Origin of the sequence: Pseudomonas pharyngis, from assembly GCF_021602345.1 — a bacterium.
GTDB lineage: Bacteria > Pseudomonadota > Gammaproteobacteria > Pseudomonadales > Pseudomonadaceae > Aquipseudomonas > Aquipseudomonas pharyngis.
In genome coordinates this window covers 115343-208036 of record NZ_BQID01000011.1, presented here as the reverse complement: position 1 = coordinate 208036, position 92694 = coordinate 115343, and the positions used below count along the sequence as shown (strand labels likewise).

78 protein-coding genes (1 of these 78 running past the window's edge) are annotated in these 92694 nt (G+C 60.4%); 34 read left to right on the top strand and 44 right to left on the bottom strand.

Annotated elements, in window-relative coordinates; all coding sequences use genetic code 11:
- Window positions 1-105: 105 nt before the first annotated feature.
- From L6D74_RS22370 to L6D74_RS22360, 3 genes are all read right to left on the bottom strand, one after another.
- Window positions 106-474, bottom strand: coding sequence for a DUF6124 family protein (locus tag L6D74_RS22370; protein ID WP_236190401.1), 369 nt, complete (start codon window positions 472-474; stop codon window positions 106-108).
- A 376-nt stretch (window positions 475-850) separates the two neighbouring features.
- On the bottom strand, window positions 851-3262 hold the full coding sequence (locus L6D74_RS22365) for a glucose/quinate/shikimate family membrane-bound PQQ-dependent dehydrogenase (RefSeq protein WP_039765764.1): 2412 nt from the start codon (window positions 3260-3262) through the stop codon (window positions 851-853).
- 135 nt (window positions 3263-3397) lie between these two features.
- A complete protein-coding gene (locus tag L6D74_RS22360; protein WP_064599213.1) occupies window positions 3398-4759 on the bottom strand; it encodes a carbohydrate porin in 1362 nt (453 codons plus the stop codon).
- Window positions 4760-5060: 301 nt separating this feature from the next.
- On the opposite strand from L6D74_RS22360, the gene L6D74_RS22355 reads away from it, so the two are divergent.
- Both L6D74_RS22355 and L6D74_RS22350 read left to right on the top strand, forming a co-directional pair.
- On the top strand, window positions 5061-5291 hold the full coding sequence (locus tag L6D74_RS22355) for a VF530 family protein (protein WP_007956650.1): 231 nt from the start codon (window positions 5061-5063) through the stop codon (window positions 5289-5291).
- A 1-nt stretch (window position 5292) separates the two neighbouring features.
- On the top strand, window positions 5293-5931 hold the full coding sequence (locus L6D74_RS22350; protein WP_236190400.1) for a Pr6Pr family membrane protein: 639 nt from the start codon (window positions 5293-5295) through the stop codon (window positions 5929-5931).
- A 118-nt stretch (window positions 5932-6049) separates the two neighbouring features.
- Here L6D74_RS22350 and L6D74_RS22345 read toward each other — a convergent pair whose 3' ends face one another.
- Complete coding sequence (locus tag L6D74_RS22345) at window positions 6050-6835, bottom strand: siderophore-interacting protein (protein WP_064599209.1); 786 nt, start codon at window positions 6833-6835, stop codon at window positions 6050-6052.
- A complete protein-coding gene (locus L6D74_RS22340; protein ID WP_039765773.1) occupies window positions 6832-7407 on the bottom strand; it encodes a PadR family transcriptional regulator in 576 nt (191 codons plus the stop codon). The genes L6D74_RS22345 and L6D74_RS22340 overlap by 4 nt, the downstream gene beginning before the upstream one ends.
- 478 nt (window positions 7408-7885) lie before the next feature.
- Here L6D74_RS22340 and L6D74_RS22335 point away from each other — a divergent pair, with 478 nt between their 5' ends.
- The 5 genes from L6D74_RS22335 to L6D74_RS22315 all read left to right on the top strand — a co-directional run bounded on the left by L6D74_RS22335 (window position 7886) and on the right by L6D74_RS22315 (window position 13524).
- Complete coding sequence (locus tag L6D74_RS22335; protein ID WP_064599207.1) at window positions 7886-8380, top strand: CS1 type fimbrial major subunit; 495 nt, start codon at window positions 7886-7888, stop codon at window positions 8378-8380.
- 81 nt (window positions 8381-8461) lie between these two features.
- Window positions 8462-10984 (top strand): CS1-pili formation C-terminal domain-containing protein, encoded by a 2523-nt coding sequence (locus L6D74_RS22330; RefSeq protein ID WP_236190399.1) that lies wholly within the window; start codon window positions 8462-8464, stop codon window positions 10982-10984.
- A 4-nt stretch (window positions 10985-10988) separates the two neighbouring features.
- Entirely contained in the window at window positions 10989-12203 is a 1215-nt protein-coding gene (locus L6D74_RS22325; protein ID WP_236190398.1) for a hypothetical protein, read from the top strand.
- Window positions 12204-12246: 43 nt separating this feature from the next.
- Window positions 12247-12990, top strand: a complete 744-nt coding sequence (locus L6D74_RS22320) for a molecular chaperone (protein ID WP_236190397.1) — start codon at window positions 12247-12249, stop codon at window positions 12988-12990.
- A gap of 33 nt (window positions 12991-13023) precedes the next feature.
- Window positions 13024-13524: a CS1 type fimbrial major subunit gene (locus L6D74_RS22315; RefSeq protein ID WP_172829505.1), complete on the top strand. Its 501-nt coding sequence runs from the start codon at window positions 13024-13026 to the stop codon at window positions 13522-13524.
- 64 nt (window positions 13525-13588) lie between these two features.
- On the opposite strand, the gene L6D74_RS22310 is transcribed toward L6D74_RS22315, so the two are convergent.
- Together L6D74_RS22310 and L6D74_RS22305 are read right to left on the bottom strand one after the other, a co-directional pair.
- Window positions 13589-18508, bottom strand: a complete 4920-nt coding sequence (locus L6D74_RS22310; protein WP_236190396.1) for an NEL-type E3 ubiquitin ligase domain-containing protein — start codon at window positions 18506-18508, stop codon at window positions 13589-13591.
- 290 nt (window positions 18509-18798) lie between these two features.
- Window positions 18799-21930: a transglycosylase domain-containing protein gene (locus L6D74_RS22305; protein ID WP_236190395.1), complete on the bottom strand. Its 3132-nt coding sequence runs from the start codon at window positions 21928-21930 to the stop codon at window positions 18799-18801.
- 498 nt (window positions 21931-22428) lie between these two features.
- Between L6D74_RS22305 and L6D74_RS22300 the strand changes: the two genes are divergently transcribed.
- The 4 genes from L6D74_RS22300 (at window position 22429) to L6D74_RS22285 (ending at window position 27574) form a co-directional block, all read left to right on the top strand.
- Entirely contained in the window at window positions 22429-23850 is a 1422-nt protein-coding gene (locus tag L6D74_RS22300) for an amino acid permease (protein WP_011335773.1), read from the top strand.
- 170 nt (window positions 23851-24020) lie between these two features.
- Window positions 24021-25526: a glucosyltransferase domain-containing protein gene (locus tag L6D74_RS22295; RefSeq protein ID WP_236190394.1), complete on the top strand. Its 1506-nt coding sequence runs from the start codon at window positions 24021-24023 to the stop codon at window positions 25524-25526.
- A 108-nt stretch (window positions 25527-25634) separates the two neighbouring features.
- Window positions 25635-26009 (top strand): GtrA family protein, encoded by a 375-nt coding sequence (locus tag L6D74_RS22290; RefSeq protein WP_236190393.1) that lies wholly within the window; start codon window positions 25635-25637, stop codon window positions 26007-26009.
- Window positions 26006-27574, top strand: a complete 1569-nt coding sequence (locus L6D74_RS22285) for a glycosyltransferase family 39 protein (protein WP_236190391.1) — start codon at window positions 26006-26008, stop codon at window positions 27572-27574. The genes L6D74_RS22290 and L6D74_RS22285 overlap by 4 nt, the downstream gene beginning before the upstream one ends.
- A gap of 4 nt (window positions 27575-27578) precedes the next feature.
- Here the strand turns inward: L6D74_RS22285 and L6D74_RS22280 are convergent, their stop codons facing one another.
- Window positions 27579-29198: an FMN-binding glutamate synthase family protein gene (locus tag L6D74_RS22280; protein ID WP_085647233.1), complete on the bottom strand. Its 1620-nt coding sequence runs from the start codon at window positions 29196-29198 to the stop codon at window positions 27579-27581.
- A gap of 38 nt (window positions 29199-29236) precedes the next feature.
- The gene (locus tag L6D74_RS22275) at window positions 29237-30037 is read right to left on the bottom strand and encodes a helix-turn-helix transcriptional regulator (protein ID WP_011335770.1); all 801 of its coding nucleotides are present in this window, start codon (window positions 30035-30037) and stop codon (window positions 29237-29239) included.
- A gap of 125 nt (window positions 30038-30162) precedes the next feature.
- Here L6D74_RS22275 and L6D74_RS22270 point away from each other — a divergent pair, with 125 nt between their 5' ends.
- Window positions 30163-30984: a carbon-nitrogen hydrolase family protein gene (locus tag L6D74_RS22270; protein WP_236190390.1), complete on the top strand. Its 822-nt coding sequence runs from the start codon at window positions 30163-30165 to the stop codon at window positions 30982-30984.
- 296 nt (window positions 30985-31280) lie between these two features.
- A complete protein-coding gene (locus tag L6D74_RS22265; protein ID WP_236190389.1) occupies window positions 31281-32606 on the top strand; it encodes an APC family permease in 1326 nt (441 codons plus the stop codon).
- Window positions 32607-32613: 7 nt separating this feature from the next.
- Here L6D74_RS22265 and L6D74_RS22260 read toward each other — a convergent pair whose 3' ends face one another.
- Genes L6D74_RS22260 through L6D74_RS22240 form a run of 5 tightly spaced genes read right to left on the bottom strand, consistent with a single transcriptional unit; the run spans window position 32614 to window position 40913 of the window.
- Window positions 32614-34017: an ATP-binding protein gene (locus tag L6D74_RS22260; protein ID WP_236190388.1), complete on the bottom strand. Its 1404-nt coding sequence runs from the start codon at window positions 34015-34017 to the stop codon at window positions 32614-32616.
- Window positions 34014-35828, bottom strand: a complete 1815-nt coding sequence (locus tag L6D74_RS22255) for a DAHL domain-containing protein (RefSeq protein WP_085610889.1) — start codon at window positions 35826-35828, stop codon at window positions 34014-34016. The genes L6D74_RS22260 and L6D74_RS22255 overlap by 4 nt, the downstream gene beginning before the upstream one ends.
- Window positions 35825-36772 (bottom strand): cytochrome-c peroxidase, encoded by a 948-nt coding sequence (locus L6D74_RS22250; RefSeq protein WP_236190387.1) that lies wholly within the window; start codon window positions 36770-36772, stop codon window positions 35825-35827. Before L6D74_RS22250 ends, L6D74_RS22255 begins: the two co-directional genes overlap by 4 nt.
- Window positions 36769-38643, bottom strand: coding sequence for a putative bifunctional diguanylate cyclase/phosphodiesterase (locus L6D74_RS22245; protein WP_236190386.1), 1875 nt, complete (start codon window positions 38641-38643; stop codon window positions 36769-36771). Before L6D74_RS22245 ends, L6D74_RS22250 begins: the two co-directional genes overlap by 4 nt.
- Window positions 38640-40913, bottom strand: coding sequence for a GGDEF/EAL domain-containing response regulator (locus tag L6D74_RS22240; protein WP_236190385.1), 2274 nt, complete (start codon window positions 40911-40913; stop codon window positions 38640-38642). The genes L6D74_RS22245 and L6D74_RS22240 overlap by 4 nt, the downstream gene beginning before the upstream one ends.
- Window positions 40914-41169: 256 nt before the next feature.
- Between L6D74_RS22240 and nosR the strand changes: the two genes are divergently transcribed.
- From nosR to L6D74_RS22220, 4 genes are read left to right on the top strand one after another with little or no spacing between them, the layout of a single operon-like run.
- Window positions 41170-42528, top strand: coding sequence for a response regulator c-di-GMP phosphodiesterase, NosR family (gene nosR, locus L6D74_RS22235; RefSeq protein WP_236190383.1), 1359 nt, complete (start codon window positions 41170-41172; stop codon window positions 42526-42528).
- Between the two features lie 57 nt (window positions 42529-42585).
- Complete coding sequence (locus L6D74_RS22230) at window positions 42586-43020, top strand: NUDIX hydrolase (RefSeq protein ID WP_236190381.1); 435 nt, start codon at window positions 42586-42588, stop codon at window positions 43018-43020.
- 23 nt (window positions 43021-43043) lie between these two features.
- Complete coding sequence (locus tag L6D74_RS22225; protein ID WP_236190379.1) at window positions 43044-43682, top strand: LysE family translocator; 639 nt, start codon at window positions 43044-43046, stop codon at window positions 43680-43682.
- Window positions 43683-43684: 2 nt separating this feature from the next.
- Window positions 43685-44215: a GNAT family N-acetyltransferase gene (locus tag L6D74_RS22220; protein ID WP_085647243.1), complete on the top strand. Its 531-nt coding sequence runs from the start codon at window positions 43685-43687 to the stop codon at window positions 44213-44215.
- Here L6D74_RS22220 and metR read toward each other — a convergent pair.
- Window positions 44199-45116 carry a transcriptional regulator MetR gene (gene metR / locus L6D74_RS22215; protein WP_007953158.1) on the bottom strand — a complete coding sequence of 306 codons (918 nt, stop codon included), beginning with the start codon at window positions 45114-45116 and terminating at the stop codon, window positions 44199-44201. The genes L6D74_RS22220 and metR overlap by 17 nt on opposite strands.
- Before the next feature lie 111 nt (window positions 45117-45227).
- Here metR and metE point away from each other — a divergent pair, with 111 nt between their 5' ends.
- A complete protein-coding gene (gene metE / locus L6D74_RS22210) occupies window positions 45228-47540 on the top strand; it encodes a 5-methyltetrahydropteroyltriglutamate--homocysteine S-methyltransferase (protein WP_236190377.1) in 2313 nt (770 codons plus the stop codon).
- 130 nt (window positions 47541-47670) lie between these two features.
- Complete coding sequence (locus tag L6D74_RS22205; protein ID WP_236190375.1) at window positions 47671-48705, top strand: alpha/beta fold hydrolase; 1035 nt, start codon at window positions 47671-47673, stop codon at window positions 48703-48705.
- 1 nt (window position 48706) lies between these two features.
- On the opposite strand, the gene L6D74_RS22200 is transcribed toward L6D74_RS22205, so the two are convergent.
- The 11 genes from L6D74_RS22200 to L6D74_RS22150 all read right to left on the bottom strand — a co-directional run bounded on the left by L6D74_RS22200 (window position 48707) and on the right by L6D74_RS22150 (window position 61140).
- Window positions 48707-49036, bottom strand: coding sequence for a GlpM family protein (locus tag L6D74_RS22200; RefSeq protein WP_162831789.1), 330 nt, complete (start codon window positions 49034-49036; stop codon window positions 48707-48709).
- A gap of 20 nt (window positions 49037-49056) precedes the next feature.
- Complete coding sequence (aauR, locus tag L6D74_RS22195) at window positions 49057-50385, bottom strand: two-component response regulator AauR (RefSeq protein ID WP_039765821.1); 1329 nt, start codon at window positions 50383-50385, stop codon at window positions 49057-49059.
- Window positions 50382-52295 carry a two-component sensor histidine kinase AauS gene (gene aauS, locus L6D74_RS22190; RefSeq protein ID WP_102718078.1) on the bottom strand — a complete coding sequence of 638 codons (1914 nt, stop codon included), beginning with the start codon at window positions 52293-52295 and terminating at the stop codon, window positions 50382-50384. Before aauS ends, aauR begins: the two co-directional genes overlap by 4 nt.
- A gap of 176 nt (window positions 52296-52471) precedes the next feature.
- The gene (locus L6D74_RS22185) at window positions 52472-53206 is read right to left on the bottom strand and encodes an amino acid ABC transporter ATP-binding protein (protein ID WP_007953170.1); all 735 of its coding nucleotides are present in this window, start codon (window positions 53204-53206) and stop codon (window positions 52472-52474) included.
- A complete protein-coding gene (locus tag L6D74_RS22180) occupies window positions 53203-53874 on the bottom strand; it encodes an amino acid ABC transporter permease (protein ID WP_007953172.1) in 672 nt (223 codons plus the stop codon). Before L6D74_RS22180 ends, L6D74_RS22185 begins: the two co-directional genes overlap by 4 nt.
- Window positions 53874-54620, bottom strand: a complete 747-nt coding sequence (locus L6D74_RS22175) for an amino acid ABC transporter permease (RefSeq protein WP_007953174.1) — start codon at window positions 54618-54620, stop codon at window positions 53874-53876. The genes L6D74_RS22180 and L6D74_RS22175 overlap by 1 nt, the downstream gene beginning before the upstream one ends.
- Before the next feature lie 194 nt (window positions 54621-54814).
- Window positions 54815-55729 (bottom strand): glutamate/aspartate ABC transporter substrate-binding protein, encoded by a 915-nt coding sequence (locus L6D74_RS22170; protein ID WP_011335750.1) that lies wholly within the window; start codon window positions 55727-55729, stop codon window positions 54815-54817.
- 340 nt (window positions 55730-56069) lie between these two features.
- Entirely contained in the window at window positions 56070-57608 is a 1539-nt protein-coding gene (gene glpD / locus L6D74_RS22165; protein WP_236190373.1) for a glycerol-3-phosphate dehydrogenase, read from the bottom strand.
- Window positions 57609-57856: 248 nt separating this feature from the next.
- Complete coding sequence (locus L6D74_RS22160) at window positions 57857-58612, bottom strand: DeoR/GlpR family transcriptional regulator (RefSeq protein ID WP_007953179.1); 756 nt, start codon at window positions 58610-58612, stop codon at window positions 57857-57859.
- Between the two features lie 95 nt (window positions 58613-58707).
- A complete protein-coding gene (gene glpK, locus L6D74_RS22155; RefSeq protein WP_039765827.1) occupies window positions 58708-60210 on the bottom strand; it encodes a glycerol kinase GlpK in 1503 nt (500 codons plus the stop codon).
- 78 nt (window positions 60211-60288) lie between these two features.
- Window positions 60289-61140, bottom strand: coding sequence for an MIP/aquaporin family protein (locus L6D74_RS22150; RefSeq protein ID WP_236190372.1), 852 nt, complete (start codon window positions 61138-61140; stop codon window positions 60289-60291).
- A gap of 360 nt (window positions 61141-61500) precedes the next feature.
- Here L6D74_RS22150 and ybaK point away from each other — a divergent pair, with 360 nt between their 5' ends.
- Window positions 61501-61971, top strand: a complete 471-nt coding sequence (gene ybaK, locus L6D74_RS22145; RefSeq protein ID WP_007953184.1) for a Cys-tRNA(Pro) deacylase — start codon at window positions 61501-61503, stop codon at window positions 61969-61971.
- Between the two features lie 89 nt (window positions 61972-62060).
- Window positions 62061-62843 (top strand): PhzF family phenazine biosynthesis protein, encoded by a 783-nt coding sequence (locus tag L6D74_RS22140; protein ID WP_236190371.1) that lies wholly within the window; start codon window positions 62061-62063, stop codon window positions 62841-62843.
- A 49-nt stretch (window positions 62844-62892) separates the two neighbouring features.
- Here the strand turns inward: L6D74_RS22140 and L6D74_RS22135 are convergent, their stop codons facing one another.
- Both L6D74_RS22135 and argF read right to left on the bottom strand, forming a co-directional pair.
- Complete coding sequence (locus tag L6D74_RS22135) at window positions 62893-64002, bottom strand: ABC transporter ATP-binding protein (RefSeq protein WP_236190370.1); 1110 nt, start codon at window positions 64000-64002, stop codon at window positions 62893-62895.
- Complete coding sequence (gene argF, locus L6D74_RS22130; RefSeq protein WP_064599150.1) at window positions 63999-64919, bottom strand: ornithine carbamoyltransferase; 921 nt, start codon at window positions 64917-64919, stop codon at window positions 63999-64001. Before argF ends, L6D74_RS22135 begins: the two co-directional genes overlap by 4 nt.
- Window positions 64920-65325: 406 nt before the next feature.
- On the opposite strand from argF, the gene L6D74_RS22125 reads away from it, so the two are divergent.
- The 3 genes from L6D74_RS22125 to grxD all read left to right on the top strand — a co-directional run bounded on the left by L6D74_RS22125 (window position 65326) and on the right by grxD (window position 68290).
- Entirely contained in the window at window positions 65326-65616 is a 291-nt protein-coding gene (locus tag L6D74_RS22125) for a hypothetical protein (RefSeq protein ID WP_085610874.1), read from the top strand.
- 129 nt (window positions 65617-65745) lie between these two features.
- Window positions 65746-67851: a molybdopterin oxidoreductase family protein gene (locus L6D74_RS22120; RefSeq protein WP_236190369.1), complete on the top strand. Its 2106-nt coding sequence runs from the start codon at window positions 65746-65748 to the stop codon at window positions 67849-67851.
- Between the two features lie 97 nt (window positions 67852-67948).
- Window positions 67949-68290: a Grx4 family monothiol glutaredoxin gene (gene grxD / locus L6D74_RS22115; RefSeq protein WP_236190368.1), complete on the top strand. Its 342-nt coding sequence runs from the start codon at window positions 67949-67951 to the stop codon at window positions 68288-68290.
- Window positions 68291-68396: 106 nt separating this feature from the next.
- Here grxD and bfr read toward each other — a convergent pair whose 3' ends face one another.
- Both bfr and L6D74_RS22105 read right to left on the bottom strand, forming a co-directional pair.
- Window positions 68397-68873: a bacterioferritin gene (bfr, locus tag L6D74_RS22110; protein ID WP_064599145.1), complete on the bottom strand. Its 477-nt coding sequence runs from the start codon at window positions 68871-68873 to the stop codon at window positions 68397-68399.
- Window positions 68874-69072: 199 nt separating this feature from the next.
- Complete coding sequence (locus tag L6D74_RS22105; RefSeq protein ID WP_007953193.1) at window positions 69073-69291, bottom strand: bacterioferritin-associated ferredoxin; 219 nt, start codon at window positions 69289-69291, stop codon at window positions 69073-69075.
- Window positions 69292-69582: 291 nt separating this feature from the next.
- Here L6D74_RS22105 and L6D74_RS22100 point away from each other — a divergent pair, with 291 nt between their 5' ends.
- Window positions 69583-70185, top strand: a complete 603-nt coding sequence (locus L6D74_RS22100; protein ID WP_007953195.1) for a peroxiredoxin — start codon at window positions 69583-69585, stop codon at window positions 70183-70185.
- 74 nt (window positions 70186-70259) lie between these two features.
- On the opposite strand, the gene rnt is transcribed toward L6D74_RS22100, so the two are convergent.
- Both rnt and pyrC read right to left on the bottom strand, forming a co-directional pair.
- The gene (rnt, locus tag L6D74_RS22095; RefSeq protein ID WP_007953196.1) at window positions 70260-70934 is read right to left on the bottom strand and encodes a ribonuclease T; all 675 of its coding nucleotides are present in this window, start codon (window positions 70932-70934) and stop codon (window positions 70260-70262) included.
- Window positions 70931-71977, bottom strand: a complete 1047-nt coding sequence (gene pyrC / locus L6D74_RS22090) for a dihydroorotase (protein ID WP_039765844.1) — start codon at window positions 71975-71977, stop codon at window positions 70931-70933. The genes rnt and pyrC overlap by 4 nt, the downstream gene beginning before the upstream one ends.
- A 160-nt stretch (window positions 71978-72137) precedes the next feature.
- Here pyrC and L6D74_RS22085 point away from each other — a divergent pair, with 160 nt between their 5' ends.
- Window positions 72138-73046, top strand: coding sequence for a flagellar protein MotY (locus L6D74_RS22085; protein ID WP_007953200.1), 909 nt, complete (start codon window positions 72138-72140; stop codon window positions 73044-73046).
- A gap of 129 nt (window positions 73047-73175) precedes the next feature.
- Window positions 73176-74393: an argininosuccinate synthase gene (locus L6D74_RS22080; RefSeq protein ID WP_007953201.1), complete on the top strand. Its 1218-nt coding sequence runs from the start codon at window positions 73176-73178 to the stop codon at window positions 74391-74393.
- A 132-nt stretch (window positions 74394-74525) separates the two neighbouring features.
- Here L6D74_RS22080 and L6D74_RS22075 read toward each other — a convergent pair whose 3' ends face one another.
- Entirely contained in the window at window positions 74526-75107 is a 582-nt protein-coding gene (locus L6D74_RS22075) for a hypothetical protein (RefSeq protein WP_085647250.1), read from the bottom strand.
- A 387-nt stretch (window positions 75108-75494) separates the two neighbouring features.
- Between L6D74_RS22075 and L6D74_RS22070 the strand changes: the two genes are divergently transcribed.
- Complete coding sequence (locus tag L6D74_RS22070) at window positions 75495-76121, top strand: response regulator transcription factor (protein WP_007953203.1); 627 nt, start codon at window positions 75495-75497, stop codon at window positions 76119-76121.
- Window positions 76122-76209: 88 nt separating this feature from the next.
- Here the strand turns inward: L6D74_RS22070 and L6D74_RS22065 are convergent, their stop codons facing one another.
- The 8 genes from L6D74_RS22065 to metG all read right to left on the bottom strand — a co-directional run bounded on the left by L6D74_RS22065 (window position 76210) and on the right by metG (window position 83245).
- Complete coding sequence (locus tag L6D74_RS22065; RefSeq protein WP_039765850.1) at window positions 76210-76389, bottom strand: PA3496 family putative envelope integrity protein; 180 nt, start codon at window positions 76387-76389, stop codon at window positions 76210-76212.
- 107 nt (window positions 76390-76496) lie between these two features.
- Complete coding sequence (gene nth, locus L6D74_RS22060; RefSeq protein ID WP_039765852.1) at window positions 76497-77135, bottom strand: endonuclease III; 639 nt, start codon at window positions 77133-77135, stop codon at window positions 76497-76499.
- Entirely contained in the window at window positions 77132-77713 is a 582-nt protein-coding gene (locus L6D74_RS22055) for an Rnf-Nqr domain containing protein (RefSeq protein WP_236190367.1), read from the bottom strand. Before L6D74_RS22055 ends, nth begins: the two co-directional genes overlap by 4 nt.
- Window positions 77710-78315 (bottom strand): RnfABCDGE type electron transport complex subunit G, encoded by a 606-nt coding sequence (locus L6D74_RS22050; protein WP_236190366.1) that lies wholly within the window; start codon window positions 78313-78315, stop codon window positions 77710-77712. The genes L6D74_RS22055 and L6D74_RS22050 overlap by 4 nt, the downstream gene beginning before the upstream one ends.
- The gene (locus tag L6D74_RS22045; protein WP_236190364.1) at window positions 78312-79295 is read right to left on the bottom strand and encodes an RnfABCDGE type electron transport complex subunit D; all 984 of its coding nucleotides are present in this window, start codon (window positions 79293-79295) and stop codon (window positions 78312-78314) included. The genes L6D74_RS22050 and L6D74_RS22045 overlap by 4 nt, the downstream gene beginning before the upstream one ends.
- Complete coding sequence (rsxB, locus tag L6D74_RS22040; RefSeq protein WP_236190362.1) at window positions 79282-80496, bottom strand: electron transport complex subunit RsxB; 1215 nt, start codon at window positions 80494-80496, stop codon at window positions 79282-79284. The genes L6D74_RS22045 and rsxB overlap by 14 nt, the downstream gene beginning before the upstream one ends.
- The gene (locus L6D74_RS22035; RefSeq protein WP_085610863.1) at window positions 80493-81062 is read right to left on the bottom strand and encodes an electron transport complex protein RnfA; all 570 of its coding nucleotides are present in this window, start codon (window positions 81060-81062) and stop codon (window positions 80493-80495) included. The genes rsxB and L6D74_RS22035 overlap by 4 nt, the downstream gene beginning before the upstream one ends.
- A gap of 131 nt (window positions 81063-81193) precedes the next feature.
- Window positions 81194-83245 carry a methionine--tRNA ligase gene (metG, locus tag L6D74_RS22030; RefSeq protein ID WP_039765864.1) on the bottom strand — a complete coding sequence of 684 codons (2052 nt, stop codon included), beginning with the start codon at window positions 83243-83245 and terminating at the stop codon, window positions 81194-81196.
- Between the two features lie 155 nt (window positions 83246-83400).
- Here metG and apbC point away from each other — a divergent pair, with 155 nt between their 5' ends.
- Window positions 83401-84495 (top strand): iron-sulfur cluster carrier protein ApbC, encoded by a 1095-nt coding sequence (apbC, locus tag L6D74_RS22025; RefSeq protein WP_064383825.1) that lies wholly within the window; start codon window positions 83401-83403, stop codon window positions 84493-84495.
- Window positions 84496-84563: 68 nt separating this feature from the next.
- Here apbC and L6D74_RS22020 read toward each other — a convergent pair whose 3' ends face one another.
- Entirely contained in the window at window positions 84564-85322 is a 759-nt protein-coding gene (locus tag L6D74_RS22020; RefSeq protein WP_011335726.1) for an SDR family oxidoreductase, read from the bottom strand.
- A 160-nt stretch (window positions 85323-85482) separates the two neighbouring features.
- Between L6D74_RS22020 and L6D74_RS22015 the strand changes: the two genes are divergently transcribed.
- The 4 genes from L6D74_RS22015 to groL all read left to right on the top strand — a co-directional run bounded on the left by L6D74_RS22015 (window position 85483) and on the right by groL (window position 89005).
- Window positions 85483-86214 (top strand): HugZ family pyridoxamine 5'-phosphate oxidase, encoded by a 732-nt coding sequence (locus tag L6D74_RS22015; RefSeq protein ID WP_236190361.1) that lies wholly within the window; start codon window positions 85483-85485, stop codon window positions 86212-86214.
- Between the two features lie 65 nt (window positions 86215-86279).
- The gene (locus L6D74_RS22010; RefSeq protein WP_039765871.1) at window positions 86280-86756 is read left to right on the top strand and encodes an FxsA family protein; all 477 of its coding nucleotides are present in this window, start codon (window positions 86280-86282) and stop codon (window positions 86754-86756) included.
- 259 nt (window positions 86757-87015) lie between these two features.
- Complete coding sequence (locus L6D74_RS22005) at window positions 87016-87309, top strand: co-chaperone GroES (protein ID WP_003227685.1); 294 nt, start codon at window positions 87016-87018, stop codon at window positions 87307-87309.
- Window positions 87310-87358: 49 nt separating this feature from the next.
- Complete coding sequence (gene groL, locus L6D74_RS22000; protein WP_039765873.1) at window positions 87359-89005, top strand: chaperonin GroEL; 1647 nt, start codon at window positions 87359-87361, stop codon at window positions 89003-89005.
- A gap of 75 nt (window positions 89006-89080) precedes the next feature.
- Here the strand turns inward: groL and L6D74_RS21995 are convergent, their stop codons facing one another.
- Both L6D74_RS21995 and L6D74_RS21990 read right to left on the bottom strand, forming a co-directional pair.
- On the bottom strand, window positions 89081-89824 hold the full coding sequence (locus tag L6D74_RS21995) for a phosphatase PAP2 family protein (protein ID WP_236190360.1): 744 nt from the start codon (window positions 89822-89824) through the stop codon (window positions 89081-89083).
- A 51-nt stretch (window positions 89825-89875) separates the two neighbouring features.
- Window positions 89876-91825: an LTA synthase family protein gene (locus L6D74_RS21990; RefSeq protein ID WP_236190359.1), complete on the bottom strand. Its 1950-nt coding sequence runs from the start codon at window positions 91823-91825 to the stop codon at window positions 89876-89878.
- A 203-nt stretch (window positions 91826-92028) separates the two neighbouring features.
- Between L6D74_RS21990 and colR the strand changes: the two genes are divergently transcribed.
- Window positions 92029-92694 carry the 5' portion of a two-component system response regulator ColR gene (gene colR, locus L6D74_RS21985; protein WP_007953224.1) on the top strand. 18 nt of this gene lie beyond the right edge of the window, so 666 of the gene's 684 nt are visible here — the first part of the coding sequence; the start codon lies at window positions 92029-92031; its stop codon lies off the right edge, out of view.

Sequence of the window (92694 nt, the reverse complement as noted above, 5' to 3'; positions counted from 1 at the left end):
AAACAACGCGGTCAGTCCCCTCTCCCTCCGGGAGAGGGCTAGGGTGAGGGCAGCGTCATGACTGACTCACCACAAGCCTGACTCCCGCAGAGACCTCATCAGCATTTATGCCGGATATCGACTGATCTCGACGTTATCCAGCACCCGATTCACCGCCAGTTCCGCCAGCATGATCACTTGCTGAATCCCCAGGATCCGATGCCGCTGCGGCGTATCGACAAAAGCCGCTACATCACTGGCCATGACACTGGCGGTGGCCAGGGACTCACAGGCATGGGCCAGCAGGGTTTCGTCGTCCATGTCCGGGGATATCTGGAACATCTGGCTCGGTCGGCGGCCGGGGCATTTTTTGGGGATGGGATTGAAATGGTGGTCGAGCGCGCGTTCGGCGGCGTCGTGGAGTTTCTTTGAATCGGCGGATTCGTAGGGCGAGGTTTCGTCTGTTTCGGGTGGATTCGGTGTTGGCTTTTTCATGATGGAACTCCATTCGGGATGTGGAGTTCGCCGCTCACTGCGACCAAGCAATAGGGTGGCGAACCGTACGCAGGTTGGTCGACCAGGGAATGGATACCCGGCAGGGCCGTTAGCCCTCCCACGCACAGTTCGCCATTAAGCATGCTGAAAAGTGCGCCATTCTAAACCCGGACGACCAAGCCCGTTCGCTGAATTTGCAGCGACCCCCAAAGCCTATCCACCCCATTTCCGAGCGACAACCGACGCGACATGTCAGAAACATCCCCTGCAAACACCCTGTCTGTAGGACATACACACCCTGTGTAAAAAACGCAGCCCACAAAAAAAGGCGACACCCCTCACAGGGCGTCGCCTTCTTTCTTACTGCCGTTACAACTTACTCCGGCAGTTTGTACGCAATCACATAGTCACCCATCTTGGTGCCCAGCGAGCCGTGACCACCCACCACGAGCAGGACGTATTGCTTGCCGTCCTTGCCGGTGTAGGTCATCGGGGTCGCTTGGCCGCCGGCAGGCAGACGCGATTTCCACAGTTCTTTACCGGTGTTCACGTCGTAGGCGCGCAGGTACTGGTCGAGGGTGCCGCTGAGGAAGCCGACGCCGCCGGCGGTGACGATCGAGCCGCCCATGCTTGGCACGCCCAGGGTGAAGCCGATCGGGATTGGCGAGCTGTCGCGGCTGGTGCCGTTTTTGCGTTTCCAGACGACTTTGCCGGTGGTCAGGTCGATACCGGCGACGTAGCCCCAGGCCGGAGCCTGGCACGGTACGCCCAGTGGCGACATGAACGGGTGCATGATCACCGCGTATGGCGCGCCGGTGTTCGGTTGCACGCCAGCGGTTTCGCTCTCGCGTTTGCTGCCGGCTGCGACTTTTTCGCGAGGCACCATTTTCGAGACGAAGGCCATGTAGTTCGGGCTGGTGAACAGCATCTGGCGAACCGGGTCGACCGAGACGCCGCCCCAGTTGAACACACCGACGTTACCCGGGTAGATCAGGCTGCCCTGTTCCGACGGAGGCGTGTATTGGCCTTCGTAGCGCAGTTCCTTGAACTGGATGCGGCACAGCATCTGGTCGAACGGGCTGGCGCCCCACATGGCTTTTTCGGTCAGTTCCGGGGCCAGCAGGTTCAGGTCCGAACGGGCCTGGGTCGGGGCGGTGTGGTCGCCTTTCACGGCGCCTTGGGGCACCGGGATTTCCTTGATCGGGATGATCGGCGTGCCGTCGCGACGGTCGAGGACGTACAGGCTGCCCTGTTTGGTCGGAGCGATCAGCGCAGGTTTGATGCCGTCGGCGGTTTTCATGTCCAGCAGGGTTGGCTGGCTGCCGACGTCCATGTCCCACAGGTCATGGTGGGTGAACTGGTAGTTCCAGCGCACTTTACCGGTGGCCAGGTCCAGTGCCACGACGCCGGCGCTAAATTTCTCGGCGCCCGGGGTGCGGTCGGCGCCCCATTGGTCCGGGGTCTGGTTGCCCAGTGGCAGGTAAACCATGCCGAGTTTTTCGTCGACGCTGGCCAGCGACCACATGTTGGCCGAGTTGCGGCTGTAGGTTTCACCTGGCGCCAAAGGCTCGGTGGCGTCTGGCTTGTCGCTGTCCCAGTTCCAGACGAGGTGACCGTCACGCACGTCGAACGCGCGGATCACGCCCGATGGCTCGTTGGTCGATTCGTTGTCGGTCACGTGGCCGCCCATGATCACCAGATCACGGGTGATCGCGGCAGGCGAGGTGGAGTAGTAGCCACCAGCGGTGAACGGGCCGATACCCTGGGTCAGGTCAACCACACCGTTGGTGCCGAAGCCTTCGCAGATCTTGCCGGTGTCGGCATTCAGTGCGATCAGGCGTGCATCGGCAGTCGGCAGGTACAGGCGACGCGGGCAGGCCTGGGCGACGGCTTTGCCGGCCTCGGAGATGACAGCGGAGGCTGCGTTTTCAGACTTGGCGTAAGCGGCTTCGTCGTAGTACGACACGCCACGGCAGGTCATGTGGGCGAAGCCCTTGAAGCCGACCGGGCTCTTGATCTGCGGGTCGAAGCGCCACAGTTCCTTGCCGGTGTCCGGGTCCAGCGCCAGCACTTTGCTGTGGGCGGTGCAGGCGTAGAGCATGCCGTTGGCTTTGAGCGGGGTGTTTTCGTTGGTCAGCTCGACCGGGTCATCGGCGGTCGGCAGGTCGCCGGTCTGGATGCGCCAGGCTTCCTGCAGTTTGCCGACGTTGGCCGGGGTGATCTGCTTGAGTGGCGAGTAGCGGTCACCGAACTCGGTGCGGCCATAGGCCTGCCAGTCGCCATCAGGCATGGCTGGCGCGGTGCTGGTGGTGTCGGCGGTGTCGCGACCCAGTTCGCCGAAGATTTCTCCCGGGTGGGTGAACAGGCTGGCCAGGGCGGTGACGCCGGCCAGAATCACGGCCACGGTCAAACCGCCGGTGCCCATCGGCGCCGGGCCTGCGAGCAGCAGCGGGCGACGGAACCACGGCAGCAGCATCACGAACCCGAGGACAAACCACAGTGCCAGGCGCGGCACCAGTTGCCACCAGTCCAGACCGACTTCCCACAGCGCCCAGACGGTGCTGGCGAACAGCACGATGGCGTACAGGCCCAATGCTGCGCGACGGCGCATCAGCATCAGAATGCCGGTCAGCGTGATGCCGATACCGGCCAGCAGGTAATACAGCGAGCCGCCGAGCGTACTCAGCTTGATTCCCCCGGCCAGCATGGCCAGGCCCATCAGCAGAAGCAGAATGCCGAGCAGGTTCGGCAGAAGACGGCTTCGACTCGAAGCACCTTCAGTGCTCATAGTGTGATTCTCCGTGACGTTTATGTAGTCCCGCGCTGTAGTCACTTTAGATGACGATTGGGCGCAGGCATGGTTCAGATAAAAACTTGTCTTGCTATCGAATTTCTTTCGCAGGACTGAGCCGCGTGCGCTGGATTAGAACGACGACTGGATCTTGATCCCGCCGATCAGCGCGTCATCGACCTTGTCCACACCGCCCGGATGGCGGATGTATTGCAGGTTCGGGCGCACGGTCAGCCAGTTGGTGACGTGCACGCCGTAATAGAGTTCAGCGCTGTATTCGGTGTCCTGTGGTGGCAGGAAGGACGGATCGTCGTAGTCGTAGACAGCGCGGGCCTGGTTGGTCGCCTCGGCGTTCTTGCGGTAGGCCGGGTTGACGTGAACGCGGGCCAGGGCGAAACCGATGTCATCTTTTGCACGGGCGTCGAACAGGCCTTTGTAGACCACGCCGGCCTGGACGTAGTTGTCGATGGCGTTGGTCTTCTTGTCGTGCATCGTGCCGTTGGCGAACACGCTCAGACCACGGGAGTTGTCGCTGGCCACGCTGGTGATCTGTTGCTGCACGCCGAGCCACACGCCGTGTTTGCTCGAAGCGCTGCGATAGGCTTCGCCGCTCAGGGCAGCGGGCTGGCCGTTGCTGTCTTTATAGGCGTCGGTGGCCTTGGCGTTGCTGTAGTAGTAACCGGCGCGGTATTCGCCCGGCAGGCCGTTGAGCTTCGGCTTCCACACCAGTTCGATCGGCAGGATTGCGCCCTGGGTGCCGCTGCCACTGAGCTTGAAGCCGTTGCCGCGATCAAGGTTCGACGGGTTCTGCTCGTAGGCGCCGACTTGCGCGTACAGCTCTGGCGTCAGGTGATATTTGACGCGCAGCGCCCATTGGCTGACCGGCCAGTTGTACCAGATGCCGCCGACCCAGTTGCCGACCTGCGAGCCGCAGAACGCCAGGTTCTGGAAGTCGCACGGGAAGCTGTTGAAGTCTTCGCCTTCGCCGAAGCGGCCGACCTTGATGTCGAGCTTCTGGTCGAAGAATTTCTGCTGGTACCACATCTGCGTCAGGCGGGTGGTCTGGCCACGGCCCCAGACTTCCTGGGCCGAGGTGAAGCCTCCGACGCGCGGGTCGTTGATGCGGTCGTTGCTGATGTTGTTGCCGCTGCGTTTGGTCACGGTCAGCTGAAATTCAGCGTCGTTCCAGCCCAGCAGCTTTTGCAGGTCCAGGTGGGTGCCGAGGCCCCATTGGTCGCTGTAGCGCGCGGTGCGGTCGTGGTCGTAGCCGCCGTGCAGGTTGCTGCCCATTTCGCCGGTGTAGTCGAGCTTGAAGTCGATGCCTTTCGCCGAGAGTTCGCTGCGGGTGCCGTTCCAGTCACCGAGCATCCACGGTGATTCACTGTCGAAGGCCGGGGCGGCCTGGGTGCAGGTGGCGAGGCCAAGGGCGGTGCAGCCGCCGATCAGGCGCAGGGTGGAGATAGCGCTGTCTCGGGAGAACGGAAAATCGGGCATGAATAGGGTCTTTCTTGATCTTTTTGGGGGATAAGCTGGCCGCTACGATTTGACGCAGGCAGTGAAGCGGTTCAGCAGAAGGGCGGCAGGATAATGTCCTGTTACAAAAACACAAAGGGCTTTTGCAGACATGAACCCTTTCGGATTCGGTAACAGTGCGGCAATACAGCGCATTGCGGGCATTGGCGCAGACCTGCGATCTTCTCCGGTTGGCCTACATTTAACCCAAGGCCTTCCACCCGCCCATGCCCTCGGCTAAGGTGCGCGGCTTCTGTATTTTCACTTCGCCCAAAGGCCCGGCATGAACGACCACAATCCCGATCCGCTGCACGGCGTGACCCTCGAACAGATCCTCAATGCACTGGTGACCCACTACGAATGGTCGGGCCTGGCCGAGCGCATCGACATCCGTTGCTTCAAGAGCGATCCGACCATCAAGTCGAGCCTGACCTTTTTGCGCAAGACACCTTGGGCGCGGGAGAAAGTCGAGCGGCTGTACGTGAAACTGATGCGCACCAAGCGTCCGCTCTGAGATGAACGCCGTATGGCGGCGACGCCTGATCACTTCGGCCGCAGTGCTGGGCTGGGCCGGGCTGGGGATTCAGCTGTACCTGATTTTCTTCGCGCGCCTGAGCGTCGGCGCCAGTCTGCTGGGCGGGCTGGTCAGTTTCTTCAGCTACTTCACCGTGATCACCAACACCCTGGTGGCGGTGGTGCTGACCTGTGCGGTGACGGATCGCGAATCCGCAGCACGACGCTGGTTTCTGCAACCGTGGGTCAGCAGCGGGATTGCCGTCAGCATTGCGGTGGTGGGCCTGGCCTACAGCATTCTGCTGCGACATCTGTGGCACCCGCAGGGCTGGCAGTTTATCGCTGACGAATTGCTCCACGACGTGATGCCGCTGCTGTTCCTGGCTTATTGGTGGTTGTGCGTGCCGAAGGGCAGCTTGCGTCTGAAGCACCTGCCGCTGTGGCTGATTTATCCGCTTGTGTACTTCGCCTATGCGCTGTTGCGCGGGCATTTGCTGGGGGCTTACGCGTATCCGTTCATCGACGTGGCGCTGTTGGGTTATCCACAGGTGTTCATCAATGCCGGGGGGATTCTGCTGGGGTTTGTGCTGATTGCGTTGCTGGTGATTGGCATCGACCGCTGGCAATCCGCACGAAGTTAAGACCAATGTGGGAGCGAGCCTGCTCGCGAATGCGGAGTGTCAGCCAACATCAATGTGACTGACGAATTGCTTTCGTCGGAACGCCGCCCGGAGCAGGCTCGCTCCCACAGTGGGGATATCACTCTTCTTCGGAGCCTTCTGCGCGCCAGTAACCGACCGCTTTGACGAACTTCTCGTCGAGTCCGTGCTCATCAAGCAGCACCCGGCGGATCTGCCGCGAAACCTTGGTCTCGGTCGCCACCCACGCATACAGATTGCCCTTGGGCACCTGCAATTGTTTGACGGTGGTCAGCAGATTGTCTTTGCCGCCCTCGCGCAAAACCCAGATCACGTTGACCTGCGCCGCGCTTTCCAGCGTTTGCTGCTCCTTGCCGTTTTCCACTTCGATGACCACCAGCGCCTTGCGATTGGCCGCCAGCCCTTCGAGGCGGCGGGCGATGGCGGGCAGGGCGGTTTCGTCGCCGATCAGCAGGTAGCTGTCGAAGATGTCCGGCACGATCATCGAGCCACGCGGGCCGCCGATGTGCAGGAATTGCCCGGGCTTGGCCTGCTCCGCCCAGGTCGAGGCAGGGCCGTCGCCATGCAGGACAAAATCGATGTCCAGCTCTAGCTTGTCGAGGTCGTAGCGGCGCGGGGTGTAGTCGCGCATTTCCGGCATCGGCACGTCGCTCTTGCCGGCGCCGAGCACCAGGGTTTCCAGCGCGGCGGCCTGTTCGGCGTTCTGCGGGAACAGCAGCTTGACGTGATCGTCGGTACCGAGGCTGATGAAGCCGGCCAGTTCCGGCCCGCCGAGGGTGATGCGGCGCATGCGCGGAGTCAGGTCGACGACGCGCAAGACTTCCAGGCGACGACGTTTGATTTCGTGCATCACACGATGGATGCCTTGGGTCTGTACTTCAGTCATTCGGCTTTCTCCGGGGCAGATTGAACGGCGGGGCCGTCGACGATGGCTTTGGCGGTGTCATTGAGCAGGTCGCGCACCCGCAGGATTTCTTCCGGGCTCCAGCGTCCGTGGTGCATCTGCAGGGCATGGCGCAGGTTATGCACCGCTTCGTGGATTTCCGGCGGGCGATCATGGCCGCGCAGCGAGCGCTTGCTGACGTCGATGCGCATGCGCACGCCGTCCAGGGCCACCGCCTGTTCGCTCAGGGACTGGCGACCGGCATCGGTCACGGCGTAGCGTTTTTTCCCGCCCTCGGCATCGCCGCTGATCATTTCGCTTTCTTCAAGAAAGGTCAGGGTCGGGTAGATCACGCCGGGGCTGGGGCTGTAGGCGCCGTCGAACATGGTTTCGATCTGGCGGATCAGGTCGTAGCCATGGCAGGGCTGTTCGGCGATCAGCGCCAGCAACAGCAGTTTCAGATCGCCGGGGGCAAACACCCGTGGGCCGCGACCGCCGCGCTCGCGGCCGTGGCGTTTTTCGAAGCCGTCACGGCTGTCGCCATGCTCACGGTGGGGGGAATGATGGTCTCTCATTTCAGTCTTCTCTCGTCGTATTTAGATACAACTTAAGATATATCTTTTCGTGCGAGCAAGGATTTTCTGACCCGAAGACGACGCCAGCGACGAACGGTGCGTGGCAGTGAGTCTGGAAACCTCATCGATACGACCATAACTAAAAAGTTAAAGTCATCACTCTATTAATCGTTGAGCTTATGTTCTAATTTGCACTCGGCCCCCCATTCTTCTTGCTGAAGTTGCTGTATGGTTTTTTAGAGAAAAGTGTCGGTAGTCTATAACTTACAGTCATTGTTTTATATTTGAAGATTTTGTTCTTTTTTCTTTCCAGTTGCAGGGGTGATTAACTACGCGTTCGTGGGAAGTTGCCTGCTTACATTCAATGGCGAACAGTCGATCATGCCCCGGCGTTGAAACTTCAAAGCCACACCGTCGATATCGGCCGGCGTTGTTTGAACTTTCAATGCTCAATCTTATAAAGACAGGGTAATGAACGATGTTCAAGAAAATCGCACTCGCTGCTCCACTGGCTGTTCTGGCACTGGGTTCTTCCATGGCGTTTGCTGCCGGCGAAGCCCGTCACTCCATCAGCCTGATCGCTCACGTTCCAACCAATGGTTTCTATGTGGTTCCGGTCGATCCGGATCTGGTCAACAAGGACCAGGACATGAGCTTCAGCCCGATCACCGGCAGCATGAAACCGGTCAACGGCTTCTTCGACACTCGTAACAACAACGGCTCGGTGCATGGTTACCTGGAAGGCGTGCCGAAGCTGGTGGGCGGCTCGAGCATCATCGATCTGGAGGTCAAGTTCAACAACGTCGTGCTCACCCAGACACCGCAACTGGTGGTCGGTGAAACCGAATCCAATGTGAACTATCGCGCACCGATCAGCATCACCGCCAAAGGCTCCACTTTCACCCCGGGTGATTACACCGGCGCGGTCACCATGATGTTCGATGCCGTGGATCCGGTACTCGGCTCGCTCTAACGTCTGGAAGTAACAAAATCCGGCTGACGGAAGTTTCTGTCAGTCGGACTTCTTGTCTGTTTGCAATCAGAGTAACTGTTCATGTTCCCGATGACGCCCATCGCGGCTGCACTTGCGTTGCTGTTTTGTGCCGCAGCCATGGCGGCTCCTGCCGCCTCTGGTACGACACCGCGAAGTTTATTGGCGCAGGCCAAAGGTTTGCCGGCGGATTTTGAAGAGCACTTTTTTGATGTTCCGCTGGCGGTACGGGTCGAACTCGACCAACAGCCTCTGGGCGAGGCCATGGTGGTGCTGTCCCGTGACGATCGCCTGACGCTGCTGGAATTCACCGACACCAGCGACAGCCGTTTCAGCGCCTTCGAGCGGGACGTCTGGGCCGACTATCTCAAGCCCGGCGTCGCGCTGGGTGCCTGTAGCGGACGATGCCCCGAGCAGATGCTTGCGCTGCACTACAACCTGGAAAGCTCGCTGGTGTCGATCGTGACGGCCAATGCCGAACGTGACACCGAGGTCAAGCGTTTCCATGAGCAACCCGAGGATGGCAGCAGCGGCCTGATCGTGCGTAACCAGCTCAACCTCAATGGTGGCCAGGATCAGGATCTGGGCGGGCGCTTCGGCCTGGCGGCCAGCGGCAGCCTGGGCAACTGGACCCAGACATTCAACATGCAGCTGGCCCGCCTCGGCGGCCCGGACGACAAGCTTTATCACGCCGTCCATGAGCTGCACACCCAGCGCGAACTGCAGGGCAGTTTCCTGCGTCTGGGGTATTTCACGCCGGCCTCCGAAGGCCTGATGCGCCAGCCTCGTTCCTTCGGTGCCAGCCCCGACACCACGGTCGGGGTGATGTATGGCAGCTCCGACAGTCTGGCAATCAATTCGCCTCAGCCCAGCGTGTACCCGATTTACGTCACGGCCAACCGTCAGGCGTCGGTAGAGATCCTGCGTGACGGTTTGTTGATCAATACCCAGTCGGTGCCTGCGGGCCTGCAGACCCTCGACACGCGTCCCTTGCCGGGCGGCATCTATGACGTGGAGGTGCGGTTGATCGAGGACGGCCAGATCACCTCGACCACCCAGGAGCTGGTCTACAAGCCGAACAACTGGCGCAATCTCGATGACCGCTGGCGCTACAACCTGTTTGCCGGTGAGGAAAGCAAACTGCTGAGCAACTGGGACAACCAGGTCACCGGCGATCCCACGGCCGGGGCTTCGATCAACTATCTGCTGCATCCGCGCATGATTCTCGGCCTGTCGGCACGCCAGATACGCGACACCTTGCAGTACGGCACGTCCATCGATTGGACGCTGGCCAACAGCGTCAGCCTGTTCGCCAACATCTATGAAACCCAGGACCATGGCACCGGCCTCGACCTGCAAGGGCTGTACAACTACGGCGCCGGCAGTCTGGTGGTCAGCCATAACCGCAGCTGGCTCGACACCACCGATCTCTACGAAACCCTGCCGGATGGCACGCGGATTCGCCAGCGCAATGTGTTTGTCGGGCAGACCAGCAACTCATCGCTGGCACTCAACCATCGACTCGACAGCCGCAATTCGCTCAATGCCCGGGTTTCCCACAGCGATGGCAACACCGAAGGCGTCGGCGTGGATCTTGGCTGGACCCAGCGTACGACGCTGTTCGGCAGCGACGCCAACTGGCGTCTGTCGCTGTTTGACCGACCGGGCACTTTCAGCAGCGGTGACGAGCGTAATCGCGGGGTCGATCTGAGTATCAATCTGGCTCTGGGGCCGCCCGGCCAGCAGATCACCGGCAGCATCGGCTCGCGCACCGCCCGTGAAGGCGGGCGTGACAACAATGCGTCCCTGGGCTGGCGCAAGGACTTCAAGGATCACGTGCTGCAGAACGTGTCGGTCACCGCGCTGAGCGACACCTATGGCGTGGGCCTGTCGAGCCTGGCGAGTTTCCACACGGATGTCGTTTATGGCGACGGATTCGTGCAGCGCTCCTCCTACAACGGCAACTTTACCGGTGGCCTGAACCTCGACAGCACGCTGGTCATGGGCGCCGACCAGATGATCCTGACCAGTCAGAGCGAAACCCGCGGCGCGGGCATGATCGTCGACGTCGAGTCGGATATCGATGGCATCGCCCTGCGCGCCGACGATTACAGCGGCGGCAGTGCGGCGTTGAAACCGGGGCGCAATTTCATCCCGATCACCGCGTACCAGAACAGTTCGGTGAGCTTTGACTTCCAGGGTAATCACGCCCCGGCCGCGACCATTGAGCCGGCACGAACCCGTTACCACATGAACAAGGGCGGGGTGGAGTACCGCAAGGTACGGGTGATGAGAACCCTGACTGTGCTGGGTCGGTTGGTCGATGCCCAGGGCCGGCCGCTCAAGGGCCATCACGTGATCAATCACGCCAGCCGGGGGGTGACGGAAGTCGATGGCTTCTTCTCGATGGAAATGAACGCCGGAGCGCCAACCCTGGAAGTGCGTCAGGGCAACCAGTTGCTGTGTCAGTTCCGCCTCGATGCGAACAGCCATCGCAGTGAAAACAACGTGTTGATGATCGGTGATCTGCGGTGCACCCCGGACACCCTGGCCGATGTCACTTCTACCGAGCAGAAGGCGGGTTGAAACCATGAAAAAAACGACGTGTTGGCTGGGGTTGCTGGCGGCGCTGAGCGCCTCGCCGGCAGGGGCGGCGAATCAGGAAATCCGTGCCTTGTTCCAGCCTGATCCTGCGCATCCGAACAAAAATGTATTCATCAACCAGACGCCCAACAGCGGTTATTGCGCGGTATGGCCGGATCAATGCGTCGACAACCAGATGTTCAGTATCGAGTTGCCGATTCGTTTCACTTCCAGTCGCTTCATGACAGCCGGTTTTCCGCTTTCACTGAAGGTGCCAGCCAACTGGAGGCAATTGACAGTCACCAACCGGGACACCCAGGAAACCGAAACCGTCGAAGTGCGGGTCATCGGCATCGGCTCCGATTTTGTGCTGAGCGATACGGCCGCCAATCTGGTCGGAGTATCGGACATCCTCGAAGGTCATCAAAAACTCTGGACCACCAGCAGTTGGGTTTACGCGCCGGCGCCCTGTCAGTACAGCGGCGTGGGTTCCTACACGCCTTCGACGTATCGGTTTTTCTGGAAAACGCCGGTGGAAGCAAGCTGTACCAAGGTAACGGCTTTCCTGATTCCGGGAATGGCTTTCAGAACGATGGATTTCGCTTACGAACTGCGCACGCCCAATCCGCTGGGCATGTCGTCGGGGCTCTATACCGGCTCGTTGTCCTACACCCTCGGTCCCGGTGGTGATTTCGATCTCGGCATGCAGATGTACCCGGACGACAGCAACCTGACTCTGGATTTCGTACTGGATGTACAACACACCCTGAAGGTCGATCTGCCACCGGGAGGCAACAAGGTCACCCTTGAACCGGCCGGGGGCTGGCAGAGCTGGCTCGACAGCGGCCGCAAGCCGACCAGGATTTTCCGCGATCAGCCTTATTTCCTCTCGGCGTCGTCACGCTTCAAGGTCCAGATGACGTGTGACTCGCTGGGGGGGGAGGAATGCAATTTGCGCAGTCCGACAGGCCGATCCACCAAGGCGACCGTCAAGCTCAGTGTGCCGGGGGGAATCGTCGGCCCGGGTGGTGCCGACGGCTGGACGGGCTCGCTGCTCCACAACTTGTGGATAGGCCCTTTCCAGCCCACCCACTATGTGGATCGCAAGCCCGGCAACCTGCATTTTTCGATTTCTCAGCGGGACATCGAGTTTCTATTGCAACCCGGCGTCAACGACACACTCACGGGGCGCATCACCATTATCTGGGACTCGGAAGTCTGACCCTCCGGATCAACCCCTTACATCTTTCAAAAGGTTGAAGACGATGACACGCCTGTTTCTGCTTTCACTGCTCGGCCTGCTTGGCGGACCCGCACTGGCCGGGCCGCAGATCAATGTCGGCACGGTGTACGACTATCTGGATGGCGACAAGAGCACCTACCTCAAACGTGTATTCAACAGCGGCGACAGCACGGCCTTCGTCAAGGTCAACGTGCTGGAAATCGTCTATGACGATCAGGGCAAGCCGCAGGAAGTCCCGATCGAGACGGCCACCGACGGCGCGTCGCGCAATGGCCTCATGGCCAGCCCGGCGCGGTTGATCGTGCCGATCAAAGGCATGCAGGGCACACGCCTGCTGTACATGGGCGAGCGGGATCGCGAGCGCTATTTCCGGGTGCGTTTCGTGCCGGTGGTGCCTGAAAAGGAGGATGAATTCGTGGTGAGCGAGCAGGAGCGTGACGCGTACAAGGAGGGGTTGTCGGCCGGGGTCAACCTGATGACCGGTTTCGGCACGATCTTTTTCGTACGGCCCAGGGACGCCCGGTTCGAGACCGTCGTCAATGAAACGGGCGATCGCTATGAACTGCGCAACAGCGGCAACACCGTGGTCATCGTCGATGAGTTCAAGAGCTGTTCCCTGAGTAACGAAACCGACTGCGGCGCGACCACCAAGCACCATATCCTGGCCGGCAAGACGTTTGCCTTCGACAAGGAGAAGGGCCGCGAGTACCGCTTCAAGTTGATCGAAGGCGACAGCAAAAAAGACTTGAGGGTGACGAGCCGCTGACGGCGGTTTCCATTGACGCGCCAGGTAAAGAACATGAACAAGCAATGTGCCGTCCTTGCATTGATGGCAATCACCGCACTGACCAGTCACCTGACATGGGGGGCCCGCGAGGAACACGTTTTCGAGGTGTCCCTGACGATTCCAAGTCGGCCGTTCTATATCGTGCCCGCCGAACCGGACTGGATCCACCGGGTCCAGCGCCTGGTCTGGAATCCCGGCAGCGAGACGCTGAGCACGCTGAGCAAGCACTTCGATGTGCGGCATGACTCCAGCGCTATAGAGGCACGTCTGGACAGCCCTGCGCATCTGTCGAACGGCAGGTCGAGCGAGGACATCTGGCTGAAGGTCACTTTCAATGGCGTAGTGCTCGGGCCTGAAGTGCCTTCCCGACTCGTGCTGTCACAGGAGGAGGCGGCGGTGGGCAAGCGAGTGCTGCTGGAGATAGAACCGTTGAAACCGACCGGAGGATTCCGGCCGGGGGATTACAGCGGCACCGTGATGCTGCTGTTCAATGCCAGGGCACCGGGAGCGTGATCCCGGGCCTGGCATGGCGTTGCGAAGGGTGTTGCGCGCTTGCCTCACGTACACCGGTCGAAGATCAGATCCCGGCCCGGGCCATGGCTTCGCGGGTCAGGCGTCTGCTCAGTCCCTTTTCCTCGTAACCGATGTCGCGTTGCAGGCTCTCGTAGACGGCATCGGTCAATGGCTCCTCCGTCAGGACCTGGTCCAGCGGGATGGACAGTTTGTCCGCCAGTTTCACCAGGCTTTTCAACAGGGTCTGCTGCTCGCTTTGGCTGGGTGCCCGCTGCCATTCCCGGCGCAGTGACAACAGTTCCAGTCGGTCATGAAACAGCGCGGTGTTGCGGGCGAAATCGCTCGGGTAAGTCTGGCGCAGATAACGGTCCCAGAACGGTTGCTCGATCATTTGATTGACCAGCCCGTCGCCGGCTTCGGCTGCAATGATCTTCCCGTAGGCTTTGTCGATCGCCTCGTCAGTGACGCCTGCCACCGGGCGGAACCTCATGGCCTCGGATTGCCAGGGCAGATCCAGACGCCTGGCCAGCCCGGTTTCATACGCCAGATGCACCTCGACCTGATCGGGGTTGCTGTCCGGTCCACGTGCCTTGATATCGGCACGGGCAATTTCACCCACTTGCTCAAGGCGCGCCGACCCTTTGGCCAGCGTCACCAGTCGCGATTCGGTTTCGGCGAGGGTAGTGGAGAAGCTCAAGGCTTCCGTGGCCAGCACTTTCACCCCCATGTTGTTGAACAGCTGGGCGCCGGCGTCCTCACAGCCCTCCGGTTCGGTGGACATGAGCAACAGTTCTTCGCGCAGCATCGGGTCGAGTGTCATGGCGTCCACCATGCGCCATACGCGGTCGGTCAGTTGTGCGCGAGCGCGTCCCCCCTGGCGGTAGTCGGCGGAACGGGTCAGGTCCTGGATGACCTTGAAAAAACCTTCGGAATCCGGCTCGTTAATCAGTTCATGCCAATCCTCTGCGCGGTGGATACCGATGCCGGGTGATTCGCTGTACAGCGATGCATCTTCGTCGGGCGTCCATTTCTCCAGCAGATCTGCGGCAGGCAACCGATACCTGACGGCTGGCATCAACCCCACGGACTCCCGGTACTGTTCGTAAGTCATGCGAAGGTCGGGCGGCAGTTTTTCCCGGTCGACTCGGGTACGGGCAATGAGAAGGGCCTTGTCCGAGCCTGGGGCGACGTCGGGTATGGAACGCAGCCGGTTTCTGCGCAGATCGAGGAAAAAGCCCTTCGGTCGGGCAAGGCTGAACACCCCTGGCGGCCAGGCCTTGAGATCGGTATTGGACAGGTTCAGGACCTTGAGCCAGGGCATGCGCTGCACGGGCGGCGGGTCGCCCAGTGGATTGTTGTCCAGTCGCAGGATTTCCAGGCGTTCGAGTCTCTGCATCTGCTCGATGGCGGACGGCGTCAGCTCGATCATGTTGTCACTGAGTCGCAGGGTTCTGAGCTGCGTCATATTGCCGATGTTCTCGGGCAGGCTTCGCAAGCCACAGTTCCTGGCACTGAGTTGCTGCAGATTGGGAAAGTTCTTGAGCAGCCCCCCTGGCCCGGACGAGAACTGCTGGGCATCGAGGCTCAGCGTCGTGATTTGTTCCAGATACGGTTTGAGTTCCGGCAAGGGTGGCCACCAGCGTTCGAGATTGTGCGGCAGTAGCTGTGAGGACAGGTCCAGGGTGTAACCGTCCTCCAGACGGGTGCCGCGTTCGCCGAACACCTCGCCAATCCTGTCGAAGCAATCCACCAGACGCTCCATGATCAGCCGACCGCCCTTGCGCTCGAACTCCCAGTAGGCGTCGGGCAGGCGGCCGGCGTCGTCCGGCTCGAATCCGCTCAGATGGCGTTGGCGCCAGTTCTCCAGGGTGTTCCTCAGGTTTGTCCGCTCAAGCTTCAGGCGTTCGATTTCCTGGTGGGGATCGCCCTTGGCCTGCAACGAACGGGTGAAGGCAGCCACCTCGCCCCGGTCAAAGTGCGGATAGAGTTCCTGCACCTTGGTTTCGACGGTTTTCTCCGTGAACGGCCAGCGTACCTTGGACAGCCCCTTGCCCTGCACCAGCAGTTCGGTCTGCCGTGGCACGAACGCCCGCAGGGGCGGCCGGGCAAGCAGTGTCCGGCGCTCGGCGGGTGTATGCGCCTTGGCCATCACCCATTGCCTGAACAGTTCCCCTTGCCCCGGGCGATAGCCCAGTGCGTTGCGTTTTGTCACCGGCAGGGCTGACAGGACGGCTTCATAGAGACTGTCGGCACCGTGGAGCAGCCTGTTCTCGCCATCGTGCACTTCATAGCGGCCATGCTCGTCCCTGACCAGGATTCGCACGCTGGTCGCGTCTTCGGCCCCGGCACGGCAACGCAGCGGTCCTTCAGTGGTGCCGTCGCGTACTTCGATGCGCAAGTCGGCGAAGGCGTCGACATGCAGTCGCAGGGCATTGAGGGCCAGTCGCTCGGTATCGGGCACCAGTAATGCCGGTTCGTAGAGGCCTTCGACGGCACGGGCCGCCCGCGCTTCGAAGGCACTTTCACGGGCCAGGTTCTTCAGGCGCAGGGGAATGCGCTGCTGTTCGGACATGAGCTGTCGTTCCGCGGGCGTCGCCTGCTCCAGCAGGGGCTGAGCGACCGCCGATGGCAGTTGCGGGAGTCGGCGCTGCAGCAGATTCACCTGCGGATTGCCGGAGCGGTTCCTGAGTCGGTACTCGTAATCGAAAATCTCGGGGGTTCGCGCCTCGACGGCTTGCGCCATCCGATTGCGCAGCGCCTGGACCTGCAAGTCCTGGGGGTAATGTCTGCCCAGCACGGCGGTCATCTCGGTTTCACTCAGAAAACCGGGCAGACGCTCCGGCAGCCGGCCAGCCATCAGGTCGGCAAGACTGATGTCCAGCATTTTGTCGGAGGGCGCTGCGGCGTTGCCGTACTGGCGGTGGCTGCCGGTCAGGTCGGCTTGCTCGAAGACTCTCAGCCCTTTATCCGCCGGCCATCCCGGCAGGTTCGCCGCGATGGTTTCAAACCAGTAGGAGTCGGCGGGCAAGGGTTGCCCGTGACGCACGAGCTGGCTCGCACCGCGGGTTCGATCCCAGGTATCGAAACGGGCGACGGTGTCGGCCAGCAGCGGTGGCGGAGCGGCGTTGTCGACATGCATCCGGCGTAACGAGTCATCCGGCGTGCCGCTGATGCGGCGCAGTGTTTCCAGCTCGGCGGGCGTGTAGTCATCGACGGAGTGCCCGATCCGTCGCATCAGGGTCGATCCTTCCCAGTCCTGGGGCCGTTCGCCTTCGTGGACCCAGGCACCCAGGCCGTTGTGGCGCAATTGGGGAGCGTAGGCTTGTGAGCGCGTCGGGTGCAGGATTCGATATTGGTCGCTGGAGATGTCGTACAGCACTTGGTAATGCTTGCCCTCCAGGGGCAGGACGGTTTTGCCGGCGACCTGGTGCAGACCGAGGGTGTCGGGTTTCGATGTCGGGTTCGGTGCCAGTGTCGGTTGCTCATAGGGTGTGAGATCCGGGTGCCAGAGGCGGGTCTTGCCGTCGAACGAGCGCACGGGCCTCATCCCTTCGATCAGCGGTGACAGCTTCAGGCGAAAGGTGTTGCCGATCGTCACGCCGGCGCCGAATGCCGCCAGTTGCAGGACGTCGGTCACCACCCCCAGCACATGTTCGCCCACTTCGGCGAAATGCCCCTCGGCCAGGTCCACCATGCCTTCGACTGCTTCGTTCGTAAGCTGGTACGCGGTATAGGCGAGCATGAGTTCGCCCAGAAACGGTACGAAAGGTGTCATCACCAGCAGCGCTGCATTGAAGATATCCGAAGCGATTTTCTTGAAGTTTTCCCACCAGGCCCAGCGCGCCTGGCTGTCCGCGTCGGCAGTGGGCATCGCGATGCCCCGGGCGTCATTGAGAATCTTGTTCAGTCGTTGCTGGTAAAGGTGAGTCCACAGCGGCTGGTTGATCGGCGGGGCGCTGAACTGCAACTGGGGATTGCTCACCGGAGTTTCACGCCAGGACGGACGCGGATCACCCGGCTCCCTCGGATACCACTTGACGTACGTGAGACGTTGCTCGAGGTCGGCGAAAAAATGTCCACGTTGTTCGTGATCGACAAACTGACTGAAGAACTGGCGGTAGCTCATGCCGGTCGATGGCAGGACGTTGTTGTCGCGCAGTTGCCGGCTCAGTTCGTTCATGAAATCCGGGATGGACGGGTATTCCTTGAGCGGATGCTCGGGGTCGTGAGGTACATAGGCGATCATTTTCTGTGAGCGCTGCGGTGTATCGGGATCGGGCCTGATGATCAGGATCCCGGTGAGCGTGAGGTCCATCATGCCCAGATCGCAGAGCTGCATGGATTGCTGATCGAGCTTCAATTGCTGCCGACCTTCGAGCAGTTCGCGGACCAGTGCGTGCCCCTGACGGCTGATGTCGTTTTTCGCCAGCGCGATGTGCGCGGCAGCCTTGAGCGCCGATTGCTGGCTGCGCTGGACCTGGAGTTTCAGATAGGCAACAGAGACCGGGTCCCGCTCGAGCAGGAACGTTTCGAGGTGGGCCTTGTACTGCGCGCCGATGTCCAGTTCGCGGCACAGCGCCTGAAACTGGCTGACACTGATCCGGCTATTGATCGGTGATACATCGAACAGGTCGCGCGCAGGATCGGTCTTGACGACGAAAGCCGAGTCTTTTGCGAATGTTTCGTCATAGGCGAAGTTATGAAGGGCCGCATCGAGGAGCGACACGGTTCTTGCGGTATATCCTTTTGAAACTTGAATCACCCACCAACTGCTTTCCTTGGGGACATACAGTCGCAAACAGGTGTTTTCGACGTCGACATTGATTTTGTATTGCTCAAACAACTTTGCCCGCAACAACGGCTCGGCGAATGCACGAATGTCCTGCAAACGCGACAGTATCCGGTCAACCTTGTTCTGCGTGCTCCAGGCCTTCTTGTTGGCGCTGTCCAGGCGTTCGGCATGGTTGGCCGGCAAATCGGTCATCCACATATGACGATGCAGCGGAACATGTCGCAATGCATTGTTTCGATGCCAGCGCATATCAAGATAAACAGCGTCGATACGCGATTTTATCAATTCGTAATGTTGCCCTTTGTATTCATTTATTGCAGTCATTGGTGAAGCCTTGAATAAGTCGTGAGTTTTCAGACTAACGTTCAAGACTCGGAATGATTAGTTCAAAAGCCTGTTTGGGAATGCTGGGGTTTATCGCGGATCCATTGAATATTGATATGTATAAAACATATAAATAACACCCCGGCTTTGAATCCGTTTCAAGTGCCCGTACTCAGTGCCGCCACCGCTGTGTTTGCAGGGGGCAGGCACTGCGAGTCGCTGCCCGGTTGCAGGTACGGCATCAGAATCGGTGCCATGCCCTTGAGCACTTGCACCGGCAGGGCCGAGGTGAATTTGAAGTTCTCGGCCGAGCGCCCCGGAACGAACGCTGTGAGCGTGCCGAAATGGTGGTCGCCGATGTAGAACACGAAGGTCGCCGTGCGGTTGATCGACTTCGAACTGAGAATCCGTCCTCCGGAGCCAATCGCTTCGATCCGGTTGTCGCCTGTGCCGGTCTTGCCGCCCATGGTCAGCGGTGTTCCATCGGCCAGTTTGAAACTGCCGGAAACACGTTTGGCGGTTCCCGAGTCCACCACTTGCGACAGCGCTTCACGCATCGCCGTGGCGACTTCGGACGGCATCACCCGTTTGCCCACATGAGGATCATTGACCAGTTTCGTTTCGTAAGGCGTGCCAGCGGCAAAGTGCAGGCTGTCGATGCGCAGGGTCGGCATGCGCACACCGTCGTTGAGGATGGTGCCGATCAGTTCGGCCAATGCGGCGGGGCGATCCCCGGAGCTGCCGATGGCGGTGGCCAGCGACGGCACCAGGTGATCGAACGGGTAGCCGACTTTCTGCCAGCGCTGATGAATGTCGAGGAACGCCTCGATCTCCAGCATCGTGCGGATGCGACTGTCACGGGCACCCTTGTGCCTGCTCTTGAACAGCCAGCTGTAGACTTCCTGACGCTCGAACTGGCTGGCCTTGACGATGTCCTTGAAGGTCGCGTCGGGGTGGTTGAGCAGGTAGCCGATCATCCACAGGTCCAGCGGGTGAACCTTGGCGATGAAGCCCTGATCCGGCAGGTCGTAGGTGCCGGGACCGTAGGCCAGATACAGCCGTTCCAGGCGTTCGTCGGTGAGTTTTTCGGTGATTTTGACGCCCTTGAGGTGCGAGCGCACAAAGGTGTTGAAGTCTTCCTGGCTGGCGTTAGGCAGCAGGTAACGGTGCACGGCGGCCATGCGGATCGGGGTCGGGCGCATGCTGTCGAGGAAGGTATCGAGCCGGGCCTGGGTGTCCTTGTTGCGGTACTTCTTCCAGAACTTGAGCAGGAACGAGGTGCCCTCGCGATCGGCGAACGAGGCGAGGTATTCCTGACGTCTTGGGTCGCGGTCGTCCTTGAGCAGCTCGGCGCTGTTGTTGGGGCCTGAGTAGGTGGTGTAGCGCACCAGATCGCGCATCAGGCGAATGAACGGCAGGTTGATCGATTCGCGCAGGGCATCGCGCAGGGTCGGCAGGCGGCCGTTGTCTTCCTTGCGAAAGTTATGAAACGTGTGCAGCCCGCCACCGGTAAAAAAAGCTTCGCCGGGACTGGCCGAGTATTTGCGATCAAGGGCTGCGCCGAGCAATTTCGACAGATCGCGATCCTTGTTCTGGATCAGGTAATCGACCACCCACCGGCTCAGGCGATCCTGTTCAGGGACCTCGACTTTCTTCAGCTCCGGCACGCTCATGGCGGCGTATTTGTCATGCAGCTCCGCGATGATTTGCAGGTAGGTGGTCAGCACCCGCATTTTCGCCGTGGAGCCCAGCTCCAGTTTGCTGCCTTCGTTGATGTCGAACGGCTGATCGGTGCTGTCGGTCTGCACCCGCACACGTGAACCGTCCGGGGTCAGCTCGAACAGGGTGAAGCTGTAACGCACCTGAGTAGTGCTGGTGGGCGTCAGCAGGCGTTCGCCCATCAGGCCGACTTCGGTCGCATAGGCCGGGTCAGCCAGTCGTTTCAGATAGGCGGTGGCCTGGGTTTGCAGCTCGCCTTGCAGGGTGCTGGTGGCGGAGAGGTCGAGGCGGTCAAGGTCGTACAGCGGACGGTTGAGCATCGATGCCAACCGGCTGCGGGCGACACTGATGCCCTTGTTGGTCTCGATCGGTTGAATCGTCGGCTGGGTCTGCCAGTCGCGATAGCTAATGGTGCTGGCCAGCGCGGCATCGGCCAGGGCGGCGTCGATCACACCGTTCTGTTTGAGCAGGCGCAGGTGGCTGTTTGTCAGTTCGACCAGCTCCTCGCGGCCCTTGGTCAGGTAATGCGAAGGACGGCGCTGAGCGATCATCAGCGAGAGCATTTCGCGCAGGGCCAGGCCCTTGTCCGCCATGGACTGCGGATCGGTCGCCGAGCTGGAGAGTTTGCGGTTGGCCTCGTTGAAATCGGCGCCGTACCAGACCCGCAGGCCCTCGGCCATGCCGTGCACTTCGCCATGTCCCGGCACCGCCGACAGCGGCACGCTGTTGAGGTAATCGCGAATGATGTTCTGCCGCGCCGGCAAGGTTTCCGGGCCGCCCTGATAGGCGCGCACGCTGGCGGAAATCATCTGGCGGATCTTCTCCGCGCCGGACACCGTCAGCCCGTCGGGCGAGTGGCGGTATTTCTCAAGCTGGGTGGCCAGGGTACTGCCGCCGGCCGACTGCCCCGGCAAGTGCAGCAACTTGGCGACCTGCGACCACGCGGCCATGCCGAAGCGCGGCCAGTCCACCGCCGGGTTGGCCAGCGGTTGCTTTGGATCGAGCAGAAAACGGTTTTCGATGAACAGCAGGCTGTTGACCACCACCGGCGGGATCGAATCGAAACTCGCGTACAGTTGCTGCGGATAGTTGTACTGATACAACGGCGCCGCGCGGCAATCGGTGATCGACAGCCCGGCCTGGATCTTTTCGGAATAGGGCACGAACAGGCCCTTGTCGGTGTAGTTGAGCAGCGCCGGGGAGAAGCGCGTCTGCTCGGTGATCACGTAGTTGCGCTTGAGCAGCCGTGGCAGGAACTCGTCCAGCGAGCTGTAGCCCAGGCGCAGGTCGAACGGCCCGTTGCCCGGATAGCGGATCGCTTCGCTGGGCCCCGGTTGCAATTCGTACTTGAGTTTGGCGGCGTACTGGCTGACCTCGCGGGACTGAAAGCGCGAGGTGCGCATTTCCTTCATCGCGGCCAGGCCCACGACAATCGCGATGATCACCACCAGGAGCCAGAAAGCCTTCCACCCGTGCCGTTTGCGGCGGGGTTTTTCAGGTAAAGGCGCTTCATCCACACGTTCAGTCGGAACCACTTTTTCACTCGAATCGGTTTGCCACAAAGCGCCCATAGTCGATTGATCCATTCACGCAGATTGATCGGACTTGTCTGAAGCTTAGTCGGTGGTTGGCGCGGGTGAAAAAATTGTGAAGGCGGGACCCTGAACAAATCTGCACATCCGGCTGCAACCCTCCGGCAAGTGATCGCAGGCCTGAAAAGTCCGGAACAGAGAGGTCCTGAGGCAGCTGCGACTTTGGTCGCGGCATGACGTTGCACCATTGCTGTGCAATACTCGGCGCCCATTTGCGCCGTGAATAATCCTCGAAATGCAGGATGGTTTGTCTCGTAAACCTCGCAATCGACGAGGTTTAAGTCTGAATCAGATGCCTTATAGAGTGAAAAAACCTGTCGCAAGCTTTTTATACTGCACGCCCCGCTGATCCCGCAGGTTGCTTCTGCGGGACGGTCCTGCCCACGAAGCAGGGCCGGTTTCACCCAGGCGCAGGCTTATCGGCCGACGCTTGAACACTCGGTGGTCACATCCAATAACAAGACGAGGAACTCCCCCATGCCAGTCGGCAATCACCCGCCCCATGGCGAAACCGCTCAAGGCGGTCCGCTCAAACGCGAACTCGGTGAACGGCATATTCGCCTGATGGCGCTCGGCGCCTGTATCGGTGTCGGTCTGTTTCTCGGTTCGGCCAAGGCCATCGAAATGGCCGGCCCGGCGATCATGCTCTCGTACATCATCGGCGGTCTGGCGATCCTGGTGATCATGCGCGCCCTCGGCGAAATGGCCGTACACAACCCGGTTGCCGGCTCTTTCAGTCGCTATGCACAGGATTACCTCGGCCCGCTGGCGGGCTTTTTGACTGGCTGGAACTACTGGTTCCTGTGGCTGGTGACCTGCGTCGCCGAAATCACCGCGGTGGCGGTGTACATGGGCATCTGGTTCCCCGATGTGCCGCGCTGGATCTGGGCGCTGGCTGCGCTGGTCAGCATGGGCTCGATCAACCTGATCGCGGTGAAGGCCTTCGGTGAATTCGAGTTCTGGTTCGCCCTGATCAAGATCGTCACCATCATCGCCATGGTGCTCGGCGGCATCGGCATCATCGCCTTCGGTTTCGGCAACGACGGTGTGGCGCTGGGAATTTCCAACCTGTGGGCCCACGGCGGCTTCATGCCCAACGGCGTGACGGGCGTGCTGATGTCCCTGCAGATGGTGATGTTCGCCTACCTCGGTGTGGAAATGATCGGCCTGACCGCCGGTGAAGCGAAGAACCCGCAGAAGACCATCCCGAATGCAATCGGCTCGGTGTTCTGGCGGATCCTGCTGTTCTACGTCGGCGCGCTGTTCGTGATCCTGTCGATCTACCCGTGGAACGAAATCGGCACCCAGGGCAGTCCGTTCGTGATGACCTTCGAGCGTCTGGGCATCAAGACCGCCGCCGGCATCATCAACTTCGTGGTGATTACCGCTGCACTGTCGTCGTGCAACGGCGGCATTTTCAGCACCGGGCGCATGCTCTACAGCCTGGCGCAGAACGGCCAGGCGCCGGCCGGATTCGCTCGCACCTCGAGCAACGGCGTACCGCGTCGGGCGTTGCTGCTGTCGATCTTCGCCTTGCTGCTGGGCGTGCTGCTCAACTATCTGGTGCCGGAAAAAGTCTTCGTCTGGGTGACCTCGATTGCCACCTTCGGCGCGATCTGGACCTGGGTGATGATCCTGCTGGCCCAGCTCAAATTCCGCAAAGGCCTGAGCGCCAGCGAACGTGCGGGCCTGAAGTACAAGATGTGGCTGTTCCCGGTCAGCTCGTATCTGGCGCTGGCGTTCCTGGTGCTGGTGGTCGGCTTGATGGCGTACTTCCCGGATACTCGTGTGGCGCTGTATGTAGGCCCGGCGTTCCTGGTGCTGCTGACCGTGTTGTTCTACGTGTTCAAGCTGCAACCGAAGGATTCGGTACAGGGCGCGATGCGTTCGGCTTCGTAATTCGTTGTCGCTGAAACCTGAAAGCCCCGGTCGAAAGTCCGGGGCTTTTTCATGGGGGTGAGTTGATGCCGCTGGTCTGAAATCAGCGCAAAAAACGACCTCTGATTCAGAGTCATGTTCGAAGGTTTATCTACGTTGTTTCCCGCGCAGCCGTGAACAGAGGCGCAGGTATGAGGATCAGCGATTTTCTCGTAAGAGAACTCGGCCGCCGTCAGGTCGTGCTGTTCTTCCTGCTCGCCACGCTGCTGTACATCCTGCCGCTGATCCTCGCCGATTTCCCCTACATCGACGACAACTGGCGCACCCTCGCTGCCGGCAACGCCTGGGCGGGGCAGGGGCGGTTGTTCATGGATTGGCTGTATCAGGCGCTGAGCTTCACCGGCGCTGCGCCGAATATTTTTCCACTGCCGCTGTTGCTCGCCACCGTAGCGATGTCGTTCGCTCTGACCCGGCTGACCTTCCACTATTTTCCCGAACCGACGCTGGCCTGTTGTCTGGTGCCGTTGCCGCTCTGGTACAACCCGTTCCTGTTGCAGAACCTGTCCTATCAATACGACGGCTCCGGCATGGCCCTGAGCCTGGTCGCGGTGATTTATGCAATCACCTTTTGCGGCGCTTCACGCATTCAGCGATGGCTGGTGCCATCGGTGTTGCTGGCGCTGGCGATCGGGTTCTATCAGATCAGCCTGAATGTGTTTCTCGGGTTGTGCTTCTTGGATTTGCTCAGGAATGTTCACCGGCGAGTGCCGTGGGATGAACTCTGGCACCGGTCGGGCTGGCGGCTGGCGCAACTGCTGCTGGCAGTGTCGATCTACAGCGTCACGGCTTATCCATTCACTGACGCCGGACGCACGCAATTGCTGAATGCGAGCGCCGATCCGTTGCTGCAGATCGGTATCAATATCGGTCGGGCGATGGAGAAGGTTGCGCTGCTGTTTCACGGCGGGTACACGGTAGTTTTTATTGTTTTGGTGCTGTGCGCCGTGTTCGGCGCCGTGCAATTGGGGCGGCAGATTCGCGAGCGCAAAATGTCCCGCGCCAAGGACTTGCTCCTGAGCTTCAGCTGCCTGCTGGCATTGCCGCTGATTGTGCTGCTGGTGCCGGGCATGACGCTGCTGTTTCGCGATTTCAACGAAGGCGCGCGCACCTTGATGGGGTTCGGCGTATTGCTGATGTCGCTGTTCTATCTGGCCCATCTGGGGTTGGCACCGTTACATCAGCGATTACTCCTGATGCTGGCGATTCCGCTTCTGGCCACGCTGTCGCTGTCCTTCGCTTATGGCCGGGTGCTGACGATGGAAAAAACCTTCGCCAACAATGCGCTCTACAGCCTCAGCCACGACATCTCATCCCATCGCGAACTGCGCGAAGCCAAACGGATTTATATCTCGGTGACGTACTCCGACCGCTGGCTCGCGGGGGCGCAGGGCACGTTCAAACGGCTGCCGGTGCTGCGCTACCTGCTGAACGTCGACTATTTCATGCTCGCCGAAAACCTGCCCTCGGCCGGTATCACCAACGTGGTTGCCGAGCGCGAACGTCGCAACGCGACCCATGTCGGTCTGATGGGCTATTCACCCTTGGTGGACAGCCTTTATTACCGGCTCTACTTGATCGGCGACTACGGCTTCATCGTCATGAAAGAGCCGCCCCACGGGCGGTTATTGCAATGGTGACCGTTGGTCAGAAACCAGCGCCTACCTGTAATTTCTGACAGTAGACCGCACCCGTACCTTGCCCTAGCGTGAAAGCTCCGCCCGTTGCAGTGATAGCAAGGATTGACGATGAGGATCTTGTGGAAAGGATTTCCCGCACAAACGGCAATCGGTCTCGCCGGCACGCTGATCCACTGGCAGATTTTCTTTGTGCTGAACAGCGCGGTTCAGCTCGATCAGGCGGCAAGCAACTTCGCTGCGTTTTGCATCGCCGCATCCTTCGCGTTTTACATGAACGCGCTCTACACGTTCGAGACCGGAACGTCGGTGCTGGCGTACCTGATGTTTATCGGAGTAATGGGGGCGTTGAGCTATGGCACAGGCGTGATCGCCGATGCATGGAGTCTGCCGGGACTGGTGACGGTGTCGGTGTTTTCACTGGTGGATCTGTTGCTGGGGTACTGCTTTTTCCGGTTTGTGTTGTTTCGTGGGCGTCAGGCATGAAAAGCCTTGCGAGTGTTGCCGCCTCCGCCGGGTTCACTTCCTTGAGGATCGACAGACTGGCCCTTCTGGCGGTTGTATCCCTCGCCCTGTTCGTCCGGTTCTACGCCATTGATGTGCCGAGTATCTGGTATGACGAGGCCTACAGTCTGTTACTGGCCCGAGAAACACCGACACGCATCTGGGCATTGACGGCGCTGGATGTGCATCCGCCGCTTTATTACGTCCTGCTGCATTACTGGGTGCTGCTGTGGGGCGAAGGAGCGCTGCCGGCCCGTGCGCTGAGTGCACTGGCGGATGTCGGGACGTTGCTGCTGAGTATCAAGTTGATGAGCCTGATTGCCACACGCCGGGCGGTGTGGATGGCTGCATTGCTGTTGGCTTTATCGCCGGTTTCAGTTCGTTACAGTCAGGAAGTGCGGATGTATACCTTGCTGGGGTTCTGGTTGATGGGCGCTACGGTGGCGTTGGTGTGTTGGGCCAGGAGGCCGGAGCAAACCAGGTTCGCGGCTTTGTATGTGTTGTTGATGACTACAGCGTTTTATACCCACTACTTCGCGGGTTTGTGCATGTTGGTGCATTGGCTGTTTTGGTGGCAAAGCGGAGTGCAGCGCTACGCAACGAGAATGGCGGGAGAGCAATGGTTAGTCGCGAATGTCGCCATCGTTTTTCTATATTTGCCCTGGATACCTCACCTCTTGTCGCAGCTTGCGCTCAACGAGGGCTTGGGATGGATCGAGCCTGTGACCCTACAGGGGGCAATGACATTGGTCTGGCAGTTCACCGTAATGGGGGACGGCATCTCCCAACCGAGTCTATGGCATCTGATGCCACTTGCTCTGGTGGTGTTGTGTGCCGCGACAGCCATTATCAATAACGAGGGTGAGCGACGATACAGTGTTCTGTTGGTGGGCTATTTCTTTATCCCGCTGGTTGCTGTTTACCTGATCTCTTTGTTTCTACCGTTGCTTGTACCACGATATCTGGTTTTTACCGCGCCAGCTCTGCCGATGATTGCGGCGCTCGCTTTGGACATCTGGTGGCCGCGTCGTTTTATGTTGGCGAGTGCGGCATTGCCGCTTTTCGTCTTTGCGCAATTGCATGGGCTGAGTACGGTGTATTGGCAAACAGATGGGTTGAATGGAACCGAGAGACGCAGAGACACCCAGTTTTCTCAGTTGATGGCGCAATTGAATCAAAAAGCTCGCCCGGGAGACGAAATCGTAGTAACCAACGCTTTTTGGTACCCGACATTTGCTTATTTCAACGTCACCGGCATCGCTCCCAGGTTTGAGATCTCATCGATGGATGGCTTCTTGAAACTCACCCGTCGCAACGCCTTGAGCCTGATTCAGGATCCAGTAATGAATACCTATCTCGACGGCGTAACGATTCTGGATTGTCATAGCCAAAGGATCTGGTGGATCACAGACGCCGATTTACATGCTGACAGGCCGCTTTTCGCCAAGGGATGCACGCCCTCTATCACGATCCACGGCGCTCCCATTTCGGCTTATTTGTTTGCCCCGGATTCTGTGCCGGCATCCATGGACGCCGACATGCAATAAGCACTCAGGCAGCCACCCCATCCTGCGGCTCAAAACTGTCCGCCCGCGCCATCTGCCACATCCGCGAATAGAACTCGCCGTTCACTTCCCCGGTGAGCAATTCCCCTGGCTTCAGGAACACGTGCAACTGCGAGAACAGTTTGATTTCGGTCGCTGACATGCGCCGCACCAGATGCTTGGCCGACAGTTGCGACGGATGATCGAGGCCGGCGGCAGCGAGCATTTCCGCCAGTGCCTTGAGTGTATTGCGGTGGAAGTTGTAGACCCGCTGGGCCTTGTCCGGCACTACCAGCGCGCGCTGGCGCAGGGTGTCCTGGGTGGCGACGCCGGTCGGGCATTTGTTGGTGTGGCAGCTTTGCGACTGGATGCAGCCGATGGCGAACATGAAGCCGCGCGCCGAGTTGGCCCAGTCGGCACCGATGGCCAGCACGCTGGCGATGTCGAAGGCGCTGACGATCTTGCCGCTGGCGCCGAGTTTGATCTTGTCCCGCAGATTCAGGCCGACCAGCGTGTTGTGTACGAACAGCAGACCTTCGCGCATCGGTACGCCGATGTGGTCGGTGAACTCCACCGGCGCGGCGCCGGTCCCGCCTTCCTTGCCGTCGACCACGATGAAGTCCGGCAGGATGCCGGTTTCCAGCATGGCCTTGGCGATGCCCATGAACTCCCACGGATGACCGAGGCAGAACTTGAAGCCCACCGGTTTGCCGCCGGACAGTTCACGCAGTTGCTGGATGAAATGCATCATTTCGATCGGCGTGGAGAACGCGCTGTGGCGCGACGGCGAAATGCAGTCTTCGCCCATCAGGATGCCGCGGGTGTCGGCGATTTCCTGGGTCACTTTGTGCTTGGGCAGAATCCCGCCGTGACCGGGTTTGGCGCCCTGGCTCATCTTGATTTCGATCATCCGCACTTGCGGGGTCTGCGCCTGGGCGGCGAAGCGTTCCGGGTCGAAGCGGCCGTCGCTGGTGCGGCAGCCGAAATAGCCGCTGCCCAGTTCCCAGGTCAGGTCGCCGCCATGTTCGCGGTGATACGGGCTGATGCTGCCTTCGCCGGTGTCGTGGGCGAAGTTGCCGAGTTTCGCACCCTGGTTCAGCGCGCGGATAGCGTTGGCACTGAGGGAGCCAAAACTCATGGCCGAGATGTTGAACACCGACGCCGAGTACGGCTGGGTGCACTGCGGGCCACCGACGGTGACGCGGAAACTGCTCGGGTCGCTCAACGGCGCCGGACGCATCGAGTGGCCGATGAATTCGAAGCCGGACTGATAGACATCGATCAGGGTGCCGAACGGCTTGTCGGCGGTTTCATTCTTGGCCCGCGAGTACACCAGCGAACGCTGGGCACGAGAGAAGGGCAGGGCGTCGCTGTCGGATTCCAGCAGGTACTGGCGGATCTCCGGGCGGATGCCTTCGACCAGATAACGGATGTTGCCCAGGATCGGATAGTTGCGGCGCACCGCGTGTGGGCTTTGCAGCAGGTCGAACAGACCGATCAGGCTCAATACGCCGGTGACGGCGGTGATCGGCCACAGCCAGTCGTGTTCGAGAAAGGGCAGGCTGGCGAGGGTGAACATCACGCAGACGGCAAAGAAGGCGTAGCGGCTCAGGAGTGACAGGCTCATACGGTTTCCTTGGTTCGGACGGTTTTTTTTTGCGGCAGTCAGGCGTTCTGCGCCTGCAGAAAGATCGAAAACAGCTCCGACTGGGATTTGATCCCCAGCTTGCTGTACATGTGTTTCTTATGGACTTTCACGGTTTCAACAGAGATTTCCAGCTTACGGGCGATTTCTTTACTGGAGCAACCGCTGAGCATCAGGCGCCCGACGTCCAGTTCCCGGGCGGTCAGTTGCGCGCCCTTGAGCTGCTGCACCGACGCTTCGAGCTGCACCCGCCAGTCCGGTTGCGCAGGCGCCGGAGCCAATGCCACGGTTTCGTTGATTTCATAGGGCAGGCGCTGGCGCAACAGGCCGAGCACCCACGGCTGGATCAATGACAACAGGGCAATCTGCTCGCCGGTGAAGCGCTGCTGGCTGCCCAGCGACAGGCACAACGTACGGTCGCCCTCGAGCTGGCAATTGAACTGGATTTCGTCGGCCACCACATTCAGACGAAAGTATCGCTGGTAATACTCGGTCAGTTCGAAGTGCTCCGGCGCGACCTCCGACAGGCGATACAACCCGGTGCGCGACTGCTCGCGGCAGGCGATGTAGAACGGGTCGAGCAGGTACAGACCGCGCAGGTAATCCTGAAACAGCTGATCGGGACTGCCGTCTGCGCCGGGGCATTCGGCGAACACCTGCGGGTGGCGGTCGGCGCTGAACAGCAGCGCCACCCAGCTATCGAACGGCACGTACTGGTCGAGCAGGCGTACCAGTTGCGCCCAGAAATTCGGCTTGTCGAGGGCGTCGATCAACTGTCCGACGGCGCGGTGCCAGGTGATGTCGTCAAACGAAAGAGTCATGCCTCTACCCCTATCGGGTTACCCCGGCCGCGTAATTCCCTGGCCGGTCGAATGCGAAGCATACTGGCCCACAGACAGCCGCCGGGCAATCTTTCGGCACCCGGCGCCCATAATAAGGACTGCCCATGAAAGTCGAACTCGCCCAACTGGCGGGCCGTGACAAAGACACGGCGTACAACCTCGAACGCGCCCTCGCGGCGATTGCTGCATGCCCGGCCGACACGCAACTGATCGTGTTCCCCGAGACCCACCTGATGGGCTTCCCGACCGCCGCCACCGTGGCGCAGATCGCCGAGCCGGTAGACGGCCCGACCGTCAGCGCCGTGCAGGCTGCCGCCCGCGAACGCAACCTCGCCGTGGTGATCGGCATGGCCGAGAACGACAACGGCCGCTTCTACAACACCACGCTGCTGATCACCCCTGAAGGCATCGCCCTGAAATACCGCAAGACCCATCTCTGGGCCTCGGATCGCGGTGTGTTCGAGGCAGGCGACCGTTACGCCACCTGCCTGTGGAACGGTGTGCGGGTCGGTCTGCTGATCTGCTACGACATCGAGTTCCCGGAATCGGCCCGGGCCGTGGCGCAACTGGGCGCGGAGTTGTTGATCGTGACCAACGGCAACATGGACCCGTACGGCCCGACCCACCGCACCGCGATCATGGCTAGGGCCCAGGAAAACCAGGCGTTTGCGCTGATGGTCAATCGGGTGGAAGCCGGGGATGACGGGTTGATGTTTGCCGGCGGCAGTGCGCTGGTGGATCCGCTGGGCACGCTGCTGTTCGAGGCCGGGCGTGAGGAGGGGCGGTTCAGTGTCGAGCTGGATTTCGCTCAGCTGGAGCTGGCGCGCAAGGATTATCGGTATCTGGATGATCAGCGGTTGAGGTTGCCGGGGGAGGTGGTGGAGCGGGATGGCGGTGTTCGGGAGTTGCTTATTCCACACCGTTGAACCCCAGCCCTCACCCTAACCCTCCCGAAACGTCGGACCGCCCGGAGGGAGAGGGGACTGACCGAGGTGTTCTCTCAAGTTACGCCGACCTGAAATACCCAGTCGAACTCAGGTCTTGAAAAGCATGGAGATCGGCTCCCTTTCCCCCTCGCCCCCTTGGGGGCGGTCCGACGTTTCGGGAGGGCTGGGGTGAGGGGGTAAGGATCTCCAGTCGAACAAAAAAACAAGCAACGCCCGAAACATTCGCCGAACTCGGCCTCTGCCATAAATCCAATAAAATCCGGAGTAAGTCGCCCATGGCTCGTTTGCAACGCACCCTTTCGCTAGGGTCGGTGGTGCTGTTCGGCATCGCCTACATGACGCCGATCATTGTCCTCGGCACATTCGGCATCCTCGCCCAATCCACCGCCGGCATGGTGCCCGCCGCGTATCTGGCGGCGCTGGTGGCGATGTTCTTCACCGCCATGAGCTACGGGCGCATGGCCGCCGCATTCCCGGTGGCCGGCTCGGCCTACAGCTATGTGCGCAAGGCCATCAGCCCGAAACTCGGCTTCATCGCCGGTTGGGCGGTGCTGCTCGATTATCTGTTTCTGCCGATGGCGATCTGGCTGATCGGCGCCGCGTACCTCGCGTCGGCGTTCCCGTCGATTCCGCAGTGGATCTGGGTGCTGGTATTCATCGGCATCACCAGCGCGATCAACATCATCGGCCTGAAACTGGCCAACGGCATCAACGCCTTGCTGATGCTGGTGCAATTCCTGGTGCTGATCGCCTTCGTCGCGCTGTGCGTGCATTACGTTGGTGGTGATGCCAGCACGCCGCTGTGGTCGATCAAACCGTTCTTCAACGGCGACATGCAGATGCCGCTGATCATGAGCGGCGCGGCCATTGCCTGCTACTCGTTCCTTGGCTTCGATGCAGTCAGCACGCTCACCGAAGAAACCCGCGATCCGCGCCGCACCATCCCTCGGGCAATCATGTTGATCACCCTCATCGGCGGGCTGATTTTCGTCGGTGTCTCGTACTTCGTGCAGGTCGCCCATCCGTCGTTCCAGTTCGACAGCGTCGACTCGGCGGCTTACGAAATTGCGCGCAACATCGGCGGCGATCTGTTCGTGTCGATCTTCCTGATTGGTCTGATCGTCGGTCAGTTCGCCTCGGGCCTGTCGGCGCAGGCCAGCGGTTCGCGACTGTTGTTTGCGATGGGCCGTGACGGCGTGTTGCCGAAGTCGTTTTTCGGCACCTTGCACGAGCGCTTCGGTACGCCGGTCAACAGCATCCTGCTGTGCGCCGTTGTCGCGTTGCTGGCGCTGAAACTCGACGTGACCACCTCGACCTCGTTCATCAACTTCGGCGCGTTCCTGGCGTTCAGTCTGGTCAATCTTTCGGTGATTTTTCACTACTGGATCGGCGGCGAGAAAAAAGGCCTGCGCGAACTGGTTCTGTTCCTGGTCTTCCCGTTCATCGGTCTGCTGGCGGACTTGTGGCTGATGGTCAGCCTCGATCACCTGGCGGTGTATCTGGGCCTGAGTTGGCTGGCGATTGGTGTGCTGTATCTGGCGGTGCTGACCGGTGGCTTCCGTCGCCAACCACCGGAGATGGACTTTCAGGAAGCGGCCTGATCAGGCATCAGGCCGCCGGCCGGGTTTGGCGCAACGGCAGTTGCACGCGGAACGTCGTACCGAATCCCGGTTTGCTGCTGACGGAAATGTCACCGCCGTGTTTTTTCACGATGCCATACGACAGGGACAGGCCCAGGCCCGTCCCCTGGCCGACCGGTTTGGTGGTGAAGAACGGGTCGAAGATCTTTTGCAGGGTTTCGGGTGCAATACCCGAGCCCGTATCGGCGACTTCGATGACTGCCGATTCTCCCTGCACGCCAGTGCGCAGGGTGATGGTGCCGCGCTCCGGGCCCATTGCCTGCGCCGCGTTGACCACCAGGTTCATGATGACCTGATTGATTTGCGAGGGCAGGCATTCGATGTCCGGCAGATCCTGATATTCCTTGATCACATCGGCCTTGTACTTGAGCTCGCTGGCGACAATGTTCAGGGTCGATTCGATGCCCTGTTGCAGATTGGCCCACTGCCATTCCTGATGGCTGTCGACCCGGGAGAAATCCTTCAGGTCCCTGACGATCTGGCCGACCCGAGCGATGCCTTCCTTGGATTCCCTGATCAGCACCGGAATGTCTTCGAGCAGAAAATCCAGTTCGAGGTCCTCGCGCAATTGCTGCAACTGCCCAGCCAGTTCGGCGGGCAGAGTTTGCCCGGCGGTGTGATAGGCGCCGAGCATGGCCAGCAGTTGCTGGAAATAGCCGTCGAGCGTGCCGAGGTTGGAGGAAATGAAACCGATCGGATTGTTGATTTCATGGGCGACGCCAGCGGCCAGTTGCCCCAGCGAAGCGAGCTTCTCCGATTGCACCAACTGGCCTTCCAGCTGTTTGCGTTCGTCGATTTCCCGCTGCAAGGCTTCGCTGGCCTGCTTGAACTGGGCGGTACGCTGATCCACCAGATGTTCCAGGTGATGCATTTGCAGCGACGCGCGCTCGGTCATCTGCCATTTGGTCAGAAGGGTGTTGGCCATCTGCTGGACTTCGATGTTGTCGAAGGGTTTTTTCAGAATCAGCAGCCGGTCATGGGCGTGCAGACGATCCAGCAATTCGTCCCAGGAATAGTCGGAATAGGCGGTACAGACCACCACCTGCAACTGCGGATCCTGCTGCCACAGCGCTTCGATGGTTTGCGCCCCGTCCCAGCCGTCGGGCATGCGCATGTCGACGAACGCCAGGGCGTAGGGACATTGTTCCTGCAAGGCCAGGTTGAGTTTGGCCAGGCCTTCTTCCCCTCCGTAGGCCGAGTCCAGTTCGAAAACCGCTCGCCGGGGTCTGGCGGTTTCGCCGAACAGCGCGGCTTCCATTTCGTCCATCTCTGCCGACTGCGCTGAAGCCGGGGCAAGGATCTTGCGAAAGTCTTCGTGGATCGACGGCATGTCATCGATCAGCAGAATGCGGCGGTTCGACAATTCGCTCATGCGTTCTCCGTTACCGCGATCAGCGGAATCTGCAAGGTGAACAGGGCGCCCTGGCCAGGTCCGTCGCTGTGGGCCGTGAGGTGGCCGTTCATCTCGATGGCCGCCAGGGCGCAACTGTGCAGGCCGAAGCCGTGGCCCTCTTTGCGGGTGGTGAAACCGTGGGCAAAGATCCGCGTCATGTTTTCCGGGGCGATACCTTCGCCATCGTCCTTGACGCTGATTTCCAGATAATTCCCGTCGACGATTTTTACGCCCAGGGTGATGGTGCGCGGGCGGTTGCTGAGGTCGGACATCGCGTATTTGGCGTTGCTGATCAGGTTGATCAGGATCAGCAGCAAACGGTGTTTGTCACCCATCACCTGCGGCACTTCGGCGTAGTCCTTGACCACTGTGACGTGGTGCCGGGTCAGGGCTCCGGCGTTCATGCGCAGGGCGTCTTCGAGCAGTTCGCTGATGTACAGCGGCTCGGTCAGGCTGCTGGCCCCGGCATAGGATTGCTGGGTGGCGACGATGTCCTTGATGTGATCGACACTTTTGTTCATCTGGTTCAGTTCGTCGACCATTTCCTGCTGTTCCTGGGCGATGGCAACGACCAGTTGATTGAGATAACCGGGCAGCAATTTGCCCTTGGGGTCTTCGCTGAGGAACTGGCCGAGGTCGTCGGGGTGTTCGTTGATCAGCTGCATGGCCTTGCCCAGCCCCAGGGTCTTGCTGTTGCGTAACTTGCGCGCGATCAGGTCGGAGGAAATGTTCACGCTGTTGAGCACGTTGCCGACGTTGTGCAGCACGTTGGTCGCGATCTCGGCCATGCCGGCCTGGCGTGCGGCGTCGAGCAGTTCGCTCTGGGCGTTCTTGAGCTCCCGGGTGCGCTCGTCGACCCGTTGCTCCAGCACATCGTTGGCGGTTTGCAGGGCTGCGTTGACCCGGTTGATCTCGGCGAAACTGCGGATCAGACGGATGGCCAGCCACAGCAGCGACAGCATCAGCAGGACCGAGAACAGCAGCAGATAGAAGTGATATTTCCTGTCGATTTTTTCGACCCGCTGCTGATCCCGGTTGAGCATGTTGGTGATGTTGTCCAGGCGCTCGGCCACCGGAACCGCCTCAATCTCCTCGAGCAAGCGGTTGACGATCGGCTGCTCGCGCAGGATCAGGCTGATGTGATTGCTCAGGATCCTGATCGGGGCTTGAAAGTCCTGGGGCAGGCGTTGCGCGTTCACCGCCAGTTTGTTCAGGCCCAGGACGATATCGGCGGCCTTGTCGTCGGAGGTGACCTGAGAGAACTCCAGTGCGCTGAGCAGCAGGTCATAGGTATCGGTGGCGATGTTCTGCACCTGAATCTTGTCGAGATCGGACAGGCCGGCCAGTTGTGCCTGAATGTCATCTTCGGCGGTCGGCAGGAACGCCAGAGAGTTGCGCAGCAAGGCGTTGTGCGACTTGAACTGCTCCACCAGCCGGGTCTTTTCCTGCATCGCCTTGAGAAAACTCTCGTGGGCTTCGTCCCATTGTGTCGAGTCGTTGCGCCCGTGGCCGGACTCCATGGTGTCGAAGCGTTCCCACAGGCGGTTCATCTCGCTCATCGGCGAGACCAGCGGGTCGTAATTGTGGGAGATCGCCACCCGCGCCTTGAGGATTTCGTTTTCCCACAGCGAGTCCTGCTGCTTGATCTGGCGGATCAGGTCCCGGGACTCGGTGTAGGCCGTCGTCTGCTCGGTGCTGGACTTGAGGTAGAGAAACACCAGGATCGAGGCCAGCAGCACGGCGACGAGCCCGATCAACATCAGGCTGACACGGCGTGAAACCTTCATCATGGCTGGCCCTCCGGATGGCCGGTCAGGGTCTTGAGAAACAGGATGATCAGGGTCTTGTCTTCTTCGCTCGGCATGCGCCCCAACTGATACTGGAACATCACGTCCACGGCCCGTTCGAGGGTGGGCGCCGAGCCGTCATGGAAGTACGGTGCGGTCAGCGCGACATTACGCAGGCTCGGCACCTTGAACACGGCGCGGTCGTCTTCGTCGCCGGTCACGTTGAAACGGCCCTGGTCGGCCACCGTCGGGTTACCGCGATCGGCGATGTAGTCGCCGAACACGCCAAATTTCTGGAACATGTTGCCGCCAATGTTGACGCCCTGATGGCAGGCAATGCAGCCGTACTCCTTGAAACGCTGATAGCCGTATTTTTCTTCGAGGGTCAGGATATCGGTATTGCCCAGCAGGTACTGATCGAAACGGGAGTCGGGGGTCAGCAGCGTGCGCTCATAGGTGGCCAGCGCATTCTGGATATTGGCCCGGCTCACGGCATCGGGGTAGGCGGCACGAAAGCTCTGACCATAGGCTGCGTCGTCAGCGATCCGTTGCACGACGGTGTTCCAGTCGCTGCCCATTTCGTGGGGGCTGGTGATCACGACGTTGCTTTGTTCTTCCAGGGTTTCGACGCGGCCATCCCAGAACTGGCGGAAATTGAGGCTGGCGTTGAATACGGTTGGTGTGTTGACCGCCACCGGTTGCCCATCGAAGCCGTTGGAGAAGGCGCGGGTGTCGGCGCCGCTTTTATCCAGTTGATGGCAGCTGGCGCAGGACAGCGTGTTATTGATCGACAATCGCGGGTCATGGAACAACTGGCGCCCGAGCTCGACCCGCCTGGCATCCAGGTGCGGCTTTGGCGGCAAGGGTTTCAGCGGCTCGTCCAGCGGTGCGGCGATGGCATTTGCGCACAGACCGAGCAGTAGAACCAACGACCCCGGGCGATTCATGAAACACCCCACGTGCCAGGTTGAGCAGACTCCAGCAAACGGGCGAAGGCCTCTGCCGGCAAGGCCTTGCTGAAATAGAAGCCCTGGCCTTCCTCGCAGTGATGAGCTTTTAGAAATGCCAACTGATGCGCGGTTTCCACACCTTCGGCAATGACGTTGAGGTTCAGGCTCTTGCCCAGGCTGATGATCGCGCCGACCAGGGCGGCATCACCGCTGTCATGGCTCAGGCCGCGAATGAACGATTGATCGATTTTCAGCACATCGATGGGAAAACGGCGCAGATAGCTCAAGCTGGAATAACCGGTGCCGAAGTCATCGATGGCCAGCCGAACCCCCAGCGCCTTCAGCCTGCCCAGCGCGTTCATCGTCGCGTCGACGTTCTGCATCAGCACACCTTCGGTGATCTCCAGTTCCAGCAGACGAGGATCCAGCCCGGTCTGTGCCAGCACCTGTTCGATGCCCTCGACGAAGTGCCGCTGGCGAAAGTCGATGGCCGAGGTGTTGACCGACATGCGAATCGGCGGCAATCCCGCCTGTTGCCATTCACGGGTATGACGACAGGCCTCGGCCAGCACCCATTTGCTCAGCGGCACGATCAGGCCGCTGTCTTCGGCCACCGGGATGAACTCCGAGGGATAGACCCAGCCATGCCCCGGTTTCTGCCAGCGCACCAGTGCCTCGGCACCGACTACCCGGCCGCTGGCCAGCTCGATTTTCGGTTGGTAATGCAGGACGAATTCCTGGCGTTGCAGGGCCTGGCGAATGCCCGACTCGATGCTTTGCTGTTCCCGGGCGCGCTGGTTCATGGCTTCAATGAAGAAGCCGATTTCGTTCGGTCCGTTTTCCTTGGCGCTGCGCATGGCCGTTTCAGCTTTCTTGATCAGCTCGATGGCCTCGAGCCCGTCATCGGGGTAGAGGCTGATGCCCAGACTGGCCGTGACGCTCACGTCATGCCCGACGATTGTCTGTGGTGTGCGGATAGCGCTCAGTAGTTTCTCGGCGATGCTGCGCGACTGCTGCGGGTGATTGATGTCGCTGAGCATCACCACGAATTCGTCGGAGCCATAACGAAAAACCGAATCCGATTCGCGCACGCAGGCGAGCAATTGCTGGCCGACCCGTTTGAGCATCTCGTCGCCCGCTGGGTGGCCCAGGGCATTGTTGATGCGCTTGAAGCGATCAAGCCCGAGAAACATCACCACCAGTTGTTTGTCATGGCGCCGGCAGGCGGCCAGCGACTGAGTCAAACGGTCACCGAGCAAGGTGCTGTTGGGCAGGCCCGTGAGGCTGTCGTACTGCAACAGGTGCGAGACCTTGAGCAATTCATGCACGCGGGCTTCGATGGTCTGCTCGAGACTGAGCATCTTCAGCGCCGCGTCCTGGGCCAACTGCCATTTCCAGGTCAGGGCATTGGCCATCTGGCGGATTTCCAGGGTGTCGAATGGTTTTTTCAGGATCAGCAACTGATCGCCGAATTCCAGTCGTTCGGCCATGGCCTCCCAGCTGTAGTCGGAATAGGCGGTGCACAAGGCGATTTGCAGATTCGGATCGACCGCCCACAGTTTTTCGATGGTTTCCAGGCCGTCCCAACCGGGCGGCATGCGCATGTCGGTGAACGCGAGGGCATAAGGCCGGCCTTCTTCCACCGCATGCTGCACCAGTTTCAGCGCTTCCTGCCCCTGATAGGCGGAGTCGAGCTGGAACGTCAGGTGCGATGATTGCCGGGTGCCGAACAGCGTTTGCTCGAGCGTATCCAGGTCTGCTGCACCGCTGGTGTCCGGGGTCAGTATCTTGCGAAAGTCATCATGGATCGCCGGGGTATCGTCGACGATCAATATGCGCCGGTTGGTCTGGGGAAAAGGTGTTTTCATCCCTCATCCTCCCTGGGCAGCGGGGCAGTCGCGTTTCCGTCCTTCAGCAGGCGGGCTGCTTGCTCGGGGCTGACAGCTTCCCTGAAGCAAAGGCCTTGCACGTTTTTCAGCGGGGCCGAAGAGGTGAGGGCGTCATCCCGATCTGCGGGCTGGACGCCTTCGGCGCTGATGTCGATCGCCAGATCCCGGGCGAAATTGACGATCGCTCGCAGGGTATTGGCGCTGCCTTCATCCTGGGCTGCACTGTCGATCAGGGATTGGGCGAGTTTGAGGTGATTGACCCGGTAGGTTTTCAGGTAATCGAACGATGAGTATTCGGTGCCGAAATCGTCGATGGCGATCTTTACCCCAAGCTCACTGAGGCGCGGCAGCACATCGTTGTGGGTCCATTTGGTCTGGGCCAGGGTCGCTTCGGTGACATCGAAACGCAGATCCCACGGTGCCAGTTCCCAGCGGGCGGTGGTGCGCAGCACGTCATAGATGAGTTCCGGGCCGCTCTTGAGTTGCGCCAGGGAAATCCTGATCGCCATCACTGGAGGCGCCACTCCCTCGTTTTGCCACTGGCGCATCTGCCAGCAGGCGTGATCCAGTATCCAGCGACCGAGCGGGATGATTGCACCGGTCTTTTCCGCTGCCGGTACGAAGGCCGACGCTGGCAGCAGACCAAGCCTGGGATGTTGCCATTTGACCTGCGCGGCCATGCCGAGAATCTTGCCGCTGTGCATGTCCACTTCCGGCGTGTAGTCGAGCTTCAGTCCTCCCTGAGTCAGGGCGGTCATCAATTCCTCGGCCAGGGCCATGCGCTCGGCGACTTCGCGAGTGATTTGCTCGGAATGGAACTGGTACTGATTACGGCCCGTTTCCTTGGCGCGGTACAGCGCCATGTCGGCGCCGGCCAGCAGACTGTCGGCATCCAGACTGTTGGCGCGGTACAGGCAGATGCCGATACTGACGGAAATGCGCAAGGCATTGCCTGCCAGTTGGTAGGGCTCCAGAAGCGCATCGCGGATCTTGGTCGCGATGGCAGCAGATTGGGTCGGGTCGCTGACGTCCAGTTGCAGGATCGCGAACTCGTCTCCGCCCAGACGTGCGACCACGTCATTTTCCCGTACATTGGATTTGATCCGTTGCGCCACTGCCTGCAACAACAGATCGCCGACCGGATGGCCGAGGGTGTCGTTGATCCGCTTGAAGTGATCCAGATCCAGGTAAAACACCGCAAAAGGTGCCGCTCCCCGACGCGCGGCGGCGAAGGCCTGATGCAGACGCTCGATCAGCGTGGCGCGATTGGCCAGTCCCGTGAGTCCGTCGGTGCGGGCCAGCAGGTTCATCTTTTCTTCGGCCAGCCGGCGTTCGGTGATGTCAAGAATGATCCCCTCGACTTCCAGCAGGCGGCCGTCGTGATCGCGCACCGGGATGTAGCGGTTTTCCACCCAGCGCCAGTCGCCCGCGCCGGTACGCAGGCGAAACTCGATGGAGGCGCCTTCGGCATGCCGATCGAGCACCCGGCCCATGGCGGTATCGACACTGAGCTGATCGTCCGGGTGAATCAGCGTCTGCGCCCAGTTGGCCGAACCCACCAGATCAGCCGCGACATGGCCGTAGCGGGTGATGTTGTGGGAGATGTACATCAGCGGAAACGACGGTTCACCGCGCAACCGGTAGAGGATGGTCGGACTGTTCTGCACGATGATGTTGGCGTCGGACAGTTCCCGGGTACGCTCCTGAACTGCCTGCTCCAGCAGGTTCATCTTCATGGCGGCGTCTTCGGTCATTTGCCACTTGACCGTCAGGGCGCTGGCCATCTGCCGGATTTCGATCGCGTCGAAGGGTTTTTTCAGGATCAGCAGGCGATCGGTCAGGGCCAGCCGCCGGTCGATGTCTTCCCACGAGTAATCGGAGTAGGCGGTGCACAGGGCCACCTGCAGCTTGGGATCGACCTGCCACAGCCGCTCGATGGTTTCCAGGCCATCCCAGCCCGGCGGCATGCGCATGTCGATGAAGGCCATGGCGTACGGGCGCCCGGCGGCGAGTGCGGCTTCGACTTTGTCCAGCGCTTCGCGGCCCTGATAGGCCGAGTCCAGTTCGAAACGGTCTTTCGGTGCGACGGGGGCGGAGGACGCATCGCCGAACAGCAGGCTTTCCGTTTCATCCAGGCTGTCGGCTTCAGCCGTGGCCGGTTTGAGGATCTTTGCGAAATCGTCATGGATCGACGCGGTATCGTCGACGATGAGCACGCGGCGGTTGGTGTGTCCGGGTTGCGCACTCACGACGCAATACCCGTGTGTTCACGCACATTCGTCATCGGGAGCATCCTTTTCCCCTCATCACATGCCTGCGCGCAGGCCGATGGTGTCGTCCAGCGACTTGAGCATAGTTGCAGGGGCGCAACTTCGCCTGTCGCGGTGTAACAGAGGATTTACACGGCCCCGGCGAAAATCATCTAGCCTGTGATTCAAGCGCAGGCAAGCAGGGGAGGTCTGCCGGCGCGTCAGTCATGTCCAACGTTTTTCACGAGGCTTCGCCATGGAAGAGCCGTCCGCCCCGATTTCGCCGCCCCGGCCCAAAGTACTGCTGGTCGATGACGAGGAACCGATTCTCAACAGCCTGCGCCGTCTGCTGCGCGGCCAGCCTTATGACCTCTTGCTGGCCACCAGCGGTGCCCAGGCGCTGGAAATACTCGAGCAGCAACCGGTGAATCTGGTGATGAGCGACGCGCGCATGCCCAACATGGATGGGGCCACGCTGCTGGCTCTTGTTCATGAGCGGTATCCGGCGACTGCGCGGATCATGCTCACCGGCTACGCCGACCCTTCGGCGATCATCAAGGCCATCAACGAAGGGCAGATCCACCGTTACATCAGCAAACCCTGGAACGACGAGGAAATGCTGCTGACCTTGCGTCAGGCCCTCGAGCATCAGCATCTGGCACGCGAGCGCGAACGTCTGGAAAAACTGACGCGAGTGCAAAACGAACAATTGAAATTGCTCAACAGCACCCTGGAAAAACACGTCGCCGCCCGTACCGCCGAACTGCAGCAGACCGCCGACATGCTCGACCTCGCCTACGAGGAGCTCAAGCGCAGTTTCCTGACAGGCACCGAAATGTTCTCGTTGCTGGCCAACCTGCGCCTGCCGCCGGCGAAGCAGACCAATCGGCAGATCATCGAGCTGGTACGCGGCTATTGCAAGATGCACCGTCTGGACGAAGCCGCCAGCCGCGATCTGACCATGGCCGCCGCGCTCTACAATATCGGCAAGCTGAGCTGGACCGACAGCATGATGACCACGCCGTCGGACCTGCTGCACAGCACCGAGCGCGACCGCTATCGGGCTTATCCGAAACAGAGCGAATCGCTGTTGATGACCCTGGACCCGATGAAGGATGCCGCGCGGCTGATCCTGCACCATCAGGAGCACTGGGACGGCAGCGGGTTTCCCGACCGGCTCAAGGGCGAGGCCATTCCCTTGGGCTCGCGGCTGTTGAAACTGGCGGTGGATTTTGTCGAGTTGCAGCGCGGGCTGATTCTCGAGCGGCAGATGAACAGCGATGAAGCCTTGCTGTACCTGCGCCAGTACGCCGGCAAACTCTACGATCCCGAGCTGATCGAGGATTTCATCAAGGTCTGCGCAATGGTCAGCGACATCACCTTGGCCGATCCGGACGTCAAGGTCATGGGCACCCGGGAGTTGGCGGCGGGGATGATCCTCGCGCGCAACCTCAATGCCGACAACGGCATGTTGCTGCTCAACGCCGGCAAAGTGCTGAGCGCTCCGCTGGTTGAAAAACTGATCAGTTTCGAGGCCATGGAGGGCGGCAAATACAAGGTATTCGTCAAGGTGCCGCAAGAGCCCGAGACGACGCTCGCGGCCCAGGGTGGATGACGCTGGCGCGGCCGGCATGGGATCCTTGCGGCTTTTCTCAAGGCCGGTGGCTGACCCATGACTTCTGTATCCGCAGTTTCCCCCCGCATCATCCGTATCGCCGCCGCGCTGCTGATCGGTCCCGACGGCCAGACCCTGCTGGTGCGCAAGCGCAATACCACGGCGTTCATGCAACCGGGCGGCAAGATTGAAGCCGATGAACTGCCGGTGCATGCACTGGCCCGTGAGCTGGAGGAAGAACTGGGACTGGTGATCGATCCGGCGCAGGCTAGCTTTCTCGGCCAGTTCTCGGCACCCGCTGCCAACGAGCCGGGATTCGTTGTGCAGGCCGAAATCTTTCAACTGACCATCGACGCCAGGGTGTCTCCGGCCGCCGAGATCGAAGAGGTGATCTGGATCGACCCGGCCACCGACGGCGATGTGGTTCTCGCCCCATTGACACGTGACCTGATCCTGCCGTTTTATCGAGCCTCGCTGACCGTGATCGCCTGATCATTCGTGCAAAGGACTTCGTCATGATCCCGCTTCAAGACCTGCTGATTTTTGCCGCCGCCGCCCTGCTGATGGTACTGACGCCGGGGCCGAACATGATCTACCTGATCTCGCGGTCGATCTGCCAGGGACGTCGCGCCGGGGTGACCTCGCTGCTCGGCGTGGTGGCGGGGTTCTTCGTGCACCTGTTCGCGGCGGCCGCCGGTTTGACCGCGGTGTTTCTCGCCGTGCCGATGGCCTATGAAGTGTTGAAGTGGGCCGGTGCACTCTACCTGTTGTGGCTGGCCTGGCAGGCGGTGAAGCCTGGCGCCCGCTCGCCGTTCGAGGCGCAACAGTTGCCGGCGGATTCTTCGCGCAAACTGGTCACCATGGGCTTTCTCACCAGTGCCTTGAACCCGAAAATCGCGGTGTTCTACCTCTCGGTATTCCCGCAGTTCATCACCCCCGAGCACGGCTCGGTGTTCACCCAGAGCATCATCCTCGGCCTGACCCAGATCAGCGTCAGTTTCAGCGTCAACCTGCTGATCGCGCTGTTCGCGGCGGGCATCGCGTCGTGGTTCGTCAACAACCCGACCTGGCTGGCGGCGCAGCGTTATTTCATGGGCTTCGTGCTGGGCGGCCTGGCCGTGCGGCTGATGCTTGAACAGCGCAAGGCCGCCTGAACATGTGGATCGAGCGGCTGGACGCCAGTCATGCGCTGGCCTATCGCGAATTGATGCTGGAGGCGTATGACCGGCATCCGCAGGCGTTCACCTCCAGTGTGCGCGAGCGTGCAGTGATGCCGTTGAGCTGGTGGGAATCACGCCTGACCAGCAAGCTCGACGCAGTGTTTGGCGCGTTTGAAGAGGGCCGGCTGGTGGGGATCGTCGGCCTGGCGTTCGAGCCTCGGGAGAAGGCCCGGCACAAGGCAACGGTGTTCGGCATGTATGTGTCGGCCGAGTTTCGTCAGCGCGGGCTGGGGCTGAAATTGATGGAGGCGGTGCTGGGGGAAGCGCAGCAGCATCCGGCGCTGAAAGTCATTCAATTGACCGTCACCGCCGGTAATGATGCGGCGTTTCATCTGTACCAGCGCTGCGGCTTCGTCCAGTTCGGCCTCGAGCCGATGGCGGTGCGGGTCGGCGAGGACTACTTCGACAAGATCCACATGTGGTCCCAGCCTTTCGTGCCAACCGCCAGTCTCAACGAACCGCGCTGACCCCATCCAGGGTCGAGAACGAGGTGTCCTTGGCCGTCAGCAGGAAGTCGCGCATGTACGGCGCGTCGAGCATGTCGGCGCGGATCGCCGCGTACAGCGTCGCAAACAGACCTTTCTCGCCCAGCCGCTTGCCCTTCACGTAACCGCGCGAGCTGTATTCATGCAGCGCCCAGTGCGGCATGCCGCACACGCCACGGCCGCTGGCCACCAGCTGCATCATCATTACCGTCAGTTCCGAGGTGCGCACCTGCGCCGGCTCGATGTCGGCCGGTTCGAGGAAGCGGGTGAAGATGTCCAGCCGGTCGCGTTCGACCGGGTAGGTGATCAGGGTTTCGGTCAGCAGGTCTTCGGGGACGATGTACGGTTTGCTCGCCAGCGCATGCTGATTGGCGACCGCGAGCATGGCTTCGTAGGTGAACAGCGGCACGTAGGTGATGCCGGCGATTTCCAGCGGGTCGGACGTCACCACCAGATCCAGATCACCCCGGGCCAGGGCCGGCAGTGGTGCGAAGGAGAAACCCGAAGCGAGGTCGAGTTCGACTTCCGGCCAGGCATCGCGGAACTGGTCGATGGTCGGCATCAGCCACTGGAAGCAGCTGTGGCATTCGATGGCCATGTGCAGTCGCCCGGCGGTGCCACCGGCCAGACGCCCGATATCACGTTCGGCGGCGCGCAGCAGCGGCAGGGTCGCGTCGGCCAGTTGCAGCAGGCGCAGGCCGGCGCTGGTGAAGCGCACCGGTTTGGTCTTGCGCACGAACAACGGCATGCCCATGCGCTCTTCCAGCTCCTTGAACTGGTGGGACAGCGCCGACTGGGTCAGGTGCAGGCGGTCGGCCGCATCGACCAGGCTGTCAGCTTCGCGCAGGGCATGCAGGGTTTTCAGGTGACGGATCTCAAGCACCGCAGGCTCCATGAGGAAAATTTGTGATCAACACGAAAAGGTTGAGTTTGTCTCATGTTGCTCTGGCTGTCGACAATGGCGCCATCTTTTACGCAATGGAGAACACTCGACATGGCCGTGGCACACACCCTGGGTTTCCCGCGCATCGGCGCCGATCGCGAACTGAAAAAAGCCCTCGAAGCCTACTGGAAAGGCGATCTCGATCAGGCCGCTCTGAATCAGGTCGGCCGCGAGCTGCGCGCCAGGCACTGGCAATTGCAGAAGGACGCCGGCATCGACCTGCTGCCGGTCGGCGACTTCGCCTGGTACGACCAGGTGCTGACCCACTCGCTGACCTTCGGTGTGATCCCCGAGCGCTTCGACGGTGTGCGTGACGAACGGGGTCTGCCGACCCTCGACACCTTGTTTGCCATGGCCCGTGGCGCCACGTCTTCCTGCTGCGGCGGCGAGCACGGCAAGACTCAATACGCCCAAGAGTTGACCAAGTGGTTCGACACCAACTACCACTACCTGGTCCCGGAATTCAACGCTGACCAGCCATTCAAGCTGAGCTGGGAACAGCTGTTCGATGAAGTCGAAGAAGCCAAAGCCCTCGGTCACAACGTCAAACCGGTGATCATCGGCCCGCTGACTTATCTGTGGCTGGGCAAGGCGAAAGGCAACGATTTCGACAAGCTCGATCTGCTTGAGCGCCTGCTGCCGGTGTACAACGAAATCCTCGGCCGCCTCGCCACCCAGGGCGTGGAGTGGGTGCAGATCGACGAGCCGATCCTCACCCTCGATCTGCCGCAAGCCTGGAAAAGTGCCTTCGAACGCGCCTATCACATCCTTCAGTACTCGCCGCTGAAGAAACTGGTGGCGACCTATTTCAGTGGTTTGCAAGACAACCTCGGTTTGGCCGTCGGCCTGCCGGTGCAAGGCCTGCACATCGACGCTGTGCGGGCACCGGATCAGCTCGGTCAGGTGCTCGATCGTCTGCCGACCTACAAGATTCTCTCGGTCGGGCTGGTCAACGGGCGCAACGTCTGGCGCTGCGAACTGGAGCAGGCGCTGGCGCAACTGCAACCGGCGCAGGAGCGCTTTGGCGACAACCTGTGGGTCAGCAGTTCCTGCTCGTTGCTGCACAGCCCGGTGGATGTCGAGCGTGAAGACAAGCTCGATCCGGAACTGAAAAGCTGGCTGGCATTCGCCGTACAGAAGTGCAGCGAAATCTCGGTGTTGCGTGATGCGCTGAACGACCCGCAAGCGCCGAACGTGCAAAACGCGCTGGCCGCAAGCCGCGCGATTCAAGAGAGCCGCGCCCGCTCGCCGCGTATTCACAAGGCCGACGTGCAAGCGCGGATCGAGGCGATCAATGCCAGCGACAGCCAGCGGCATTCGCCGTTCGCCAAACGCATCGCCGCGCAACAGGCGCGTCTGAAATTGCCGATGTTCCCGACCACCACCATCGGTTCGTTCCCGCAGACCGGCTCGATTCGCCTGGCCCGTCAGGCATTCAAGCAGGGCAAGCTGTCGGCCAACGACTACCACGATGCCATGCGCAGCGAAATCCGCCACGCGGTGCAGGTGCAGGAACGTCTGGGCCTCGATGTGCTGGTGCACGGTGAAGCCGAGCGCAACGACATGGTCGAGTACTTCGCCGAACAGCTCGACGGTTACCTGTTCACCCGTTTCGGCTGGGTCCAGAGCTACGGTTCCCGCTGCGTGAAACCGGCGGTGATTTATGGCGACCTCAGCCGTCCGAACGCCATGACCGTTGACTGGATCAGCTACGCCCAGAGCCTGACGGACAAGGTGATGAAAGGCATGCTGACCGGTCCCGTGACCATGCTGATGTGGTCGTTCCCCCGCGAAGACGTGTCGCGTAAAGTCCAGGCGCAACAACTGGCGCTGGCCCTGCGTGACGAAGTGGTCGATCTGGAAAACGCCGGGATCAGGATCGTGCAGATCGACGAAGCGGCGTTCCGCGAAGGCCTGCCGCTGCGCCGTGAGCAATGGCAGGAATACCTCGACTGGGCGGTGCAAGCGTTCCGACTGACAGCGTCGGGCGTGAAGGATGAAACCCAGATTCACACCCACATGTGCTACAGCGAGTTCAATGACGTGATCAAGGCGATCGCCGACATGGACGCCGATGTGATCACCATCGAAACCTCGCGTTCGGACATGGAGTTGCTTGAGGCCTTCGAAGCGTTCGACTACCCGAACGACATCGGCCCGGGCGTCTACGACATCCACTCGCCGCGCGTGCCGGACACCGCCGAGATGGTAAAACTGATGAGCAAAGCCGTGAAGCGCATTCCGGCGCAGCGGCTATGGGTCAACCCCGATTGCGGCCTGAAGACTCGCGCCTGGCCGGAGACCGAAGCCGCATTGGTCAACATGGTCGCGGCGGCTCGGCAGTTGCGCAGTCAGTTGGCGTAACGGCAACACCGAATGAAGCGTGTCGACCGCTCGGCACTCTTCATCAAACTGTCATCGAACTGTGGCAGCGCGCTTGAACAAACTTCATCAGACTCGCGCTCTACTGGGGTTCTGCGTTTCGGTGTTTTTCATGTTCAAGGGATTTTTTGCAATCGCGGCGTTGTTGGCCGCGGTTTTTTTCGTTCCGGCGTCCTATGCGGCGTCGCGTTGCGACGTCAATGTACCGACCGAACGGGTCGATCTGGAGCAGGTAAGCCTGGCGTACCAGAGCATCGGTCGTGCGTCGGATCCGGCGCTGTTACTGGTGATGGGCCTGGGCGGGCAGTTGATCCACTGGCCGGATGAAGTGGTGGTCGCGCTGTGTCAGCAGGGTTTTCGGGTGATCCGTTATGACAACCGCGATGTCGGTCTGTCGACCTGGCGCCAGGCGCCGGCCGAAGCCAACCTGACCTTTGAGGTGCTGCGCTACAAACTCGGCCTGCCGGTGGCGGCGCCTTACAGCCTGACCGACATGGCCGACGATGCGCTGGGCCTGATGGACGCCTTGCACGTCGAGCAATTCCACGTGCTCGGCGCGAGCATGGGCGGGATGATCGCCCAGCACCTGGCGGCGATGGCGCCGCAACGGGTCGAAAGCCTGACGCTGATCATGACCAGCTCCGGTGCCGAAGGGCTGCCGGCGCCGAGCGCGGCGCTGGTGCAGTTGTTGTCACGGCGCGGCGCGCCCAATCGCCAGATTGCGCTGGAGCAACAGGCCGATCTGCTGGCCGCACTGGGCAGCCCTTCGGTCAGCGATGACCGGCAGGCCTTGCTGCATCAGGCGGCGCTGTCCTATGACCGGGCGTTCAATCCCGAAGGCGTGAAGCGCCAGATCATGGCGATCCTCGCCGAGCCGAGCCGGGTGGCGTTGCTCAACCAGTTGCGGGTGCCGACGCTGGTGGTGCATGGCACGGCGGATCCGTTGCTGCCGGTGATGCACGGCGTGCACCTGGCGGCGCATATTCGCGGCAGTCAGCTGCGGCTGATTCCGGGGCTGGCGCACCGCTTTCAGGAAGCGTTCAAGGAACCGTTGCTGGCGGCGGTGTTGCCGTATTTGCGCGAGCATCGCGAAGACACGTCGCACTGGGCGCAGATCGAACCGGTGGCGGAACACAACCTGCTCTGACTCAGGCGTGCAGCCGCACCCACACCGACACCAGCACCGTCGCCGCCATCAGCCACGCCACCGCCGCCACCGCCAGTGAAGCTTCGAGACGCATGCGGTCGACCATCACGTACAGCGTCGCCAGATACACGAAGTACGGAATGATCGACCACATGCCGAACACGATGGTGGTCTTCAAGTCGTCGATCGAACGGCCCTTGCCGACGATGTAGTGGGCGATCAGGGCGAAGGTCGGGAACAGCGGCACCAAGCCGGCGATGTAGTAGTTTTTGGTCTTGGCCAGCATGGCGAGGATCACCACCACGGCCGCACCGAGCATTGCCTTGAAAATCAGATCCACATCGTTCTCGCTTAATGGCTCAGGCCGTATTTTTTCACTTTGTCGAACAGCGTGGTCTTGGCCATTCCCAGTTCCAGGCTGGCTTGGGTCAGGTTGCCGCCGCTGCGTTGCAGGGCGTCGCTGAGCAGGTTGCGCTCGAACGCTTCCACTGCTTCGGCGAATGCCAGACCCTGGCCCGCGCTACCCGCGCCGGTTTTCTTGAACGCTGGCAGGCCGAGGGCAAAACGCTCGGCGACGTTGCGCAGTTCCCGTACGTTGCCCGGCCAGTCGTGGCTCATCAGGCTCGACAGGGTCTGGTTGTCCAGCTCCGGCAGCGCCCGGTCGAAACGCAGGGCCGATTGCTGGGTGAAGTGTTCGAACAGTTGCAGGATGTCTTCGCGGCGCTCGCGCAGGGGCGGCAGTTCCAGCGTTACCACGTTGAGGCGGTAGTACAAGTCGCTGCGAAATTCCCCGGCCTTGCTTGATTCGTCGAGGTCGGACTTGGTGGCCGCAATCACCCGGCAATCCACCGCCACGCTCTGGTTCGAGCCGAGGCGTTCGAGGGTGCGTTCCTGCAACACCCGCAGCAGTTTGATCTGCAACGGCAGCGGCATGCTTTCCACTTCATCGAGGAACAGCGTGCCGCCGTCGGCGTGTTCGATCTTGCCGATCCGCCGTTTGCCGGCGCCGGTGAAGGCGTTGGCTTCGTGGCCGAAAATTTCGCTTTCGAACAGGTTTTCCGGCAGCCCGCCACAGTTCAGCGCAACGAACTGTTTGCTGTGACGGCGGCTGAAATCATGCAGGCAACGGGCGACCAGTTCCTTGCCGGTACCGGTTTCGCCTTCGATCAGCACATTAGCCGAGGTGTCGGCGACGTTGGCGATCAGTTCGCGCAGGTTCTGCATGGCCGGCGAACGCCCGATGATCCGTCCTTCCAGTGAATCACGTTCGGCCAGTTGCCGACGCAGGGACGAGACTTCGCGATTCAGGCTGCGTTGCTCCAGGGCACGGCGGGCCACATCGACCAGACGCTCGGGGGAGAACGGTTTCTCCATGAAGTCGTAGGCGCCTTTCTGCATCGCGCCGACCGCCATGGAAATATCGCCGTGGCCGGTGATCAGCACCACCGGCAGGCTGCGGTCGCGTTGCTTGAGCCGGGTCAGCAGCTCCAGGCCGTCGATGCCCGGCAGGCGAATGTCGCTGATGACGATCCCGGCGAAATTGTCACCGACCTGCTCCAGCGCTTCTTCGGCACTGCCGACGCCGATGCAGGGAATGTCTTCCAGCGTCAGCGCCTGCTGGCAGCCGAGCAGGACATGGGGGTCGTCTTCGACGATCAATACACTGAGGTCGTTGTTCATATTGGCTCGGCAGGAGTAGGGCTTACCAACGGTAAACTGAGGACGAAAGTGGTACCACCGCTGGCCGGGTGTTCGACACCCAGATGCCCGCCGGTGGCGGCGGCGAGGCTGGCCGACAGGGTCAAACCGAGGCCCAGACCCTGTTCGCCGGGCTTGGTGGTGAAGAACGGTTCGAACAGATGCTTGCGCGCTTCGGCGTCGATGCCGTGGCCGTTGTCGCGCACGCGCAGGCGATATTTGCCGTTGAATTCTTCGCCTTCCAGCCACAGTTCCGGCAGCGGTTGCGCCTGCATGGCGTCGAGGGCGTTGCCGATCAGGTTGACCAGAATCTGCTCCAGACGCGTCTGGTCGATCTGCACCTGCACATCGTCGAACTGGCGATGCAGTTGCAGCGAGGCACTTTCGACGCGAGCACCGAGTACTTGCAGCGCGGCATCCACCGCTTTGCCGAGGCTGGCGCGGCCTTTGTCGTCGCCGCGTCGGGCGAAGGAGCGCAGGCTGGCGGTGATCCGGCCCATGCGGTCGATCAGGTCGTTGATGGTCTTGAGGTTGGTGCTGGCGACATCAAGCTGGCCGCGCTCAAGGAAGCGAATGGTGTTGCCGGACAGCGTGCGCATCGCCGCCAGCGGCTGGTTCAGTTCGTGGGCGATGCTGGTGGACATCTGGCCGATGGCCGCGAGTTTGCCGGCCTGCACCAGTTCGTCCTGGGCGCGGCGCAAGGTTTCTTCGGCCTGACGCCGTTCGCGGATCTGGCTCTTGAGCCGGTCGTTGCTGGCGCGCAGGTCGGCGGTGCGTTCGGTAATCCGACGCTCCAGTTGATTGTTGGCTTCCTGCAAGGCTTCGCGGGCGGCGAGGCGGGTGGCGATGACCTTGCGCCGTTCATTCCAGGCGATCAGCAGGAATGCCACCAGGGCAAACGCCACGGCCACCAGAATTCCCTGATTGATTGCCTCGCGCCGCAGATCCTGCAACGGCGTTAGCAGGGTGAAATTCCACGGGGTATCGCTCAACGGCCGGGTTTGCGCCAGGTAGCTGATGTTTTCTTCATCGCCATCCTGTTGGCTCGGCACTTCGCTGTTGGCCGGGAAGGTGAGTTTTTCCACGCCTTCGGACAGGGTTTCCCGGGCCAGCGGTTGCAGCTCGTTCAGCGGGAACCAGTAGTACTGCAGGCTGCGGGCGAGTTTTTCCTTGGTCTCGTCGCTCAGCGGTATCACCGATTTGAGGCGCCGGGCCGGATCGCTGGACAGAATGATGATGCCGTTTTCATCGCTGACGAAGGCTTCGAGACGCGCCCGTTGCCAGCGTTCTTCCATGGCTTCCAGGCGTACCTTGACCACCGCGACGCCGATGATCTTGCCGTGTTCTTCGAGGCCGTGGGCCAGGTAATAACCGGGTTCGCCGTTGGTGCTGCCGATCCCGTAGAAACGTCCAGGCTGGCCGCGGATGGCATTCTGGAAGTAGGCGCGGAACGACAGGTCTTCACCGAGGTAGCTGTCGACGTCACGCCAGTTGCTGGTGGCCATGACCCGGCCGGTGGTGTCCATGACGTAGATGGCCCGACTGCGGCTGCGCCGGTTCAGACCTTCAAGGTAATCGTTGACCGTTTGCCGGTGTTCCGGGGTAGGGTCGTCCAGCAGCTGCGAAACGCTCGATTCGAGCTCCAGCAGGCTGGGCAGGTAGGTGTATTTGCTGATCTCGCTTTCGACCGCGCGGGCGTGCAGTTCCAGCTGGCGCTGGCCGTTTTCGCCGAGGCTGCGGATGCCGAAATGTTCGCTGGTCCAGAAGCCGATGTAACCCAGTCCGATCATCAGGGCGATGACCAGCGGCGGCAGGAACAGGTGGCGGATCAGACGGGGTTTCACGGCAAGTGATGGCGGCGTGGCGCGATAGAGAGTGGGGTCGCATTTCATCACAGATGCCTTGGGTCAACCACAACACTTGCTTGAGGGCTATCGCCGGCCCCTTGTGGGAGCGAGCCTGCTCGCGATGGCGGACTGACATTCAACATCAATGTTGACTGTAATGGCCTCATCGCGAGCAGGCTCGCTCCCACAAGGGATTGGAGTTGCTCCGGCGAAGGTATTGCTTAGTGCTGCAGGATTTTCTCGAGGAAATGCTGCGCGCGTTCGGAGCGTTGGCTGATGTCGCCAAAGAACTCTTCTTTCTTGCAGTCTTCGATGATCTTGCCGGCGTCCATGAAGATCACGCGGTCGGCCACTTTACGGGCGAAGCCCATTTCGTGGGTCACGCACATCATGGTCATGCCTTCGTGGGCCAGCTGCACCATCACGTCGAGCACTTCGTTGACCATTTCCGGGTCCAGCGCCGAGGTCGGTTCGTCGAACAGCATGACGATCGGGTCCATCGCCAGCGCACGGGCAATCGCCACGCGCTGTTGCTGACCACCGGACAGTTGCCCCGGATGCTTGTGGGCGTGAGCCGACAGGCCGACACGTTCGAGCAGTTGCAGACCTTTCTTGGTGGCTTCCTCCTTGCTGCGGCCCAGCACCTTGATCTGCGCGATGGTCAGGTTTTCGGTGATGGTCAGGTGCGGGAACAGTTCGAAGTGCTGGAACACCATACCGACGCGCGAACGCAGCTTCGGCAGGTTGGTCTTCGGATCGGCAATCGATGTGCCGTCGACCACGATGTCGCCTTTCTGGAACGGCTCCAGTGCGTTGACGCACTTGATCAGGGTCGACTTGCCCGAACCGGACGGGCCGCAAACCACGATCACTTCACCCTTTTTGACCTCGGTGCTGCAATCGGTCAGCACCTGGAAGTCCCCATACCACTTGTTGATGTTCTTGATAGAGATCATACGGCGAACCTTTTTTGCAGACGCTTGACCAGCACCGAGGCGGCAAAGCTGATGGTGAAGTACACGAGACCTGCGAAGATCAGGAACTCATTCGAGCGGCCAATGATGTCGCCACTGGCGCGCGAGGCGTTGAGGAAATCCACCAGGCCCACGGTGTAGACCAGCGAGGTGTCCTGGAACAGGATGATGCTCTGCTGCAGCAGCAGCGGGGTCATCTTGCGGAACGCCTGAGGCAGGATGATCAGGCGCATCATCTGGCCGTAGGTCATGCCCAGTGCCTGCGCCGCGCCCATCTGGCCTTTGGGGATCGACTGCACGCCGGCCCGGACGATTTCGCAGAAGTACGCCGCTTCGAACATCATGAACGCCACGATGCACGAGGTGAACGCGCCGATCGGGGTGTCTTCGCCGGTGATCCAGCGCAGCACGAACGGCACTGCCAGATAGAACCAGGTGATCACCAGCAGCAGCGGGATCGAACGGAAATAGTTGACGTACGCACCGGCAATGCTCGACAGCAGTTTGCTGTGGGACAGGCGCATCAGCGCGAGGATGGTGCCGAGGATGATCCCGCCGACCACGCCCAGCGCCATCAGCTTGAGGGTCATCAGCATGCCGTTCCACAGGCCGGGAATGGCCGGAACGATGCCACTGAAATCGAATTCCATTATTTACCCCCCACGGAGATCAGGCCGGGCACGGCGACTTTCTTCTCGACCATGCGCATCAGCAGCATCAGGCTCATGTTGAGGGTGAAGTAGATCAGGGTCGCCAGGGTGAAGGCTTCAAACAGGTTGGCCGAGAATTCGGCGGTCTGTTTGGTTTGCGCCAGCAGCTCCATCAGACCGATCAGGGACGCCACGGAGGAGTTCTTGAACACGTTCAAAAATTCCGAGGTAAGCGGAGGAATGATGATCCGGTAGGCCTGGGGCAGCAGCACGTTCCAGTAGATCTGCGGCAGCTTGAAACCCATGGCGCGGGCGGCGGATTCCTGGCCCCGTGGCAGCGCCTGGATACCGGTGCGAACCTGTTCGCAGACCCGGGCGGCGGTGAACAGGCCCAGGCAGACGACAACGCTCAGGTAGGCCGAGGTGGTCGGGTTCAGGTCCTGCTTGTACCACTCCTGCAGATCCGGCGGCAGCAGATCGGGCACCAGGAAGTACCAGATGAACAGCTGAACCAGCAGCGGCACGTTACGGAACAGTTCGACGTAGCAGGTCGCGATGCCCGACACGATGCGGTTCGGCACGGTGCGCATGATGCCCAGCAGCGAGCCGAGCAGCAGGGCGATGATCCAGGCGACGATGGCGATGGCGATGGTCCAGCCCAGACCGGAAATGAACCAGTCGAGATAGGTCTCGCTGCCCACGCCGGTGGACTTGAAGAACACGCCCCAGTCCCAGTTGTAATTCATTAGGGTCTCCCCTCGATTCGATCGATGTACAAGTGCCCGCCTGGGGAAGCTCCGTTCCCGCCCTGATTGTGAAAATCAGGCACACGCGATCGGCTCGACAGCCACCGGTTCGAGTGTTTCCAATAAGTGCCAGCAGGGAGTGACCATCCCCTGAAAAGGCAGGCGCCTCCTCAGGGGATAAGGTTAGTCAGAAATCAGGATTTCTTGTCGTCAGCCGCTTTGTCGGTCGGATTGGCGATCAGGGCCTTGAGCTCGTCGCTCATCGGGAAGTTCAGGTTCAGGCCTTTTGGCGGAATCGGCTGCATGAACCATTTTTCGTAGATCTTGTTGATCTCACCCGAGGCGTAGGTCGCCTTGATGGCGTCGTCGACAGCCTTTTTGAACGGCTCGTCGCCTTTGCGCATCATGCAGCCATAGATTTCGTACGACTGTGGCGTGCCGGTTACGGCCCAGTCGGAGGCTTTCTTGGCCTTGGCGGCTTCGCCGGCCAGCAGGGCGTCGTCCATCATGAACGCAACGGCACGACCCGATTCCAGCATCTGGAAGGATTCACCGTGGTCCTTGGCGGAGATCACGTTCATGCCCATCTGCTTGTCGGCGTTCATCGCCTTGAGGATGCGCTCGGAAGTGGTGCCGGCGGTGGTCACGACGTTCTTGCCTTTCAGATCGTCGAAATCCTTGTACTTGGAGTCAGCCTTGGACAGCAGACGGGTACCGATTTCGAAGATGCCGACGGAGAAGTCGACCTGTTGCTGACGCTCGACGTTGTTGGTGGTGGAGCCGCACTCGACGTCCACGGTGCCGTTCTGCACCAGCGGGATACGGGTTTGCGAGGTGACGAGGTTGTATTTGACCTGCAGGTTTGGCAGGTCGAGGTCTTTCTTGATCGCTTCGACGATGGCCAGCTGGATATCGTGGGAGTAGCCGACCGGCTTGCCGGAAGCGTCAGCGATGTAGGAGAAAGGGATGGAAGCGTCACGGTGGCCCAGGGTGATGACGCCGGACTCTTTGATCTTCTTAAGGGTGCCGGTGAGTTCGGCAGCGAAAACTGGTGTGCTGATCAGAGCGGCAGCAATGGCTGCGCCCAGGATATGGGGAACGATGCGCATCAAATTTTCCTCGACATTGTTTTTTTTATGGAGCCGGTTGAGCGGGCCCTTTTGAGCTTCGAATGCCTGACGGCTCCTGTTGTGTTGGCGCAACAGGCATTCGTCGAAGGAGTGTAGAGCATGAGTCGTGCCAGACCAGTCGATACAGGTTAATTCATTGATTTATAACGTTATTAAAGTTTTGTGATGGTGTTTTTCCGTGGATCTGATCCGGTTAACCGAATTGACCGTCAGGTCGCGTTCGGAAAACCGAACGTCCTCAGCGCATCCTTTCTCAGCCTGAATGCAAAAAGCCCCTGAATCATTCGATTCAGGGGCTTTTTATTCAACGAGGAACGAATCAGGCCGCTTCGATCTTGCTGCGGTTCTGCTCGACCTTGTTCAGGTAAGCCGCCAGGCGCTCTTGCTCAGCCGCCGTGGTGAACAGGCCCAGTTTGCTGCGACGCCACAGGATGTCGTGTGCCGTGGTGGCCCACTCTTCCGTGCACAGGTAGTCGACTTCACGGGTGTAGAGACCGCCACCGATGTGTTCGCCCATGTCGGAAAGGGTGTCGACGCCTTCGAGCATGCGCCAGGTGCGGCTGCCGTAGGTAGTGGCCCAGCGACGGGCAATTTCGGTCGGTACCCAGTCGAACTTGTCGCGGATCTGCGCGCTCAGGGCCTGTGGCGTGGTCATGTCTTCGCCGCCGGGCAGGGTGGCGGTAGCCGTCCAGCTCGGGCGCATCTGGGTGAAGAACGGCATCAACTGCGCCATCGCCGACTCGGCGAGCTTGCGGTAGGTGGTCAGCTTGCCGCCGAACACCGACAGCAGCGGCGCTTCTTCGTTACTGCCGGACAGCGCCAGGGTGTAGTCGCGGGTCACGGCCGAAGGATTGTCGGATTCGTCGTTGCACAGCGGACGCACGCCCGAGTAGGTGTGCAGGATGTCGTCACGGCTGATCTGCTTCTTGAAGTGGGCGTTGACCACTTTGAGCAGGTAATCGGTTTCGCCGTCGGTGATCGCCACTTTGGCCGGATCGCCGGTGTATTCGCGGTCGGTGGTGCCGATCAGGGTCAGGTTGTTCAGGTACGGAATGGTGAAAACGATGCGCTGATCTTCGTTTTGCAGGATGTGCGCGTGATCGCCTTCGTACAGCTTCGGCACGATGATGTGGCTGCCCTGGATCAGGCGGATGCCGTACGGCGATTCCATCTTCAGGTCGTCACGGATGAACTTGGCGACCCACGGGCCAGCGGCATTCACCAATGCCTTGGCGGTGATCGAAAACAGGCTGCCGTCGGCGCGTTCCAGGTTCAGGTGCCACAGGCCCTTGGCGCGGCGGGCGCTGACGCAACGGGTCTGGGTGTGAATGTGCGCGCCTTTTTCACGGGCGGCCATGGCGTTGAGAACCACAAGGCGGGCGTCGTCGACCCAGCAGTCGGAGTATTCGAAGCCTTTGCTGATTTCGCTTTTCAGTGCGCTGTCTGCGCCGAACTTCAGGCTTTTCGAGCCCGCCAGTTTTTCGCGCTTGCCGAGGTGGTCATAAAGGAACAGGCCCGCACGGATCATCCACGCCGGACGCAGGTGCGGGCGGTGCGGCAGCACGAAACGCATTGGCTTGACGATGTGCGGGGCCTTGGCCAGCAGCACCTCGCGTTCGGCCAGGGCTTCGCGCACCAGACGGAATTCGTAATGTTCGAGGTAGCGCAGGCCACCGTGGATCAGCTTGCTGCTGGCCGATGAGGTGTGGCTGGCCAGGTCGTCCTTTTCGCAAAGGAACACCGAAAGACCGCGACCGGCGGCATCCGCTGCGATCCCCACGCCATTGATCCCGCCGCCGATGACGGCGATGTCGTAGATCTCGGAGATAGGGGGCGTACGCAAGGTAGATGTGGACATCGGCTGGCCTCGGGCTCTTTTGATTTTCTGTCTTGGAAATCGAACATGAATGTTCATTTGCGAAAATGGTAGCCCATAAAGACGCGCGCAGCCAGTCGACTTCGATTGAAAAAACTCATCGAAGGGCCGAAAAAGGAAAATATTCGAACATGAAATGCGCGTCAGGGCGCGGATCAGGGCGTGACTGATCGTTCCCACGCAGAGCGTGGGAACGAGAGTTCGCCGGGAGGGAGTTATGCGGGAGAGGGTTAAACGACTTCCAGACGAATCTTGTGCTGGCTCAGCAGTTGCGCCAGGGCCGGCACCGGTTGCTGATCGGTGACCAGGCAATCGATCAGGCTGATCGGGCCGAGGCGGATCATCGCGTTACGCCCGAACTTGCTGGAGTCCGCCGCCAGGATCACCTGCCGGGCATTGGCGATGATCGCCTGGGACACCCGCACTTCCTGGTAATCGAAGTCGAGCAGGCTGCCGTCTTCGTCGATACCGCTGATGCCCACCAGCGCAAAGTCGACCTTGAACTGGTTGATGAAGTCCACGCTCGCCTGACCCACCACGCCGCCGTCGCGACGCACGTTGCCGCCGGTCAGCAGCACATCGAAATCATCCTTGGCGCTGAGCATCGAAGCGACGTGCAGGTTGTTGGTGATGATCTTCAGGTGGCTGTGATTGAGCAGGGCGCGGGCAATCGATTCGGTCGTCGTGCCGATATTGATGAACAGCGAGGCGTGATCGGGAATCTGTGCGGCGATGGCTTCGCCGATGCGTTGCTTTTCATCGCGCATCTGATCGGCGCGCATCGCGTAGGCGGTATTTTCGACGCTGGAATCATAGGCGGCGCCGCCGTGGTAGCGACGCAGCAGATTGGCTTCCGCCAGTTGATTGATATCGCGGCGGATGGTTTGCGGGGTAACAACGAACAGCGTGGCCATTTCCTCGATGCTCACATAGCCGCGTTCGCGGACCAGCTCGAGGATTTGCTGCTGACGGGGAGGCAGATTCATGGGGCTTCCTTTGGGCTGCCGTGCAAAATTTGCCCATGATGCCGCAGGAATCCGCTCCCTACCAGTTACAACAGGTTACGAGTACTCAGCTTGGCTTATTCAGCGTCTTCACGTTCCCAATCACGGGTACGGCTGACGGCTTTTTTCCAGCCTTTATAGAGCTTCTCTTTGGCCGCTTCGTCCAGGCTCGGTTCGAACTCGCGCTCGATCACCGCTTTGCCGCGCAGTTCTTCCAGGCTGCCCCAGAAACCGCACGCCAGGCCGGCCAGATAAGCGGCGCCCAGCGCCGTGGTTTCGCGCATTTTCGGACGTTCGACCTGGGTGCCGAGGATGTCGGCCTGGAACTGCATGAGGAAGTTGTTCGCCACCGCACCGCCGTCCACGCGCAGGGCCTTGAGACGTTCGCCGGAGTCCTGTTGCATGGCGTCAAGGACGTCGCGGGTCTGGTAAGCGATCGATTCCAGCGCAGCGCGGATGATGTGATCCACACGCACGCCACGGGTCAGGCCGAACAGGGCACCACGGGCATACGGGTCCCAGTAGGGTGCGCCGAGGCCGGTGAAGGCGGGCACCAGATAGACGCCGTTGCTGTCCTTCACTTTATTGGCGAAGTATTCGGTGTCGTGGGCGTCGTTGACGATTTTCAGTTCATCGCGCAGCCACTGTACGGTCGAACCGCCGTTGAACACCGCGCCTTCCAGGGCGTAGGCCACTTCGCCGCGCGGGCCGCAAGCGATAGTGGTGAGCATGCCGTGTTGCGATTTCACCGCTTTGTCGCCGGTGTTCATCAGCAGGAAGCAACCGGTGCCGTAAGTGTTTTTCGCTTGGCCCGGCTCGACGCACATCTGGCCGAACAGCGCAGCCTGCTGGTCGCCGGCGATACCGCCGATGGCGATGCCGCTTTTGGTACGGCCGTAGATTTCCGACGACGCTTTGACTTCCGGCAGCATCTCGCGCGGGATGTCGAGGATCTCCAGCATCTTCGCGTCCCACTCCAGCGTGTGGATGTTGAAGAGCATGGTGCGCGAGGCGTTGGTGTAGTCGGTGACGTGGACCTTGCCGCCGGTGAATTTCCAGATCAGCCAGCTGTCGACGGTGCCGAACAGCAGTTCGCCGTTGCGCGCACGCTCACGGCTGCCTTCGACGTTGTCGAGGATCCACTTCAGCTTGGTGCCGGAGAAGTACGGGTCGGTGACCAGGCCGGTGGTGTCGCGGATGTAGTCTTCATGACCGTCGCGCTTGAGCTGTTGGCAGATCTCGGTGCTGCGGCGGCATTGCCAGACGATCGCGTTGTACACCGGGCGGCCGGTGGTCTTGTCCCAGACCACGGTGGTTTCACGCTGGTTGGTGATGCCGATGGCGGCGACCTGATCGTGATGCAGACCGGCCTGCGCCAGCGCTTCGACCATCACTGCGCTCTGGGTGGCGAAGATTTCCATCGGATCGTGTTCGACCCAACCGGCTTGCGGGTAATGCTGGGCGAATTCCCGTTGTGCGGTGCAGACCACGTTCGCGTCGCGGTCGAAAATGATCGCGCGGGAGCTGGTCGTACCCTGATCGAGGGCAATGATGTAGTTCTTGTTCTGAATGTCGGTCATGTCGATTGCCTTGGACGAAATAAGGGAGAGTGGGCCGTGGCGCGGGCTCTATAAGGGCAGGAGCCCGCGCCGACTGTTTCAAGAAGTTCTTGGTTTGCCGTCAATGGCCGGTTCTGCATCCTTTGTAGCAGGTGTGGCGCCGGTCAGGTGACGGGCAATCAGTCCGCGATACCCGGCAGCGCCGAGGCAGGCACCGACAATCGGTGCAAAAATCGGAATCAGGAAGTACGGGATTTCACGTGCGCCAGTGAAGGAAATTTCACCCCAGCCGGCGAAGAAAGTCATCAGTTTCGGGCCGAAGTCCCGGGCCGGGTTCATCGCGAAACCGGTCAGCGGGCCCATCGAACTGCCGATCACGGCAATCAGCAGACCGATCAGCAGCGGCGCCAGCGGGCCTTTCGGCAGGCCGTTGTTGTCGTCGGTCAGGGACATGATCACGCCCATCAGAATCGCGGTGATGATCACCTCGACCAGGAACGCTTGGGCAGTTGACAGCGCAGGGTTCGGGAAAGTGGAGAACACCGACGCCAGTTCCAGGCTGGCTTCAGTGCCACGAACCATATGGTGAGTTTGTTCGAAATCGAAGAACAGGTTGCTGTATAGCGTGTAAACCAGCAGCGCACCGCAGAAGGCACCGGCGATCTGGGCCAGAATGTAGAACGGCAGTTTGCGCTTTTCGAAGTCGGCGAAAATGCTCAGGGCAATACTGACGGCGGGGTTCAGGTGCGCACCGGAAACGCCGGCGGTGAGGTAGATCGCCATGCTCACGCCGACGCCCCAGATGATGCTGATTTCCCACAGGCCGAAGGTGGCGCCCGCGACCTTGAGCGCGGCGACGCAACCCGTACCGAAAAAGATCAGGAGTGCAGTACCCAGAAACTCGGCCAGGCACTGGCTCGAAAGCGAAGGTTGCTGTAACGCAGTTGTCATTGAAAACCTCGGTTTTTGTTGTTGTCTGGCGCGTTGCCGACAGGGCAACGCGCGATTTTCGCCGAGGCAGGATCCCCATCCTGTTCCCGGTTTACTGCTGGGTGCTGCGATGACGATAATTCTTACATTATTCAGATTCGAAAAAATATAGACAAGAAACAAACCTGTCAAAGGTCGAAAGTGAACCGCCAGTCACAAATAAACTATCAGTCACGTGAATGATCCTGCGGGTCACCCGTTCTGCACGAACGTCATCGGCCTGCAAACCCCGGGAAACGTGGCGCGTGGTAGAGCCTTTTACACAGCGATGGCCTAAAATCCGCCGCAGGTTTTTTCGCCACTGCCGAGCCCGGAGCTGCCATGACCCCTGCGTTGGACTTGTTAAAAAAAGTTCGTGCCGAACATCGCGTGCACAGTTACGAACACGACCCGAAGGCGGCGTCGTATGGTCTGGAGGCCGCGGAGAAACTGGGGCTCGATCCGGCGCAGGTGTTCAAGACGCTACTGGCGGCCAGTGAGAAGGGTGAGTTGCTGGTGGCGGTGGTGCCGGTCGTCGGAAGTCTCGACCTCAAGGGGCTTGCCCACGCCGCCGGCGTGAAAAAAGTCGAGATGGCCGACCCGGCCGCCGCGCAGCGCTCCACCGGTTACCTGTTGGGCGGCATCAGCCCGCTGGGGCAGAAAAAACGCCTGCGTACCTTTATCGATAATTCGGCACAGCCTTTTGCAACCATTTATGTGAGCGCCGGCCGACGTGGGCTGGAAGTGGAGCTGGCGCCGGCGGTCCTGGCGGAGCACACCCAGGCGAAATTTGCCGACATCGGTCGCCCTTGACGGCTGTATGAAGAAAATTGGCCGGCACTGTCACTGGCGTTGATCCGGCTGGCGCTGCATGCTCGTTCGACTGACACAGGGAGAAGGTTATGCAGCTCGAGTTTCATCAGGTCGACGCGTTCAGTGATCGGCCGTTCAGTGGCAATCCGGCAATGGTCTATCGGCTCGACGCGTGGCTTGCGGATGAGCTGATGCAAAATATCGCCGCCGAGCACAATCTGGCGGAAACCGCGTTTCTGGTGCGCGAAGGGCAGGCGTGGCACATCCGTTGGTTCACGCCGACCACCGAGGTGCCGCTGTGTGGTCATGCGACCCTGGCCAGCGCCTATGTGCTGTTCGAGATCTATAAGGAGAGCGCCGAGCGTCTGGACTTCACTTGCAAGTCCGGGCCGTTGAGCGTCAGCCGCGAAGGTGGCCGGTTGTGGCTGGATTTTCCGGCCATCGAAGCGGTTGAGAAAGGCGTCACCCTGGAGATCGAGCGGGCGCTGAATGTCCAGGCAGTCGATGTTCTGAGTTCCAACGAGCTGTTTGTGGTGCTGGAGTCGGAGCAGGCGGTGCTCGATTGCCAGCCGGACATGGTCGCCCTCGCCAAGCTGCCGTGGTTGGGCGCTATCGTCACGGCCCGGGGCAATCAGCATGACTTCGTCTCGCGCTATTTCGCTCCGGCCATCGGCATCAATGAAGACCCGGTGACCGGTTCGACCCATTGCAGCCTGATTCCGTACTGGTCGAAACGTCTGGGCAAATACAGTCTGACTGCATGCCAGCGTTCGGCGCGGGGCGGCGAGCTGTTTTGTCGGCTGGAAGGCGAGCGGGTGAAGATCGGCGGCAATGCGACGCTGGTGGCCAGCGGCACATTGATGCTGGGCTGAGAGCAAAAAATAAGGGAGCCATCAGGCTCCCTCATTGTTTGTGTGCAGATCAGTGCGCGGTGCTGTAACGGCGAACGCCGTTTTCCGCCGCCGGAATCTGCGCGGCGGTGCTGCCGGAGGCCTGGAACAGCACCAGATGTTCCGCCGCCACCCGAATCCCGACATCCGCACCCACCTGATGGTCGGCGTGGCTCGGGAAGATCGATTCCAGTTGTGCACCGGTCGGCAGTTGCAGGCGATACAGGGTCGAAGCTCCGAGGAAGGTCTTGCCGACGATCCGCGCTTTCAGCGCACTGTCCGGCGCGTAAACGATGTCGTCCGGACGCAGCAGCACATCCACCGCGCCACCGATCGGCCAGGTGTAGGCGCGATTGCCGCGCAGTTCGCCGAGTTCGGTCTGCACCGATTCCGGGGTGCCCAATTGGCCGCGAATGAAGTAACCCTGACCGATAAAACTGGCCACGTACGGTGTCGCCGGCTCGTGATAGAGGTTGTAGGGCGTGTCCCACTGCTCCAGCCGGCCTTCCTTGAACACACCGACGTGATCGCTGACGGCGAAGGCTTCTTCCTGATCGTGAGTCACCAGAATTGCACTGGTGCCACGGGCTTTGAGGATGTCGCGCACTTCATGGCTGAGCTTGCGGCGCAATTCGCCATCGAGGTTGGAGAACGGCTCGTCGAGCAACAACAGTTGCGGCTCCGGCGCCAAGGCGCGGGCGAGGGCGACACGTTGTTGCTGGCCGCCGGACAGCTCATGGGGGAAGCGTTTGCCGAGGTTCTTCAGGTTGACCAGTTCCAGCAGCTCCTCGGTCACGCGCTCCTTGTTCGGGTGCTTGCGGATGCCGAAGGCGATGTTGTCCGCGACACTCAGGTGCGGGAACAGCGCGTAGTCCTGGAACACCATGCCGATCCGGCGTTTTTCCGGGGCGAGGGTGAAGCCGGCGCTGGAGATCACTTCACCGCCGAGAGAGATTTCTCCTTCGTGCACCGGTTCGAAACCGGCAATCGCACGCAGGGTGGTGGTCTTGCCGCAGCCGGAGGAGCCAAGCAGGCAGCCGATGTCACCGGCGTTGAGGTGCAGATTGAGGTTCTGCACCACACGTTGATCTTGATAGCCGCAAGCGAGGTTGCGCAGGTTCAGCAGTAATTCATGACTCATGCGTGGTGATATGCCGGTTCAACAAGGAACTCGAGCAGGGCCTTTTGTGCGTGGAGACGGTTTTCTGCCTGATCCCAGGCGACGGAGCGCGGATCATCGAGCAGGTCGAGGCTGATTTCCTCACCGCGGTGAGCGGGCAGGCAGTGCATGAATAGCACGTCATCGGCTGCCAGGTCGAGCAGGGCACGGTTGACCTGAAACGGCGCAAACAGCTTCAGGCGCTTGGCGGTTTCCTCTTCCTGGCCCATGGAGGTCCAGACATCGGTGCTGACCAGGTGCGCGCCACGCACGGCGTCTTGCGGGTCGCGGACGATGGTTACGCGGTCACCGGCCTTGGCCACGAACTCAGGGTTTGGTTCGTAGCCTTCGGGGCAGGCCACGCGCAACTGGAAGTCGAACTGGATCGCCGCTTCTATATAGCTGTTGCACATGTTGTTGCCGTCGCCGATCCAGGCCACGGTCTTGCCCTGGATCGAGCCGCGGTGTTCGAGGAAGGTCTGCATGTCGGCCAGCAACTGGCACGGGTGCAGGTCGTCGGACAGACCGTTGATCACCGGCACGCGGGAGTTGGCGGCGAATTCGGTCAGGGTGCTGTGGGCAAAGGTACGGATCATCACCGCATCGAGCATGCTCGACATGACGATGGCGCAGTCGCCGATCGGCTCGCCACGGCCCAGCTGGGTGTCGCGCGGCGACAGGAAAATCGCCTGGCCGCCGAGCTGGATCATGCCGGCCTCGAAGGAGATGCGGGTACGGGTCGAGGATTTCTCGAAGATCATCCCCAGGACGCGGTTTTTCAGAGGCTCGAACAGTACGCCGCGGTTACGCAGGTCCTTGAGCTCAACGCCTCGACGGATCACGCTGACCAGCTCTTCGGGCGTGCAATCCATCAGGGAGAGAAAGTGCCTTGCGCTCATCATTGACTACCTTTTTGCTACAAACCGCAGATGCTCAAAGCCTTGTCTATCGGAACAACGGGCGAGACCTGCGGCGTAAGCCGCACGGGGGCGACGAAATAGGGGAAGGCGCGATATTGACACTAAATGTCGCGTTTTTCCAATAGGCTACGGTTTTTGCAGAAATGTGCCGGGGTGATAACAGTGCGAACACTGTGATTTCCGGTCAGTTTTCGAGAGGGCAGCGAGGTCTTTGTACACTGGCCCCACCGGGCTTGGCAATCCGCCGCGGCGGGGATGGCACCGCTCTGGTCGGTTTGCGACCGATGAGCCACCGGTTCGCTTGGTCGGATGCGCAGGTTGAAACATTTGCTAAAGCAAAGTGCTGGGTTATAAATAAATCACGAGCGACGCAGGAAGCCTCCGCATGGAATCGAAAGAAAAACTGTTAATGGAACTGCTGGGCCACACGGCACGCTCATTGACCCACCTCACCGCCTCGATGACCTCGATGTCCTTCGAACTGATGCGCAGCGAAGACGACGTGGTCAAGGCCGCCAGTCGACAGATGATCGACCGTATGGCGACCATCAGCGCCGGGCTCGACGAGCATTGGCGACTGATCGGCGAACTCACCGGCGTCCACGTCGCCCACGAGCAGATCGAGACCATCCAGGAAATCCAGCTGGCCGCGCCGCCACAGCTTCCGGCGAACTGACGCGTCTATCGGCGGGCCTGATGGCCGCCGATTCACAAGACGAACGTCGCTGGCGCTGCATCGGGCTGCGGGCCATAGTTTTGTTCCCGCAGGCGTGATTGCCTGCCCAGAACAAGACAGAGACTGGCCATGACCAAGACTCTCCATCACCGTGCCTGCCACCTGTGTGAAGCCATCTGCGGTTTGACCATTGAAACCACCGAAACCGACGGTCAGGTGCAAATCACCTCGATCAAGGGCGATGCTCAGGACACGTTCAGTCGTGGGCACATCTGCCCCAAGGCCGTGGCGCTGCAAGACATCCAGAACGATCCGGATCGCCTGCGCCAGCCCATGCGCCGGGTCGGCAACGAATGGCTGCCCATCGAGTGGGACGAAGCGTTCGAGCTGGTCGCCGAAAAACTCTCGGCGATTCAGGAGCGTCATGGGCAGAACGCGGTCGCCGTGTATCAGGGCAATCCCAGCGTGCATAACTATGGGCTGATGACCCACAGCAATTACTTCCTCGGCCTGTTGAAAACCCGCAACCGCTATTCGGCGACGTCGGTCGATCAACTGCCCCATCACCTGACCAGCTACTTGATGTACGGCCACGGCTTGCTGCTGCCGATCCCGGATATCGATCACACCGATTTCATGCTGATTCTGGGCGGCAATCCGCTGGCGTCCAATGGCAGCATCATGACCGTGCCGGATGTCGAGAAGCGTCTGAAGGCGATTCAGGCCCGGGGCGGCAAAGTGGTGGTGGTCGATCCTCGGCGCAGCGAGACGGCGGCGATGGCCGATCAGCATCTGTTCGTGCGTCCCGGTGGCGATGCGGCGTTGCTGTTTGGTGTGCTAAATACTCTTTTCGCCGAGGGCCTGACTTCGGACAGTCATCTGCCGGTGGATGGTCTGGACGAGGTTCGCGCGGCGGTAGCGGGTTTCACCGCCGAAGCCATGAGCCCGTTGTGCGCCGTTCCCGCCGAACAGATCCGCCAACTGGCCCGGGACTTCGCCGCCGCGCCAAGCGCTGTTTGTTATGGCCGGATGGGGGTTTCCACTCAGGCCTTCGGCACGCTGTGCCATTGGGTTGTGCAGTTGATCAATCTGGTCACCGGCAACCTGGACCGCGTCGGCGGTGCCTTGTGCACCGAGCCTGCGGTGGATCTGGTGGCGTCGACTTCGGGCGGGCATTTCAACAAATGGCAGAGCCGCGTATCCGGGCGTCCTGAATACGGCGGCGAGTTGCCGGTCTCGGCGCTGGCCGAAGAGATGCTCTCCGAAGGCGAGGGGCAGATTCGCGCTTTGATCACCGTGGCCGGTAACCCGGTGTTGTCCACGCCCAATGGCCGGCAGCTGGAGCAGGCGCTGGACGGGCTGGAGTTCATGGTCAGCGTCGACCTGTATATCAACGAAACCACCCGTTACGCCGACCTGATCCTGCCGTCGACTTCGGCGCTGGAGAACGATCACTACGACACCACCTTCAACCTGTTCGCGGTGCGCAACGTCAGCCGTTTCAATCGGGCGATCCTCGCCAAACCGGAGGGGGCACTGCACGACTGGGAGATCTTCGTCGGCCTGGCCAAGGCCTTTGCCGCGAAGACCGGCAAGGAGCTGAAACCGACGATGCCGCCGGCGAAGATGATCGATATGGGTTTGCGCATGGGCGCCTATGGCGATGCGTCCGAACACAAATTGTCGCTGGCGACGCTGTTCGATCATCCACATGGCGTTGATCTGGGAGCACTGAAGCCCAACCTGACACCGCGATTGAAGACCGCCAATCAACGAGTTCAGGCGGCGCCGCCGGAAATCCTCGCCGACCTTGCGCGCTTCGCCGCGTTGCAGGCGCCGGCCGCCGATGAGCTGTTGATGATCGGCCGCCGTCATGTACGCAGCAATAACTCGTGGATGCACAATTACCATCGATTGGTGAAGGGCAAGCCGCGTCATCAGTTGCTGATGAACCCGGACGATCTCGCCAGTCGCGGGCTCAGTGATGGTCAGCTTGTGCGGGTCAGTTCGCGGGTCGGGCAGATCGAGGTCGAGGTGCTGGGCAGCGCGGACATGATGAAAGGCGTGGTCAGCCTGCCGCATGGATGGGGCCACGCCCGTCCGGGTGTGCAGTTGGCGATTGCCAGCGGTCAGCCGGGCTCCAGCGCCAATGACCTGACCGATGAATGCCGGCTCGACGAGCTGTCAGGCAATGCGGCGCTCAATGGCGTGCCGGTGACGGTGGCGGCGGCTTGAGCAAGTCTGTCGGGGAGACCGAGCAGCGCGCTCGGGATTCCGTTACAATGCGCCACCGTGCCGACCCATGAGTCGGAAAGTTCAGCCGAGGTGCTCCATGGATATCATCGAAACGATTAAAGAGCAGATTGCCAACAACACCATTCTGCTTTACATGAAAGGCTCGCCGAATGCCCCGCAGTGTGGCTTCTCCGCGAAAGCTGCGCAGGCTGTGATGGGCTGTGGCGAGAAGTTCGCCTACGTCGACATCCTGCAGAACCCGGAAATCCGTGCCAACCTGCCGAAGTACGCCAACTGGCCGACTTTCCCGCAGCTGTGGGTAGCCGGTGAACTGGTCGGCGGCAGCGACATCATGGCTGAAATGTTCGCCAACGGTGAGCTGCAGACCCTGGTCAAGGAAGCATCCGCCAAGGCTGCTGCGACCAAGTCCGAAGCCTGATTGGTTTCTGTCCGGACTTCGGCAACCCTGAAGTCCAGGCAATAAAAAGCCCCGCCTCTCGAAAGAGGGCGGGGCTTTTTAGTGTCTCGAGTTTAGCGCTGGCTGATTACTCGTCTTCGCCCATCTGCGATTGCAGATAGTTCTCAAGACCGACTTTATCGATCAGGCCCAGTTGGGTTTCCAGCCAGTCGATGTGTTCTTCTTCGGATTCGAGGATGTCTTCGAGCAGTTCGCGGCTGCCGAAGTCACCGACGGATTCGCAGTGGGCGATGGCGGCCTTCAGGTCAGCATGGCCGGTCTTCTCGATGCGCAGGTCGCATTCCAGCATTTCCTGGGTGTGCTCGCCGATGTGCAGCTTGCCCAGGTCCTGCACGTTCGGCAGGCCTTCGAGGAACAGGATGCGCTTGATCAGCTTGTCCGCGTGCTTCATCTCGTCGATGGATTCGTGGTACTCGTGCTTGCCGAGCTTGTTCAGGCCCCAATCTTCATACATGCGCGCATGCAGGAAGTACTGATTGATCGCGACCAGCTCATTGGCAAGGATCTTGTTGAGATGCTGGATGACTGTTACGTCGCCTTTCATGATGGGAGTCCTGCCCTAAGTAACGGTATATAAGGCAGAGTTTGAGCTTGGTATTTATAAGTGTCAAACCTAAGTTATTGAATAATAAATGAAAATTAATCGGAATAAGAATGTTTGTGTTCCGCGTCTAGGCGCTAAGCAGTTGATTTTCAGGCATAAAAAAACCGGACTTAAGTCCGGTTCTTCGAAATCGGGATAATTACGCGGCTGTAAATTCTGCCGGGTAGGGGATCGCGGCCTGGGCGGTTTGCAGCTTGGTCAGGGTTTCGCGAACCACTTCCTTCGCCAGACACGCGCATTTGCCGCATTGGCTGGCGACGCCGGTGGCCTGACGGACTTCTTTATAGCTGCAGCAACCTTCATAGATCGCTTCGCGAATTTGTCCGTCGGTGACGCCAGTGCAGAGGCAAACATACATAAGTGAGAACCGTCGCTGGTTGTGACTCAATTGCGATGGATCTTAATGTTAACGAGAATGATTGTCAAAGTGCTTTCCGAAGGGTTTTCATCGCCAACGGCTGTGACTGACGAACGGTGGTACATGGCTGAATGCCAGCCGGGATTTCGCGAAAAACCTTTAAGGACAGTCGAAAAACGCAGTGTATGATGGTCGGCCCTTGCGAAGGGGGTTCGTGTCACAGGGCTGTCGCCTGAGGGTGGCAGGCTGGCCCGAACCCTGAACTTCAAGTTTCTACACCAGGAGATATCAATGAGCGTACTCGTAGGCAAACAAGCCCCTGACTTCACCGTCCCGGCCGTACTCGGCAATGGCGAGATCGTTGACAGCTTCACCCTGTCCTCGGCCATCAAAGGCAAATACGGCCTGGTGTTTTTCTACCCGCTGGACTTCACTTTCGTCTGCCCGTCCGAGCTGATCGCTCTGGACAACCGCATGGCCGACTTCAAGGCACGCAACGTAGAAGTGATCGCCGTGTCGATCGACTCGCACTTCACCCACAACGCCTGGCGCAACACCCCGGTCAACAATGGCGGTATCGGCCAGGTGAAATACACCATGGCTGCCGACATGAAGCACGACATCGCCAAGGCCTACGACGTTGAGTCCGAAGGCGGCGTGGCTTTCCGTGGCGCGTTCCTGATCGACGACAAAGGCGTTGTCCGCTCGCAGATCGTCAACGACCTGCCGCTGGGCCGTAACATGGAAGAGCTGATCCGTCTGGTCGACGCTCTGCAATTCCACGAAGAGCACGGCGAAGTCTGCCCTGCCAACTGGAAAAAAGGCGACAAAGGCATGAACGCTTCGCCAGAAGGCGTTGCGGCTTACCTGACCGAGAACGCTGCTGCCCTGTAAGGCGCATCGTCGAGGTACAAAAAAACCGGCTCTTGAGCCGGTTTTTTCATGCGCGGGATCCAACCCGACGACCCTCAGTCGTCGAAGTCTTCCCAGCCGCCCATCTGTTTCCAGCGGTTGACGATGCCGCAGAACAGCTCGGCCGTCTTCTCGGTGTCGTAACGCGCCGAATGCGCTTCACGGCCATCGAAGTCGATGTCGGCTGCCTGACAGGCCTTGGCCAATACGGTTTGACCGTAGGCCAGACCCGCGAGGGTCGCAGTGTCGAAGCTGGAGAACGGGTGAAACGGATTGCGCTTCATGTCCAGCCGCGCGACGGCAGCATTGAGGAAGCCGAGGTCGAAGCTGCTGTTGTGGCCGACCAGGATCGCCCGCTTGCAGCCGTTGGCTTTCAAGGCCTTGCGCACGCCACGGAAGATGTCGGTCAGCGCTGTTTCTTCGCTGACGGCCATGCGCAACGGATGATCGAGCTTGATCCCGGTGAATTCCAGTGCCGCCGCTTCAACGTTGGCGCCTTCGAACGGCTCGACGCGGAAGAAGTAGGTGTGATCCGGGTAGACGAAACCCTTTTCATCCATGGCGATGGTGGTCGCGGCAATCTCCAGCAGAGCGTCGGTGGCCGAGTTGAAGCCACCGGTTTCTACGTCGACGACAACCGGCAGGTAGCCGCGAAAGCGTGCTGCCATTGGATGGCGCGAACCGCCGCCACCTTGACCGTCCAGTTCGTCGTCGAAATGGTCTTCACTCACGCGTGTTCCTCCAGCAGGCGCCAGCGCAGTTTTTCACCGGCGCGCAGCGGGATAACGGTCAGCTCGCCGAAAGGCAGGCTGGTCGGGGCGGTCCATTCGTCACGAACCAGGGTGATGCGATCGGTGTTTGCCGGCAGGCCGTAGAAACGTGGGCCGTTGAGGCTGGCGAATGCTTCGAGCTTGTCCAGCGCATTGCGCTGTTCGAAGGCTTCGGCATACAGCTCGATGGCGGCGTACGCGGTGTAGCAGCCGGCGCAGCCGCAGGCGGCTTCCTTGGCGTGCTGGGCGTGCGGCGCCGAGTCGGTGCCGAGGAAGAACTTCGCGCTGCCGCTGGTGGCGGCGTCAAGCAGGGCTTCCTGGTGCGTGTTGCGCTTGAGGATCGGCAGGCAATAGAAGTGCGGCCGGATCCCGCCCACCAGCATGTGGTTGCGGTTGTAGAGCAGGTGATGCGCGGTGATCGTTGCGCCGACGTTTGCGGACGCCTCGTTGACGAACTGCACGGCATCGCCGGTGGTGATGTGTTCGAACACCACTTTCAGCGTCGGGAAACGCTCGACCACGCGGCGCATGTGCTCGTCGATGAAGATTTTTTCGCGGTCGAACACGTCGACGTCGCCACGGGTGACTTCACCGTGGATCAACAGCGGCATGCCGACTTCGGCCATGGCTTCCAGCGCCGGGAAAATCTTGTCGATGCTGGTGACCCCGGAATCGGAGTTGGTGGTGGCGCCGGCCGGGTACAGCTTGGCGGCGTGCACGAAACCGCTGGCCTTGGCCTCACGGATTTCTTCGGGCTGGGTGCGGTCGGTGAGGTACAGCACCATCAGCGGCTCGAAACGACTGCCAGCCGGGCGGGCAGCGAGAATCCGCTGGCGATAGCCGTCGGCTTCAGCGGCGTTGCGCACCGGAGGTACCAGGTTGGGCATGATGATGGCGCGACCAAAGGTGCGCGCGACATCCGCAACGGTATTGGTCAACACGGCACCATCGCGAAGATGAATGTGCCAGTCGTCGGGACGCAGCAGGGTCAGGCGGTCGGACATGAGGGGATTCCAGGCGGGTCAAACTGAGGCGAATGCTACCGGAAAAGACTCTTGCAGGCACTCGCTATCAAGTTTTGCGACGAGCGTCCGATATCCCATAGGTATGCCGTAAAGATGTATGTCTCGGTCTTTTTTGTTGTAGAAGCCAATGGAGCCTCCCGTGCGCCAGCGATATTTAGCCTTGCTCAGTGTGTTTGCCAGCCTTCCCGCGATGGCACTGACCTACCAGACCCGTCTGGAGAACATTGAGTGGACGGTCGAGGGCGACAAGTTCGAGTGCCGTCTGACGCAGCCGATCACCGACTTCGGCTCGGGGCAATTCGTGCGCAAGGCCGGCGAGCAGGCGACCTTTCGCCTGAACGCCTACAACGCCATGCTTGGCGGCGGTTCGGCGACTTTGCTGGCGGCGGCTGCGCCGTGGCAGCCGGGGCGTGGCGACATCAATCTGGGCACGGTTCGACTGGGCAGCGGCAACGTGCTGTTCAACAGTTCGCAGTCCCAGGCCGGGCAACTGATCAGCGGGCTGATGGACGGTCGCAGCCCGGTGGTACGTCGGGCATCAGGCGATGGTCGGGTGTCGGAAGTGCGCCTGCTGCCGGTCAAGTTCAGCAAGGCGTTCAATGACTATCAGACCTGCGTGGCGAAACTGCTCCCGCAGAATTTCGATCAGGTCAAACAATCGCAGATCGGCTTCCCCGGCGAAGGCATCGAGCTGGACGCCGCCGCCAAGGCCAAGTTGCAGGTGATGCTCGAATACATGAAGGCCGATCCGACGGTCAATCACATCGAGCTCGACGGCCATTCCGACAACAGCGGCAATCGTCTGACCAATCGTGAGCTGTCGCGCCGTCGTGCGCTGGCCGTGGTTGATTTCTTCAAGGCCAACGGCATTCAGGAATCGCAGATCACCGTGCGTTTCCATGGTGAGCGCTACCCGTTGGTCCCGAACACGAATGCCGCCAACCGGGCCAAGAACCGCCGGGTCAACGTGCACCTTGCGCGAGTGGCACCGACTACCGCGCCGGCGCCTCAGGCCAGCACTCCGGCCAACACGGCGGCGACTTCCTGACCTGCCGGTCATCGTCGCCCTCTCGACAGATTCTGTCGCTTTGTCGTCTTAAGCTGTCGCGCCTCTGTAAATTATCGCGTTTGAGCGGTAGACTCCTCGGCTTTCCGTAGAACCCCGTGGAGTGATGGCATGGCGGACGTAAACAAGGTCGTTCTGGCGTATTCCGGCGGCCTGGACACTTCGGTGATCCTCAAGTGGCTGCAGGATACTTATAACTGTGAAGTCGTGACCTTCACCGCTGACCTGGGTCAGGGCGAAGAGGTCGAGCCGGCTCGCGCCAAGGCGCAGGCCATGGGCGTCAAAGAAATCTACATCGACGACCTGCGCGAAGAATTCGTGCGTGACTTCGTGTTCCCGATGTTCCGCGCCAACACTGTTTACGAAGGCGAGTACCTGCTGGGTACTTCCATCGCGCGTCCGCTGATCGCCAAGCGTCTGATCGAAATCGCCAACGAAACCGGCGCCGACGCCATTTCCCACGGCGCCACCGGCAAAGGCAACGACCAGGTGCGTTTCGAACTGGGTGCCTACGCGCTCAAGCCAGGCGTGAAAGTGATTGCTCCATGGCGCGAGTGGGACCTGCTGTCCCGCGAGAAGCTGATGGATTACGCCGAGAAGCACGCGATCCCGATCGAGCGTCACGGCAAGAAGAAATCCCCGTACTCGATGGACGCCAACCTGCTGCACATCTCCTATGAAGGCGGCGTGCTGGAAGACACCTGGACCGAGCACGAAGAAGACATGTGGCGCTGGACCGTCTCCCCGGAGAAGGCTCCCGACACCCCGCAGTACCTGGAACTGACCTACCGCAACGGCGACATCGTCGCGCTGGACGGCGTCGAAATGACCCCGGCCACCGTACTGGCGACGCTGAACAAGATCGGCGGCGAGCACGGCATCGGCCGTCTGGACATCGTCGAGAACCGCTACGTCGGCATGAAGTCCCGTGGCTGCTACGAAACCCCGGGTGGCACCATCATGCTGCGCGCTCACCGCGCCATCGAATCGATCACTCTGGACCGCGAAGTCGCTCACCTCAAAGACGAGCTGATGCCCAAGTACGCCAGCCTGATCTACACCGGTTACTGGTGGAGCCCTGAGCGTCTGATGCTGCAACAAATGATCGACGCTTCGCAGGTCAACGTGAACGGCGTTGTGCGTCTGAAGCTGTACAAGGGCAACGTCATCGTAACCGGCCGCAAGTCCGACGATTCGTTGTTCGACGCCAACATCGCGACCTTCGAAGAAGACGGCGGCGCCTACAACCAGGCCGATGCGGCGGGCTTCATCAAGCTCAACGCACTGCGCATGCGCATTGCTGCCAACAAGGGCCGCAAGCTATTCTGAGTCGTTGGTTCGGATGTGAAACAAAGGCCTTGTCGTAAGACAAGGCCTTTGTGTTTCCGGGCGCGCGGTACTTCAAACTGATCCGGATCCGTATTGGCGCTGATCTTGCTGCTCCCGCTTTCTGCGGGGCGTTCAAACCTTTTCCACCTGGATCATGCTCATTGAATCCACGTCGTAAGCAATGCAGTAGGCCGTTCCGGCAGCCTTCTTTGCCTGTTTAAACGATTTGAAGATGTTTTCTGTTAATGAAGCGTCCGATGTCGAGCGGGTCAGGAACAGGAATATTCTGAGTGAGTGCTTGGAAGAGTGTGGGATTTTTTTCAATAGCGCATCTGTGTCAAATTCGGCAGTCCGTCCCCTGATATCAACGATATATAGCGTAGTTAAAAACTTTTGCAGTTTTACTGTGTGTAATTCTATATCGGTCTGTGTCGCTGTTTCATGCATGTGGGATCCAGTTTCCTCAAATGCCTTTAAAAAACTACTGTCGTTTTCAAAGTCTGAAGGTGCATAAAGGGAGCGATAGTTGAAATTAAGAGTTATGAAGAACAGGAACGACAGGAAAAAAGGAAAGCTGATTAAAAGCCAAATGTAGATCTTCCGTTCTTCGTTATCCAGAAAGGGCAGGGAAACCGCTGCCGAGGTCTCCGTTATCAATGCAAATACGGCGATAATGCTGATGGGGTTGGTGATCTTTCTGTTGGGTTTTAACATGTGCTCTGCTCATGAAATTGCTGATCTCGTCATGGGGTTCTAGTGATTTGTATAGCTGGGTGTCGGGTTGGTGCTCCGACGCTAGTTAGCTGGTGTTTATCGGAAATACCGTTGAATTAATATAAGTATGTTGTTTCAGCTTTTTATTTCTTTCGGTGGGTTTGTTTTTTGTTGGATAGTTTTCGAGTGGCGATCGGCAGGGTGGCGGGCTTTATGTTCTTTTCAGGCTGGTATTTTTCTGGTGGTCCTTTTCTGTAGGAATAATCTTTATTGGCTGTAGGAGTTGTCTCTTGATGCCGGTGTGAATGAACTTCTCCATGCCATGAGTGAAATGACTGCGTTATTGTGCCGGTTCTAAAAATTCGAACAGCGAAACTGGACTTGCCCATGAATAAAGTGCTGATCGTGGATGATCACCCCGTCATTCGTCTTGCGGTGCGTATGCTGATGGAACGTCATGGCTACGAAGTCATTGCAGAAACCGACAATGGAGTGGATGCATTACAACTTGCCCGTGATCAGATGCCGGATATCGTAATACTGGATATCGGCATACCGAAACTGGATGGACTGGAAGTCATTGCGCGTCTTACGACAAGTGCGATGCCGTTGAAGGTGCTCGTGCTGACGTCCCAGTCACCGGGACACTTTTCGATGCGTTGCATGCAATCGGGGGCGGCGGGTTATGTTTGCAAGCAACAGGATCTGACGGAGTTGCTGAGTGCAATCAAGGCGGTACTGTCCGGATACAGCTATTTTCCGAATCAGGCGTTGCATACGGTGAGGACCAGCCTGGGAAATGCCAGCGAGGCCGATATGGTGGATCGCCTGTCCGGGCGTGAAATGATGGTGTTGCAGCAACTGGCGCGCGGCAAGACCAACAAGGAAATCGCCGACGGGATGTTCCTCAGCAACAAGACCGTGAGTACCTACAAGACCCGATTGCTTTTAAAGCTCAATGCGCGCTCGCTGGTGGATCTGATCGAACTGGCGCAGCGCAATGGCCTGGTCTGAGGTTTTCAGTGGCTGACGGATCATGGGCGGATCGGAATCAGCGAGTAGCAAAAAGAGAAAAGCCTCCGTTTCGGGAGGCTTTCAAATATCAGAGATCAAAGTCGTAATCGGCCAATTGCTTCTGCAACCGGCGCTCCTCAAGCAGGTTGTCGATGGTTCGGCGCTTGCTGAGATTGGTCTTGGCAACTTCAACCACCGGTTCGGCGTCTTCGGCTTCGGCAGCGATGAAATCGTCGTCTACATCCAGTTGTTCTTTGCTGTCAGTCATAAGGTCAACTCCAGGCTAAGACTGCCTTTGGCGCCCCTTATATCGATATTCCAGCGGATGGTAAAAAAGATTTTTTCAATCGATGAATCAATAACTCCAATAGCCGCTCAATCGTCGGAAGTCTTGTGCTTGTACTCGCACAAATCTTCGATCCGACAGCTGCCACAGCGGGGCTTGCGTGCCAGACACACATAGCGTCCGTGAAGAATGAGCCAGTGGTGCGAGTCGAGCAGGTATTCCTTTGGCACGAACTTCATCAGCTTCTTTTCCACCTCGACCACATTTTTTCCCGGTGCAATGCCGGTGCGGTTGCTGACCCGGAAAATGTGGGTGTCAACGGCCATGGTCAACTGTCGGAACGCAGTGTTGAGCACGACATTGGCAGTTTTGCGGCCAACGCCCGGCAAGGCCTCCAGTTCTTCGCGAGTCTGCGGGACTTCGCCATTGTGCAGCTCGACCAGGAGACGACAGGTCTCGATCACGTTTTTGGCCTTGCTGTTATAGAGGCCGATGGTCTTGATGTACTCGGACAGACCTTCAACGCCTAGCGCGTGAATGGCCGCCGGCGTGTTCGCCACCGGGAACAGCTTGGCCGTTGCCTTGTTCACCCCGACATCCGTCGATTGTGCAGACAGAATCACTGCGATCAACAGTTCGAAAGGCGAAGAATAGGCCAGCTCGGTCTTGGGTTCGGGGTTGTCCTCGTGAAACCGGCGGAAGATCTCCAGACGTTTTGCGGCATTCATGGGTGATGCGTTTCCTCGGGTAGGTCGGCAGGGCGAGTCCAGGCCTGACGGGCGGCCAGTAACAGTCCAAGCAATATGAAGGCGCCGGGAGCCAGCGTCGCGAGATGAAGACCGTCGCCGAACAGAATCAAACCTTGCCAGTGATCCGACAGGTGATGGCCGATGCTGCCCTGACCGATCAGCTCACGCAACATCGCAAGCGCAATCATCAGCGCGGCAAACAGGCCGCACAGCTTCAGCCGTGTGCGCACGGGTTGGCGAAAAAATCCATTGTGCTCCAGTACGACGCATTGCAAGCCAATCAGCCCTGCATAAAGACTGATCAGTTGATGCCACTGCATCGCACCGCGTTGCAGAACAATATCGGCGCAGCCCGCCAGGGTTGCGGCCAGCACCAGGCTGACCGGCAACAGGCTCTCGCTGCTCAGGCGCGAGCGCAGCGGTGCCATGCACAAACCGTAAACGCCCACGACAACCGTAAACATCAACAGCGTCGCCAGCGCACCCGCCACGGAGTCGGTGGCACCGATCAACAGAACCAGCATCATTGAATTGGACAGAGTCGCTGACGTATTCATGGCGCGCTCCCGAGCAGGGCCGTCCGGTGTTCGTCGAAGTAACGCAGGGCATCGTGGATGGCATTGATCGCCGCACGAGACGTAATGGTGGCGCCCGCGATCTGGTCGAACTGTCCCTGATCCTTTTTCAGAGCCCATCCGCTGTCCGTCGGCTGGCTGCTCGATTTTCCGCTAAAGCGCTGAAGCCAGCCGTTTGGCCAGTCACCGATATGCCCACCCAGCGAAGGTGTTTCGTTTTGCTCAAGGGTTTTCACGCCGAGCAATCGGCCGTTGGCGTCGATGGCAATCAGCAACTCGATATTGCCGGCATAACCTTGGGCCTGGCTGCGTAACAGCACTGCCACGGGTTGGCCGCTTTTGCTCGCCCGATAAGTGCCCAGCAACTGACTGTGGCTCAGGTGGATGTCGGTCAGCGCCAGAGGTTGTTCAAGCGGCTGATTGTCGTAACTGTCGGCCGGCAGCACGTCCAGCAGCTTGCGACTTTCAAGCAGACGCTGTTCGGCGGCGATCTGCGACGCATTGCTGCGTTGCACCAACCATGTCACGCCGATGCCCAGCGCGCTGATCAACACCAGTGTGATCAGGCTGCTCGTGCGGTTCATGGTGCCACCTGCGCCTGACGGGCCATGGCGAAACGCTCAATCGCCGGCACGCACAGGTTCATCAGCAGCACTGCAAACGCCACGCCGTCGGGGTAACCACCCCAGGTGCGAATCACATAAGTCAGCAACCCCACGCCCGCGCCGAACAACAGACGGGCGAGCGGGCTTTTTGCCCCCGACACCGGTTCAGTGACGATGAAAAACGCCCCGAGCATGGTCGCGCCGCTCAGCAGGTGAAACAGCGGCGAGCCGTGGGAGTCGGATCCCGAGCCGTTCCAGCACAACAGGCTGATCATGAACAGGCTGGCGAGCATGCCGACCGGCGCGTGCCAGCCAAACACTCGACGCTGCAACAGCAACAACCCACCGCCGAGGAACGCCAGGTTCACCCATTCGACGCCGTGCCCGCCAACGCGACCGAACGCCGGATCGCCGGCAAACAGTTCATCCATGGTCAGGCTTTTATTGATGCGCAGACTGTCCAGCGCGGTGGCCTGAACCCAGGCGTCCGGTTGCGCGCCCAGATTGAACACCTGGCCAAAAGCCGCCGTCAGCTCCATGCCGTGGGCCGGCCAGTGGGTCATCGGCTGAGGGAACATCACCATGGCCAAGGCAAAGCCGAGCATGGCCGGGTTGAAAGGGTTTCGGCCCACGCCACCGTACAGATGTTTGCCCAGCAGCAGGCCCGAGGCGATCGCAGTGACCGTCAGCCACCACAGGCAATAGGGCGGCAGCGCGATCGCCAGCAGCGTGGCGCTGACTACCGCGCTGCCATCGCTCAAGGTGGACTGCAGCGGTTGCCGGCGCAGATAAGTCACGGCAGCTTCAACCCCCAAGGCCGTGACGACGGACAGGATCAGGTTGATCAACACGCCCCATCCGTAAAACCAGAACAACGCCAGTAATCCCGGCAATGTCGCCAGCAAAACCAGCTTCATTGCCTGTTGCAGGCGCTCGTCTCTGGTTTCAATGGATGACATGGGCTTGTACCTGCCGCTCTGCTTCTTGCAGGCGGGCGCGGGCCTTTTCGAGGATGTCGGCGGGCGTGCCGTCGCGCCGTTGCAGTTTGTTCAGATCGGCGCGAGCGTAGGCCAGTTCGGTTTTCAGCTGACGCAGCTGATCGTCGATCGGGCGTTTCTCGACACGCACAAGCTCCGGCGCCGGTTGATCGCTGGCGGCTTCGGCGTTGTGCAGCGCCTGTTCGGCGTCACGCAGCGCTTGCTCCAGCGCGGCGATCTCGGCTGGCGGGGCCTCTGCGGTTTGCGCTTTTTTCAGTTCGGCACGGCGCATCGCCAGTTGGATTTTTGCCCGTTTCAGATCGGCGTCCTTCGCCGGGGCGGCTGCTACTGGCGCAGGTGCCGCGTTGCTTTCCAGCTTCGCAAGTGCCTGTTCGGCCGCTTCGAATTGCTGTTGCAGGACGATCAGTTGCGATTGCTGATCGAAGGTCGGCGGATGACCGAATGCCTTGAGCGACTTGTTCAATTGCGCCCGACTCATGGCCACGTCGATCTTGGCTTTTTTCAGCGCGGCATCGGCGGTCGCGGCTTTTTGCGCGCGGACCCGCTCCAGTGCCGCCTGCACCGGATCGAGCGCAGTGGCAGCGACTTCGACCTGAGCCGCGCGCTGCGCGCGGGCGTCGCGTTCAGCCTGCTTCTGTTGTTCTTCGCGTTGCAGACGAGCGTTGCGCCGTTCGAAGCGCTGGCGGGCGTGATCGCGTTTGGCCGTGCGGGCCTGCTGTTCTGCAAGGCTGGCGGCCAGGCCGCCGACCACCGGCAGCGTGCCCGGCGGCAACGGGTGCATTTCGATGCAGTCGACCGGGCAGGGCGCCACGCACAGATCGCAACCGGTGCATTCGTCGATGATGACGGTGTGCATCAGCTTTGCCGCGCCGACAATGGCGTCGATCGGGCAGGCCTGAATGCATTTGGTGCAGCCGATGCATTCGGCCTCGCGGATGTAGGCCACTTGCGGGGGCGCCGAACCACGACTGATGTCCAGCTCGAGCACAGGGATTTTCAACAGTTCGGCCAGCGCCGCGATGGTTTCGTCGCCACCCGGCGGGCACTTGTTGATCGGCTCGCCGTCGGCAATGCCTTCAGCGTAGGGTTTGCATCCGGGATGGCCGCACTTGCCGCATTGGGTCTGCGGCAGCAGGGCATCGATGCGTTGAATCAGACTCATGTTTTGATCAGTCCACTGAATCCGAGAAAAGCCACGGCCATCAGTCCGGCGCCGATCAACAGGATCGGCAGGCCACGAAAGGGCAGGGGAATATCGTTGTCGGCTGTGCGTTCGCGCAAATCGTTGAACAGGCTCAACACCAGCCAGAAACCCAAGCCGGCGCCAAGGCTCAGCGCTGTCGCATGCAACAGGCCTTTGTCCGCTTGCGCGTTGAGCAGCGTCAGCCCCAGCACACCGGCATTGCCCAGCAGCAGCGGCCACAAACCATCGAATGGCAGAGCGGGGAGCCAATACGCCAACAGCTTCAGCAACGGCGTGATCAGCAAGATGCTCAACGGCATAAACACAAACAGGCGCAGGAATTCCAGTTGCAACGGCACTAGCAGCCAATGCCAGAGCACGTAACCCGCCACACCGACAAGCAGCATCAGACACAACGTCGCCAGCCCCAGCGCATGCACTTGTCGACGCTCACTGCCCAGCAGCGGATCGACGCCCAGCGGCCAGTGCAACACGAAGTTGTTGATCAGCGCAGCACTGAAGAGCGTAAGCACGAGTTCGGTCATGGGTCTGCCGGTGGAAGCGGGCGTGTGTCACTTAAGGTTAGGCATTATCCGGCAGCCGTGGAGGGCGGGCCAGATATGAAAAATCCCACAGGCGCACGGAGCACGCCTGTGGGATCTGTCAGGGCAGAATCTTACTTGATGCGCTGACCCGGCTTGGCGCCGCTGTCCGGGCTCAGCAGGTAGATTTCTTCACCACCAGGGCCGGCTGCCATCACCATGCCTTCGGAGATGCCGAACTTCATTTTCCGCGGCTTGAGGTTGGCGATCATCATGGTCAGGCGGCCGTCGAGCTTCGACGGATCCGGGTAAGCGCTCTTGATCCCGGAGAACACGTTGCGTTGCTCGTCACCGATGTCGAGGGTCAGACGCAGCAGCTTGTCCGCACCTTCAACGTGTTCAGCCTTGACGATCAGCGCCACGCGCAGGTCGACGGCGGCGAAGGTGTCGAAGTCGATTTCCGGCGACAGCGGATCCTTGGCCAGTTCGCCATTGCCGGCAGGCGCGGCGGCGCCGGTGTCGGTCTGGCTGGCGGTCAGGTCTTCTTTCGAGGCGTCGGTCATGGCTTGCACTTTTACCGGGTCGATGCGGGTCATCAACGGTTTGAATTCGTTCAACTGGTGGTTGGCCAGCAGGGTGGTGTGGTCGTTCCAGGTCAGCGGCGCGACGTTGAGGAACGCCTCGGCATCGGCGGCCAGCACTGGCAGCACCGGTTTGAGGAAGATCACCAGCTGACGGAACAGGTTGATCGCCGTGGCGCAGACTGCCTGGACTTCATCCTGCTTGCCTTCCTGCTTGTTCAGCGACCATGGCGCCTTGTCGGCGATCCAGGCGTTGGCGCGGTCGGCCAACGCCATGGTTTCGCGCATGGCACGGGCGAAGTCGCGGGCCTCATAGGCGTCGGCGATGCTCGGCGCGGCAGCCAGGAAGGCTTCGGTCAGTTCCGGTGCGGCGTTGGTGTCCACCAGCAGACCGGCGTTGCCCTTCTGGATGAAACCGGCGCAACGGCTGGCGATGTTGACGACTTTGCCGACCAGATCGGAGTTGACCTTCTGCACGAAGTCTTCGAGGTTCAGGTCGAGGTCGTCCACGCCACGGCCGAGTTTGGCCGCGTAGTAGTAGCGCAGGTATTCCGGCGACAGGTGATCCAGGTAGGTACGGGCCTTGATGAAGGTGCCGCGGGACTTGGACATCTTCTGACCGTTGACGGTCAGGTAGCCGTGCACGTTGATCCCGGTCGGCTTGCGCAAACCCGCGCCTTCGAGCATCGCCGGCCAGAACAGGGCGTGGAAGTTGACGATGTCCTTGCCGATGAAGTGGTACAGCTCGGCGGTGGAGTCCTTGCCCCAGAACGCGTCGAAGTCCAGCTCCGGCGTGCGGTTGCAGAGGTTCTTGAAGCTGGCCATGTAGCCGATCGGCGCGTCCAGCCACACGTAGAAGTACTTGCCCGGCTCGCCCGGGATCTCGAAACCGAAGTACGGCGCATCGCGGGAGATGTCCCACTGTTGCAGGCCGGCGTCCAGCCATTCGGCGATCTTGTTGGCCACGGCGTCCTGCAGGGTGCCGCTGCGGGTCCAGGCCTGGAGCATTTCCTGGAAATCCGGCAGTTTGAAGAAGAAGTGCTGGGAATCCTTGAGCACCGGAGTGGCGCCGGAGATGGCCGACTTCGGATCCTTCAGATCGGTCGGCGCGTAGGTCGCGCCGCACTTTTCGCAGTTGTCGCCGTACTGGTCCTCAGTGCCGCACTTCGGGCAGGTGCCCTTGATGAAGCGGTCGGCCAGGAACATTTTCTTTTCCGGGTCGAAATACTGGGTGATCGAACGTTGGGCGATGTGCCCGGCGTCACGCAGCTTCAGGTAGATCTGGCTCGACAGCTCACGGTTTTCTTCGGCGTGAGTGGAGTGGAAGTTGTCGAAGTCCACCAGGAACTCGGCAAAGTCGGCGCTGTGTTCGGCCTGGACGTTGGCGATCAGTTGTTCCGGGGTGATGCCTTCCTTTTCCGCGCGCAGCATGATCGCCGAACCGTGGGCGTCGTCGGCGCAGACATAAATGCACTGATTGCCGCGATGCTTCTGGAAGCGCACCCACATATCGGTCTGGATGTATTCCAGCATGTGGCCAAGGTGGATCGAACCGTTGGCGTAGGGCAGGGCGCTGGTGACGAGAATCTTGCGTGGTTCGGACATGTGGGGCTTCGCTACTTGATGAAACGGAGGTCGGCCACTATAAAGCGCCGGGAAAGATATTTCACCTCTGCAAATCGTTGCCGGGCATGCCGTCCGGAGGACAGAAGGGGTAGGATACCCGCCATCTTTTCCCAGTCTTGTTATCGGAGTTGCCCATGAGTGCCGTCACTCGCGCAGCGGTGGAAGCCGTCCTCAGCCAATACACCGACCCTTACCTGAACCAGGATCCGGTCAGCGCCGGTTGCGTGCGCAACATCGAAATCACCGGCGATCGCGTCAGCGTGCAGCTGGAAATCGGCTATGCCGCCGGTCTGTTCAAGAGCGGCTGGGCGCAATTGCTGCAACTGGCCATCGAAAACCTCGACGGCGTGGTGACTGCGAAGGTCGAGGTCAACAGCGTGATCGCCGCGCACAAGGCCCAGGCGCAGATTCCCGGGCTGGCCAATGTCAAGAACGTGGTCGCCGTTGCGTCGGGCAAGGGCGGGGTGGGCAAATCCACCACCGCCGCCAACCTGGCACTGGCGCTGGCCCGTGAGGGCGCGAAGGTCGGGATTCTCGACGCTGATATCTACGGCCCGAGCCAGGGCATCATGTTCGGCATTCCCGAGGGCACCCGCCCGCAGGTCAAGGATCAGAAGTGGTTCGTGCCGCTGCAGGCCCATGGCGTGGAAGTCATGTCGATGGCCTTCCTGACCGATGACAACACGCCGATGGTCTGGCGCGGGCCGATGGTCTCCGGCGCGCTGCTGCAACTGGTCACGCAAACCGCGTGGGGCGACCTGGATTATCTGGTGATCGACATGCCGCCAGGCACCGGCGATATCCAGCTGACCCTGGCGCAGAAAGTCCCGGTGGCTGGCGCCGTGATCGTCACCACGCCGCAGGATCTGGCGCTGCTCGACGCACGCAAAGGCGTGGAGATGTTCCGCAAGGTCAACATTCCGGTGCTGGGCGTGGTGGAAAACATGGCCGTGCACATCTGCTCGAACTGCGGGCATGCCGAGCATCTGTTCGGTGAGGGCGGTGGCGAGAAGCTGGCGACCCAGTTCGGCGTCGAGCTGCTGGCCTCGTTGCCGCTGTCGATGCTGATCCGCGAGCAGGCCGACGGCGGCAAGCCGACGGTGATCTCCGAGCCGGACAGCCAGATCGCCATGGTCTATCAGGAACTGGCCCGCCACGTCGGCGCGCGGATCGTGCTGCAGGAAGCGGCGTCGCCGGCAATGCCGAACATCACCATCAGCGACGATTGATGGCTGTGGTTTAAACAAAAACGCCCCGGTGCCTGTGCACCGGGGCGTTTTTCATTGCGCGACAGAGGTCAGATGCGCAACCCGCCGTCCATCTCCAGAATCCGGCCGGTGTAGTAGTCGTTCTCGAAGATGTACGCCGCCGAATGGGCGATCTCTTCCGGTTTGCCCATGCGCTTGAGCGGAATGCCCGAGGTCATTTTCTCCAGCGCTTCGGGTTTCATGCCCAGGGTCATCTCGGTTTCGATGAAGCCCGGCGCGATACCGGCCACGCGAATGCCGTAGCGCGCCAGTTCCTTGGCCCAGGTCACGGTTGCCGCAGCGACGCCGGCCTTGGCGGCGGAGTAGTTGGTCTGGCCAACGTTGCCCGCGCGGGAGATCGACGAGATGTTGATGATCGCGCCGCTGTTCTTCAGCTCGACCATTTTCGCCGCCACTTCACGGGTGCAGAGGAACACGCCGGTCAGGTTGACGTCGATCACCGCCTGCCATTGGGCCAGGCTCATCTTGGTCATCTCGCCGTCCTTGACCTTGAGCAGCAGGCCGTCGCGCAGGATCCCGGCGTTGTTGATCAGGCCGTGGATCGCGCCGAAGTCTTCGGCGACCTGGGCAACCATGTGCGTCACCTGCTCTTCGTTGGCGACGTTGCACAGATAGCTGCGCGCCTCGACACCCTTGGCCTTGCAGGCCGCGACCGCGTCGTCGAGTTTTTCCTGGTTCAAGTCGACCAGCGCCAGCTTCGCGCCCTTGCCCGCGAAATACTCGGCCATCGAGCGGCCCAAGCCTTGGCAACCGCCAGTGATAATGATTACTTTGTCGTTGAGTTGCATTCGCATGCCCCCGAGAGCAGGTCAGAGTGGTCCTTACAGGTAGCCTCTCGATCTGCACCGGCCAGCAGCCTGTTGCACATGAGAACTGCCCGATGGCGAGTGGGACAAAACCCATGCGCCTGTCCGTTTTGTCGACGGATTCTATTTAAGGAGTCATAAATTGAGCGTTGAAGCGGCTAAGAATGCCCGAGAATTGCTTCTCAAGGAATACCGTGGCGTGCTGTCGACCCACTCCAGATCGATGCCCGGTTTTCCGTTCGGCTCTGTGGTTCCCTACTGCCTGGACGACCAGGGCCGGCCGCTGATCCTGATCAGCCGCATCGCCCAGCACACTCACAATCTGCAGAAAGATCCGAAATGTTCGCTGCTGGTGGGCGAGCGCGAGGCTGACGATGTGCAAGCCGTTGGTCGCCTGACCTATCTGGCCGAGGCGGAAAAACTCGAAGACGCGGCCGCCATCGAAGCCGCCGCCGAGCGTTACTACCGCTACTTTCCCGATTCGCAGAATTACCACAAGGCCCACGACTTCGATTTCTGGGTGCTCAAGCCGGTACGCCACCGCTATATAGGCGGCTTTGGTGCGATCCATTGGGTCGACCAACTGACACTGGCCAACCCGTTCGCCGGCAAGGCCGAAATCAGCATGGTCGAGCACATGAACAGCGACCACGCCAAGGCCATCGCCCATTACGTGGACCTCGCCGGGCTGCCGAAAACCGTTCCCGCACAAATGGCCGGGATCGACTCCGAAGGCATGCACCTGCGCATCGGTCAAGCGCTGTACTGGCTGCCGTTTCAAGCGCCCTGTCATACGCCGATACAAGTGCGCGAGGCCTTGGTTTCTCTGGCTCGCGCCGAGGTCTGGCCAAAAAATGCGCTGGCCGACGCTTGAATTCACGAAAGGGCGACGTCATCTAAGGCTTACTGCAAGGCATTTCTTGCGTTGAGGAAACTTTGATGCGCCCTTTTTTGTTGCTCTTTCTGCTGTTCCCGGTGTTGGAGCTGTTCGTATTCGTCAAAGTGGCAGGTTCGATCGGATTTTTCCCGGCCCTGCTGCTGATCATTCTCGGCTCGATGTTCGGCGTGTTCGTGCTGCGCGTCGCCGGGCTGGCTACTGCACTGCGTGCCCGTGAAAGCCTGAACCGCGGCGAACTGCCTGCGCAAACCATGCTCGAAGGCCTGATGCTGGCCCTGGCCGGTGGCCTGTTGATCCTGCCAGGCTTCATCAGCGACGTGGTCGGTCTGGTGCTGCTGTTGCCGTTCAGTCGTCGGCTGGTCGCCAACAAAATGCGCCAGCGCGCTGAAGAGCAGGCCATGCGCCAGCGAGCTTTCGCCGATGACCTGCAACCTCGCGGCGGTCCCGCGCCGCGCCAGCCTCTTGGCCGTGAAGGCGATGTGATCGAAGGCGAGTTCGAACACCGCGACAGCAAGTAAATTCTGCATCGACACGGCACCTTCGGGTGCCGTGTTCGTTTATGGCACGAATTCATGCAGCCGCATGAAAATTTTTTGTCCCCAGCCCTTGTAATAAGCTTATGCGCCCTTATGTATCGGTCACCGAAAGGTTTCCGACATTTTGAGTCGGACAGACTTCCGCGGTTCGCTCGACGAGCCGCAACCGGCGCAGGCCGGATTCGTTAAACCCGCCGGGACTACACCGGCCGATGAAAACCACAATTAGGAGAGATCGACAATGAAGCTTCGTCCTCTGCATGACCGCGTCGTCATCCGTCGCAGCGAAGAAGAAAAGAAAACCGCTGGCGGTATCGTCCTGCCAGGTTCGGCTGCTGAAAAGGCCAACCACGGTGTGATCGTCGCTGCAGGTCCAGGCAAGACTCTGGAAAACGGTGAAGTGCGTGCGCTGGCCGTTAAAGTCGGCGACAAGGTTGTGTTCGGTCCTTACTCCGGCAGCAACACTGTGAAAGTCGACGGCGAAGACCTGCTGGTAATGGCTGAGAACGAGATTCTCGCTGTACTGGAAGGCTGATACCCCGCTCATTTTCCCGCTACTACAAAGTATTTAAGGAATATCGATCATGGCTGCTAAAGAAGTTAAGTTCGGCGATGCCGCTCGCTCCAAGATGCTCAAAGGCGTCAACGTTCTGGCTGACGCGGTAAAAGCGACCCTGGGCCCGAAAGGCCGTAACGTGATCCTCGAGAAGAGCTTCGGCGCTCCGACCATCACCAAGGACGGCGTTTCCGTCGCCAAGGAAATCGAACTCGAAGATCGCTTCGAAAACATGGGCGCGCAGCTGGTCAAAGACGTTGCCTCCCGTGCCAACGATGACGCCGGTGACGGTACTACTACCGCTACCGTTCTGGCTCAGTCGATCGTCAACGAAGGCCTGAAAGCCGTCGCTGCCGGCATGAACCCGATGGACCTGAAGCGCGGTATCGACAAAGCGACCATCGCGATCGTCAAAGAACTGAAAGCCCTGTCCAAGCCATGCGCTGACACCAAGGCCATCGCTCAGGTCGGCACCATCTCCGCCAACTCCGACAACTCCATCGGCGACATCATTGCCGAAGCCATGGAAAAAGTCGGTAAAGAAGGCGTGATCACCGTTGAGGAAGGCTCGGGCCTGGAAAACGAACTGTCGGTTGTAGAAGGCATGCAGTTCGACCGTGGCTACCTGTCCCCGTACTTCGTCAACAAGCCGGACACCATGGTCGCCGAGCTCGACGGCCCGCTGATCCTGCTGGTCGACAAGAAGATCTCGAACATCCGCGAAATGCTGCCAGTGCTGGAAGCCGTTGCCAAAGCCGGCCGTCCACTGCTGATCGTGGCCGAAGACGTTGAAGGCGAAGCCTTGGCGACTCTGGTTGTGAACAACATGCGTGGCATCGTTAAAGTCGCAGCCGTCAAGGCTCCAGGCTTCGGCGACCGTCGCAAGGCCATGCTGCAGGACATCGCCGTTCTGACGGGCGGTACCGTGATCTCCGAAGAGATCGGCCTGAGCCTGGAAAGCACCACCCTGGAACACCTGGGCAACGCCAAGCGCGTCACCCTGTCCAAGGAAAACACCATCATCGTCGACGGTGCTGGCGTTCAAGGCGACATCGAAGCCCGCATCGCTCAGATCCGTGCCCAGGTTGCCGAGACTTCCTCGGACTACGACCGTGAAAAACTGCAAGAGCGTCTGGCCAAGCTGTCCGGCGGCGTTGCAGTGATCAAGGTTGGCGCTGGTTCCGAAGTTGAAATGAAAGAGAAGAAAGCCCGCGTTGAAGACGCCCTGCACGCAACCCGCGCAGCCGTTGAAGAAGGCGTGGTACCTGGCGGTGGCGTTGCGCTGATCCGTGCTCTGGAAGCCCTGACCGAACTGACCGGCGACAACGCTGACCAGAACGTCGGTATCGCTGTGCTGCGTCGCGCTGTCGAAGCGCCGCTGCGTCAGATCGCTGCCAACTCCGGTGACGAGCCAAGCGTAGTCGTCAACGAAGTGAAGAACGGCAAAGGTAACTTCGGTTACAACGCTGCTTCCGGCGAGTACGGCGACATGATCGAAATGGGCATCCTGGACCCAACCAAGGTGACCCGTTCGGCTCTGCAAGCTGCAGCCTCTATTGGCGGTCTGATCCTGACCACCGAAGCTGCCGTTGCTGACGCACCGAAGAAAGAAGGTGCAGCTGGCGGCGGTATGCCAGACATGGGCGGCATGGGTGGCATGGGCGGCATGATGTAAGCCAGCCTTACTCCTGTAACGAAAAACCCCGTCTGCGAGAGCAGACGGGGTTTTTTATTGCCCGCGTTTCAGGGTTCAGGCGTTGGCCGGTTGTACCAGAGTCGTGGCCGGGGTCTTGGCTGCCGGGCGATACAGAATCCAGTAATACGAGCCCAGACAGATCAGCCAGCAGAAGATCGCCGTCCAAACGTTATGAGAAAAGAAGTGCGCGCCCTGCATCATCCGGCTGATCGAAAACACCGACCCCAGTGCAAAGGCAAAGATGAACGCCTGACGGGCCAGCCGCGGGCGACGGTCACGCAGCACGAAGAACAGCGCAAACAAGGTAAAACCTGTAGCCGCATGACCACCCGGCCAGCAACGACCGGGCTTGTCGGTAGGCGGGCGATGCTCCAGCAGTTTGCTGTAGGTTTCGTGGCCGCCGAATTGTTCGAGACTCCAGGGGCATTGCACCGCTGTCACCGCTTTCACCGGCGTGACGAAAGAGGTGGCCAGACCCAGCGACAACACCAGGCAGCCCAGCTCACGCTTGAACGGTTTGAGCCGCTCGATAAAAAACGCGCCGATGAACCCGAGGATAGCAAACACCGAAAAGGCGATCACCACTTGTTTGGCGCGGTCGTGGAGGATGTTTTCCAGGAAGTAGCTGTGACGGCCAATGAAGTCACCGGCAGCCGGGTCATAGAAAAGCCGGGCCAGATCCATGTCCAGATCGGTCAGCTCCAGCAACACCAGAATGACGGCCGCCACGGCGGGAATCCCCAGGCACAACCAGAAATTCAGTGGGCGAGGGGCAGGGCGTACAACGCTTGATGACATGACATATCCAGAGCGGGAAACGCCCCGGGGCATCAGCCCGGGGCGCTTCGATTAACGTTCGCTGACTTGCTCGGCGCCCTCCCTGGGCGCTTTCCAGCCAAGCAGCTGTTGCTTGAAGCCATAACTGGCCGTTTGGTAATAGGTGATGGCGCGGCTGATCAGCGGGTCGTCGCTGCCGGCCCTGGACTCGCGACTTTCGGTCAGCGCATCGTCATGCCGGCGCAGGCCCTGGCGCGGGCTGAGAATCGCCAGATCCTTCCCGTCGAACAGTCCCAGATGTTGATAGTTGCCGACCACGACTCGCGGTGGCAGCGGGTTGTCCTGCAGCAGGTTGCGACCGAAGAACGTCGATTGGTAATCCAGGTTCAGCAACCCCAGCAGGGTTGGCGCTAGATCGATCTGGCTGGCCAGTTGCGCGTTTTCCCGTGGTTCGATCAGCTTCGGTGCATAGATGAACAGCGGGATCTGGTAGTTGCTGATCGGCAAGTCTTCCTTGCCCGCGCTGCCGGCGGTGTGATCGGCTACAAAGATGAAGATCGTATTGTCGAACCACGGTTTCTGTCGCGCCTGCTCCAGGAACTGGCCGATGGCGTAGTCGGTGTATTTCACCGCGCCATCGCGACCGTTGCCGGACTTGATGTCGATCCGATTGTCCGGATAGGTGTAAGGGCGGTGGTTGGAGGTGGTCATCAGTTGCAACAGGAAAGGCTGCTGCCTGGCGTAATCGGCATCGGCCAGCTTCAGGGTCTGCTTGTACAGATCCTCGTCGGCCATGCCCCAGGCATTCTTGAAGTGAATTTCCGATTCATCGACGCTGCTCTGATCGACGACGCGGTAGCCGTTGCCGCTGAAGAACGCGTTCATGTTGTCGAAATAACCGCGTCCGCCGTAGACGAACACGCTGTCGTAGCCGACGGCGCTGAGCTGCTGGCCGAGGCTGGCGAAGCCGCTTTCGCGGCCGATGCGCTTGACGATCGAACGGCCGGGCGTCGGCGGAATGGCCAGCGTGATGGCTTCCAGGCCCCGATCAGTGCGGGTGCCGGTGGCGTAGAAATTGTTGAAGTACAGGCTCTGCTTGCGCAAGGCATCCAGATTCGGTGTCAGGTTGCGCTCATCGCCGTTGCTGCCCAGGTACTTGGCACTCAGGCTTTCGATGGTGACCAGCACGATGTTCGGTTTTCGCACAGTGCCCGGGTTGTCGATCACCCGGCGGATGTCCTGTGGATCCTGGCCGATGAAGCGCGCGTTGGGTTCGCTCAATTCAGCACGTATCTGGCCGGCGACTTTTTCCGGCGACAGACTGCTGTAGAACTGGCCATAGTCCAGTTCGTTGTTACGGAACGCGGCGAAGAACTGATACGGGCCATTGCTCGCCAGTTCATTCTGATAGGCGTTGCCGCCCTGAGCGCGCGGCGCGTCCTGACTGAGCAGTTGCAGGCTCAGTCCCGCCACCACCAACAGACCGAGGGCATTGAGCAGGCGACCGCGCAGTGGCGGCAACGGGGCGTCCAGCGCCGCGTTGAAAGGTTTGCGCAACACGAAACTCAATGCCACGGCGAGCAGCGCAAGAATGCTCAGCAACGTGCCGATCGGGTAGGACTCCAGCACGTTATTCAAGACTTCATCGGAGTACACCAGATAGTCGACGGCGATGAAGTTGAAGCGCACACCGAACTCGTCCCAGAACAGCCATTCGGCCACGGAGGTGAACAGCATGGCGAACAGACTGACGGTCAACAGTCCCTGAAGGAACCAGCGATGACCGCGCCGGCGCCACAAGGCCGGCGGACACAGCAGTAAATACAGGCCCATCGGCAGCGCGGCATAGGCGAGAAAGCCCAGGTCATACAGCAAGCCGATGCCGAACATGGAAAGCGCGACGCCGCCGGCCTCATCCAGATGAGTCAGCAACAGCACGGTTCGGGTCAGGAGAAACACCACCAGCCAGGCGCCGGTGACCAGCAGCAGAAAGCGCACAGGCGCCGTCTTGAAGAAGTCCATTGTCTACATTCCTTATATCTAATGGCGCGAGAGTCTCGCGTTGTCACTGTAGTCAGGTTGTGAACCGATAGTGAAAAACTTGTTAACGAATGAATTTGGTTGAAAGACTGGATTTGTGCTGCTTGCCGCCCTAGCCGTGAGTCGGCGATGGCCGTAAGCTGCGCGGGCCAAGACGGCCGCTACCGTGTACGGAGGAGGTGCCCATGCGAATTCTATTGGTCGAAGACAACCGCGATATCCTGGCCAATCTGGCCGATTACCTGGGGCTCAAAGGCTACACCGTCGATTGCGCCCAGGACGGTCTGTCGGGGCTGCATCTGGCCGCCACCGAGCATTACGACCTGATCGTGCTCGACATCATGCTGCCGGGGATCGACGGCTACACCCTGTGCAAGCGCCTGCGCGAAGACGCCCGTCGTGATACGCCGGTGATCATGCTCACCGCCCGCGATCAGCTCGATGACCGCTTGCAGGGCTTCAAGTCCGGTGCCGACGATTATCTGGTCAAGCCGTTTGCGCTGTCGGAACTGGCGGCCCGGGTCGAAGCTGTGATGCGCCGCACCCAAGGCGGCGGCCGTCGTGCCCTGCAGGTCGGAGATCTGAGCTATGACCTCGATACCCTCGAAGTGACCCGCGAAGGCAAATTGCTCAAGCTCAACCCGGTCGGCCTCAAACTGCTGGCGGTGCTGATGCAAAAGAGCCCGCATGTCCTGCGTCGGGAAATTCTCGAAGAAGCGCTGTGGGGCGATGACTGCCCGGACAGCGACAGCCTGCGCAGCCATGTTCACCAATTGCGCCAGGTGATCGACAAACCATTCGCCAAGCCATTGCTGCACACCGTGCATGGCGTGGGTTACCGCTTGGCCGAG

What these genes read in the sequence shown, in the direction of transcription:
- L6D74_RS22170 (WP_011335750.1), bottom strand. Translation starts at nt 55,729, where the DNA reads ATGCGCATCGTTCCCCATATCCTGGGCGCAGCCATTGCTGCCGCTCTG.
- L6D74_RS22230 (WP_236190381.1), top strand. Translation starts at nt 42,586, where the DNA reads ATGACTTCTGTATCCGCAGTTTCCCCCCGCATCATCCGTATCGCCGCC.
- L6D74_RS22330 (WP_236190399.1), top strand. Translation starts at nt 8,462, where the DNA reads ATGTTCCCGATGACGCCCATCGCGGCTGCACTTGCGTTGCTGTTTTGT.
- L6D74_RS22070 (WP_007953203.1), top strand. Translation starts at nt 75,495, where the DNA reads ATGAATAAAGTGCTGATCGTGGATGATCACCCCGTCATTCGTCTTGCG.
- L6D74_RS22275 (WP_011335770.1), bottom strand. Translation starts at nt 30,037, where the DNA reads ATGACTCTTTCGTTTGACGACATCACCTGGCACCGCGCCGTCGGACAG.
- L6D74_RS22045 (WP_236190364.1), bottom strand. Translation starts at nt 79,295, where the DNA reads ATGTCATCCATTGAAACCAGAGACGAGCGCCTGCAACAGGCAATGAAG.
- L6D74_RS22370 (WP_236190401.1), bottom strand. Translation starts at nt 474, where the DNA reads ATGAAAAAGCCAACACCGAATCCACCCGAAACAGACGAAACCTCGCCC.
- L6D74_RS22100 (WP_007953195.1), top strand. Translation starts at nt 69,583, where the DNA reads ATGAGCGTACTCGTAGGCAAACAAGCCCCTGACTTCACCGTCCCGGCC.
- apbC (WP_064383825.1), top strand. Translation starts at nt 83,401, where the DNA reads ATGAGTGCCGTCACTCGCGCAGCGGTGGAAGCCGTCCTCAGCCAATAC.
- L6D74_RS22020 (WP_011335726.1), bottom strand. Translation starts at nt 85,322, where the DNA reads ATGCAACTCAACGACAAAGTAATCATTATCACTGGCGGTTGCCAAGGC.
- L6D74_RS21995 (WP_236190360.1), bottom strand. Translation starts at nt 89,824, where the DNA reads ATGTCATCAAGCGTTGTACGCCCTGCCCCTCGCCCACTGAATTTCTGG.
- L6D74_RS22175 (WP_007953174.1), bottom strand. Translation starts at nt 54,620, where the DNA reads ATGAATTACAACTGGGACTGGGGCGTGTTCTTCAAGTCCACCGGCGTG.
- L6D74_RS22355 (WP_007956650.1), top strand. Translation starts at nt 5,061, where the DNA reads ATGAACGACCACAATCCCGATCCGCTGCACGGCGTGACCCTCGAACAG.
- L6D74_RS22320 (WP_236190397.1), top strand. Translation starts at nt 12,247, where the DNA reads ATGACACGCCTGTTTCTGCTTTCACTGCTCGGCCTGCTTGGCGGACCC.
- L6D74_RS22345 (WP_064599209.1), bottom strand. Translation starts at nt 6,835, where the DNA reads ATGACTGAAGTACAGACCCAAGGCATCCATCGTGTGATGCACGAAATC.
- L6D74_RS22225 (WP_236190379.1), top strand. Translation starts at nt 43,044, where the DNA reads ATGATCCCGCTTCAAGACCTGCTGATTTTTGCCGCCGCCGCCCTGCTG.
- metG (WP_039765864.1), bottom strand. Translation starts at nt 83,245, where the DNA reads ATGTCCGAACCACGCAAGATTCTCGTCACCAGCGCCCTGCCCTACGCC.
- ybaK (WP_007953184.1), top strand. Translation starts at nt 61,501, where the DNA reads ATGACCCCTGCGTTGGACTTGTTAAAAAAAGTTCGTGCCGAACATCGC.
- L6D74_RS22050 (WP_236190366.1), bottom strand. Translation starts at nt 78,315, where the DNA reads ATGAACCGCACGAGCAGCCTGATCACACTGGTGTTGATCAGCGCGCTG.
- L6D74_RS22315 (WP_172829505.1), top strand. Translation starts at nt 13,024, where the DNA reads ATGAACAAGCAATGTGCCGTCCTTGCATTGATGGCAATCACCGCACTG.
- L6D74_RS22105 (WP_007953193.1), bottom strand. Translation starts at nt 69,291, where the DNA reads ATGTATGTTTGCCTCTGCACTGGCGTCACCGACGGACAAATTCGCGAA.
- L6D74_RS22290 (WP_236190393.1), top strand. Translation starts at nt 25,635, where the DNA reads ATGAGGATCTTGTGGAAAGGATTTCCCGCACAAACGGCAATCGGTCTC.
- L6D74_RS22260 (WP_236190388.1), bottom strand. Translation starts at nt 34,017, where the DNA reads ATGAGCGAATTGTCGAACCGCCGCATTCTGCTGATCGATGACATGCCG.
- L6D74_RS22080 (WP_007953201.1), top strand. Translation starts at nt 73,176, where the DNA reads ATGGCGGACGTAAACAAGGTCGTTCTGGCGTATTCCGGCGGCCTGGAC.
- L6D74_RS22335 (WP_064599207.1), top strand. Translation starts at nt 7,886, where the DNA reads ATGTTCAAGAAAATCGCACTCGCTGCTCCACTGGCTGTTCTGGCACTG.
- L6D74_RS22150 (WP_236190372.1), bottom strand. Translation starts at nt 61,140, where the DNA reads ATGACAACTGCGTTACAGCAACCTTCGCTTTCGAGCCAGTGCCTGGCC.
- L6D74_RS22140 (WP_236190371.1), top strand. Translation starts at nt 62,061, where the DNA reads ATGCAGCTCGAGTTTCATCAGGTCGACGCGTTCAGTGATCGGCCGTTC.
- metE (WP_236190377.1), top strand. Translation starts at nt 45,228, where the DNA reads ATGGCCGTGGCACACACCCTGGGTTTCCCGCGCATCGGCGCCGATCGC.
- rsxB (WP_236190362.1), bottom strand. Translation starts at nt 80,496, where the DNA reads ATGAGTCTGATTCAACGCATCGATGCCCTGCTGCCGCAGACCCAATGC.
- L6D74_RS22285 (WP_236190391.1), top strand. Translation starts at nt 26,006, where the DNA reads ATGAAAAGCCTTGCGAGTGTTGCCGCCTCCGCCGGGTTCACTTCCTTG.
- L6D74_RS22135 (WP_236190370.1), bottom strand. Translation starts at nt 64,002, where the DNA reads ATGAGTCATGAATTACTGCTGAACCTGCGCAACCTCGCTTGCGGCTAT.
- glpK (WP_039765827.1), bottom strand. Translation starts at nt 60,210, where the DNA reads ATGACCGACATTCAGAACAAGAACTACATCATTGCCCTCGATCAGGGT.
- L6D74_RS22075 (WP_085647250.1), bottom strand. Translation starts at nt 75,107, where the DNA reads ATGTTAAAACCCAACAGAAAGATCACCAACCCCATCAGCATTATCGCC.
- L6D74_RS22310 (WP_236190396.1), bottom strand. Translation starts at nt 18,508, where the DNA reads ATGACCGATTTGCCGGCCAACCATGCCGAACGCCTGGACAGCGCCAAC.
- aauS (WP_102718078.1), bottom strand. Translation starts at nt 52,295, where the DNA reads ATGAAATGCGACCCCACTCTCTATCGCGCCACGCCGCCATCACTTGCC.
- L6D74_RS22295 (WP_236190394.1), top strand. Translation starts at nt 24,021, where the DNA reads ATGAGGATCAGCGATTTTCTCGTAAGAGAACTCGGCCGCCGTCAGGTC.
- L6D74_RS22120 (WP_236190369.1), top strand. Translation starts at nt 65,746, where the DNA reads ATGACCAAGACTCTCCATCACCGTGCCTGCCACCTGTGTGAAGCCATC.
- L6D74_RS22280 (WP_085647233.1), bottom strand. Translation starts at nt 29,198, where the DNA reads ATGAGCCTGTCACTCCTGAGCCGCTACGCCTTCTTTGCCGTCTGCGTG.
- argF (WP_064599150.1), bottom strand. Translation starts at nt 64,919, where the DNA reads ATGAGCGCAAGGCACTTTCTCTCCCTGATGGATTGCACGCCCGAAGAG.
- L6D74_RS22360 (WP_064599213.1), bottom strand. Translation starts at nt 4,759, where the DNA reads ATGCCCGATTTTCCGTTCTCCCGAGACAGCGCTATCTCCACCCTGCGC.
- L6D74_RS22125 (WP_085610874.1), top strand. Translation starts at nt 65,326, where the DNA reads ATGGAATCGAAAGAAAAACTGTTAATGGAACTGCTGGGCCACACGGCA.
- nth (WP_039765852.1), bottom strand. Translation starts at nt 77,135, where the DNA reads ATGAATGCCGCAAAACGTCTGGAGATCTTCCGCCGGTTTCACGAGGAC.
- L6D74_RS22250 (WP_236190387.1), bottom strand. Translation starts at nt 36,772, where the DNA reads ATGAATCGCCCGGGGTCGTTGGTTCTACTGCTCGGTCTGTGCGCAAAT.
- L6D74_RS22180 (WP_007953172.1), bottom strand. Translation starts at nt 53,874, where the DNA reads ATGGAATTCGATTTCAGTGGCATCGTTCCGGCCATTCCCGGCCTGTGG.
- L6D74_RS22010 (WP_039765871.1), top strand. Translation starts at nt 86,280, where the DNA reads ATGCGCCCTTTTTTGTTGCTCTTTCTGCTGTTCCCGGTGTTGGAGCTG.
- nosR (WP_236190383.1), top strand. Translation starts at nt 41,170, where the DNA reads ATGGAAGAGCCGTCCGCCCCGATTTCGCCGCCCCGGCCCAAAGTACTG.
- L6D74_RS22245 (WP_236190386.1), bottom strand. Translation starts at nt 38,643, where the DNA reads ATGAAAACACCTTTTCCCCAGACCAACCGGCGCATATTGATCGTCGAC.
- L6D74_RS22005 (WP_003227685.1), top strand. Translation starts at nt 87,016, where the DNA reads ATGAAGCTTCGTCCTCTGCATGACCGCGTCGTCATCCGTCGCAGCGAA.
- L6D74_RS22305 (WP_236190395.1), bottom strand. Translation starts at nt 21,930, where the DNA reads ATGGGCGCTTTGTGGCAAACCGATTCGAGTGAAAAAGTGGTTCCGACT.
- L6D74_RS22185 (WP_007953170.1), bottom strand. Translation starts at nt 53,206, where the DNA reads ATGATCTCTATCAAGAACATCAACAAGTGGTATGGGGACTTCCAGGTG.
- groL (WP_039765873.1), top strand. Translation starts at nt 87,359, where the DNA reads ATGGCTGCTAAAGAAGTTAAGTTCGGCGATGCCGCTCGCTCCAAGATG.
- L6D74_RS21990 (WP_236190359.1), bottom strand. Translation starts at nt 91,825, where the DNA reads ATGGACTTCTTCAAGACGGCGCCTGTGCGCTTTCTGCTGCTGGTCACC.
- L6D74_RS22265 (WP_236190389.1), top strand. Translation starts at nt 31,281, where the DNA reads ATGGCTCGTTTGCAACGCACCCTTTCGCTAGGGTCGGTGGTGCTGTTC.
- grxD (WP_236190368.1), top strand. Translation starts at nt 67,949, where the DNA reads ATGGATATCATCGAAACGATTAAAGAGCAGATTGCCAACAACACCATT.
- L6D74_RS22365 (WP_039765764.1), bottom strand. Translation starts at nt 3,262, where the DNA reads ATGAGCACTGAAGGTGCTTCGAGTCGAAGCCGTCTTCTGCCGAACCTG.
- L6D74_RS22325 (WP_236190398.1), top strand. Translation starts at nt 10,989, where the DNA reads ATGAAAAAAACGACGTGTTGGCTGGGGTTGCTGGCGGCGCTGAGCGCC.
- L6D74_RS22065 (WP_039765850.1), bottom strand. Translation starts at nt 76,389, where the DNA reads ATGACTGACAGCAAAGAACAACTGGATGTAGACGACGATTTCATCGCT.
- L6D74_RS22350 (WP_236190400.1), top strand. Translation starts at nt 5,293, where the DNA reads ATGAACGCCGTATGGCGGCGACGCCTGATCACTTCGGCCGCAGTGCTG.
- L6D74_RS22255 (WP_085610889.1), bottom strand. Translation starts at nt 35,828, where the DNA reads ATGATGAAGGTTTCACGCCGTGTCAGCCTGATGTTGATCGGGCTCGTC.
- L6D74_RS22220 (WP_085647243.1), top strand. Translation starts at nt 43,685, where the DNA reads ATGTGGATCGAGCGGCTGGACGCCAGTCATGCGCTGGCCTATCGCGAA.
- L6D74_RS22340 (WP_039765773.1), bottom strand. Translation starts at nt 7,407, where the DNA reads ATGAGAGACCATCATTCCCCCCACCGTGAGCATGGCGACAGCCGTGAC.
- glpD (WP_236190373.1), bottom strand. Translation starts at nt 57,608, where the DNA reads ATGTCCACATCTACCTTGCGTACGCCCCCTATCTCCGAGATCTACGAC.
- L6D74_RS22205 (WP_236190375.1), top strand. Translation starts at nt 47,671, where the DNA reads ATGTTCAAGGGATTTTTTGCAATCGCGGCGTTGTTGGCCGCGGTTTTT.
- L6D74_RS22160 (WP_007953179.1), bottom strand. Translation starts at nt 58,612, where the DNA reads ATGAATCTGCCTCCCCGTCAGCAGCAAATCCTCGAGCTGGTCCGCGAA.
- L6D74_RS22055 (WP_236190367.1), bottom strand. Translation starts at nt 77,713, where the DNA reads ATGAATACGTCAGCGACTCTGTCCAATTCAATGATGCTGGTTCTGTTG.
- pyrC (WP_039765844.1), bottom strand. Translation starts at nt 71,977, where the DNA reads ATGTCCGACCGCCTGACCCTGCTGCGTCCCGACGACTGGCACATTCAT.
- L6D74_RS22035 (WP_085610863.1), bottom strand. Translation starts at nt 81,062, where the DNA reads ATGACCGAACTCGTGCTTACGCTCTTCAGTGCTGCGCTGATCAACAAC.
- L6D74_RS22300 (WP_011335773.1), top strand. Translation starts at nt 22,429, where the DNA reads ATGCCAGTCGGCAATCACCCGCCCCATGGCGAAACCGCTCAAGGCGGT.
- bfr (WP_064599145.1), bottom strand. Translation starts at nt 68,873, where the DNA reads ATGAAAGGCGACGTAACAGTCATCCAGCATCTCAACAAGATCCTTGCC.
- aauR (WP_039765821.1), bottom strand. Translation starts at nt 50,385, where the DNA reads ATGAACAACGACCTCAGTGTATTGATCGTCGAAGACGACCCCCATGTC.
- L6D74_RS22270 (WP_236190390.1), top strand. Translation starts at nt 30,163, where the DNA reads ATGAAAGTCGAACTCGCCCAACTGGCGGGCCGTGACAAAGACACGGCG.